The 114,144-nt window shown below is 65.1% G+C and carries 105 protein-coding genes, 2 tRNA genes and 3 pseudogenes (2 of these 110 running past the window's edge); 66 read left to right on the top strand and 44 right to left on the bottom strand.

Annotated elements, in window-relative coordinates; genetic code table 11:
- Together EAO27_RS20380 and gdhA are read right to left on the bottom strand one after the other, a co-directional pair.
- On the bottom strand, positions 1–272 hold the beginning of the coding sequence (locus EAO27_RS20380) for a cytochrome c family protein (RefSeq protein WP_242774774.1). It extends 1,165 nt beyond the left edge of the window; 272 of the gene's 1,437 nt are visible here — the first part of the coding sequence; the start codon lies at positions 270–272; the stop codon falls past the left edge of the window.
- 45 nt (positions 273–317) lie between these two features.
- The gene (gene gdhA / locus EAO27_RS20375) at positions 318–1,673 is read right to left on the bottom strand and encodes an NADP-specific glutamate dehydrogenase (RefSeq protein WP_242774773.1); all 1,356 of its coding nucleotides are present in this window, start codon (positions 1,671–1,673) and stop codon (positions 318–320) included.
- A gap of 160 nt (positions 1,674–1,833) precedes the next feature.
- On the opposite strand from gdhA, the gene EAO27_RS20370 reads away from it, so the two are divergent.
- A complete protein-coding gene (locus EAO27_RS20370) occupies positions 1,834–2,772 on the top strand; it encodes a tetratricopeptide repeat protein (RefSeq protein ID WP_242774771.1) in 939 nt (312 codons plus the stop codon).
- A 211-nt stretch (positions 2,773–2,983) separates the two neighbouring features.
- Here the strand turns inward: EAO27_RS20370 and putA are convergent, their stop codons facing one another.
- Positions 2,984–6,073, bottom strand: a complete 3,090-nt coding sequence (putA, locus tag EAO27_RS20365) for a bifunctional proline dehydrogenase/L-glutamate gamma-semialdehyde dehydrogenase PutA (protein ID WP_242774770.1) — start codon at positions 6,071–6,073, stop codon at positions 2,984–2,986.
- 98 nt (positions 6,074–6,171) lie between these two features.
- Here putA and EAO27_RS20360 point away from each other — a divergent pair, with 98 nt between their 5' ends.
- Positions 6,172–6,642: an Lrp/AsnC family transcriptional regulator gene (locus EAO27_RS20360; protein WP_242774767.1), complete on the top strand. Its 471-nt coding sequence runs from the start codon at positions 6,172–6,174 to the stop codon at positions 6,640–6,642.
- Positions 6,643–6,816: 174 nt separating this feature from the next.
- Here the strand turns inward: EAO27_RS20360 and EAO27_RS20355 are convergent, their stop codons facing one another.
- Positions 6,817–7,758 (bottom strand): acyl-CoA dehydrogenase family protein, encoded by a 942-nt coding sequence (locus EAO27_RS20355; protein WP_242774752.1) that lies wholly within the window; start codon positions 7,756–7,758, stop codon positions 6,817–6,819.
- The gene (locus tag EAO27_RS20350) at positions 7,758–9,020 is read right to left on the bottom strand and encodes an acyl-CoA dehydrogenase family protein (protein WP_242774748.1); all 1,263 of its coding nucleotides are present in this window, start codon (positions 9,018–9,020) and stop codon (positions 7,758–7,760) included. The genes EAO27_RS20355 and EAO27_RS20350 overlap by 1 nt, the downstream gene beginning before the upstream one ends.
- A 110-nt stretch (positions 9,021–9,130) precedes the next feature.
- On the opposite strand from EAO27_RS20350, the gene EAO27_RS20345 reads away from it, so the two are divergent.
- From EAO27_RS20345 to EAO27_RS20300, 10 genes are all read left to right on the top strand, one after another.
- Positions 9,131–11,320 (top strand): polysaccharide lyase 6 family protein, encoded by a 2,190-nt coding sequence (locus tag EAO27_RS20345; RefSeq protein ID WP_242780682.1) that lies wholly within the window; start codon positions 9,131–9,133, stop codon positions 11,318–11,320.
- Positions 11,317–13,494: a heparinase II/III family protein gene (locus EAO27_RS20340; RefSeq protein WP_242774745.1), complete on the top strand. Its 2,178-nt coding sequence runs from the start codon at positions 11,317–11,319 to the stop codon at positions 13,492–13,494. Before EAO27_RS20345 ends, EAO27_RS20340 begins: the two co-directional genes overlap by 4 nt.
- On the top strand, positions 13,491–14,777 hold the full coding sequence (locus tag EAO27_RS20335; protein WP_242774729.1) for an MFS transporter: 1,287 nt from the start codon (positions 13,491–13,493) through the stop codon (positions 14,775–14,777). Before EAO27_RS20340 ends, EAO27_RS20335 begins: the two co-directional genes overlap by 4 nt.
- Before the next feature lie 12 nt (positions 14,778–14,789).
- Positions 14,790–15,542: a glucose 1-dehydrogenase gene (locus tag EAO27_RS20330; RefSeq protein WP_242774726.1), complete on the top strand. Its 753-nt coding sequence runs from the start codon at positions 14,790–14,792 to the stop codon at positions 15,540–15,542.
- A 19-nt stretch (positions 15,543–15,561) separates the two neighbouring features.
- Entirely contained in the window at positions 15,562–16,404 is an 843-nt protein-coding gene (locus EAO27_RS20325; protein ID WP_242774711.1) for a rhamnogalacturonan acetylesterase, read from the top strand.
- Positions 16,405–16,525: 121 nt separating this feature from the next.
- Positions 16,526–19,369, top strand: a complete 2,844-nt coding sequence (locus tag EAO27_RS20320) for a TonB-dependent receptor (protein WP_242774708.1) — start codon at positions 16,526–16,528, stop codon at positions 19,367–19,369.
- A 7-nt stretch (positions 19,370–19,376) separates the two neighbouring features.
- On the top strand, positions 19,377–20,345 hold the full coding sequence (locus EAO27_RS20315; protein WP_242774706.1) for an alpha/beta hydrolase: 969 nt from the start codon (positions 19,377–19,379) through the stop codon (positions 20,343–20,345).
- Positions 20,346–20,428: 83 nt separating this feature from the next.
- Entirely contained in the window at positions 20,429–21,175 is a 747-nt protein-coding gene (locus EAO27_RS20310) for a FadR/GntR family transcriptional regulator (protein WP_242774703.1), read from the top strand.
- A 9-nt stretch (positions 21,176–21,184) separates the two neighbouring features.
- The gene (locus EAO27_RS20305) at positions 21,185–21,985 is read left to right on the top strand and encodes a 2-keto-4-pentenoate hydratase (RefSeq protein WP_242774700.1); all 801 of its coding nucleotides are present in this window, start codon (positions 21,185–21,187) and stop codon (positions 21,983–21,985) included.
- A complete protein-coding gene (locus EAO27_RS20300; RefSeq protein WP_242774697.1) occupies positions 21,982–23,001 on the top strand; it encodes a sugar kinase in 1,020 nt (339 codons plus the stop codon). Before EAO27_RS20305 ends, EAO27_RS20300 begins: the two co-directional genes overlap by 4 nt.
- 277 nt (positions 23,002–23,278) lie before the next feature.
- Here EAO27_RS20300 and EAO27_RS20955 read toward each other — a convergent pair whose 3' ends face one another.
- Both EAO27_RS20955 and EAO27_RS20295 read right to left on the bottom strand, forming a co-directional pair.
- Complete coding sequence (locus EAO27_RS20955; RefSeq protein ID WP_278190111.1) at positions 23,279–23,404, bottom strand: hypothetical protein; 126 nt, start codon at positions 23,402–23,404, stop codon at positions 23,279–23,281.
- Positions 23,405–23,554: 150 nt separating this feature from the next.
- Positions 23,555–23,809 carry a hypothetical protein gene (locus EAO27_RS20295; protein WP_242774695.1) on the bottom strand — a complete coding sequence of 85 codons (255 nt, stop codon included), beginning with the start codon at positions 23,807–23,809 and terminating at the stop codon, positions 23,555–23,557.
- A gap of 125 nt (positions 23,810–23,934) precedes the next feature.
- On the opposite strand from EAO27_RS20295, the gene EAO27_RS20290 reads away from it, so the two are divergent.
- From EAO27_RS20290 to EAO27_RS20275, 4 genes are all read left to right on the top strand, one after another.
- On the top strand, positions 23,935–24,600 hold the full coding sequence (locus tag EAO27_RS20290; RefSeq protein ID WP_242774692.1) for a DUF1501 domain-containing protein: 666 nt from the start codon (positions 23,935–23,937) through the stop codon (positions 24,598–24,600).
- Between the two features lie 367 nt (positions 24,601–24,967).
- Positions 24,968–25,525 carry a GNAT family N-acetyltransferase gene (locus EAO27_RS20285; protein ID WP_242774689.1) on the top strand — a complete coding sequence of 186 codons (558 nt, stop codon included), beginning with the start codon at positions 24,968–24,970 and terminating at the stop codon, positions 25,523–25,525.
- A gap of 59 nt (positions 25,526–25,584) precedes the next feature.
- Positions 25,585–26,556, top strand: a complete 972-nt coding sequence (locus EAO27_RS20280; protein ID WP_242774686.1) for a zinc-dependent alcohol dehydrogenase family protein — start codon at positions 25,585–25,587, stop codon at positions 26,554–26,556.
- A 99-nt stretch (positions 26,557–26,655) separates the two neighbouring features.
- Positions 26,656–26,856, top strand: coding sequence for a hypothetical protein (locus EAO27_RS20275; protein ID WP_242774683.1), 201 nt, complete (start codon positions 26,656–26,658; stop codon positions 26,854–26,856).
- Positions 26,857–26,887: 31 nt separating this feature from the next.
- On the opposite strand, the gene EAO27_RS20270 is transcribed toward EAO27_RS20275, so the two are convergent.
- The 3 genes from EAO27_RS20270 to EAO27_RS20260 all read right to left on the bottom strand — a co-directional run bounded on the left by EAO27_RS20270 (position 26,888) and on the right by EAO27_RS20260 (position 29,308).
- Positions 26,888–27,301: a response regulator gene (locus tag EAO27_RS20270; RefSeq protein WP_242774680.1), complete on the bottom strand. Its 414-nt coding sequence runs from the start codon at positions 27,299–27,301 to the stop codon at positions 26,888–26,890.
- A gap of 136 nt (positions 27,302–27,437) precedes the next feature.
- Positions 27,438–28,232, bottom strand: a complete 795-nt coding sequence (locus EAO27_RS20265) for a universal stress protein (RefSeq protein ID WP_242774677.1) — start codon at positions 28,230–28,232, stop codon at positions 27,438–27,440.
- Between the two features lie 101 nt (positions 28,233–28,333).
- Positions 28,334–29,308, bottom strand: coding sequence for a L,D-transpeptidase (locus EAO27_RS20260; RefSeq protein WP_278190171.1), 975 nt, complete (start codon positions 29,306–29,308; stop codon positions 28,334–28,336).
- 376 nt (positions 29,309–29,684) lie between these two features.
- On the opposite strand from EAO27_RS20260, the gene EAO27_RS20255 reads away from it, so the two are divergent.
- The 4 genes from EAO27_RS20255 to EAO27_RS20240 are packed head-to-tail and all read left to right on the top strand — an operon-like array spanning position 29,685 to position 32,894.
- Entirely contained in the window at positions 29,685–29,933 is a 249-nt protein-coding gene (locus EAO27_RS20255) for a DUF465 domain-containing protein (protein WP_242774671.1), read from the top strand.
- Positions 29,933–30,262 carry a TraR/DksA C4-type zinc finger protein gene (locus EAO27_RS20250; RefSeq protein ID WP_242774668.1) on the top strand — a complete coding sequence of 110 codons (330 nt, stop codon included), beginning with the start codon at positions 29,933–29,935 and terminating at the stop codon, positions 30,260–30,262. The genes EAO27_RS20255 and EAO27_RS20250 overlap by 1 nt, the downstream gene beginning before the upstream one ends.
- A gap of 21 nt (positions 30,263–30,283) precedes the next feature.
- Positions 30,284–31,558 (top strand): DUF4010 domain-containing protein, encoded by a 1,275-nt coding sequence (locus EAO27_RS20245; RefSeq protein ID WP_242774665.1) that lies wholly within the window; start codon positions 30,284–30,286, stop codon positions 31,556–31,558.
- A gap of 34 nt (positions 31,559–31,592) precedes the next feature.
- Entirely contained in the window at positions 31,593–32,894 is a 1,302-nt protein-coding gene (locus tag EAO27_RS20240) for a divalent metal cation transporter (protein WP_242774650.1), read from the top strand.
- Positions 32,895–32,898: 4 nt separating this feature from the next.
- Here the strand turns inward: EAO27_RS20240 and EAO27_RS20235 are convergent, their stop codons facing one another.
- The 3 genes from EAO27_RS20235 to EAO27_RS20225 form a co-directional block, all read right to left on the bottom strand.
- A complete protein-coding gene (locus tag EAO27_RS20235) occupies positions 32,899–33,216 on the bottom strand; it encodes a LuxR C-terminal-related transcriptional regulator (protein WP_242774647.1) in 318 nt (105 codons plus the stop codon).
- 72 nt (positions 33,217–33,288) lie between these two features.
- Entirely contained in the window at positions 33,289–33,903 is a 615-nt protein-coding gene (locus EAO27_RS20230; protein WP_242780680.1) for a response regulator, read from the bottom strand.
- Complete coding sequence (locus tag EAO27_RS20225; RefSeq protein ID WP_242780678.1) at positions 33,893–35,440, bottom strand: PAS domain S-box protein; 1,548 nt, start codon at positions 35,438–35,440, stop codon at positions 33,893–33,895. Before EAO27_RS20225 ends, EAO27_RS20230 begins: the two co-directional genes overlap by 11 nt.
- Positions 35,441–36,084: 644 nt before the next feature.
- Here EAO27_RS20225 and EAO27_RS20220 point away from each other — a divergent pair.
- The 7 genes from EAO27_RS20220 to EAO27_RS20190 all read left to right on the top strand — a co-directional run bounded on the left by EAO27_RS20220 (position 36,085) and on the right by EAO27_RS20190 (position 41,669).
- Positions 36,085–36,669, top strand: coding sequence for an NAD(P)H-dependent oxidoreductase (locus tag EAO27_RS20220; RefSeq protein WP_242774644.1), 585 nt, complete (start codon positions 36,085–36,087; stop codon positions 36,667–36,669).
- A 31-nt stretch (positions 36,670–36,700) separates the two neighbouring features.
- Complete coding sequence (locus tag EAO27_RS20215; protein ID WP_242774639.1) at positions 36,701–38,317, top strand: MBL fold metallo-hydrolase; 1,617 nt, start codon at positions 36,701–36,703, stop codon at positions 38,315–38,317.
- Between the two features lie 165 nt (positions 38,318–38,482).
- Positions 38,483–39,061 carry a DUF308 domain-containing protein gene (locus EAO27_RS20210; RefSeq protein ID WP_242774636.1) on the top strand — a complete coding sequence of 193 codons (579 nt, stop codon included), beginning with the start codon at positions 38,483–38,485 and terminating at the stop codon, positions 39,059–39,061.
- Positions 39,058–40,095: a zinc-dependent alcohol dehydrogenase family protein gene (locus EAO27_RS20205; RefSeq protein WP_242774633.1), complete on the top strand. Its 1,038-nt coding sequence runs from the start codon at positions 39,058–39,060 to the stop codon at positions 40,093–40,095. The genes EAO27_RS20210 and EAO27_RS20205 overlap by 4 nt, the downstream gene beginning before the upstream one ends.
- A gap of 22 nt (positions 40,096–40,117) precedes the next feature.
- The gene (locus EAO27_RS20200) at positions 40,118–40,756 is read left to right on the top strand and encodes a hypothetical protein (RefSeq protein WP_242774630.1); all 639 of its coding nucleotides are present in this window, start codon (positions 40,118–40,120) and stop codon (positions 40,754–40,756) included.
- The gene (locus EAO27_RS20195) at positions 40,753–41,310 is read left to right on the top strand and encodes a hypothetical protein (RefSeq protein WP_242774627.1); all 558 of its coding nucleotides are present in this window, start codon (positions 40,753–40,755) and stop codon (positions 41,308–41,310) included. Before EAO27_RS20200 ends, EAO27_RS20195 begins: the two co-directional genes overlap by 4 nt.
- Positions 41,307–41,669 carry an STAS/SEC14 domain-containing protein gene (locus tag EAO27_RS20190; RefSeq protein WP_242774624.1) on the top strand — a complete coding sequence of 121 codons (363 nt, stop codon included), beginning with the start codon at positions 41,307–41,309 and terminating at the stop codon, positions 41,667–41,669. The genes EAO27_RS20195 and EAO27_RS20190 overlap by 4 nt, the downstream gene beginning before the upstream one ends.
- Positions 41,670–41,682: 13 nt before the next feature.
- On the opposite strand, the gene EAO27_RS20185 is transcribed toward EAO27_RS20190, so the two are convergent.
- Positions 41,683–41,970 carry a BON domain-containing protein gene (locus EAO27_RS20185; protein WP_242774621.1) on the bottom strand — a complete coding sequence of 96 codons (288 nt, stop codon included), beginning with the start codon at positions 41,968–41,970 and terminating at the stop codon, positions 41,683–41,685.
- 114 nt (positions 41,971–42,084) lie between these two features.
- On the opposite strand from EAO27_RS20185, the gene EAO27_RS20180 reads away from it, so the two are divergent.
- The 5 genes from EAO27_RS20180 to EAO27_RS20160 all read left to right on the top strand — a co-directional run bounded on the left by EAO27_RS20180 (position 42,085) and on the right by EAO27_RS20160 (position 50,018).
- Positions 42,085–42,558 (top strand): hypothetical protein, encoded by a 474-nt coding sequence (locus EAO27_RS20180; RefSeq protein ID WP_242774618.1) that lies wholly within the window; start codon positions 42,085–42,087, stop codon positions 42,556–42,558.
- 109 nt (positions 42,559–42,667) lie between these two features.
- The gene (locus tag EAO27_RS20980) at positions 42,668–47,545 is read left to right on the top strand and encodes an autotransporter domain-containing protein (protein WP_347567150.1); all 4,878 of its coding nucleotides are present in this window, start codon (positions 42,668–42,670) and stop codon (positions 47,543–47,545) included.
- Between the two features lie 70 nt (positions 47,546–47,615).
- Positions 47,616–48,641, top strand: a complete 1,026-nt coding sequence (locus EAO27_RS20170; RefSeq protein ID WP_242774615.1) for a cupin-like domain-containing protein — start codon at positions 47,616–47,618, stop codon at positions 48,639–48,641.
- Positions 48,642–48,852: 211 nt separating this feature from the next.
- Positions 48,853–49,617, top strand: coding sequence for a LytTR family DNA-binding domain-containing protein (locus tag EAO27_RS20165; protein ID WP_242774612.1), 765 nt, complete (start codon positions 48,853–48,855; stop codon positions 49,615–49,617).
- Positions 49,618–49,944: 327 nt separating this feature from the next.
- Positions 49,945–50,018, top strand: a tRNA-Gly gene (locus tag EAO27_RS20160).
- Here EAO27_RS20160 and EAO27_RS20155 read toward each other — a convergent pair.
- Entirely contained in the window at positions 49,984–50,781 is a 798-nt protein-coding gene (locus tag EAO27_RS20155; RefSeq protein ID WP_242774609.1) for a transglutaminase family protein, read from the bottom strand. The two genes, EAO27_RS20160 and EAO27_RS20155, sit on opposite strands and share 35 nt — an antisense overlap.
- 96 nt (positions 50,782–50,877) lie before the next feature.
- On the opposite strand from EAO27_RS20155, the gene EAO27_RS20150 reads away from it, so the two are divergent.
- Positions 50,878–52,128, top strand: a complete 1,251-nt coding sequence (locus EAO27_RS20150; RefSeq protein WP_242774606.1) for an MFS transporter — start codon at positions 50,878–50,880, stop codon at positions 52,126–52,128.
- Here the strand turns inward: EAO27_RS20150 and EAO27_RS20145 are convergent.
- Positions 52,101–52,862, bottom strand: a complete 762-nt coding sequence (locus EAO27_RS20145) for a molybdopterin-binding protein (protein ID WP_242774603.1) — start codon at positions 52,860–52,862, stop codon at positions 52,101–52,103. The two genes, EAO27_RS20150 and EAO27_RS20145, sit on opposite strands and share 28 nt — an antisense overlap.
- Before the next feature lie 99 nt (positions 52,863–52,961).
- On the opposite strand from EAO27_RS20145, the gene EAO27_RS20140 reads away from it, so the two are divergent.
- Entirely contained in the window at positions 52,962–53,591 is a 630-nt protein-coding gene (locus EAO27_RS20140) for a glutathione S-transferase N-terminal domain-containing protein (protein WP_242774587.1), read from the top strand.
- A 410-nt stretch (positions 53,592–54,001) separates the two neighbouring features.
- Here the strand turns inward: EAO27_RS20140 and EAO27_RS20135 are convergent, their stop codons facing one another.
- Positions 54,002–54,730, bottom strand: a complete 729-nt coding sequence (locus EAO27_RS20135; protein ID WP_242774584.1) for a Bax inhibitor-1 family protein — start codon at positions 54,728–54,730, stop codon at positions 54,002–54,004.
- A gap of 137 nt (positions 54,731–54,867) precedes the next feature.
- Between EAO27_RS20135 and thpR the strand changes: the two genes are divergently transcribed.
- Positions 54,868–55,485: an RNA 2',3'-cyclic phosphodiesterase gene (thpR, locus tag EAO27_RS20130; RefSeq protein WP_242774581.1), complete on the top strand. Its 618-nt coding sequence runs from the start codon at positions 54,868–54,870 to the stop codon at positions 55,483–55,485.
- Here the strand turns inward: thpR and EAO27_RS20125 are convergent.
- Complete coding sequence (locus EAO27_RS20125) at positions 55,392–55,874, bottom strand: low molecular weight protein-tyrosine-phosphatase (protein WP_242780674.1); 483 nt, start codon at positions 55,872–55,874, stop codon at positions 55,392–55,394. The genes thpR and EAO27_RS20125 overlap by 94 nt on opposite strands.
- Before the next feature lie 111 nt (positions 55,875–55,985).
- On the opposite strand from EAO27_RS20125, the gene EAO27_RS20120 reads away from it, so the two are divergent.
- On the top strand, positions 55,986–57,587 hold the full coding sequence (locus EAO27_RS20120) for an MFS transporter (RefSeq protein WP_242774562.1): 1,602 nt from the start codon (positions 55,986–55,988) through the stop codon (positions 57,585–57,587).
- A gap of 87 nt (positions 57,588–57,674) precedes the next feature.
- On the opposite strand, the gene EAO27_RS20115 is transcribed toward EAO27_RS20120, so the two are convergent.
- From EAO27_RS20115 to EAO27_RS20090, 6 genes are all read right to left on the bottom strand, one after another.
- A complete protein-coding gene (locus EAO27_RS20115; protein WP_242774530.1) occupies positions 57,675–58,244 on the bottom strand; it encodes a superoxide dismutase family protein in 570 nt (189 codons plus the stop codon).
- A gap of 76 nt (positions 58,245–58,320) precedes the next feature.
- Positions 58,321–59,631, bottom strand: coding sequence for a UDP-glucose/GDP-mannose dehydrogenase family protein (locus EAO27_RS20110; RefSeq protein ID WP_242774527.1), 1,311 nt, complete (start codon positions 59,629–59,631; stop codon positions 58,321–58,323).
- A 146-nt stretch (positions 59,632–59,777) separates the two neighbouring features.
- On the bottom strand, positions 59,778–60,203 hold the full coding sequence (locus EAO27_RS20105; protein ID WP_242774524.1) for a biopolymer transporter ExbD: 426 nt from the start codon (positions 60,201–60,203) through the stop codon (positions 59,778–59,780).
- Positions 60,204–60,238: 35 nt separating this feature from the next.
- Positions 60,239–60,757: a biopolymer transporter ExbD gene (locus EAO27_RS20100; protein WP_242774521.1), complete on the bottom strand. Its 519-nt coding sequence runs from the start codon at positions 60,755–60,757 to the stop codon at positions 60,239–60,241.
- 105 nt (positions 60,758–60,862) lie between these two features.
- Entirely contained in the window at positions 60,863–61,675 is an 813-nt protein-coding gene (locus EAO27_RS20095) for a MotA/TolQ/ExbB proton channel family protein (protein WP_242774518.1), read from the bottom strand.
- Between the two features lie 63 nt (positions 61,676–61,738).
- Positions 61,739–62,395, bottom strand: a complete 657-nt coding sequence (locus EAO27_RS20090; RefSeq protein WP_242774502.1) for an energy transducer TonB — start codon at positions 62,393–62,395, stop codon at positions 61,739–61,741.
- Between the two features lie 279 nt (positions 62,396–62,674).
- Here EAO27_RS20090 and EAO27_RS20085 point away from each other — a divergent pair, with 279 nt between their 5' ends.
- The 3 genes from EAO27_RS20085 (at position 62,675) to EAO27_RS20075 (ending at position 65,893) form a co-directional block, all read left to right on the top strand.
- Positions 62,675–63,559 carry a hypothetical protein gene (locus EAO27_RS20085; RefSeq protein ID WP_242774499.1) on the top strand — a complete coding sequence of 295 codons (885 nt, stop codon included), beginning with the start codon at positions 62,675–62,677 and terminating at the stop codon, positions 63,557–63,559.
- Between the two features lie 117 nt (positions 63,560–63,676).
- Positions 63,677–64,996 carry a homoserine dehydrogenase gene (locus EAO27_RS20080; RefSeq protein ID WP_242774496.1) on the top strand — a complete coding sequence of 440 codons (1,320 nt, stop codon included), beginning with the start codon at positions 63,677–63,679 and terminating at the stop codon, positions 64,994–64,996.
- 69 nt (positions 64,997–65,065) lie between these two features.
- Entirely contained in the window at positions 65,066–65,893 is an 828-nt protein-coding gene (locus tag EAO27_RS20075; RefSeq protein ID WP_242774493.1) for a hypothetical protein, read from the top strand.
- Here EAO27_RS20075 and EAO27_RS20070 read toward each other — a convergent pair.
- Entirely contained in the window at positions 65,890–66,327 is a 438-nt protein-coding gene (locus EAO27_RS20070) for a hypothetical protein (RefSeq protein ID WP_242774490.1), read from the bottom strand. The two genes, EAO27_RS20075 and EAO27_RS20070, sit on opposite strands and share 4 nt — an antisense overlap.
- Positions 66,328–66,414: 87 nt before the next feature.
- Between EAO27_RS20070 and glpX the strand changes: the two genes are divergently transcribed.
- The 3 genes from glpX (at position 66,415) to EAO27_RS20055 (ending at position 70,179) form a co-directional block, all read left to right on the top strand.
- Positions 66,415–67,386 (top strand): class II fructose-bisphosphatase, encoded by a 972-nt coding sequence (gene glpX / locus EAO27_RS20065; RefSeq protein ID WP_242774487.1) that lies wholly within the window; start codon positions 66,415–66,417, stop codon positions 67,384–67,386.
- A 110-nt stretch (positions 67,387–67,496) separates the two neighbouring features.
- On the top strand, positions 67,497–69,101 hold the full coding sequence (locus EAO27_RS20060; protein ID WP_242774473.1) for a hypothetical protein: 1,605 nt from the start codon (positions 67,497–67,499) through the stop codon (positions 69,099–69,101).
- A gap of 64 nt (positions 69,102–69,165) precedes the next feature.
- Positions 69,166–70,179 (top strand): TIR domain-containing protein, encoded by a 1,014-nt coding sequence (locus EAO27_RS20055; RefSeq protein WP_242774470.1) that lies wholly within the window; start codon positions 69,166–69,168, stop codon positions 70,177–70,179.
- Between the two features lie 210 nt (positions 70,180–70,389).
- On the opposite strand, the gene EAO27_RS20050 is transcribed toward EAO27_RS20055, so the two are convergent.
- Positions 70,390–70,875: an NAD(P)H-dependent oxidoreductase gene (locus EAO27_RS20050; RefSeq protein ID WP_242774442.1), complete on the bottom strand. Its 486-nt coding sequence runs from the start codon at positions 70,873–70,875 to the stop codon at positions 70,390–70,392.
- Positions 70,876–70,939: 64 nt separating this feature from the next.
- On the opposite strand from EAO27_RS20050, the gene EAO27_RS20045 reads away from it, so the two are divergent.
- The 6 genes from EAO27_RS20045 to EAO27_RS20020 all read left to right on the top strand — a co-directional run bounded on the left by EAO27_RS20045 (position 70,940) and on the right by EAO27_RS20020 (position 78,842).
- The gene (locus EAO27_RS20045; protein ID WP_242774439.1) at positions 70,940–72,901 is read left to right on the top strand and encodes an alkyl sulfatase dimerization domain-containing protein; all 1,962 of its coding nucleotides are present in this window, start codon (positions 70,940–70,942) and stop codon (positions 72,899–72,901) included.
- 25 nt (positions 72,902–72,926) lie between these two features.
- Positions 72,927–73,460 (top strand): PH domain-containing protein, encoded by a 534-nt coding sequence (locus tag EAO27_RS20040; RefSeq protein WP_242774436.1) that lies wholly within the window; start codon positions 72,927–72,929, stop codon positions 73,458–73,460.
- On the top strand, positions 73,457–74,998 hold the full coding sequence (locus tag EAO27_RS20035; RefSeq protein WP_242774420.1) for a PH domain-containing protein: 1,542 nt from the start codon (positions 73,457–73,459) through the stop codon (positions 74,996–74,998). Before EAO27_RS20040 ends, EAO27_RS20035 begins: the two co-directional genes overlap by 4 nt.
- Positions 74,995–76,761 carry a single-stranded-DNA-specific exonuclease RecJ gene (recJ, locus tag EAO27_RS20030; protein WP_242774401.1) on the top strand — a complete coding sequence of 589 codons (1,767 nt, stop codon included), beginning with the start codon at positions 74,995–74,997 and terminating at the stop codon, positions 76,759–76,761. Before EAO27_RS20035 ends, recJ begins: the two co-directional genes overlap by 4 nt.
- 102 nt (positions 76,762–76,863) lie before the next feature.
- A tRNA-Glu gene (locus EAO27_RS20025) sits at positions 76,864–76,939 on the top strand.
- Between the two features lie 88 nt (positions 76,940–77,027).
- Entirely contained in the window at positions 77,028–78,842 is a 1,815-nt protein-coding gene (locus EAO27_RS20020; protein WP_242774398.1) for a site-specific integrase, read from the top strand.
- Here the strand turns inward: EAO27_RS20020 and EAO27_RS20015 are convergent.
- The 6 genes and pseudogenes from EAO27_RS20015 to EAO27_RS19990 all read right to left on the bottom strand — a co-directional run bounded on the left by EAO27_RS20015 (position 78,783) and on the right by EAO27_RS19990 (position 82,388).
- Entirely contained in the window at positions 78,783–79,262 is a 480-nt protein-coding gene (locus EAO27_RS20015) for a phage integrase N-terminal SAM-like domain-containing protein (protein WP_242774396.1), read from the bottom strand. The genes EAO27_RS20020 and EAO27_RS20015 overlap by 60 nt on opposite strands.
- A gap of 167 nt (positions 79,263–79,429) precedes the next feature.
- Positions 79,430–79,987, bottom strand: a complete 558-nt coding sequence (locus EAO27_RS20010) for a hypothetical protein (RefSeq protein ID WP_242774387.1) — start codon at positions 79,985–79,987, stop codon at positions 79,430–79,432.
- Positions 79,988–80,048: 61 nt separating this feature from the next.
- On the bottom strand, positions 80,049–81,200 hold the full coding sequence (locus EAO27_RS20005; RefSeq protein WP_242774385.1) for a major royal jelly family protein: 1,152 nt from the start codon (positions 81,198–81,200) through the stop codon (positions 80,049–80,051).
- A pseudogene (locus EAO27_RS20000) lies at positions 81,197–81,496 on the bottom strand (tRNA-dihydrouridine synthase); the annotation flags it as partial. The pseudogene EAO27_RS20000 and the gene EAO27_RS20005, both read right to left, overlap by 4 nt.
- Positions 81,490–81,579: pseudogene (locus EAO27_RS19995) on the bottom strand (lactoylglutathione lyase); the annotation flags it as partial. The pseudogenes EAO27_RS20000 and EAO27_RS19995, both read right to left, overlap by 7 nt.
- Complete coding sequence (locus EAO27_RS19990) at positions 81,579–82,388, bottom strand: type 1 glutamine amidotransferase domain-containing protein (protein ID WP_242774383.1); 810 nt, start codon at positions 82,386–82,388, stop codon at positions 81,579–81,581. The pseudogene EAO27_RS19995 and the gene EAO27_RS19990, both read right to left, overlap by 1 nt.
- Before the next feature lie 96 nt (positions 82,389–82,484).
- Between EAO27_RS19990 and EAO27_RS19985 the strand changes: the two genes are divergently transcribed.
- A complete protein-coding gene (locus EAO27_RS19985; RefSeq protein ID WP_242774382.1) occupies positions 82,485–83,363 on the top strand; it encodes a LysR family transcriptional regulator in 879 nt (292 codons plus the stop codon).
- Positions 83,364–83,394: 31 nt separating this feature from the next.
- Here EAO27_RS19985 and EAO27_RS19980 read toward each other — a convergent pair whose 3' ends face one another.
- Complete coding sequence (locus EAO27_RS19980; protein ID WP_242774381.1) at positions 83,395–85,641, bottom strand: alpha-galactosidase; 2,247 nt, start codon at positions 85,639–85,641, stop codon at positions 83,395–83,397.
- 1 nt (position 85,642) lies between these two features.
- Between EAO27_RS19980 and EAO27_RS19975 the strand changes: the two genes are divergently transcribed.
- The gene (locus tag EAO27_RS19975; protein ID WP_242774380.1) at positions 85,643–86,677 is read left to right on the top strand and encodes a UDP-glucose--hexose-1-phosphate uridylyltransferase; all 1,035 of its coding nucleotides are present in this window, start codon (positions 85,643–85,645) and stop codon (positions 86,675–86,677) included.
- Positions 86,674–87,867 (top strand): galactokinase, encoded by a 1,194-nt coding sequence (gene galK / locus EAO27_RS19970; protein WP_242774379.1) that lies wholly within the window; start codon positions 86,674–86,676, stop codon positions 87,865–87,867. The genes EAO27_RS19975 and galK overlap by 4 nt, the downstream gene beginning before the upstream one ends.
- On the opposite strand, the gene EAO27_RS19965 is transcribed toward galK, so the two are convergent.
- On the bottom strand, positions 87,854–89,059 hold the full coding sequence (locus EAO27_RS19965) for an aldose epimerase family protein (protein WP_242774375.1): 1,206 nt from the start codon (positions 89,057–89,059) through the stop codon (positions 87,854–87,856). The two genes, galK and EAO27_RS19965, sit on opposite strands and share 14 nt — an antisense overlap.
- 126 nt (positions 89,060–89,185) lie before the next feature.
- Between EAO27_RS19965 and EAO27_RS19960 the strand changes: the two genes are divergently transcribed.
- The 8 genes from EAO27_RS19960 (at position 89,186) to EAO27_RS19925 (ending at position 98,612) form a co-directional block, all read left to right on the top strand.
- Positions 89,186–91,540: a TonB-dependent receptor gene (locus EAO27_RS19960; protein WP_242774367.1), complete on the top strand. Its 2,355-nt coding sequence runs from the start codon at positions 89,186–89,188 to the stop codon at positions 91,538–91,540.
- Between the two features lie 273 nt (positions 91,541–91,813).
- Positions 91,814–92,938: an alpha/beta fold hydrolase gene (locus EAO27_RS19955; RefSeq protein WP_242774365.1), complete on the top strand. Its 1,125-nt coding sequence runs from the start codon at positions 91,814–91,816 to the stop codon at positions 92,936–92,938.
- Positions 92,935–93,711 carry an SDR family oxidoreductase gene (locus EAO27_RS19950; RefSeq protein WP_242774363.1) on the top strand — a complete coding sequence of 259 codons (777 nt, stop codon included), beginning with the start codon at positions 92,935–92,937 and terminating at the stop codon, positions 93,709–93,711. The genes EAO27_RS19955 and EAO27_RS19950 overlap by 4 nt, the downstream gene beginning before the upstream one ends.
- Before the next feature lie 88 nt (positions 93,712–93,799).
- Positions 93,800–95,161 carry an MFS transporter gene (locus tag EAO27_RS19945; RefSeq protein WP_242774361.1) on the top strand — a complete coding sequence of 454 codons (1,362 nt, stop codon included), beginning with the start codon at positions 93,800–93,802 and terminating at the stop codon, positions 95,159–95,161.
- 1 nt (position 95,162) lies between these two features.
- Positions 95,163–96,137 (top strand): VOC family protein, encoded by a 975-nt coding sequence (locus EAO27_RS19940; protein WP_242774358.1) that lies wholly within the window; start codon positions 95,163–95,165, stop codon positions 96,135–96,137.
- Positions 96,134–97,081 (top strand): alpha/beta hydrolase, encoded by a 948-nt coding sequence (locus tag EAO27_RS19935; protein WP_242774347.1) that lies wholly within the window; start codon positions 96,134–96,136, stop codon positions 97,079–97,081. The genes EAO27_RS19940 and EAO27_RS19935 overlap by 4 nt, the downstream gene beginning before the upstream one ends.
- Positions 97,078–97,842, top strand: a complete 765-nt coding sequence (locus EAO27_RS19930) for a glucose 1-dehydrogenase (protein ID WP_242774343.1) — start codon at positions 97,078–97,080, stop codon at positions 97,840–97,842. The genes EAO27_RS19935 and EAO27_RS19930 overlap by 4 nt, the downstream gene beginning before the upstream one ends.
- A 26-nt stretch (positions 97,843–97,868) precedes the next feature.
- Entirely contained in the window at positions 97,869–98,612 is a 744-nt protein-coding gene (locus EAO27_RS19925) for a Coq4 family protein (RefSeq protein ID WP_242774340.1), read from the top strand.
- 5 nt (positions 98,613–98,617) lie between these two features.
- On the opposite strand, the gene EAO27_RS19920 is transcribed toward EAO27_RS19925, so the two are convergent.
- The gene (locus EAO27_RS19920; protein WP_242774337.1) at positions 98,618–99,280 is read right to left on the bottom strand and encodes a TetR/AcrR family transcriptional regulator; all 663 of its coding nucleotides are present in this window, start codon (positions 99,278–99,280) and stop codon (positions 98,618–98,620) included.
- Between the two features lie 108 nt (positions 99,281–99,388).
- On the opposite strand from EAO27_RS19920, the gene EAO27_RS19915 reads away from it, so the two are divergent.
- Positions 99,389–101,401 (top strand): beta-galactosidase, encoded by a 2,013-nt coding sequence (locus EAO27_RS19915; protein WP_242774334.1) that lies wholly within the window; start codon positions 99,389–99,391, stop codon positions 101,399–101,401.
- A gap of 273 nt (positions 101,402–101,674) precedes the next feature.
- On the opposite strand, the pseudogene EAO27_RS19910 reads toward EAO27_RS19915, so the two are convergent.
- Positions 101,675–102,304: pseudogene (locus tag EAO27_RS19910) on the bottom strand (IS110 family transposase); the annotation flags it as partial.
- A 282-nt stretch (positions 102,305–102,586) separates the two neighbouring features.
- Between EAO27_RS19910 and EAO27_RS19905 the strand changes: the two are divergent.
- Positions 102,587–103,537, top strand: coding sequence for an SAM-dependent methyltransferase (locus EAO27_RS19905; protein ID WP_242774327.1), 951 nt, complete (start codon positions 102,587–102,589; stop codon positions 103,535–103,537).
- Positions 103,538–103,704: 167 nt separating this feature from the next.
- Here the strand turns inward: EAO27_RS19905 and EAO27_RS19900 are convergent, their stop codons facing one another.
- The 6 genes from EAO27_RS19900 to EAO27_RS19875 form a co-directional block, all read right to left on the bottom strand.
- A complete protein-coding gene (locus EAO27_RS19900; RefSeq protein ID WP_242774324.1) occupies positions 103,705–103,977 on the bottom strand; it encodes a hypothetical protein in 273 nt (90 codons plus the stop codon).
- A gap of 163 nt (positions 103,978–104,140) precedes the next feature.
- The gene (locus EAO27_RS19895; protein ID WP_242774321.1) at positions 104,141–104,785 is read right to left on the bottom strand and encodes a MobA/MobL family protein; all 645 of its coding nucleotides are present in this window, start codon (positions 104,783–104,785) and stop codon (positions 104,141–104,143) included.
- Between the two features lie 279 nt (positions 104,786–105,064).
- Positions 105,065–105,829, bottom strand: a complete 765-nt coding sequence (locus EAO27_RS19890; protein ID WP_242774318.1) for a hypothetical protein — start codon at positions 105,827–105,829, stop codon at positions 105,065–105,067.
- A gap of 316 nt (positions 105,830–106,145) precedes the next feature.
- Positions 106,146–106,433: a hypothetical protein gene (locus tag EAO27_RS19885; RefSeq protein ID WP_242774314.1), complete on the bottom strand. Its 288-nt coding sequence runs from the start codon at positions 106,431–106,433 to the stop codon at positions 106,146–106,148.
- A 31-nt stretch (positions 106,434–106,464) separates the two neighbouring features.
- Positions 106,465–108,492 carry an LPD7 domain-containing protein gene (locus EAO27_RS19880; RefSeq protein ID WP_242774311.1) on the bottom strand — a complete coding sequence of 676 codons (2,028 nt, stop codon included), beginning with the start codon at positions 108,490–108,492 and terminating at the stop codon, positions 106,465–106,467.
- 371 nt (positions 108,493–108,863) lie between these two features.
- Complete coding sequence (locus EAO27_RS19875; protein WP_278190110.1) at positions 108,864–109,415, bottom strand: helix-turn-helix transcriptional regulator; 552 nt, start codon at positions 109,413–109,415, stop codon at positions 108,864–108,866.
- Positions 109,416–109,611: 196 nt separating this feature from the next.
- On the opposite strand from EAO27_RS19875, the gene EAO27_RS19870 reads away from it, so the two are divergent.
- The 5 genes from EAO27_RS19870 to EAO27_RS19850 all read left to right on the top strand — a co-directional run bounded on the left by EAO27_RS19870 (position 109,612) and on the right by EAO27_RS19850 (position 113,025).
- A complete protein-coding gene (locus EAO27_RS19870; RefSeq protein WP_242774298.1) occupies positions 109,612–110,088 on the top strand; it encodes a hypothetical protein in 477 nt (158 codons plus the stop codon).
- 22 nt (positions 110,089–110,110) lie between these two features.
- Entirely contained in the window at positions 110,111–110,383 is a 273-nt protein-coding gene (locus EAO27_RS19865; RefSeq protein ID WP_242774294.1) for a hypothetical protein, read from the top strand.
- 88 nt (positions 110,384–110,471) lie between these two features.
- Positions 110,472–111,314 (top strand): ParA family protein, encoded by an 843-nt coding sequence (locus EAO27_RS19860; protein ID WP_242774291.1) that lies wholly within the window; start codon positions 110,472–110,474, stop codon positions 111,312–111,314.
- Positions 111,314–111,901 carry a hypothetical protein gene (locus tag EAO27_RS19855; protein ID WP_242774287.1) on the top strand — a complete coding sequence of 196 codons (588 nt, stop codon included), beginning with the start codon at positions 111,314–111,316 and terminating at the stop codon, positions 111,899–111,901. The genes EAO27_RS19860 and EAO27_RS19855 overlap by 1 nt, the downstream gene beginning before the upstream one ends.
- Before the next feature lie 116 nt (positions 111,902–112,017).
- On the top strand, positions 112,018–113,025 hold the full coding sequence (locus tag EAO27_RS19850) for a hypothetical protein (RefSeq protein ID WP_242774284.1): 1,008 nt from the start codon (positions 112,018–112,020) through the stop codon (positions 113,023–113,025).
- A 256-nt stretch (positions 113,026–113,281) separates the two neighbouring features.
- Here EAO27_RS19850 and EAO27_RS19845 read toward each other — a convergent pair whose 3' ends face one another.
- A complete protein-coding gene (locus tag EAO27_RS19845; RefSeq protein WP_242774281.1) occupies positions 113,282–114,055 on the bottom strand; it encodes a hypothetical protein in 774 nt (257 codons plus the stop codon).
- A protein-coding gene (locus EAO27_RS19840) for a hypothetical protein (RefSeq protein WP_242774278.1) crosses the window boundary here: on the bottom strand, positions 114,048–114,144 show its end. The gene runs 770 nt beyond the window's last position; 97 of the gene's 867 nt are visible here — the last part of the coding sequence; the start codon falls outside the window, past its right edge; it ends in the stop codon at positions 114,048–114,050. Before EAO27_RS19840 ends, EAO27_RS19845 begins: the two co-directional genes overlap by 8 nt.

Raw genomic sequence — 114,144 nt, 5'->3', positions numbered from 1 at the left:
GCGCGGCTGTGCGCACCGCCGGGGGTCGACGGTTCCTGCCATTTCATCAGTTCGTCCTGCCGCACGACCGTGCCGTCACCTTCCATCCGGCCGTGGCAGGTCGATCCAGCACAGGAGGCGACGCCGGTGAAGCGCGCCCCCCCCTCGCCCTGCGAGCGCGCGGGCGGGGCGGCAACGAGCGCCGCGGCGGCAAGCGCCGCCAGCATCAGCACGAGCGCGGCAAACGCCGCCCAAGGTCGATCGCCGCGTCCTGAAACCGCGTCGGTCGTCATGCCCAGTCCCCTTTTTCCGGCCTGCGCTTTTGCGCCTTGGGCCGCTTAAACCACCCCGAATGCCAGCATCGCGTCGGCGACTTTTTTGAAGCCCGCGATGTTGGCGCCTTTCACATAGTCGATATAGCCGTCGCCCTGATCGCCATAGGTCAGGCAGCTGGAATGAATGCCGTCCATGATGTCTTTCAGCATCTGTTGCAACTCGCCTTCGCTCCAGCTGCGCCGTCCGCTGTTCTGGCTCATTTCGAGCCCCGACACCGCAACCCCGCCGGCGTTCGCCGCCTTGCCGGGCGCGAACATGATCTTCGCATGTTTGAACGCGTGCACACCGTCGAGGTTGGTGGGCATGTTGGCGCCTTCGCTTACAGCGATGCAGCCATTGGCGATCAGTTCGCGGGCGTCGTCGCCGAGCAGTTCGTTCTGCGTCGCGCAGGGCAGCGCGACGTCGCACTTCACCCCCCATGGCGTCTTGCCCGCGGTAAAGCTCGCGCTTTTGAACTCGGACACATAGTCCTCGATGCGCCCGCGTCGGTGCGTCTTGTGCGCCTTCACCCAGTCGATCTTTTCCTGGGTGATGCCGTCGGGATCGTGGATGAAACCGCCCGAATCGGACAAAGTCAGCACCTTGCCGCCCAATTGGACGATCTTTTCCGCCGCGTGGGTCGCGACATTGCCCGAGCCCGAGATCACCGCGCTCTTGCCGACAAGATCCTGCCCCTTCGCCGCGAGCATGTTGGCGAGGAAATAGACCGCGCCATACCCCGTCGCCTCGGTGCGGATCAGCGAGCCGCCCCATTCGAGCCCCTTGCCGGTGAGCACCCCGGTAAATTCGTTGGTGATGCGCTTGTACTGGCCGAACATATAGCCGATCTCGCGCCCGCCGACGCCGATGTCGCCCGCCGGCACGTCGATGTCGGCGCCGATGTGGCGATAGAGTTCGGTCATGAAGCTCTGGCAGAAGCGCATGATCTCGCGCACGCTCTTGCCCTTGGGGTTGAAGTTCGACCCGCCCTTGCCGCCGCCCATCGGGAGCCCGGTGAGCGCATTCTTGAACGTCTGTTCGAACGCGAGGAACTTGAGCACGCTCTCGGTCACCGAGGGGTGGAAACGGATGCCCCCCTTGTACGGGCCGATCGCATTGTTGTTCTGGACGCGCCACCCGCGCTGGACGCGGATATTGCCGTTGTCGTCCTCCCAGCAGACGCGGAAGGACACGACACGGTCGGGTTCGGCGATGCGCCGCAGGATCTGCTGCGCGTGATATTCTTCCTTGTCGGCGATGAAATCGAAGATGTCTTCGGCGACTTCCTGCACCGCCTGGACGAACTCAGGCTGGCCCGGGTTGCGCTTCGACACACCCTCCATGAACGTCTTGAAATCGACGTGATCCGAAACTGCCATGCACCCCTCCCCTGTTGGCCGGGAAAATTCGGTGCGACCCCTTTCCGCGATTTTGTCATTGACCGACCTCGCCCTTCAAAGGCTACACCATCGTTCGGCAAAGGCAAGAAGCGAGCGCGTGCCCGGCCGATTTTTTCGCGCGCGCACAAGAGGGGCAAAAATGAGCGAGAGCAAGAAGATGGCCGGAGGACTGACGCGGACCAACGGCGCGATATTGATCGCCGCCTTCGTCCTGCTGGCGGGCGCGATCGGCTATACGGTGTGGCGCGATTCCGGCGTCGGCGGCGGCGATCCGGTCGCGGAATCGACGCTGGTCCCGTCGGGCCAGCTCGCCGCGCTCGAGGCGCGGACGAAGGCCGAACCGAACAGCGCCGACGCCTGGATGCAGCTCGGCGCGGCGCGATTCGACCTCGGCGAATTCGCCGGAGCCGTCGCCGCCTATGAAAAGGCGACCGCGCTGTCGTCGGGATCGGCGGGCCTGTGGTCGGCGCTCGGCGAGGCGCGGGTGATGGCGAGCGAACGCGATCCGATGCCCGCCGCGGCGGTTGCGGCGTTCGACAAGGCGATCGCGCTCGACCCCCGCGATCCGCGCGCGCGCTATTTCCTCGCGGTGAAGAAGGATGTTGCGGGCGACCACAAGGGCGCGATCGCCGACTGGTTCGCGCTGCTTGAGGACACGCCGCAGGGCGCGCCATGGGAGGCTGACCTGCGCCGAACGATCGAACAGGTCGGCGCGATCCACAAGATCGAGGTCGCAGGCCGGCTGGCGAAGACGCAGCCGCGCGCGCTGACCGCCGAGGAGATGCCCGTCGCCGCGCGCGGCATCCCGGGCCCGAGCCGCGCCGACATGGAGGCCGCGTCGCAGCTCCCCAAGGGCCAGCAGGACGCGATGATCGAGGGCATGGTGAGCGGGCTCGAAGCCAAGCTCAAGACCAACCCCGCCGACGTCGACCGCTGGATCATGCTGATGCGCAGTCGCATGACGCTGGGCGAGAGCGCGAAGGCCGCGCAGGCGCTGAAGGACGGCATCGCGGCAAATCCGGGCGCCGCACCGCGGCTGCGCGCGCAGGCAAAACTGCTGGGGGTGCCGGGGGCCTAGTTTTTCGGCTCACGCGGGGACGCGGAAGCACGGAGAATCGGCAATCTCCGTTCGCCCTGAGCTTGTCGAAGCCTGTCCTGAGCGCCTGCAAGGCGGTCGAAGGGGGCCGTTCTTTTCTCCGGCGGAGAATGAAGAACGGTGCTTCGACAAGCCCAGCTCAAACGGGATCGGGATAATCTCTTCGCGCCTCAGCGTCTCGGCGCGAACCTCGTCACCCCGCCATCAGCGCCGCATTGCCGCCCGCGGCGGTGATGTCGGTCGAGATCGACTTTTCCTCGGCGAAACGGAACAGATAGTGCGGGCCGCCGGCCTTGGGGCCGGTGCCCGACAGGCCGCGCCCGCCGAAGGGCTGCGAGCCGACGATCGCGCCGATCTGGTTGCGGTTGACATAGACGTTGCCGACCGCCGCGCGCGCCGCGACATGCGCCGCGACCCCGTCGATGCGGGTGTGGACGCCGAGCGTCAGCCCGTAGCCCGAGGCGTTGATCGCGTCGATCAGCGCGTCGAGTTCGCCGCCCTTCCACGTCGCGACATGGAGCACGGGTCCGAAAATCTCGCGCATCAGGTCGGTGACATGATCGAGGCGGACCAGCGCCGGACGCACGAAATGCCCGCCGGCGGGCAGGTCGCCCCCCGCTTCGGCGAGCACGCGCCCCGCGGCGCGCGCTTCGGCGACATAGGTCGCGATATTCGCCTGCGCCTCCTCGTCGATGATCGGCCCGGTGTCGGTGGCGAGCAGCGCCGGATCGCCGACATTCAGTTCGGCCATCGCGCCCGCGACCATCGCGATCATGCCTTCGGCGACATCCTCCTGCACGCAGAGCAGGCGCAGCGCCGAGCAGCGCTGCCCCGCCGACTGGAAGGCCGAGGCGACCGCGTCGCGCGCGACCTGTTCGGGCAACGCGGTCGAATCGACGATCATCGCGTTGGCGCCGCCGGTTTCGGCGATCAATGTCGCGATCGGACCATCGCGCATCGCGAGGCTGCGGTTGATGAGGCGCGCGACCTCGGTCGAGCCGGTGAAGGCGACGCCGATGACGTCCTTGTGGGCGGTCACCGCCGCACCGACCGTCTCGCCGCGGCCGGGAAGATAGTGGAGGACCTCGGCGGGAATGCCCGCCTCATGCAGCAGCTCGACCGCGGCGTGCGCGATCAGCGGGGTCTGCTCGGCGGGCTTGGCGAGCACCGCATTGCCCGCGGCGAGCGCCGCCGACACCTGGCCGAGGAAGATGGCGAGCGGGAAATTCCACGGGCTGATGCAGGCAAAGACGCCCTTGCCCTCGAGCATGAGCTCGTTGCGTTCGCCGGTCGGGCCGGGAAGCGGCAGCGGGTGGGTGAAATGCGCGCGCGCCTGTCCGGCGTAATAGCGCAGGAAATCGACCGCCTCGCGCACCTCGGCAACCGCATCGACGAGCGTCTTGCCCGCCTCGTCGATCGCAAGACCGAGGAACAGCGCATCGCGTTCCTCGAGCAGGTCGGCGGCGCGTTCAAGCCGCTCGGCGCGGAAGGCGCCGCCGGCGAGGCTCCAGTCCTCCTGCACCCTGCGCGCCGCGGCGACCGCGGCATCGACCGCCGCGGCGTCGGCCTCGATCACCGAGCCGACGATCGCGCCGGTCGCGGGGTTCCGCACCGGCTGGGCAAGGCCGTCCAGCGGGCGTCCCGCGACGATCGGCGGCGCCACCGGAGCGGGGCGGCGCGCCTTGGCGATCGCCGCCATCAGCGCTTCGGGGACGCCGGGTTCGCCGAGATCATAGCCGCGCGAATTGCGGCGTTCGGGATCGAGCAGGGTCAGGCCGGTCGCGATCGTCGACGGCCGGCTGGCGATGTCGCGCGGATCGACCGCGAGCTGCTCGGCGGTGACGTCGGGATCTGAAAACTGGTGCACGAAGCTGGAGTTCGCACCATTTTCGAGCAGGCGGCGGACGAGATAGGCGAGCAGGTCGCGGTGGGTGCCGACCGGCGCATAGACGCGCACCGGGCGCGGCGGCGGATAGAGCGCGACGATCGCGTCATGCGCGCCCTCGCCCATGCCGTGCAGCCGCTGCAGCTCGTAATCGGCGCCTGCGAACAGCTCGGCGACGAAGGCGAGCGTCATCGCATTGTGGCTCGCGAAGGCGGGGAAGATCGCATCCTGCGCATCGCGCAAAATCTGCGCGCAGTGCATGTAGTTGAGGTCGGTGTGGTTCTTTGCGGTAAAGACCGGGAAGTCGGCGAGGCCCATGGTCTGCGCGCGCTTGATTTCGGTATCCCAATAGGCGCCCTTGACGAGCCGCATCGACAATTTGACGCCGCGCGCGCGCGCTTTTGCCGCGACCCAGCGGATCACTTCGGGCGCGCGCTTCTGATAGGCCTGGATCACGATGCCGAGCCCGGTCCAGCCGTCGGCGATGCCCGCCTCGATCAGCGCGTCGTAGACGTCCATGTGCGGTTCGAGCCGGTCGCTCTCCTCGGCATCGATCATCAGCGGGATGTTCGCCGCGCGCGCCGCGCGGGCGAGGGTGACGACGTGCGGGATCAGCTCGTCGCGGACCCGCTGCCCCTGCAGATATTCGTAGCGCGGGTGGAGCGCCGAGAGCTTGATCGAGATGCCATGATTGGCGTGCGGATCGCCCGGTTTCGCATGTTTGCCGATACGCGTGATGGCGCCCGCATAGCTTTCGTAATAGCGCCGCGCGTCCTCGGCGGTACGCGCCGCCTCGCCGAGCATGTCGAAGCTTGCGAGTTCGCTCTTGTCCTTGTCGGCGCGCTTGACCGCGGCGTCGATCGTCTGGCCCATCACGAACTGCTGGCCGAGCATCTTCATCGCCGCGAGCGACGCCTGACGAATAACCGGTTCGCCCGAGCGGCGGACCATCGTTTTCAGGAGCGCGAGCGGGTTCGCCTTGCTGCCCATCGCGTCGAGCATCAGCGTCGCCGAACCGAGCGAAAGCCCGCGCGCCGAGAGGGCGACGATCAGCGGGCTGTCCTCGTCCTCGCCCTCGTTCCAGCGGCGTCCGGCGATCTTGTCGCGAATGAGGGCGTTGGCGGTCGCGCTGTCGGGGACGCGGAGCAGCGCCTCGGCGAGGCACATCAGTACGACGCCCTCCTCGGTCGACAGGCGGTAGCGGTTCATCAGCTGGGCGACGAGCGTCTCGCGCTCGCCCGCGGCCTTGGCCTGGCGGATCAGCGCCAGCCCGCGCGCGGTGGTCGCCTCGACGGTGGCGGGCGAACGCGCGAGGTCGGCGCGAAGCGCCGCGACGATTTCGGTTTCGGGGCGGCGGGCGAGGGCGCGGATGGCGGCGCGATCGAGAGGGGCGGTCATGGCGCCGACATAGCATAGCGCGCGAAGTCGATCTGCCCATACTATGCAGGTTCAATATATGTTTTGACCAAATTTTCAGACAATCTTAGTCTGTATACATGAAAAACTCCGCATCAACAGTCGATCTGGATGAGTTCGACCGCAAAATCCTCGCCATATTGGGCCGCGACGGACGGATCACCTACACCGATCTGGCGGCGCAGGTCGGGCTGTCGAAGACCCCGTGCCAGCAGCGCGTGAAGCGGCTGGTCGACAGCGGGCTGATCGTCGGATTCCGCGCGATCGTCGATCCCGCCAAGGTCGGGCTCGACCATGTCGCCTTTGCCGAGGTCAAGCTGTCCGACACGCGCGAAGAGGCGCTGCGCCAGTTCAACGCGGCGGTGCGCCAGATTCCCGAGGTCGAGGAATGCCACATGATCGCGAGCAGCTTCGATTACCTGCTCAAGGTGCGCACCCCCGACATCCGCCGCTACCGCATCGTGCTGGGCGAGAAGATATCGAGCTTGCCGCACGTCGCGAGCACCTCGACCTTCGTCGCGATGGAGACGATATTGGAATCGGCGCGGTAAGAAGTTTCGCACAAAGACGCGAAGACACGAAGAGGATGGTGCGGGCCGATAAGGCCCTATCCGTCACTATCGTCGCGCCCGCCGCACCGTTGAAGAGGAATGCCGCTTCGCGGCAGGGCGCGCCCTCTTTGTGCCTTTGCGTCTTTGCGCGAAACAATCGAGCCGACGCTCGGGCTATAACGCTTCGCGTACGTAATCGACCGATCGCCCGCCGTCACCGAGCCGCGCAGCGCCGAGCAGGCGGTTCCAGTAAGTCTCCGACCCGTCGGCGAGGCGCCATTCGTGGAGGCGGCGCGTGAAGAGCTGAAGGTCGTACTCCTCGCTGATCCCGATCGCGCCGTGCACCGCGTGCGCGGTGGCCGCGACGCGCGCGGCGGCGCGGCTCGCGACCGACTTGGCGGTCGCGGCGGCGGCGAGCAAGGGCGGGAAGGTGCCCGCGCAGCCGAGCTGCGACGCGATGCGCGCGGCGACCATTTCTTCGGCCATCACCGCCATCTGCTGCTGCAGCGCCTGCTGCCTGCCGATCGGCTTGCCGAACTGGATACGTTCGTTGGCGTATGCGGCGGTCATCGCGGTCAGCCGTTCGGCGGCCCCGGCGATCAGCGCCGCGCGCAGGGTCGCGGCGAGCGCGCGCAGGCCGCCCGCGGGCGCGGGAGCGACCGAAGCGGCGAGCGGACCGCAGGCAATGCGCGCGGCAAGGCTGGCGGGCACGCCCGTCGGCTCGCCCTTCGCTTCGGCGAGGTGGAGCGCATCGCCGCGTTCGACCAGCAGATGGTGCACGGTCAGTCCGTGGGGCACGACGACGGGGTCGGCGCCGGCCACCGCGAGCGCGACCGGACCGTCGGGCGCATCGGCGAGCAGCGCGCGCGCGATCATCGTCTCGCCGACCGGCAGCGGCACGGCATGACGGCCGAGCGCCATCCACAGCGGCTGCACCGCGGCGAGCGACAGTCCCGCGCCGCCGCGATCCTCGGGCACCAGCGCGTCGAGGAATCCCGAGTCGGCAAAGGCGCTCCACATCGCGTCGAACGATCCGCCCTGTTCGATCGCGCGCACCGCGGCGGGCGGCGCGACATCCTCGAGCATCCGCTCGAACGGTTCCAGAAATTCGCTCATTATCGCAGCCCCATTCCGCGCGCGATGATCCCGCGCAGCACCTCGCGTGTGCCGCCGCGCAGCGAGAAGCTGGGCGCGACGTGCGTGACGAACATCAGGGTGCGATGGAGTTCGGCATCGACCGCTTCGCCCGGATGCGCCGCGAGGTCGTCGCCGATCGCGACCGGCAATTGCTGTTCGAAGGCGGTGCCGAGGTCCTTGACCAGCGACGCCTCGGTCACCGGGCTCTCGCCGAGCGCGAGCCGCGCGGTGCAGGCGATCGACATCGCGCGCAGCACGCCGAGCCGCGCGGTGAAATCGCCGACGAGTGCCAGCGTCGCCGCGTCATCGCGCTTCACGCGGCGCAGATGCGCGATCCACGCGTCGAGCAGCACGACGCTCGAATAGATGCGCTCGGGCCCGCTGCGCTCGAAGGCGAGTTCGGCGGTGACCTGTTTCCAGCCCTCACCCTCGTTGCCGATCAGCGCATCGTCAGCCAGGTCGACATTGTCGAAGAAAACCTCGGCGAAATGCGCGTCGCCCGCGAGGTCGGTGATCGGGCGGACGGTGACCCCGGGGGCTTTCAGGTCGATGATCAGCTGCGACAGCCCGGCGTGGCGATCCTCGCTGGTGCCCGAGGTGCGGACGAGCGCGATCATATAGTCGCCGTGCATCGCGCCCGTGGTCCATATCTTCTGCCCGTTGACGCGCCAGCCGCTCGCCGTGCGCTCGGCGCGGGTGCGCACGCTCGCAAGGTCCGAGCCCGACCCCGGTTCGCTCATCCCGATGCAGAAGACGAGCTCGCCGCGGCAGATGCGCGGGATGTAGGATTGGCGCTGCGCCTCGCTGCCGTAATTGAGGATCAGCGGTGCGCTCTGGCGGTCAGCGATCCAGTGCGCCGCGACCGGCGCGCCCGCCGACAGCAGTTCCTCGACCACGACGAAGCGCGCGAAGGGGCCGCGTTCCTGCCCGCCATAGGCCTTTGGCAGCGTCAGGCCGAGGAAGCCCGCTTCGCCGAGGCGGCGGCTGAAGGCGGGGTCAAAGCCCGACCAGGAGCGCGCGCGGATGTCGGCGGGCGCGGCGGCGGCGGCTTCGTCGGCGAGCGCGCGAATCGCGGGACGGAGCGCCTCATCTTCCGCGGGCAGACTTGCCAGGGTGAGCGTTTCGAACAGCGGATATCCCCTCGATTGTCTCGATCTTTGCGCACAGCGCCTATGGCGATGCGGCGGCGGCGGCAAGCCGCATTTTGGGCAGGCGTCGCCGCGCCAAAATTGGTTGGACAATTGATCGACCAAATCCGCTTGATATTGTCATACCACTTATGTAGTCCACATGGTCACAACAGAAACCGGGTGAGAGGGACGCGATGCTGCTGCTGAGGACTGGCTTGACCATGGGGGTCGCGCTCGCGGCGATGCAGCCCGCACTCGCACGCGACATCCGCGTCGCCGACCCGGTGCAGTTCAAGGCCGCGGTCAAGGCGGCAAAGCCCGGCGACACGATCATCCTCGCCGACGGCGAGTGGCGCGACGCCCAGCTCGTCTTCACCGGCACCGGCACCGCCGCCAGGCCGATCACGCTGACCGCCGAGACCAAGGGCAAGGTCCTGCTCACCGGCCAGTCGAACCTGCGCCTCGGCGGCCGCCACCTGGTCGTCGCGGGGCTGGTGTTCAAAAACGGATTCAGCCCGACCCGCGAACTGATCAGCTTTCGCCGCGATTCGAAGACGCTCGCGAGCGATTCGCGCGTCACCGAGGTCGTGATCGACGGCTTCAGCAACCCCGACCGCCGCGCCGAGGATATGTGGGTCGCGCTCTACGGCACGGGCAACCGCGTCGACCATTCGCATTTCGAGGGCAAGACCAACGCCGGGGTGACGCTGGCGGTGATCCGCAAGGCGGGCGACCCGCTCGATAACCGCCACCGCATCGACCATAATTATTTCGGGCCGCGCCCGCCGCTCGGATCGAACGGCGGCGAAACGATCCGCATCGGCACCAGCGACGAATCGCTGTCGGCGTCGAACAGCATCGTCGAGCGCAACATCTTCGACCGCACGAGCGGCGAGGTCGAGATCGTCTCGATCAAGTCGGGCGGCAACATCCTGCGCGAAAATCTGGTGGTCGAGGCGCAGGGCGCCTTCGTCCTGCGCCACGGCAACGGCAATCTGGTCGAACGCAACGTCTTTCTGGGCAAGGGGGTCGCCGACACCGGCGGGGTGCGCGTGATCAACCGCGACCAGATCGTGCGCGGCAATTATTTCGAGGGGCTGGCGGGCACCTCGTTCAAGAGCGCGATCAGCGTGATGAACGGCGTCCCGAACTCGGTGATCAACCGCTATCACCAGGTCGCGGGCGCGCGGATCGAGAACAACAGCGTGATCGACAGCGCGCGCATCACGCTCGCGGCCGGCGCCGACGCCGAACGCTCGGCGGCGCCGGTGGACAGCCGGTTCGACCGCAACCTGATCGTCGGCGCGAGGGGCGCCGACCCGTTCCGCGCCGAAGGCGATATCGGCGGCATCGCGCTGGCCGGCAATGTCGAGGCGAAAGTCGCGGCGCCGCTGCTGACGACGGGCGTCGAACAGCGCAAAGTGACGCTCGAGCGCGCCGCCAACGGCCTGCTCTATCCCACCGATCCCGCGCTCGCCGCGGTCGGCGCGCCGCGCGACCTGAGCCCCGTGACGCGCGACGAGGTCGGCGCAAGCTGGTATCGCGGCACGCCCCCCGAAACCGCATTCGGCGGCGGCACTGCGCGCGCGCTGCCCGCGGGCGCCTCGCTCGCGCAGGCGATCGCCGATACGAAGGCAGGCGACACGCTGACGCTCGCCGCCGGCACCTACGACATCGCCGCACCGCTGGTCGTGCGCCACCGCCTGACCCTTGCGGGCGCCGCCGACGCGAAGCCCGTGCTGCGCGTCGCGTCGGGGCTCGCGCGGATCGAGGGCGGCGGCGGGCTGCAGCTCGAAGGACTGACGGTCGATGCCGGCGGCGCGACCGGCGAGGGCGCGCTGGTCGCGGTCGGTACCGGCGTCGCGCCCAATTATCGCATCGCGCTCGACCGCGTGGCGGTGCGCGGCCCGGGCAAGGGACGCCTCGACGGCATCGCGATGGCGCCCGGCACCTTTGCCGACGCGATCGAGATCGCCGACAGCGATTTCGCCGAAATGGGCACCGTCGTCGCGGGCACCGCCGAACAGGAACCCAAGGGCTGGTATCCGATGGAACGGCTGACGATCACCGGCAGCCGCTTCGCGCGCGTTGCGATGGTCGCCGACCTGTTGCGCAAGGGCAGCGACGAAAGCACTTTCGGCCCGTGGTTCACGCTGACCGGGTCGAGCATCGCCGACAGCGGAACCGATGGCGCCTCGCTGCGCCTGTCGGGCGTCCAGCATGCCGAGATCGCGCAGAACAGCTTTGCCGCGTCGGACGGCATCGTGGTGATTCACTCGGTCGGCGCGCCCGAGACGCGGATCGCGTCGAACGCCTTTGCCGCGACCCCCGCGCCGCGGATCGAGGAACTCGCCTGGAAGGGCCCGCCGCGCGGCCTGCTCTCGAACAACATCGTGGAGGCCCGCCCGTGACCCGTCCCCGCATGACCCGCACGCTTGCCCTGCTGCTCGCCGGCGCCACGCTCGCCGCGCCCGCCGTCCCCGCCGCGGCGCAGTCCGCGATCGCGGCCACCGCGCACGCGCCACTGTTCGCCGCCGAGATTGCGCGCGCGCGCGCCGACGTCGAGGCGTCGATCCGCGCCGGGGTCAACGTGCCGGTGCCCAAGGATCCGGGCGGCGGCTTCACCCATGAGCAGCACAAGCGCAATTACCGTATCATCTTCGAGGGCGGCCAGCTCTACCGGCTGACCGGCGACACGCGCTATCGCGACCATGTCCGCGACCTGCTGCTCGCTTATGCCGCGCTCTACCCGAAGCTCGGGCCCCACCCCGCCGCGGCGAACCAGACCGCGGGGCGGCTGTTCTGGCAGAGCCTCAACGACAGCGTGTTCCTCGTCAACGCGGTGCAGGGCTATGCCCAGATCCGCGACGCACTGACGCCGCAGGAGCGGCAGCGCATCGACGACGGCGCGATCCGGCCGATGGCTGTGTTCCTCTCCGACGGTTCGCCGGAGGTCATCGGCCGGATCCACAACCACGCGACGTGGGCCTGCGCGGGCGTCGGCCTCGCCGGCTATCTGCTCGGCGACCGCGACCTTGTCGACAAGGCGCTGCTCGGGCTCGACAAGAGCGGCAAGACCGGGTTCCTGCGCCAGCTCGACCTGCTCTTTTCGCCCGACGGCTATTATGCCGAGGGCCCCTATTACCAGCGCTATGCGCTCCAGCCCTTCGTCGTCTTCGCCGCGGCGATCGCCGCGAACGATCCGAGCCGCGACATCTTCGGCTATCGCGACGGCATCGTGCTGAAGGCGGTGCGCACCGCGATCGACGTCACCCACGACGGCTATTTCCTGCCGATCAACGACGCGATGCGCGACAAGAGCCTGCGTACCGAGGAACTCTATCACGCCGTCGCGATCGCCTATGGCGCGACAAAGGATCCCGCCTTCCTCGGCATCGCCGAGGGACAGGGGCGCACCGTGCTGACCCCCGCGGGCGAAGCGGTCGCGGCGGACCTCGCGGCGGGCAAGGCAAAACCCTGGCGCTTTGCCTCGCGCCTGCTGTCGGACGGCCCCGACGGCAAGGGCGGCGCGCTGGTGCTGCTGCGCAGCAAGCCGACCGCGACCGGCCCGTTGCTCGTTGCCAAGAACAGCGTACAGGGCATGGGGCACGGGCATTTCGACCGCCTGACCTGGCTCTATTATGACGAGACCGGCCCGGTCGTTACCGATTATGGCGCCGCGCGCTTCCTGAATGTCGAGGCGAAGCACGGCGGACGCTACCTGCCCGAGAACGACAGCTGGGCGGCGACCACGGTCGCGCACAACACGCTGGTCGTCGACGAGCAGCAGCAGTTCGGCGGCAAGTGGAAGGTCGGCGAGGAGCAGCCGACGCAGCAGCTGTCGACATCGCTCGACGGACCGACGCGCTGGTCGATCGGCGCGATCGCGACCGCGTACAAGGGCGTCGCCCTGCGCCGCGCGCTGGTGATGGTCGAGGTCGAGGGCCTGTCGAACCCGCTGACGCTCGACCTGCTGCAGGCCTCGAGCGGCGGCCGCCACCGCTACGACCTGCCGCTGCATTTTTCGGGACAGGTGATCGACAGCGACATCGCCTTTGCACGCAACCTCGCCGAACGGCCGGTGCTGGGCAAGGCGAACGGCTACCAGCATCTGTGGGTCGACGGCGAAGGCACCAAGGCCGGCAAGGCACGGCTGACGTGGATGCAGGGCAGCCGTTTCTACAGCTATCATATGGCGCCCCCCGCGGGCGCGCGCTTCATCCTGACCGAAAGCGGCGCGAACGATCCCGAATTCAACCTGCGCCGCGAACCCGCGCTGATCCAGCGCGTCGACGGCGCGGCGGACGCGGCCTTCGTGTCGCTGCTCGAACCGCACGGCCAGTATGACGCATCGGCCGAGACCGTCGTCGCGAGCAGTTCGCGCGTCGCCACGCTCGATCATCGCCGCGACGGGCCGATCGACCTGATCGTCGTGACGCTGGTCGACGGGCGCCGCATCGCGGTCGCGGTCGCCACCGACGTCGCCGCGGGCGCCGCGCACAGCATCACCATCGACGGCCGCGCGATGCGCTGGACCGGCCCCGTCGGCCGCTTCGACCTCGCCAAGACAGGAGCGAAGAAATGACCGCCAAGCCGCAGGGCCGCTTTCGCTGGTGCGTGATCACGCTGATCGCGCTCGCCACAGTCATCAACTATATCGACCGCAACGCGCTCGCGGTGATGTGGCCCGAGGTGTCGAAGGAGATCGGCGCGAGCAAGGAAGACTATGCGCTGCTCGTCACGGTGTTCATGATCTTCTACGCCTTCGGCCAGTCGCTGTTCGGGCGCATCTTCGACGCGATCGGCACGCGGATGGGGTTCACCCTGTCGATCGTCTTCTGGTCGCTGTCGATCGCGGCGCACGCGCTGGTCCGCACGATGCCGCTGCTCGTTTTCCTGCGCGCGACGCTGGGGATCAGCGAGGCGGGCAACTGGCCCGGCGCCGCCAAGGCGAACGCACTGTGGTTCCCGTCGCGCGAGCGCGCGCTGGCGCAGGGCGTCTTCAACGCCGGCGCATCGCTGGGCGGCATCATCTCGGCGCCGCTGATTGCGCTGCTGTTCGTGCAGTTCGGCTGGCACGGCACCTTCCTGCTCATCGGCGTGCTCGGCTTCGTCTGGCTCGTGCCCTGGCTGTGGTTCTACAAGGCCGACCCCGAGACGCACCCCGGGATCAGCGACGAGGAACGCCACTATATCCTGACCGGCCGCACCGAGGCGGGGCAGGACGACGGCCGCCGCATCCCGCTCGGCGAGCTGCTGCGCTATCGCCAGAGCTGGGGCGTGATCCTGTCGCGCTTCTTCCTCGACCCCGTCTGGTGGCTGTTCGTGTCGTGGCTGCCGATCTACCTCGCCGAAACCTTCGGCTTCGACGTCAAGCAGATCGGCCTGTTCGCGTGGGTGCCCTTCGTCGGCGCGATGCTGGGCAGCCTGTTCGGCGGCTGGTTCGCGGGGCGGATCATCGGCAGCGGCGGCGGCGTCCACAAGGCGCGGCTGACGACGATCGGCATCGGCTGCGCGATCATGCTGCCGGCGCTGCTGTTCACGATCCAGGCAAGCGATCCGCTCAGCGCGGTGCTGCTGATCGCGTGCATCCTGTTCGGCTTCCAGATGGCGATCGGCAACATCCAGACGCTGCCGAGCGACTATTTCGGCGGCGGCGCGGTCGGCAGCCTCGCGGGGATCAGCGGCACCGCCGCGGTCGCGGGCACGCTGATCACCACCTGGCTCGTCCCCGTGCTCACCAAGACGAGCTACGCGCCGATCTTTGCGCTTTCCGCGGCGATCGTGCCGCTCTCCTTCCTCGCCTTCTGGCTGATCGGCGGCCGTGTCGCCCCGGTCGCCACCCAACCCTCCACCATCAAAGAATAAGGACAAGCATCGATGACTCTCCAGGGTAAAACCGCACTCGTCACCGGCGGCGGCCGCGACATCGGCCGTTCGGTCTCGATCGCCCTCGCGCGCGCCGGCGCGCGCGTCGCGATCAACTACAACAGCGGCCGCGAAGCCGCCGAGGAAACGCTGAAGCTGGTCAAGGACGCGGGCGGCGACGCCTTTCTGATCCAGGCCGACGTCACCGACAGCGGCGCGGTCAAGGCGATGCTCGAAGAGGTCGGGGTCGCGTTCAGCGGCCGGCTCGACATCCTCGTCAACCTCGCGGGCGGCATGGTCGCGCGCAAGACGCTGAGCGAGATGGACGAGGCGTTTTTCGACCATGTCATGGCGCTGAACATGAAGTCGGCCTTCCTCGTGCTCCAGTCGGCGCTGCCCTTCCTCGGCGAAGGATCGTCGGTGGTGAACGTGTCGAGCCTCGCCGGCCGCGACGGCGGCGGCCCCGGCGCGTCGGTCTATGCGACCGCAAAGGGCGCGCTGATGACCTACACCCGGTCGATGGCAAAGGAACTGGGGCCGCAGGGCATCCGCGTCAACGCCGTGTGCCCGGGGCTGATCGGCACCAGCTTCCACGACATCTTCTCGAAGCCCGAAGGGCGCGCCGCGACCGCGGGCAACACCCCGCTGCGCCGCGAAGGCCACCCCGACGAGGTCGCCGACACGATCGCCTACCTCGCCTCGCCCGCGGCGAGCTTCGTCGCCGGCGTCTGCCTCGACGTCAACGGCGGGCTGTTTTTCTCGTAACCGTACGAACAGGGAGAAGATGATGCGCTGGCTGATCGCTCCTGCCCTGGCCGCCGCCCTCGCGGGCGGCGCTCAGGCGCAGGCGCGCGAGCGGACCGATGCGGAGCCGCTCGCGCCCTACAAGATCATCCTCGTCGGCGATTCGACGATGGCGCCGCACAGCGGCTGGGGTGGCGCCTTTTGCGCCAAACATGTGAAATCGTCGGTCGCCTGCGTGAACGCGGGGCGCGGCGGGCGCTCGACGCGCAGCTATCGCCAGGAAGGCAGCTGGGACATCGCGCTCGCCGAGGCGAAGGTGCCGGGGTATCGCGCGACCTGGGTGCTGATCCAGTTCGCGCACAACGACCAGTCGAGCCGCCCCGAGCGCTGGACCGACGAGACGACCGAATTCCCCGCGAACCTCCGCCGCTTCGTCGACGAGGTGAAGGCGGCAGGGGCGACCCCCGTGCTCGTCACCCCGCTGACGCGGCGCGAGTTCAGGGACGGCAAGCTCAGGAACACGCTCGCCAGCTGGTCCGACCAGGTGCGCGGCGTCGCGAAGGCGATGGACGTGCCGCTGGTCGACCTCAACGCGCTGAGCGCGCGGCAGGCGCAGGAGATGGGCGCCGAGACGGCGACCAAACTCGCGCAGGAAGCGCCGACACCCGAGGAACTCGCGGCGGCCAAAGCCGGAACGACGCTGCCGGCGCGCCCGGCACCGCCCGCCCCCCCGCCGATCGAGGGCAATGGCGCGCGCGGTCAGGTGACGCGCAAGTTCGACTACACCCACCTCGGCGACATCGGCGCCGAAGTGACCGCGCGGCTGGTGACGCAGGCGCTGGCGCAGGCGGTGCCGGGGCTGCGGAGCCAGCTCGTGCGCTGATCCCGATTCTGGACTGACTCATTGGTCAGTCCAGTTCGGTTTACACAATGGTTGACAATTATTCTCATATGTTCGACCATATTGGTCAGAACAGACTCGGCTATTCCAGGGAGAGACACAGGTGACATCTTTCACTAACACCCGCGTGCGCGCGGCGCGCGCCGCCATCATGGCCGGCGCGGGGTCGGCGCTGCTGCTGGCCATGCCCGCGGCGGCGCAGGACGCGGCAGCGCAGGATGAGGAGGACGCGATCGTCGTCACGGGCATCCGCGAGACGATCCAGAATTCGATCAACACCAAGCGCGAGGAAACCGCGATCGTCGACGCGCTGTCGTCGGACGACATCGGCGACATTCCCGCGATCTCGGTCGGCCAAGCGATCCAGACGATCACCGGCGCGACGACCCACCGCGAAAAGGGCGACGCATCCGAAATCGCGCTGCGCGGGCTCGGCCCCTTCCTGTCGAACGCGACCTTCAACGGCCGCGACGCGACCAACGGCAGCGGCGACCGGTCGGTCAATTTCAACCAGTTCCCGTCGGAGCTGGTCAACACCATCAAGATCTACAAGACGCAGCAGGCGAGCCTCGTCGAAGGCGGCGTCGCGGGCACGATCGAGATCGGCACGCTGCGTCCGCTCGATTTCGGCAAGACGCGCATCCAGGGCGAGATCAAGGCGCAGTACAACCCCTATGGCGACCGCATCACCGGCGGCACCGGGGGCATCGGCTGGCGCGGCACGCTGAGCTATGTCGACCAGTTCGCGAACGACACGATCGGTATCGCGATCGGCGTCCAGCGCAACGACACCAACAATCCCGAGGAAACCTACGCCGCGTCGTCGACCTGGACCCCGTGCCGCGCCGACAACAGCGCCGCCGGCAACTGCACCGAACTCAATCGTAAAAACGGGGACTATGGCAAGGTTCCGTTTTTCCTCGTCCCCAACGCCTACACCTTCCGCCAGATCAGCGAGACCGACAAACGCGACGCGGTGTTCGGCGCGATCCAGTTCCGACCGACCGACACGCTCGACATCAATTTCGACGTCCAATATTCGAAGCGCACCTATGTCGAGAGCCGCCGCGACCTCAACCTGTCCGAGGCGCGCTATGGCCTGACCAATGTCGTCTATGACGAGAATGGCATCGTCCAGAGCCTGAACGGCCTGTCGGCGCTCGAATCGAACGGATCCGAACTGTCGCGCGCCGAGGAATATCTGGGCGGCGGCGTCGCGGTCGACTGGCAGGCGACCGACCGGCTGACGATCAAGCTCGACGGCAGCTATTCGCGCACGATCCGCAAGGAAATCGAACGCAACGTCCGCCTGCGCACCGACCCGATGGACGTCAACGGCGTGCGCACCGCGTTCAACAACATGCGCATCCCGTACAAATACGAGATCACGCCGGGCAGCTTCGTTCCGACGATCACGATCGATCCGCGCTTCGACCTCAACAACCACGACCTGTTCTGGGACGATGCACGCCTGCGCCGCGACGAAAGCAAGCGCCACAACGAGATCTACGCCGGACGCCTCGACGCGATCTACGAGCTCGACGGCTTCCTGAAGACAATCTCGGTCGGCGGACGCTGGTCGCAGCTGACCTTCCGCGACTACGACCTGCGCAACGGCGATTTCAACTTCAACCCGGCGATGGCCGAGGACAAGCGGATCAACAATCTGTGCCGCCAGGCCTTTCCGCAGACCAGCTTCCTGTCGGCGGCCAAGGGCAATGCGATCGACAGCTGGGCGACCTTCGACGTCGACTGCCTGTTCCGCGAATATATGGGCACCGAAGACCCCGGCAACCTTGCCGACACGCGCGCGACGGCCAACCGCGACGTCACCGAACGCACGCTCGCGGGCTATGTGATGGCCGATTATGATGCCGACCTGGGCAATATGCCGGTGCGCGGCAATTTCGGCGTCCGCATCGTCAACACGCGCGTCGTCTCCGACGGGCTGCGCAGCGGGCTGAGCATCGTCGACCGCGGCGACGGCACCTTCCAGATCAAGACCAACGGCGATTTCGAAACGATCACGACCAAGAGCAGCAGCACGCGCATCCTGCCGAGCGTCAACGCGATCTTCGAAGTCGCGCCGAAGACCCAGCTGCGCCTCGCCGGCTATCGCGCGATGTCGCGTCCGAACCCGAGCGCGCTCGGCGCCGGCCGCACGATCACGATCGACGGGGAGAATTTCTCTTCGGTCGCCGACGCGATCCGCAACATCCAGTCCAACGGCAGCCCGCGCCTGAAACCGCTGATGTCGTGGAACGCCGACGCCGCGATCGAATGGTATCCGAACAAGGACAGTCTGCTGTCGGCGACCGTCTATTACAAGCAGTTCACCGGCGGCTTCGAACCGGTCGTCTATGACGAGACCTTCACGATCAACGGCGAGGACATCACCGTCCCCGTGACGCAGACGCGCAACAGCGCCGACAAGTCGCGCATCTATGGCCTCGAGCTGACCGCGGCGACGCGCTTCAGCTTCCTGCCCAAGCCGCTCGACGGGCTCGGCGCCAAGGTCAGCTACAATTACGCCGATTCGAATTTCGAAACGCAGGACGCGCGCCTCGGCGACCAATATTATCCCGAAACCGACACCTTCTCGGAGGGCATCATCCCGCCCGCCAATATCTCGGGCTATTCGAAGCATGTGCTGTCGGCGCAGGCCTATTATGACATCGGGCCGGTGTCGCTGCAGGCCTTCTACAATTACCGGTCGAAATATTTCCAGGACTTCGTCGGCGGCTCGGGCCTGCTGCGCTATGTCGGGCCGAGCGAAACCGTCGACTTCCGCGCCTCGCTCAACCTGATGAAGGGCGTGTCGCTCCGCTTCGAGGCGCTCAACATCTTCAACGAGCCCAAGGCGACGTACATGCCGGTCTATGGCAGCAGCCGTCAGTATCATTATTACGGCGCTAAATATTTCATCGGCATCCGGGCGCGGATCTAGGATCCGCGTGCGAACCCAGGTCATGGCATCGGGACCGATCGGAACGGCCGGCGGCAGGGTCGCAGCCGCCGTGCCGGCCGTCATCCGGACCATGACCGGCGCGGCGCTCGCCGCCGCGCTGGCGGCGGCCGCACCCCCCGCGGCCGCCGCCGAAGCCGTCGCGCCTGCGACGGTGCTGAAAGACACCCCCTATCTGACCGTCGGCGATCGCGCACTGCATCTCGACGCCTATATCCATCCCGACGCGCCGCGCGCGCCGGGGCCCGTACTGATCCATTTCCACGGCGGCGGCTGGGCGCGCGGCGCGCGTCCGGCGAGCTGGACCGGCTTTCGCCCCTATGTCGATGCGGGCTTTTCGGTGGTGACGGTCGAATATCGCCTCGCGGGCGAAGCCCCCGCCCCCGCTGCGGTCCAGGATGCGCGCTGCGCGCTGCACTGGGTCGGCGCCAACGCCGCGCGGCTGGGGTTCGACCGCGACCGCATCGTCGTGTCGGGTACCTCGGCGGGCGGACATCTCGCGCTGATGGCGGGGCTGCTGCCCGCCGCGAATGCGATTGACCTCGACACCTGCCGCGATGCCCCGCGCGCCGCGGCGATCCTCGACTTCTATGGCCCGGTCGACCTCACCGCGATGCAGCCCGGATCGGACCGGCTGCACCCGACGGTCGCGAACTGGATCGACGCGGCGCCCGACGCGCGCGCGCTGGCGCGGCGGATGTCACCGGTCGAATGGCTGACCGCCGCCGCCCCGCCGGTCTTCATCGCGCATGGCGACGCCGACCCCGTGGTGCCGGTCGCGCAATCGGCCGATCTCAAACGCCGGCTCGACGCGCTGGGGGTGGCAAACGACTTTTTCACGGTGCGCGGTGGCGGGCACGGCAAGTTCGATCCGGCAAGCCAGGCGGCGCTGACGGCGCGCGCGATCGCCTTTCTCTGCGCACAGCGCCTGCCCGCCGCGGCGGCATGCAAAAACTGATCGGCGACGCGGCGATGGGCTTCAAACTTGTCATACCACATTGTATGAACGCTCCCACAATAGAGTGGGGAGACGATTGAATCATGGCCGAACGCCGCCTTTTCGAAGATATTGCCGATACGATTCGCCGCTCGATCCTCGACGGCACCTGGCCGCCGGGAACGCGGCTGCCCGGCGAGCGCGAACTGTCCGAACGCTTCGACGTCAGCCGCGTCACGATCCGCGAGGCCGAGATCGCGCTGCAGGCGACAGGATGGATCCACATCCGCACCGGCGCGGGCGCCTATGTCGCGACCGAACTGCCCGGCGACAATGCGATCCTGCCGCAGGTCAGCGCCTTTGAACTGACCGAGGCGCGCGCGCTGTTCGAGGGTGAAGCCGCGGCGCTCGCCGCGCCCACCATTTCGGCCGACACGCTCGCGCGGCTCGACGAGCTGCTGGTCGCGATGGCCGACGACGACGCGAGCGAGGACGCAATCAGCGCGATCGACCGCGATTTCCACATGACGATCGCCGCGGCGTCGAACAACAAGGCGATCATCCATGTGATCGAAAGCCTGTGGCGCATGCGCATGGAATTGCCGCAGGTGCGGCAGAGCCACGCGCTGGTGTGCCGCAAGGACGGCAGCGCGCGGCAGGCCGAGCATCGCGACGTCGTCGTCGCGCTGCGCAACCGAGACGCCGCCGGGGCGCGGCAGGCGATGCGGCGCCATTTCAACCGCCTGCTCGAATCGATGCTCGACGAAACCGAGGAACGCGCGCTCGACGAACTGCGCCGCCAGTCGGCCGAGAGCCGCGAACGCTATCTGCTCAGTACCAAGCTCGCCTGAAAGGCCCCGATGTCCGCTTCCCCCGAATCGCCTGCCGCGCAGGCCGCCTGCGCGGCGCTGCTCGGCGCGCGCCGCACCGGCCGCGCCCTGCCCGTCTTTCCGGCGCCCGCCCCCGCGACGCTGGCCGCGGCCTATGCGGCGCAGCAGCGACTGAGCGACGCACTGGGCGGCGCGGTGCTGGGATGGAAGGTCGGGCGGATCCCGCCTGCGATGGTCGATGAACTGGGTACCGATCGTGTCACCGGTCCGGTGTTGCGCATCGCCGAGCTCGACGGCGCGACGCCGGGCGATGCCCGAATCTTCGTCGGCGGGGTCGGCGCGATCGAGACCGAGGTGATGCTGCGCCTGCGCGCGGTGCCCGCCGCGCGGCTGGCGGACAATGACGAAGCCCGCCAATGGGTCGACGCGGTCCGCGCCGGGTTCGAAATCGCGAGTTCGCCCGCACCCGATATCTACAATCACGCCCCCTTCGGCATCATCGCCGACATCGGGATCAACAACGGGCTGCTGCTCGGCCCGCCGCTCGACCTCGCCGATTTCGACCGCATCGCCGTCACCACCGAGCTCGACGGCGTCGCCGTCGGCACGGGGCGCGCCTGCGACATCCTCGACGGCCCGTGGGGGGCGCTGCGCTTCCTCGTCGACCTGCACCACGACGGCACGATCCGGCTCGCCCCCGGCCAGTGGATTTCGGCGGGTGCGATCACCGGAGTCCATCCGGTCGCGGTCGGTCAGCGCGCCACCGCGCGTTTCGGATCGGCGGCGATGATCGCCTGCAACGTGGTCGCCGAACCCGGCTTCGCGGCATGATCGACGCGGGCAAGACGATCGCCGCCTTCGGCGAAGTGGTGCTGCGCCTGAGCGTCGCCGAGGGCGAGCTGGTGCTGCAATCGGCGGGCTTCGAGGCGCATGTCGGTGGCGCCGAGGCCAATGTCGCGGTCGCGCTCGCCGCGCTCGGGCGACCGACGCGGATGATCGGCGCACTGCCCGCGGGCGCGATCGGCGACGGCGTCGCCGGCGAGCTGCGCCGCCACGGCGTCGATACGCGCGCCATCGCGCGGCGGCCGGGGCGGATGGGCAATTATTTCTATATTCCGGGCGGGCCGATGCGCCCCGCCGAGGTCGTCTATGACCGCGCCGATTCGGCTTTTGCAACGATGGCGCCCGGCGACTGGGACTGGGACGCGCTGCTCGCGGGGACCGGCTGGCTGCACCTGTCGGGGGTGACCCCCGCGCTCGGGCCCGCGAGCGCCGAGGCGGCGCTCGCGGCGGTGCGCGCGGCGCGCGCGCGCGGCATCGGCGTGTCGTTCGACGGCAATTGGCGCGGGCGCCTGTGGGAGCGCTGGCACCGTGACCCCGCCGCGATCCTGCGTCCGATCGTCGCCGAGGCGAGCCTGCTCTTCGGCAACCACCGCGACGCGGCGCTGCTGCTCGGGCGCGACTTTTCGGGCGACGGTCCCGACCGGCGGCGCGAGGCGGCGCGTGCGCTGCTCGACGCCTTCCCGAACCTCGAAACGGTCGCGTCGACCGCGCGCGAGATCGTCGATCCCGCGACGCACCGCATCGCGGCGCGTATCGACCGCCGCGACGGCGACGCACAGACGCCGCCGGTGACCATCGCGGGGATCACCGACCGCATCGGTACCGGCGACGCCTTTGCCGCGGGGGTGCTCGACGGGCTGTTCGGCGGCATGGAACCGATGGCGGCGGCAGAGCGCGGGCTGGCGCTCGCCGGGCTCAAGCACGGGCTGCGCGGCGACTTCGCCCCCTTTGCCCGCGCGACGCTCGACAGCGCCACCGCCGCCGCGCACGACGTCGAGCGCTGAGAACCGATAGATTGAAGCTCGGTCCTGCGGGTGTCGGACGCAGAGAGCTGATGCAACGGGCATAGCTATGCTGAGTCAATGCGGGCCAATATGTCCGTGAACGCCAGCTGGCGGCCCCTCCGGCCGGCATGTTCGCCCCACCGCAAACGACACCGGTTTCCAGGTCCGCGCTCGGCGAGCGACAGAATATCACCGCGATGTTTACCCAGCTCGGCCAACCGGTGTGGCGCCCAGGGGCCCCGCGGGCTATGACGACAAGGTCGCGACGTGGGCAGCGTCAGCGGCGCTGATGCAGCGCGTCGAGCTCGCCAGCCGCATTGCCGGGCGGATCCGCGACCACGCCGACGCCCGCGAGCTCGCGAAAGCGGTCCTTGCTGACGCGCTCACCCCCGAAACCGGCCAAGCGATCGCGCGCGCTGACGGCCCGGCCAGGGCATCGCCATGGTCTTCGTCAGCCCGGCCTTTTTGCGGAGATAAGGATGATCGTCTCACGCCGCTCTATCATCCTGTCGGGGATCGCTGTCGCTGCCACAAGCGCGCTGCCGGGCTTCGCCTATGCCCCCGCGGGTACGCTGAAACGCCTCGTGTTCATCATCCAGCGCGGCGCGGCGGACGGCCTCGGGATCGTCGCGCCGATCGGCGACCCGGCCTTCGCCGCCGCGCGCTGGTCGACGAGACCGCCGGCGGAGCAAAGCTCGACAGCATGTTCACGCTGCACCCGGCAATGGCGACGACCGCGGGCCTGTACGCCGGCAAGCAGGCGCATTTCGCTCACGCCGTCGCCACCGGCTATCGTGATCGCTCGCATTTCGACGGGCAGAATATGCTCAAGGGTGGCGGATCGCGTCCCTACGGCCGCGACAGCGGCTCGGTCGGGCGGCTGCTGACCCTACTCCCGCCGCCGAGCGAAATGCGATCGCCATCGCGCCCGCGGTGCCGCTCGCGCTTCGAGGCACGATGCAGGTCGGGACCTATGCGCCTAGCCGCTTGCCGCAGGCTGACAGCGACCTGATCACGCGGCTGACGGCAATGTATGCCAATGACAAGCTGCTCCATCCTTTGTGGGACAGCGCAGTCAAAACGCAAGAACTGGCGAGCGATATCAGCGGCAACAACGGCCGCAACGGCACCGAGCTCGGCGAGCTCGCTGCATCGCTGATGTTTCCCGCCGACGGCGCGCGCGTGATGATGGTCGAAACGGGCGGATGGGACACGCACAGCGGTCAGCGCGGTCGGCTCGCGGCACAACTGCGTGGGCTCGACAAGTTCGCTGGCGCGCTCCGGACGGGCCTTGGCCCGGCGTGGGCGGACACGCTCGTACTTGTCGCCACCGAATTCGGCCGCACGGTCGAAGTCAACGGCACCGGCGGCACCGACCATGGCACCGCTTCGGTCCTAATGCTGCTCGGAGGCGGATTGAAGGAAGGCGGCAAGGTGTCGGCCGACTGGCCTGGGCTGGCGACGCCGGCGCGATACGAAGGTCGCGACCTCAAACCGACCCGCAGCCTCGAAAGCGTGATCGCCGGCGCCGTTGCGCATCATTATGGGCTCGATCCGATGCACGTTGTCGGCACTCTATATCCTGATATCGAGACGTGAATTCGGTGACCACCTGGACGACCGATTTGGCCGCAGGCAGACTGTCAGCTTTTGCGGCCAGACAGAAGAAAGCGGACATTCGGTTCCTTGCGCCGCGTGCGTGCGTGCCGGTCATGCCCCCTGTCGACGATCGAGTCCGTATAATTACGAAATGCGCCTGCCAGCCATGTCGCTAGCCTGTTGCCGCAAAGGAGCAGGCCATGACGAGACATTGCGAACTTCCCGGCATTAAAGCGGCACGGCGATCGCCGCCGGGGCGTCGGGCAAACAGGCCATCGCCATTTCGCGAGCAAAGCCGGACCGCAGGCACGCTGGCAGTGCGCAGAACGCCACGCTCCCGGCCCGACACGCATGAGGGAGACCGGACATGACAAGCGTCACAACACCCCCCGATATGACGCTGAGCGAAGCGAGCGAGGGGCATCTTCTCACCCGAGGCGGCGTTGAACTGCGCGTCCGTCCGGTCGCCGAGAGCGATGTCGATATCGTCGATCGATTCTTCAACGGCCTGACAGCGGACGACATGATGTTCCGCTTTCTCAGCGGACAGCCGCATCTCTCGAGCGCGCAGCTCGCCGCGATGGTCGGGGTCGACCATCGGCACCGCGAGCATCTCCTCGCCTTCGACGTCGAGACAGGCAAGCTGGTCGCGAGTTTGCTGATCGCGGCAGACGAAGCCTTTGTCAGCGCCGAAGTCGCGATCGCGATCGCGCCAGCCTACAAGACACGCGGGGTCGGCTGGACCTTGCTTCATCACGCGATCGAGCTCGCGCGCAGCCGGGGGCTCAAGACGCTGCGCTCGATCGAGAGCCGCGCCAACCGTGGCGCGATGGAGGTCGAGCGGACGCTGGGTTTCCGGGCCAGCAACTACGACGGCGACGCTACGCTCGCGCTTCTCGAGCTTGACCTCACCCAGCCCGGCTGATCCGTTCATACTCCGGCCCCAACGACGAGGAAAAGCGGGTGCCCCGGACATATTATGCGATGCAACTCGACGCGCCCGGAACGCCCCTGCGGCGCGTCGAGCGCAGGTTCACCACGCCCGGGCCGGGCGAGATCGGCATTCTGGTCACCGCCTGCGGTGTGTGCCGGACCGATCTTCATATCGTCGATGGCGACCTCAAAGGTGCGCTCCCCATCGTTCCCGGTCATGAGATCGTCGGCCGTGTCGATGCACTCGGCTCCGGCGTCACCGGCTTCCAGCCGGGCGACCGCGTCGGGGTTCCGTGGCTCGGCAAGAGCTGCGGACAATGCCCTTATTGCACCGCCGGTCGCGAAAATCTCTGTGACGCACCCGAATTCACGGGGTTCTCCCGTGACGGCGGGTTCGCGTCATACTGCATCGCGGACGCCGGTTTCGCCTTTGCCCTTCCCGATGCGTTCGACGATGTGCACGCCGCGCCCTTGTTATGCGCCGGACTCATTGGGTATCGCGCCTATCGCATGGCGGGCGAGGCGCCCCGTATCGGGCTCTACGGGTTCGGCGCAGCGGCCCATCTCCTGGCACAGGTGGCCTTCGCCGAGGGCCGCGAGGTCTATGCTTTCACGCGAGAGGGAGACGTCGCGGGTCAGGCGTTCGCACGGCGGCTCGGCTGCATCTGGGCCGGCGCGTCGAACGAAGCCCCACCCGTCGAACTCGACGCCGCGATCCTGTTCGCCCCTGTCGGCGCGCTCGTTCCCGAAGCCCTGCGCCGGACTCGCAAGGGCGGACGGGTGATTTGCGCCGGGATATATATGAGCGACATCCCCTCCTTCGCTTATGCCGACCTGTGGGAAGAGCGGTCGATCGCCTCGGTCGCCAACCTGACGCGCAGCGACGGCACGGAGTTTCTGGCGCTGGCCGCGCGCACAGGAATCCAGACCTTCACGACCTCGCTGCCGCTCACCAAAGCCAATGAGGCGCTGGATCGGCTTCGGCGCGGCGAGGTGACGGGCGCCCTCGTCCTTGTCCCATAGCAGCGGACCGCACGGGGCAACGCGTCGATACGGACAATCCCCAATGGCCGGCCTCAACGGGGTGCGCGACAATGGGCGAACTTCACAGGAGCTTCGGGCATGAACGACATCGCTGATGACACCCCTCGCGCACCGCGGCCGCCCGAATGCCCCGACTGCGACCCGCCCCCCATGCCGGCGAAGCGCTATCCCGAAACGCCGCCCCCCGCGCCCGACAATCAGCCGCTGCGCACGCCGCAGGAAACGCCGGTCGTCCCCGACAGCCATCCCGAAACGGTCCCGATAGAATATCCCGACTGACAGCCTCGCGCGCCGTACGCGACTCTGGATCTCAGCTTCCCGGCGACGGGGCCCCGTTCCGCGTGAGGCGGGTCACGGCGTCTATCAGCGCATGCTCGCGAAGCGGCTTCTCAAGAATGAGAGCGAAGCCGGCTTCCCTGGCGCGAATGCCCAGCTCCGCAGAGCCATAGGCCGATATCAGAATGGCGGGCCCGCGCCAGCCATCGGCGCGAAGCGAGACGAGCATCGCGATCCCGTCGCAACCGTCGAGCCGGTAATCGACGATGAGGCAGTCGGGTGCTGTGTGCGCGGCGTCGGCAAGCGCCGGGTCGGCCGCCGACCAGGCCTTTGCCGCAAAACCGCGTCCCTGAAGCAGAAGTAGCAGCGAGCGACGCACCGCCGGGTCGTCTTCGACGATAAGGACGGAGGGCGGCGGTTGGCTCCACCCTTCTCTCGCGGTCAGCATGTCTCTGGTCCCTGTCGCCGCTGCAGTGTCGAGGCCGAGCCGTTCGGACGGCTGCATTCAAAGGAATATCCGGGGCTCTTCGGGCTCACCCGGTCGCAGAAGCGAGCCCGAAGCCGGCCGACAGAGGAAAGCCGCATCAATGACTCATCAGCAAGGCATGTTTGTTCTTGGTGAGCAGATTCCTGGTCGTGCCGCCGAACGTCTCGCGCAGCCGCCCGCGACCATATGCGCCCATGACGATATAATCGGCGCCGAACAGCACCGCCTCGTCCGCGATCAGAAAATCGGCATGGAATTTGCCGATGTCGGTCGATCGGACCACCGCCCTGATTCCGTGGCGCGACAGATAGAGCGCCGCTTCCTCCGGCGCGATATGAGTGTCGGGTCCCTGCGCGGTGAAGATCTCGACCTCCTTCGCGAAGGCGAGGAGGGGCACCGCGGCGCGAAGAGCTGCCGCCGAAGAGGGACGGCCATCCCACGCAACCAGCGCGCGTTCGAGTTCGAACCGCTCAAGCCCCCCGGGCACGGCAAGGACCGGCGCACTCGCGCGCGCGACGATGCGGCTCGTGATGTCGCGCATATCGGGCAGCGGGAACCCGTCGAGCGCGCAGTTGAGGACAATCAGGTCGGCGAGGTCCGCCGCGTCGAGCACCGCGCCCGCGATCTCGTCCATCACGTCGATCCAGCTCCAGCTGACATCCTCGCGCGACAGGCGATCGCTGATCGCCGCCTTGTTCTTCGCCTCGCTTTCGCGCTCGTCGAGCACGACCACGGTCTCGGCAAAGCCGAACCCATCGCCGGCGATCACCGGATAGGGCGTGACGTCGATGCAGGTGAGGTGCCCCTCGACCGCCCGCGCGATGTCGAGCGCCGCCTGCAGCCTTGCTTCCTGGCCATGATCGTCATGCACCAGCAAAAGGATATTCTTCATGGCCCATCTCCTTCTTCCGGTTGCAGCCTATGAGCGGCGCTCGCGGGCCGATATGCGCAATGATACGGATATGGAGGCCACTGCCGCCTCCCCTTCGTCGATCATCGCGCCGGCGGCCCACCGTCGCTGTCGAGAAGCTCGATCGGCTCGGTATCGGCCGCGCGAAGCGAATCGGGCGCAATGATCACGCTCGTTCCCGGCACGAGCAACGGCGCCACCAGCGCGCGCACATCGTCCGCGACATGGACGCGGCCGGCAAAGCCGGTCGGCGAAGCGGCGGCGATGGCCCCCGGCATCGGTATTTCGAGCCAGGAGGCTTCACCAGCATCGCCTGCCCGCATCAGGAAAGCCGAAGCTCCGGTCACCGGACCATCGATCCGGACCGGCGCCGATCCGATCACGATTCCGCTCCGCAAGACGAGCATGCGGCGATCGGTGCCGCTGACGATGATCGAGACCGGGCCGCTCGGCGCGCGTTCCGGATTCCACATCGTCGCCCCTTGTGCGGGCGACCTGTCCGACCGGAGCAGCGGGTCGGCAGGCGCCGCGCGCGGAATCGCCGCCGCGTCGGTAACGATCACCGTCATCCCGAGGCGGGTGACGCCATAGAGAAGCCGCGCAAACGCCTGCGGAAGGCGGATGCAGCCGTGCGACGCGGGATAGCCCGGCAGCGTGCCGCCGTGCAGAGCGACCCCGCCCCAGGTCAGCCGCTGCATATAGGGCATGGGGGCATTGTCGTAGAGGCTCGAATAATGCTCGACCTGGCGCTGGAGGATCGTGAACACTCCCGTCGGCGTCTCGTGTCCCGGCTTGCCGGTCGAGACGGTCGTGATCGCGATCGGCACACCATTGCGATAGAGCGTCGCGCGCTGGGTCGTCAGGCTGACGATCATGAGCAGCGGCCCCTGCGGCGCTATCTCGGGCGCCCAGATATAGTCGCCGGGTTTCATCCTTTCTGCCGCCACCATGACGCTCTGCCCTGACTCGGGCGGAGGCGCGGCCGCGGCTGCGACCGCCAAGGGGCCCAGCAGCACTGCACCGAGGAGCAGCATTGCCTTTCGTTTTGCCCTCCGCATCATAACCATCTCAGCCCGCCATGACCGCGACGCGGGGCCGATCGGCAATGCGCCGCCTCCACCTTTTCAGCGTCGAGGTCGTCGCAGATGGCGCGGCAACGGACCGGACAGGACGCGCAATTGCTCATCTCATGCCTCCCATGCCCGCGGACCGCACGGTCGAACGCAAGCACGGCCATGACGGCGGTTCGTGGACGCGAAACCGAGTCGTAGATCCTTCATGCTGCTCGGATAGCGGCGCGTCGCGGGTCCATGATTACGCAACTGTACGTATGCTGGGGAAGCGCGGCGTAAGGGCTTTTGCGTAACGACAGCAGGCGCGCGCGGGCGCAAGGAATCGACCGGATGACCTGTTCGCCGATGAAAGGAATGGACGATGAGTGAAGCCGGACACGACCTGCACGCGCTGTTTCCGGATCACGGCCCGACGCTTCATGCGCTGAAGCTTGGGAACGAGCGTTTCCGAAAGCTCGCCAGCGATCATCACGATCTCGAGGCGCAGATCCGGCGCGCCGAGGCGGGCCTCGACGCAGTTTCCAACGAGAGGCTCGAAGAGCTGAAGAAAGAGAGGCTGCTCCTGCTCGACGAAGTCTCGAGCCTTATTGCGGACGAGGAGACGCTGTGATGCACAATCTGGCGGAAATCCGGGCCGATCTGACCGCGCGTCTCGCGCGGCTGGCGGCGCAGGTCGAGCGGATCGAAGGCGAACAGCGAACGCCGCTCGACGATGATTTCGGCGAACAGGCGACCGAACGCGAGGGCCGCGAGATTCTCGACGCCGAAGAACGTGCCGCCGCCGAGGAGATGCAGGCGATCCGCCATGCGCTCGCGCGCCTCGACGCCGGGCGATACGGCCTTTGCACGTCGTGCGGGATTCCGATCGATGCCGCGCGGCTCGAAGCGATGCCGACGGCGGCGCATTGCATCGAATGCGAGCGCGAGTTCGGCGACTGACGCGTCCGGCCGCCGCCCGCCATGCCCGACATCGCCATTCCCGCAATCCTGGCCCCCGCCGCAGGTCTCGGCCTAGCGCTTCTGCTCGGGCTTCTCGTCGGCGTCCAGCGCGGCTGGACTCTCCGCAACGCACCGGTAGGCAGCCGTTTCGCGGGCATTCGCACCTTCGCCCTGCTGGGGCTTGCGGGTGGCCTCGCGGGAACGATCATGGAGCGAAGCGCTGCCCACGCCGCAATCCTGCTGGCTGCGGCGGCAATTCTCGTGCTGATCGGCTATGCCAAGACGGCCCGCAGCCCCGACCAGCTCAGCGGAACGACGAGCCTCGCCGCGCTGATCACGGTCGGCTGCGGCTATCTGGCGGCGAGCGGCGAGGCGCAAACCGCGACGATCGTGGCGGCCGCAACGACGATGATCCTCGCGCTGCGGTCCGAGTTGCACGGCTGGCTTGCGGGCCTCAGCGACGTCGAGATCGGTGCGATCGCCCGCTTCGCCCTGATCGCGCTCGCCATATTGCCGCTGCTGCCCGACCAGGCCTATGGTCCCTATGACGCCTGGAACCCCCGCCAATTGTGGCTTGTGGTCGTCTTCGTCTCTGGCTTCTCGTTTCTCGGCTATGTTGCCGCCAAACGCTTCGGAACGGCGCGCGGGACGCTCATCATGGCGGCAACCGGCGCCATGGTTTCGTCGACAGCGGTGACCGCCGCGCTCGCGATGCGGGTCCGCGACGGCGAGGAAAGTCAGGCGATGGCGATCGCGGGGATCGGAGCCGCGTCGGCGGTCATGCTTGTGCGAGCGATCATCCTTACACTCGTCCTTGCACCTGCTGCCATGCCCGCTTTCGCCTGGGTCGCCGCGCCGGCCGCGCTGGTCAGTGCGGGGGCGGTGGCCTGGGCCTTTCGCGGGCAGCGATCATCCCGAACCGAGCACCCGGTCGAACTCAAAAACCCGTTCCGCCTCGCGCCAGCCATCGGCCTGATGCTGCTGGTCATGCTCATAACCGTCGGCGCGCGCTGGATGATGGCCCTGGTGGGCGAGAAGGGGCTCGCACTGGTCATTGCGCTCTCCGGTCTGGCCGACGTCGATTCGGCGATCATCACGGTTGGATCGCTTCCCGCGAATATGCTCGAAGGCCAGCTGGCGACGATCGTCATCATCGCTCCAGTGCTCGCCAACACATTGTTCAAGGGCGCAACGGCGGTCGCCGTCGCGGGATGGCACAAGGGCTGGAAACTCGCGGCGCCCCTCGTCCTCGGCGTTGCGGCAAGCCTCGCGCTCGTTCCGGTCCTGCTGGTCTGACGCGATGCACTCCCCGCCCGCCGAAGCCACGCCGATGACGGCGAAAGGTGCCGAAACCGAGCCGGAATCGCCACGAGGTCCGATCGCCCTCGTCCGCACCCTCGGACCGGGCCTGATAGCCGGAGCGGCCGACGACGATCCCAGCGGCATCGGCACGCACAGCCAGATCGGGGCCGCCTTCGGCTACCGGCTGTCATGGACCTTCGTCCTCAGCTTTCCGCTGATGGTCGCGATCCAGGAGGTTGCCGCCGAGATCGGCCGCGTCACCGGAGCCGGGATCGCGCGCAACCTGCGGCGTCACTATCCGCGCCCGCTGCTCTGGTCGATGGTCTCGCTGCTGCTCGTCGCCAACATCATCAACCTCGGTGCCGATCTCGCGGCGATGGGGGCCGCCCTCGCGCTTCTCGCGGGCGGTAGCGCCGGGCTCTACACCTTGCTGTTCGGTATCGTCAGCATCGTGCTCGAAGTCGGGCTCAGCTATCCGCGCTATGCATCTATCCTCAAATGGACGACGCTGACCCTCTTCACCTATGTCGCGGTTCTGTTCGTCGTCCATGTCCCCTGGGGCAAGGCGCTCGGCGCTCTCGTGCTTCCCCACATCGAACTCAATGCCGCCTATGCGACGGCCTTCGTGGCCATTCTCGGCACGACGATCAGCCCCTATCTCTTCTTCTGGCAGGCGGGTCAGGAAATCGAGGAGCAGCACCGCCGCCACGCCAAGCCGCTCTGCCTGACCCCGGCTGCGGCGGGTCCCGAACTGAAGCGCATCCGGCTCGACACGCTCACCGGCATGGCGTTCAGCACGATCATCTCGCTCGCGATCGTCTTCGCCACCGCCGCGACGCTGCACGCCGAGGGCATCAGCGACATCGCGACATCGGCGCAGGCGGCCGAAGCGCTCCGTCCGGTCGCCGGGCAGTTCGCTTTCGCGATGTTCGCGCTCGGAATCATCGGCACCGGCCTTCTCGCCGTGCCGGTGCTCGCCGGATCGGCCGCCTATGCCGTGACCGAGATGGCGGGCATCGCGGGCAGCCTCGATGCCAAGCCGCTTTCCGCGCGACTCTTCTATGGAACGATCGCGGCGACCACGCTTGCCGGAGCCTCGCTGTCGATGCTCGGGATCGATCCTGCGCGCGCGCTCTACTGGGCGGCCGTCGTCAACGGAGTGCTCGCGGCGCCCCTGATGGCGGTCATGATGCTGATCGCCCGCAATCCGCGCGCGATGGGCCGCCTTGTCGTATCGCGCCGACAGACATGGGGCGGCTGGGCGGCGACGGCGGTCATGGCCGCAGCCTCCTGCCTCTTCTTCTTTTTCGTTCTGAGCGGGCGCGGCTGACCGGTCAGCCGCCGCGCAGCCGCGCTTCGATGCGGGCCCGCTGCGGAATGACCAATCCAAGGAGCGCAGCCAGCGTCGAGACGCCGAGTTTGCGCATCAGGCGCGAACGATGAATCTCGACGGTGCGATGGCTGATCCCCAGATCGGCGCCGATCTGCTTGTTCGTGAGCCCGCGGACCAGCCCGGCGATCACCTCGACCTCGCGGCGTGTCAGCAAGTCGATGTCCGGTCGCGCCCCGCGCTTGCGAAACCCGGCCGACCATGCGGATCCGGCCGGGCGACCCCTCGCGGTGGCCATATCGTCTCCAGTGCGGGCCGCCATGCATCGATCCTCCCGATGCGCCAGCTCTAGCGGCGCACGCACGAGGGGTCGCTACGTAATGTCCGCATGGACTCAGGCGCCGAGACCCGCCGCAAAAGCCAGCCTGAGCGCGTCCGAGAGGCTACGGACATCGAGCTTTGCCATGAGGTTGGCACGATGGACCTCGACCGTGCGCGGCGAAATGCCGAGATCATAGGCGATCGTCTTGTTCGGGAGCCCTTGCGCGAGCCCCTCGAGTACCTCGCGCTCGCGCGGCGTCAGCACGGCCAGAATGACATCGGCTTCTGCCGCGCGCGCCGCGGCGCCATCCGCCGAGGCGATGCGCGCGAAGGCAGTTTCGATTGCAGCGATCAGAACGGCCTTCTCGAACGGCTTTTCCAGGAAGTCGACGGCGCCGGCCTTCATCGCGCGCACCGCGATCGACACATCGGCATGGCCGGTCAGGACGATGACGGGCATCATCACCCCGCGATCGAGGAGCGCCTGCTGGACCTCGAGCCCGTCCATCTCGGGCATGCGCACGTCGAGCAGTACACATCCTTCCGGGACATGGCCGATTTCCTTGAGGAAGGCCGCACCGCTCGGCCAGGTCTCGACGACATAGCCCGATGTCTTCAGCATGAAGCTCGCCGACCGCCGGATCGCATCCTCGTCATCGACGATATGCACGAGCTTTCTATCCGACATCATTGTCCTCCGCTTTCGCGCTCACCAGGGTGAAATGAAATTCGGTACCGCCGCCTTCGCGCGCTTCCATCCAGATCCGGCCGCCGTTCGCCTCGACGATCGTCCGGCAGATCGACAGGCCGAGGCCCATGCCTTCGGCTTTGGTGCTGACGAAGGCCGTAAACAGCTGCTCGGCCACCTCGGGCGCAACCCCCGGCCCCGTGTCGGCCACGATAACGCGCACGAAGCCACGCTGGTCGGGGCGACTGGTAACGGTAAGCTGGCGCACCGGACTGGCGGCCATCGCCTCGACCGCATTGCGGACAAGGTTGATCAGCACCTGCTGAATCTGAACCTTGTCGACCAGGACCGGGGAGGCATAGGGATCGAGGTCGAAGCGCGGTTCTACCCCCTTCTCGCGCGCGCCCATCAGGCCCAGGACGGCCGCCTCGTTGATCAGCAGCGGCAGTTTCTCGATCGTCTTCTCGACTTCGCCGCGGGCGACGAAATCGCGCAGGCGCCGTACGATATGGCCGGCGCGCAGCGCTTCCTTCGCCGTGTCGTCGAGCGCATCATGGATCATCGGAATGTCGGCCGGATCAGGATCGACAAGCAGATCGCGCACCGCCTCGACATAGTTGGCGACCGCAGTGAGCGGCTGGTTGAGTTCGTGCGCAAGCGTCGAGGCCATCGTCCCCATCGCACTGACGCGCGAGACGTGGATGAGTTCGGACTGGAGCGATTCGAGCCTCGCTTCGGTCTGCTGCCGTTCGGTCAGATCGCGGATGAAACCGGTGAACAGCGGATGCACATCGCCTGCCGCCTCGCCGATCGACAGCTCCATCGGAAAGGTCGATCCGTCCTTTCGCTCGGCGAACACCACCCGTCCGATGCCGATGATCCGCTTCTCTCCGGTCTGCAGATAGCGCTTGATATAGGCATCGTGCCGCTCGCGGTCCGGCGAGGGCATGAGGCGGCTTACATTGACCCCAAGCAGTTCCGCCTCCCTATAGCCGAACAGGCGCTCCGCGGCCGCACTGAACGACAGGATCAACCCCTCGTCGTCGATCACGACCATCGCGTCGGGCACCGTCGAGAGGATCGAACGGAGGTGACTCTCCTGCGATCGGAGGGCCTCTTCAGCCGCACGACGCCCGGTGATATCCGAGACGATCTTGGCGAAGCCGCGCAAGCCACCATCGCGATTCCTGAGCGCCGTGATCGAGACGTCGGCGAGATACTCCGATCCGTCCTTGCGGACGCGCCAGTCCTCGGTCTCGAACCGCCCGTCGCGCGCGGCGACAGCCAGATCTTCTTCCGGCTTGCCGGCCGCAATCGCATCGGACGGATAGAAGATCGAGGCATCCTTCCCGACCACTTCCTCCTCGCGCCAGCCCTTGAGGCGCTCGGCTCCCTCGTTCCAGATCGTCACCCGCCCTTCGGCATCGAGCAGATAGATGGCATGCCCCTGCGCGCCGTCGATCAAAAGATTGAGCTCTTCGGCGACGAGCGCGGCTTCCGCGTCGCGGCGCCGGGCGCGCCGATCGCTCTCGCGCATCCGGCCCCGCATTCGTTCGAAGCCGGCCGCCAAGGCGATGATCCCGCCGGCCGTCAGCAGAAACACCGCCGCTTCGACGAACGCCTGGATATCTCCACCGCGATAGCCCGCGAAATAGAGTCCAAGCGCGAGCGCAGGCAGCATCGCGATCGAAGCCGCGACAGGCCCGGCGAGAATGGCCGCCGCCAGAATGGCCGGCGCAAACAACAGAAAGGGAAGCGCGTTGCCGAGCCAGGGCTCAAGCCCATGACGCAGGAGCCCGGCCGCCGCGACGAGCACCAGCGCACAGGCAAGCCGGACGGTGAAAGAGCGGTGCACCAGCATCATCGACCGCGCGGCCTCCGCCCGCGCCACAGGGGCCGCGCCATCGCGCAGGCGTCCCTTCCCCCGCCTCGCTCCATAGCGGATTCGGGCCGCGAGCGAAATGGCTGGCGCTTTTGCGATCCGTAACCCTCCTTAAGGGCCATGCCGCCCCCGGCAGGGGCCGCGATGCATCCCGGCCATCAGGGAAACTACGGATGGCAGACGATGGCCGGGCCGCGCAGATACGGCAGGAGAGCCGCCGCCTGCCTTGCACGATCGGCGCAGCGGCCCGCACCCGTTTTCCGGCGCGATATCCGCACGGGCGCAGAAGGAGGTCATCGATGAAGGCCAGGCGCATCACGATCATCGATGGCCATCCGGACCCCGACCCGGCGCGCTTCCTCCACGCTCTCGCCGACACCTATGCCGCAGCGGCGGCGGCCGCCGGGCACGAGATCCGCCGGATCAATATCGCGACCCTCGAATTCGATTTCGTGACGAGCCGCGCAGAATGGGAGAACGGCCCGCTCCCGCGTGCGATTGCCGAGGCGCAGGACGACATCGTCTGGGCCGAGCATCTCGTCATTTTTTACCCGCTCTGGCTTGGCGATCTCCCCGCCTTGCTCAAGGGCTTCTTCGAGCAGGTCATGCGACCCGGTTTCGCCTTTCATCCGCGCCCCAAGGGCTTTCCCGAAAAGGCGCTCAAGGGACGAACCGCCCACGCCGTCCTGACGATGGGCATGCCCGCCCTTTTCTATCGCTTCTACTTTGGCGCTCACAGCCTGCGCAGCCTCGAGCGCAACATTCTCGGTTTCGTCGGTATCGCGCCCGTCGAGCGCAGTATCGTCGGCAATGTCGAGGGCGACCCGAGGCATCGGGCCATGTGGCTCGAGACGATGACCGCGCGCGGCGCCGCCGGGCGATGAGCAGGATGAGCGGCGATGAAGGAAACCGGCCATGGTTGATGTAGCAGATCCGCTGACGCTCAAATTTCACGGTGCAGCGGGTACGGTCACCGGCTCCTGCATGGAAGTCACGCTCGGTGAACGCAAGATCCTCATCGACTGCGGGCTGTTCCAGGGCTCGCGCAGCCTCGAGACGCTCAACCACGGGGCTTTCGGCTTCGACGTCGCGCGGATCGATGCCGTGGTCCTGACCCATTCCCACATCGATCATTGCGGATTGCTGCCCAAACTCGCCGCGGACGGCTATCGCGGCCCGATCTGGTGCACCGAGGCGACCGCCGATCTTCTCGAATATATGCTCGCCGACGCCGGCCGTATCCAGGAAAGCGACACCGAACGCCGCAATCGGCGCTACGACCGCGCAGGCGAGGAACGCTTCCGTCCGCTCTACACCGAGCAGGACGGCCTGCGCGCCTGGCGCCTCGCAAGACCCGTGCCCCTCGCTGAATGGTTCGAACCGGCAGCGGGCATGAAGGCAAGGCTATGGAACGCCGGCCATATCCTCGGCTCGGCGTCGGTCGAGTTCGAGGCGGGCGGCGTTCGCACGCTGTTCTCCGGCGATCTCGGCCCCGACAACAAGGCGTTCCAGGAGGATCCCGAAGCCCCCGCGGACCTGGATTATGTCGTCTGCGAGTCGACCTATGGCGACCGTTCGCGGCCCAAGGTCACGATCGAAGAGCGCCGCGCGCTGCTCGAAACCGAGGTCAAGACCGCCCTGGCGCGCGGCGGCAATCTCGTGGTTCCAACCTTTGCGCTCGAAAGGACGCAGGAACTGCTCCTCGACCTCGCGCGGCTCGCCGATGCGGGCCGTATTCCCAATGTCCCGATCTTCGTCGATTCGCCGCTCGCCAGCCGCGCGACGAAAGTCTTCGCGGCGCATGCGACCGAACTTCAGGATGTCGAGGGCGCAGACATCTTTCGTCATCCGTCGATCCGTTACGTCGAGGATGTTGCCGAGTCGATCCGCCTCAACAGCGTGTCGGGGGCGATTATCCTCGCGGCCTCGGGCATGTGCGAGGGCGGTCGGATCCGCCATCATCTCGAACATAATCTGCATCGGCGCCAGTCGACGATCCTGTTCGTGGGGTTCCAGGCCCGCGGATCGCTCGGACGGGTGATCCTCGACGGCGCCAAGCGGGTGCGCCTTTCGGGAAAGGACATCAACGTCCGCGCCGCGATCCGGCGTATCGATACCTATTCGGCGCACGCCGACCGCGACGAACTCGAAGCCTGGATTCGCGACCGCCTCCCGATCAGGGGCGGGCTGTTCCTCGACCATGGCGAGAGCGAGGCCATCGCTGCACTGCAGGACCTCATCCGGACGGACGCTCCCGGGCTCGCGATCGTGGCACCCGGAATCGGCGAGTGCTTCGCGTTGGCGTCCGGCAGCGTGCCGAAGCGGATCGAAACCGGGCGCGTCGATCTCGCCGCGATCGCGGGCGAGGACTGGCAGAACGAGTATGCCGACTTCGCCGCGAACCTGAAGCATAATCTGGCGCATATCCGCACCGAGGCAGGCCGCCGCAAGGCGCTCGAAGAGATGCGCCGCATCCTGGCGGGATATGAAGCGGCGCGATCGGAACAGAAGCGCCGCCGCCGCGCGGCCTAGCCAAGCCAGGCCTTGCGACGGACCGCATCGGCGATCAGCGCTACCAGATGAAAGCACGCGGTCGGCCACCGCGGAGAGCCGCGGCCGACTCCGTATAATCCCCAACAGCGAAGAGCGACCCGCCGGGTTAGAGAAGGCGCCGACAGTTCGGCAAAGGAGGCTGCCATGCGCGCGGAAGCATCGCCCCTCGGCGGGTTCACGGAGGACAATCGGCTGGCGCGAAAGATGGGGCTATGGTTCGCCCTCGCCGGGATAGCGCTACTGGTTCTCGGCCTGTTCGGCGCCGCCAACCTCATCATCGCAGGCATCGCCGCCACCTACAGCGTCGGCATTGCCATGCTGCTGGGCAGTATCGTCCAGGTCGCTCATGCCGCGGCCGTGCGCGGCTGGGCGCAGTCGGCGATCTGGCTCGGCGCGGGCCTGCTCTATCTGGGCGCGGGCCTCGCCGTCTTCTACGATCCGCTGTTCGCCGCACGGCTGTTCGTGCTGCTCCTTGCTGCCAGCCTTGCCGGGTCGGGCTTGCTGCGCATCGCCGTCGCGGCAGGCAAACGCGTGCGTGGCCGGGGCTGGCTCCTGCTCTCGGGATCGGTCAGCATCGTCGCCGCGCTCGCGATCGGTCTCGGCTGGCCGGGCAATTCGCTGTGGCTGCTCGGCTTCATCCTGGCGTTCGACCTTGGAATGCAGGGCATCGCGCTGCTGCTCGTCGGCCAAACGCTGCGGGCAAAGCGAGGAGACCGGATATGAAGGCGCTCGTCTATCTGGGGCCGGGAAACAAGGTGGTCGAAGAGCGCCCGGCCCCCGCGCTCGAGGCGGCCGGAGACGCGATCGTCCGCGTCACGCGAACGACGATCTGCGGCACCGACCTGCACATATTGAAGGGCGACGTTCCGACCTGCGAGTCCGGGCGCATACTCGGACATGAAGGCGTGGGCGTCGTCGAATCGGTCGGCGCCGCAGTAACGGGTTTCGAGCCCGGCGATCATGTCCTGATAAGCTGCATCACCGCCTGCGGCCGCTGCGACTATTGCCGCCGGGGCATGTATTCGCATTGCGCGGACGGCGGCTGGATTCTCGGCCACCGTATCGACGGCACCCAGGCCGAATATGTCCGTATCCCCCATGCAGACACCAGCCTCTACAAGATACCCGCAGGCCTCGACGAGGAAGCGCTCGTGATGCTCAGCGACATCCTGCCCACCGGCTTCGAGTGCGGCGTTCTCAACGGCAAGGTCGCACCGGGATCGACCGTCGCAATCGTCGGCGCCGGCCCGATCGGCCTCGCCGCCCTGCTGACGGCCCGATTCTACAGCCCGACCGCGATCATCCTCATCGATATCGACGACGCCCGGCTGGCGATGGCCCGGCACTTCGGCGCCACGCATGTCCTCAACAGCCGCGATGGCGAAGCAGCGGCCAGGCTGATGGCGTTGACGGGCGGACGCGGCGCCGACACGGTCATCGAAGCCGTCGGCATCCCGGCGACCTTCGAACTTTGTCAGGACCTCGTCGCTGCGGGCGGCACCATCGCCAATATCGGCGTTCACGGCGCCAAGGCCGATCTGCATCTCGATCGGCTCTGGTCGCACAATATCGCGATCACGACGCGGCTCGTCGATACGGCGGCGACACCGATGCTGCTCAGGATGGTCGAAGCGAAACAGGTCGATCCACGAAAGCTGATCACCCATCGCTTTCCGATGACCGATATCCTCAAGGCTTATGACGTTTTCGAGCATGCGGCCGACACGGGGGCGCTCAAGGTGATCATCGGAATTTGAGCGGGTCGGGGAGCGAGGACAGATGACGCAGCGCATGCACGATATCGCCCGGTCGATGGTCGATCTCCAGGCCGAGCTCGACCGCGAGATCGAAAAGCGGCGGCGCGCGCTGGGCGTGCACGTCCACGACCGGCTCGTCGAGTTCGAACATGGCCTTGTCGCCGAGCAGCGCAAACTGAAGACGAGTGTGCGCAGCTTTCTTGCCCGGTCCTCCTTCGGCGTGATCGCGACGGCCCCGGTCATCTATTCGATGGCGCTGCCGCTCCTCCTCCTCGACCTCTGGCTCACCCTCTATCAGGCGATCTGTTTTCGTATCTATGCGATCCCGCGCGTCGCGCGGCGCGACTATATCGCGTTCGACCGCAACCGCCTCGCCTATCTCAACTGGATCGAGGCGCTCAACTGCGCCTATTGCGCCTACGCCAATGGCGTCATCGCCTATGCGCGCGAGATCGGCAGCCGCACCGAACAATATTGGTGTCCGATCAAGCACGCGCTCAGGATCAGCGGGCCGCACGAGCGCTATTATCAGTTTCTCGAATATGGCGATGCCGAGGGGTATCGCACCCGTCTCGCGGACTTCCGCGCCCGCCTTGCCGAGACAAGCGAGGACGTGCCCGACGCTTATAGGGATCGAAGCCCGACGAGGAGCGGACAATGACCGGCGGAAAGAGCCTGAGCAGGCCGACAAGCAAGGGTTTCTGGAACGACGTCTCGATTCTCGAGATCGGCATCGCGCTCTCGCTGATGCTGCTGTTCCTTCTGTCGCAGAACTTTCTCGAGACGATCGCGGCCATCTATATGCTCGTCGCGGCCATGCTATTCGCTGCCGCCGTCCAGGGGCGTGTGGCCGCAGCCTCCGCCGACGCTCTCGATCGCCGGTTGTGGCTCGCCAGCGCGATCGCTTCTGTCGTCGAGGCGATCATTCTTTTCGTCGATCCGCTGCTCGGTAACCGCGATGCGGTCATGGCGATGGCGGCATTTCTGGCCGTCGGCGCCGGAGCGCGGCTGACCCTCGCACTCGCCCGCAATCATGCGGGGCGCGGCTGGTTGTATCTTTCGGGCGCGGTCGGGATGGCCGTGGCGCTGGCGATCGCCTTCGTCTGGCCCTTTGCCTCGATCCTTCCCGCCGCGCAGAGCCTCACGCTCGATCTGCTCGCGGTTGCCACGATGCTGGTGAGCGTAACCGGAAAGGTCCCCCTGTGTACGAAATGATCGAAACCCCGGACGATGTTCTGGCAGTCCGGATCGCCGGCAAGATCACCGGCGAAGACCTCAGGGACATCATGGACCGGCTCGACGTGATGATGGCGGTGAACAGCAAGGTTCATGTCTATGCCGAGACCAGCGCGATCGACGGGATCGAGATCGCGGGTCTTGCAGCCCATATTGCCCGCGCGACTCCGCTGCTCGGCAAGCTCGGTCATTTCGGGCGTGTCGCGGTCGTCGCCGACCAGGCCTGGATCCGTATCCTCACACGCATCGAAAGCGCGATCCTGCCGCATATCAGCTACCGGGTGTTCGAGCCCGGGCAGCGCGACGCAGCACTGGCATGGGTCAAGGGCGCGGCTTGACCCATGCCGCGGATCAATGCGCGATGGTGATATTGTCCTCGATGCGGGTAGCGTTCGGCGCCGACCAGGCGGCCCGCTCCGCGACACCACGCTCTACCCGGACTTTGACCTTGCCGCCGAGCTTCACCGTTCCGCCCGTGATCGAGACGGTCACGCCGGCGGCGTCGAGGTCGACCTGACGCTCGAAGCCGAGACGATCCGCTCCTTCAATCGGCCGCGATCTTTTCGGCGTAGGTTTCGCGTGCGCCGCGCATCTTGATCCAATGCCGTTGGCGCTTCGTGAACTGCATTCTTCCCGCATTCACGAAAAACCCAAAACCGTTGGCGAAACTCGGGCTTGTCGAGTTGGGGCAGACAGGGGGATGTTTGCCGCGACCGGCGCGATCCGTGCCCGAAACTTGCCAATATGGAGAATATGATGAAGCGCTTGATGACGCTCGCCCTGACCGCTGCCCTTGCCTCCTCTGCCGTGGTTGCCGCCCAGCCCGCACCGTCGATCGCGGTGAATTGCAACACCGAGGCCGCAACGCCGCGCAGCGAGGCCCCCAACCTTCACGGCAACTGGGATTTCGTGATGGATGTCGGAGGAACGCCCAACTTCGGGCTTCTCTCGATCGGTTTCGTCGGCAACGAATATGGCGGATCGCTGGCGCTGTCGCTGACCGCACCCGTTGTCCTGCGCGAAGTCGCGCTGACCGGCAACAGCTTCCGCATGACCGTCGCCTCCAGCGAGGGCAATGTGCAGTTCGAAGGTGTGCTCTCGGCCAGGGGCGACCGCATGTGCGGAACCGTTATCTATCACGACGGGAGCAGCTTCCCGGCGGTGGCCCAGAAGCGGCCTTCGACCTACCGGTCGCAACCGCAAGCCGAGCGGTCGCCAGCGCGCTGAGCGGCTGAACGGGCGGGCGACGGCCCGGGGGGCTCGGACCCCGCCGTTCATCATCTTCACCACCAGGTTCAACGAACCGGCTTTTTGCCGGACAGGGAGTTTTTACCCAATGAAATACAGCCTTTTGTGCGCTTCCGCGCTCTGCGGAAGCCTTGTTCTCGTGCAGCCTGCCCAGGCAGCCTGCACGACATCGACCGACGGCCAAAAGACCGTGGCGTGCAGCGGCAGCACCGCTTCGACCGTGGCCCTTGGGTCCGACGTCGATCGCTTCACCAACGACGGCGATATCGCCGTCTCGCTTGGTCTCGCGGTCACGGCCGGTACGAATACGGGCGACTTCACCAATAGCGGCACCATCACATCGACCTCCAACCAGATATATTCGGTCAAGATCGACGGATTTCGCGAAGGTGCGGTCTTCACCAACAGCGGCAGCATTACCACGGGAAGCAACGGCGCGTCGGCGGTCGCGATCGGCAGCAGTTCCACGGTCCGCAACAGCGGCCTGATCGCCGCACTCCCGGGGTCCGGAAACTCGATCGGTCTTTTGACCGACGGCGGCGGGGATATCATCAACCTCGTCGACGGAGAGATTCGCGGCGGCTTCGCGGGCGTCCGCGCCCTCGGCCAGACGAAGCTCGTCAACGCGGGGACGATCGCGGGCGCGAACGGCGCGCTGCTCGGTGCCGGATCGACGCTCGACAACAGCGGAAGCATGACCGGCAGTTCGAACGCCGTCGCAATCACCTCCGACGGGACGGTCATAAACCGCGAAGGCGGCGAATTGATCGGGACCGGAATAGCGGCCGCGGTGCTGCTTCAGTCCGGCTCGAACGCGGTCATCAACGCGGGCAGGATCGACACGACGGGTACGTCGTTCGGCAGCGCGGCCACCGTCGTCATTCTGCGTTCGAGCGCGGACAAGTCGAGCACGCTCCTCAACACGGCGACCGGCGTCATCGGCCACCAGGGCCAGGATTCCGGCGACGACGCCATCCTCGGATCCGGCGGGGCACTGTCGATCGCCAACGCCGGCCTGATCCATGCGGATATTTCGCTGAACGGAGGCGGCGCAGCGCGAACCGTGCTCAACGGTTATGACCTGGCAGGCAATGCTGTCGCCGGTCCCGGCCGTATCGAGGGCGATCTCTATTTCAACGGAAGCGATGACACCGTCAGCGTCCGCAACCGCGGCACGATCATCGGCGACATCTACCTCGGCGAGGGCGTCAACGAACTCTTCAACAGCGGAACCATCGAGGGAAGGATTTCCGACGTCGGCGATGCCGTCAATCATATCGTTCTCGCCGGGACATTGAACGGCGAGGGCGTTTTCGGCGGCACCACGACGCTTGAGGTGTCCGGGGTGCTCAACGGTTCGATCGTACTCGGCGGCAACGACGACACGGTGATCGTCGACGGCGCGCTCACGATCACGGGCGAGAATAGCATCAATGTCGGCGGCGGCGGCGGCGACATGGTGATCTATCGCGGCGATACCGGTTCCGTCGACGCCTGGCGGGTCAACGCCGAGAAACTGGTCAAGGACGGCGGGGGCACGACGATCCTTGGCTCCGAAGGGGCGACTTTCCTCGGCGGCGTCACCGTCGCCGACGGCACGCTGGTGTTCGGGACGGACCGCGCCGCCGACGAGATCGTCGGCGATGCGACGATCGGCGCCAGGGGTGTCTACCGCCTGGGCGGAACCCATCTCGGCGCCGTCAGCATCGCCGAAGGCGGAATCCTGCTGGGAACCGGACGCATCGGCGACGGCCGTTTCGCCGAACACACGCTGATGAACGCCGGAATCGTCGCGCCGGGCACCGCCGCGGGAGCGCTCGGAACACTCACAGTGCTCAGCGACTACACCCAGACCGCGACCGGCCGCCTCGATATCGAGCTCGGTGCGCCGGGGCTTTCCGATGTGCTCGAGGTTCGGGGGGTGGCCAATCTCGCCGGCACGGTGAACTTCATCCCGCTCGATCTTGCGGACACCAGCGCTTACACTTTCCTGACCTATGGGTCCCACACCGGCCAGTTCGACCGGATCGGCGGAGGCGGCCTGTTCTTCAGCTATTCGGTCGATTATCTCGCCGACCGCGCGGTCGTGAACGTCGTCAAATCGACGCCGACCCCCACGCCGACGCCGACAGGCTGCACGCCGGGCGATCCCGCACCCGGGACGACCGTGGTCTGCAAGCCGCCGATCAGCGGGCAATATGTCTTCACACCGGACGATCTCACCGTCAGCGTCGAAGGCTTGCTCGAAACCGCCGTCGATGGCGCGATGATCGGGACAAGGGGCGGCAATGCGGTCGTCAAGATCCTCGCGGGCGCAGGAATCGTGAATAGCCGCGAGAACAGCGGCGCGCTCGACGTCAGCGGCGCCAATCTCCGCGTCCTCAACGACGGCGTCCTCGACGCGGCGGGCGGCGCGGATGCCGCGCCGGTGGTGGTGCTGGCGCCCGCCGAGGGGACACGCGCCTATCTTCGCAACGCCGACGGCGCGCGGATTGGTCATGATGGCAGATCGACGCCTGCCACGGCGATCTTTGCCGACATGGTCGTCGGAGCAACGCCGGGCGAAATTGCGATCGAGAACGACGGCGCGATCTACGGCGACCTTGATTTATCGCGGGCCGCCCGCGCGCTGGTCGACAACGGTTTCGTCATCGACAGCGCGACGCAGACCGCGGGACGGCGCCTGATCGACGGAAATATCAAGACCGGGGCCGGAAACGATGAACTGCGCAACAACGGAACGATCACCGGCACCATCGACGCCGGCGCTGGCGACGATGTCATCCTCAACTATCCCGACGCCGTGATCGGCGGCACTGTTCGCCTTGGCGACGGCGACGACATCTACTCGCAGGAAGCGGGACGTCTGGGCGGCGCGCTCGACATGGGCGACGGTGACGATCTCGTCGAGTTCGGCGGTTCGATCGGCGGGAGCGTCACACTCGGCGCCGGCGACGACGCCCTTGGCATCTATGGCGCAGCCGATCTGGCGGCAGGCGCGACAATCGACGGCGGCGCGGGTGTCGACACCCTCGTCTTCGCCGGCAATACCGGGACCTGGGACGCCTCGCGCTTCGCCGGTATCGAAACGCTCGGCAAACAGGGCGGCGGCACCTCTGTCATCACCGGCAACTGGGCGCTGGGACCGGATGCCGTGACCAGCGTCGTCGACTCGGGCATTCTCGAGCTTGCCGCCAATGCGGAGCTGTCGACGGCTGTCGAAGTCGCGGCGCGCGGGACATTTCTCGTGAACGGCCTTGTCCGGGACAGCGTCACGATCACCGAGGCTGGCGGCATCGTTGGCGGCAGCGGCGCGATCGGAACCGCGATCGATCTCGCGGGCGGCCGCAAGGCCAATCTCGTGAACGGCGGCATCGTCGCTCCGGGCGGTCTGCGGGTCGGGAGCGAGTTCGGCACCCTGACCGTGTTCGGCGACTATGTGCAAAACGCCGCCGGCGAGCTTCACATCGAACTCGGGGCGCCGGGCGTCAGCGACCTTCTGGACGTCCGCGGCGCGGCTTCGCTCGACGGCGCGGTGCAGTTCATACCGCTCGATGCGGGCGCCCTCGGCCCCTACACTTTCCTCAAGGCCGCGGGGGGAGTGAACGGGCAGTTCGCGCAGGTCAATCCTGACGAGCAACTGGCACAGCAGGGCATCTTCTTCACCTATGCCGTCGACTATAGCGTCGCCAACCAGGTCTCGGTGAACGTCACGCGGACGCAGACGACACCTACGCCTACGCCTACTCCTACTCCGACTCCGACGCCGACGCCGACGCCGACGCCGACGCCTACCCCCACACCAACCCCGACCCCCACTCCAACTCCGACTCCGACGCCTACTCCAACACCGACCCCCACGCCCACGCCGCCGCTGGAGTTGAACCTCAACGCCAACCAGCAGGCCGTGTTCGATGCCTTCGGTTCGAGCGGCGTCTTCACGAGCGACCTCGCCGGGGTTCGGGCCGAGCTCAACTGGATCGACCCTTCGAAGGCGGGCGCCGCGCTCGGCACCTTCTCGGGCGAGATCTACGCCGACACGCCCGCCATTGCCGCAGAAGCCGGAAGCGAGTTCGTGCGTCTTGTCGGCAATCGCATGACCGACGCCCGCTCGGGTCGCTCCGAGCCCGGCGAACGCTGGCACGGCATGAACGTCTGGGCGCAGGCGATCGGCAACATCGGCGATGTCGATGGAACGGTCGCCGCCGCGGGCTACGACCGACAGGTCGGCGGTCTCGCAATCGGCGTCGACGCCGAACTCGGCGCCGAAACCCGGATGGGCCTCGCGGCCGGCTGGTCGACGGGCGATGCGAAGCAGGCGCAAACCGCGTCGCGCGTCGATGTCGACAGCTACCACGTCGGCGCCTATGCGACGGCCGGTTTCGGTCAGGGTTTCCTCGATGCGCAGGCAAGCTATGCGCATCACGATCTCGACGTGAGCCGGACCCTCTCGACGGGGATGTCGAGCCGCACGGCGACGGGGAACGTCTCGGCCAACGAAATCCGCGGCTCGATCAAGCTGGGCGCGAATTTCGGATCCGGGAAGGTCGATTTCCGGCCGTTTGCGAGCCTCGGATACGCCCGCGTGCATCAGGGCGGGCTCACCGAGCGCGGTGCCGGCGACGCCGGTCTTGTGGTCGGAAAGTCCCGGTTCAAAGCCGCGACCGGAAGCCTCGGCTTCGAACTTCAGGGCAACCTCGGCGCCGACGGCCGCATCCATCCCTATGCCGATCTCGCGCTCGCGCATGACTTCGAACGCGACGGCCGGGAGGTGACCAATCGCCTGATCGGCGGCGGAAGCGCGTTCCGGATCACGGGTGTGCGTCCGGGCCGGACCGCCGGCATCGCCAACATCGGCGTTATCGGGACGCTCGGCTCGGCGCAGTTCCGGATCGGCTATGGCCTCGAAGTCCGCGAGCGGATGGAGGCGCATACGCTCTCCGGCGGAATCACGTTCCGCTGGTAAGCCGGAGGCTCCCGGCGGCAACCCCCGGCTCGTCGGGAGCCTCCTTGACAGATTTTGATGGGCGACCTTTATGAACATGCAGACAAACATGCGGACCGGCGCTGCAACCCTGGATGACGGCTGGCGCCGCTGGATCGCAGACAATCTGCTGCGCGGCGCCGATCGGGGAGGGCTGATCGGAGCGATGCTTGGCGCGGGGCTCGACCGCCTCTTGATCGAACAGGAACTGAGGTCGGCAGAGGAGCATCCCTATCTGCTCGCTGCCCGCCGCCTGCAGGCACGATCGGCCAAGCAGCACTGGATGGCTTCGGCGCTCGGACGCCTGGAAGAACTGGATCCCTGCGGCGTGGAACGCCGGGAGACCATCGATCGGCGCACCTTCTTCGAGGAATTCTACGCGCGCAATCGGCCGCTGATCCTGACGCGCGCGATCGAGGATTGGCGGGCTCCTTCCCTTTGGTCGCTGGACTATCTCGAACAGGCGGCAGCCGGCGCAACCGTCGAGATTCAGGCCGGGCGCAGCGTCGATCCTCACTATGAGCAATACTCCGCCAACTATAAGCGGGTCTCGACGTGGCGAGCCTTTCTGACCGCCCTTCGCCGCGGCGGAATCAGCAATGATTTTTATCTCACCGCAAACAACGGAGCCGCGAACCGGCAAGCTCTGGCACCGCTATGGAGGGATTTCGGCCCGATCGACGGGCTCCTGTCCAAAGACTGGCGCGAGCAGGGCTTTCTCTGGCTCGGGCCGCAGGGAACGATCACGCCCTGGCATCATGATCTGACGAACAATCTCCTCGTCCAGATCGTGGGGCGCAAGCGGATCACACTGGCGTCGCCCGCCCAGACCCCGCGCATGCGCAACCATTGCCACTGCTATAGCGAATTCGGCCAGGACGCCGCCTGTTCGGGCGCCGGGGAGGGAAACAGGCCCCACCTGTTGCGCTGCGAGCTCGGCCCCGGCGAACTGGTCTTTCTGCCGATCGGCTGGTGGCATCATGTCGAGGCGCTCGATCTGTCCGCCAGCCTGACGCTGACGAATTTCGAAGGCCCCAACGACTTCCATAAAAATTATACGACCTTTGACGCGCTGTAAGCGCGGGCTGCGACTTTCGTCCCGGGCGGCATCGGCCCGCTTGATGCCGTATTGACGGTAGCCATGCAGCATGGAGCGCCGTTTCCGTTCGGCGATCGGCACTGGAGCACGGGCGTTTCTCCCTGACCCATATTGCCGGAGGTCGCGGGTCGCGATGCCGGTCGACAATCGGGAATGTCGTGAGTAGCGTGCGCGCGTGACCGATAGACCGATGCAATTGGCGATACGTGAATGGCGGGCAATGGGGAAGTGGCGGACGCCCTTGAAGGCCGTCGCTTTCGGTGGGCTGCTGGGGGTGACGGGGCCATTCGGATCGCAGAACGCTTTCGCTCCCGCGGTGCGCTATCCTCTCTGGATGGTCCTTGCGCTCGTCGGCTTTGGCGCCGCGGCCGTTGCGGAGCGTGTCCTTCCGTCGACTTCGCCGGGCAGAAGAAAGGCCACCCGGTTCATCGCCGTCGCAGCCGTATCCGCAGTGCCCGTGACCTTCTTTGTCGCGTGGGCTTTCTCGGTGGTCCAGCCAGGCAGAACATACAGCCCCGTTCAGATGCTCGCCCTGTTCCCGTTCGTAGCGCTGATCCAGTTGCTGATTGTCCTCGTCATTTCTCTGGACGACCGGACCGCGGTCGTCACGACGATGGAGCCGCCGGCCGCAGCTCCCGAATATCCACCCGAACTCTTGTCAAAGCTTCCCGCGCCCCTGCGCAGGGACATCCTCGCCCTTGAAGCGGACGATCATTATGTGCGCGTCCATACGCTTCACGGATCGGCACTGATCCTGATGCGGCTGGCGGACGCGGCGGCGCTCATCGATTCCCGGCTCGGCCTGCGCGTGCACCGAAGCTGGTGGATAGCCCGGGACGGCGTTCGCACGCTGGAAAGGGCACCGGGACGAACAGTTGCCCGAATGATTGACGGCACGGCCGTTCCAATCAGCCGGACCTATTTGCCGGCGGCGCGGACGATCTTGACCGATTAGCCGTATCGCGCCGACCTGATCCGGTGGAGCGAAACGTCAGCTGCGGGTTCCCCGTCATCCTCTTCGTCGACCCGCTGCTCGACGTCATCTTCGGATACATGTCGCGCCCTTTGGCCCAACCGCCGCCAGTGCATGCTTTCGAATCCGTACCGCGATGCAGCCCGCTCACCTGCAAATCCCCTGACCGACATTGTTCAATCTGTCGCGAAGCGACGATACAAAAAGGGCTTGAAGCGCGGGCCGCACCTGTAGATAGGGAGCCCGACGGAGTGTCGGAGTCCGAAAAGAGCCAGGTGCGGACGCACTGGGCAGCAGGACTTTGAAATTGCGGGTGTAGCTCAATGGTAGAGCAGAAGCTTCCCAAGCTTACGACGAGGGTTCGATTCCCTTCACCCGCTCCACCTTCACCGTCTGATCGACAAACCCGATATCGCGATAGGCGGTCAGGAAGCTGACGTCGGCGGCGTCGCGACCGACGCAGATGCGGGCGATTTCGCTGCCCCGGCTCATTCCCGTCGCATCGAGCGGATGCCAGCCGCCGTCGAGAAAGACTTCGGCGACCGCATGGAAATCCTGCGGACTGACGTCTGGGGCATAGGCGCTCGCCATCCGCGCCGGGATATGCGCGGCGCGCGCGAGCGCGATCAGCACATGCGCATAATCGCGGCACACCCCGCGCCGCTCGACAAAGCTGTCGAGCGCGCCGGTTTCGGCGGTGCTGGTCCCCGCGACATAGGTGAAGCGGCTTTCGATCCAGTCGCGCATGCGCGCGATCTTTTCGCCGCCCTCGCCGTCGCCGAAGCGCCGGTCGACGAAGGCGTGGAACTTGTTCGACGGGCAATAGCGCGATTCGTTGAGGTAGGCGACCGCGTCGGCGGGCAGGCGATGAAGCGGCACCGCGGGCAGCGTCCGCACGTCGACCGCGGGCCGGTCAACCTCGACCAGCGCCGAATAGCGCGCGTGGAGCATGCCGCCGGCGCGCAGCCAGACGCGCTCGCCGATGCCGTCCTGCGCCGGCTGGCGCGCGAAATGTTCGGGGCGGCCGACATCGAGCGAGGCGCGGATCACGCGCTGGTCGGGCAACGCCGCGGCCTCGATCTGCAGCATCAGGTCGACCGGGTCGCCGAGGCGGTAATTTAGGGAGGCGGAGATGGCGAGTTTCATCTATCGGCAACGCATGGAAGAGGGATCGGTGCCGCTAGGCGCGGCCGCGCGCGAGCGCAAGCCGTTCCCGCGCTTCCCCCAGCACAGGATGTTTTCGTGACCGCTGCGCGCACCATTCCCTTCATCGTCGCCACCATCTTCATCGACGCGATCGGTTTCGGCATCATCATGCCCGTGCTGCCCGACCTGGTGATGGAGGTCGGCCGCGTCGGCCTCGCCGATGCGATGGGCATCGCCACAGCGATCGGCCTCGTCATGGCGGTCGCGACCTTCCTCGCCTCGCCGGTCCTCGGCAATCTGTCCGACCGTTTCGGGCGGCGGCGCGTGCTGCTCCTGTCGCTCGCCGGACTCGCCGCCGACTATGTGCTGCTGACCATCGTTCATACCCTGCCCTGGCTGTTCGTCGCGCGCGCGCTGTCGGGGATTTTCGGGGGCAGCGTCGCGGCGGCGCAGGCGGCGATCGCCGACGTCACCCGGCCCGAGAATCGCGCGCGCAACTTCGGTTTCGTCGGCGCGGCCTTCGGCGTCGGCTTCGTCGTCGGCCCGGTGATCGGCGGCTTCCTCGGCGAGGTCGGACCGCGCGCGCCCTTCGTCGCCGCCGCGCTGCTCGCCGCCGCGAACATGCTCTACGGGCTCTTCATCTTTCCCGAGACGCTGCCGCCCGAACGCCGCCGCGCCTTCGACTGGCGCCGCGCCAATCCGTTCGGCGCGTGGAGGACGATGCGCAGCCTGCCGGGGATGAACGGGATCGCGGCGGTGCTGACGCTGTGGCAGGTCTCGAGCCTCGTCTATCCGATGACATGGAGCTTCTATTGCATCGCGCAGCTCGGCTGGTCGCCGAAGATGATCGGTGCCAGCCTCGCCGCGGTCGGGGTGGCGATCGCGCTCGGCCAGGCGCTGGTCGTCGGACCCGCGGTGCGGCGTTTCGGCGAACGCGACGCCGCGACGATCGGCATCCTCGTCGCGGTCGCCGTCTATGTCGGCTACGCCTTCGTCGACACGAGCTGGGGCGCGTTCCTGCTGATCGTGCCGATCATGTTCCAGGCCCCGGTGCAACCCTCACTCAACGCGCTGATGTCGCGGCGCGCGAGCGCGGCGATGCAGGGCGAGGTGCAGGGCATTTCGGCGATGGCGATGGGGCTGGGCCAGATCGTCGCCCCGACGCTGCTGATCGGGACCATGGCCTGGTTCACCGGCGACGGCGCACCGGTGCATTTCCCCGGCGCCGCCTTCCTCGTCGCGGCGCTGTTCGGCCTGTTCGCGCTGGCGATGCTCCGCCGCCTGCCGCGCGTCACCGCGGCGAGCGACGCACCCGCCGATCAGATGCCGCCGTCGGTCACCGCATAGCCCGCGGCCTCGAGCCCCGCGGTGACCTGCGCGACGCACGCCGCGACGGTCGCGGCGTCGGTCGAACGGATCACGAAATTGGCACCCACCTTGCCGTCGCGAAAGAAGGGATAGCTGCCGATCGCGACGCCGGCGTGCTCGGCCTCGCCCCGGCGGAGCAGGTCGGCGACCTCGCTTTCGGGCGCCCAGGCGCCGATCGTGTGCGCGACGAGCGGCGCACCACCCTCGAGCTGCCCCGTCAGCGCGTCGAGCATGCCCGCGGTGATGTGCGGCACGCCCGCCATCACGAACAGATTGCCGATGCGGATCCCGGGCGCGCCCGACATGCGGTTGGGGATCAGCTCGGCGCCGTCGGGCGTGCGCGCCATGCGCAGCCGCGCCTCGGTCAGCTCGCCGCCGCGCGCGGTGTAATAGCGTTCGAGGATCGCACGCGCGTCGGGATGGACGATCACCCCGACGCCGAGCGCCCTGGCGACCGCGTCGACGGTGATGTCGTCGTGCGTCGGGCCGATCCCGCCGGTGGTGAAGACATAGTCGTAGCGCGCGCGCACCGCGTTCAGCGCATCGACGATCTCGTCCTCGACGTCGGGGACGATGCGCACTTCACGCAGGCGAATCCCCTGCACATCGAGCCAGGTCGCGATCTGCGCGACATTCTTGTCCTGCGTGCGGCCCGAGAGAATCTCGTCGCCGATCACCAGCACGGCGGCGGTCCAGATGCGTTCGTCGCTCATGCCTTGCCTTAGCCCGCTGGCATGACAAAACAAGTCCGGTGGCGCACCGACAATGTTCCTGATATGTTCCATTCGACTCACAACCCCGGGAGAGACGCGATGGCCGACGATCTGATTTTCCATACCAACCCGATGTCGCGCGGACAGATCGTCCGCTGGATGCTCGAAGAAGTGGGCGCACCCTATGAAACGCGCATCCTCGATTATGGCACGACGATGAAGGATGCCGCCTATCTGGCGATCAACCCGATGGGCAAGGTTCCCGCGGTGGTGCACGGCGGCCGCGTCGTCACCGAATGCGCCGCGATCTGCGCCTATCTCGCCGACGCCTTCCCCGCCGCCGGGCTCGCCCCCGACCCGGCCGACCGCGCCGATTATTACCGCTGGCTCTTCTTCACCGCCGGGCCGGTCGAGCAGGCGATCACCGCGAAGCATTTCGGGATCGAACCCGACGCCGACCAGCAGCGCATGGCGGGCTTCGGCTCGCTCGCCGCGGCGCTCGACGCGCTCGAAGGCGCGGTTGCGGGCAAGGCCTTCGTCGCCGGCGACCGCTTCAGCGCCGCCGACGTCTATGTCGGCAGCCAGATCGACTGGGGTCTCCAGTTCGGGACGATCGCGAGCCGCCCCGCGTTCGAGGCCTATGTCGCGCCGCTGCGCGAACGCGCCGCCTACCAGCGCGCGAAGGCGATCGACAACGGACTGATCGCCGAGATGCAGGGTCAGGGCTGAACCGCGCGATCGGGGTCGCTTCGGGGCGGGAAGGTGGACGTTCCCGCCTCGCCATCCCGGACGTGATCCGGGATGGCGATGAACGACAGGCCCCTAGCCGGTCAAAGCGACCCCGCTCCTCCCTGTCGCGCAGCGATGGGGAGGTGGCAGCCCCCAGGGCTGACGGAGGGGTCGGCGCCGTCAGGCGCCGCGCGGCCCCTTTCGGCCCCTTCACCACTCGCTGCGCGAGCGGTCGCGCTGGCGCTGCGCGCCGTCTTCGACTCCCCCATGGCTTCGTCACAGGGAGGAGGGGTGCGCGCTACCGGTCAAAAGCGGTCGATGCCGCCGCGCCCCTGGCCTCACCCCCAAAGCAAAGAGCCCGGCGAATTGCTTCGCCGGGCTCTCGCGGTTTTGCGTCTCTGCCGGTGCGCTTATTCGCGGCTGCCGAGCAGGTTGAGCAGGAAGGTGAACATGTTGACGAAGTCGAGGTAGAGCGACAGCGCACCCATGATGATCGTCTTGCCCATCATGTCCGTCCCGCGGACGTAGAAATACATGCTCTTGATCTTCTGCGTGTCGTAGGCGGTGAGGCCCGCGAACAGCAGCACGCCGACGATGCTGATGACCAGGCTGAGCGCGCTCGACTGGACGAACATGTTGATCAGCATCGCGACGAGGATGCCGACGACGCCCATGATCAGGAAGGTGCCGAAGCCCGACAGATCCTTCTTGGTCGTGTAGCCATAGAGGCTGAGGCCGAGGAAGGCCGCCGCCGTGGCGAAGAAGGTCGTCGCGATCGAGGTCGCCGTGAAGGCGAGGAAGATCGTCGACATCGACAGGCCCATCACCGCGGCATAAACCCAGAAGATCGCCTGCGCGGCGGTCGTCGACAGCTTGTTGATGCCGAAGCTCAGGACCATCACGAACGCGAGCGGCGCCAGCATCACCACCCACATGAGCGGCGAACCGATCAGCGACTGGATGAAGCCCGTCTGGAAGGCGAGCAGGGCGACGATGCCGGTGAGCAGCACGCCCGACGCCATATAGTTGTAAACCGACAGCATGTACGACCGCAGGCCGGCATCGACGGCCTGGTCCATCGCACTCGCGCTGGCTCCGAAACCGGAAGCCGCCATATTGGGGTCGTTCCAATTAGCCATTTTCATCTCCATAACCGGCCAGCCCATACCGGCCGTGTTGCGAATATCGGCATTTTCGCCCCTGCTTTCAAGCGAAACCGGACAGAAGGCCCATTTGCGTTTTCCGCGGCGGACAAAGTGCCTATGTTCGAACGGCCATGTCGACCCATCGCCTGTTCGTCGGACTCCGCCCGCCCCGCCCCGTTCGCGCCGCGCTCATCGCCGCGATGCACGGCATTGCCGGCGCGCGCTGGCAGGACGACGAGCAGCTGCACCTGACGCTGCGCTTCATCGGCGAGGTCGACCGGCATCGCGCCGAGGATATCGCCGCGGCGCTCGGCGCGCTGCACGCGCCGCCGGTGACCGCGCGCGTCGCCGGGGTCGACCTGTTCGAACGGCAGGGCCGCCCGCATATGGTGTGGGCGAGGGTCGCGCCCGAAGACGCGCTCGCGGCGCTGCACCGCAAGGTCGAGCAATTGCTCGTTCGCGTCGGGGTCGCGCCCGAACCGCGCGCCTTCGTGCCGCATATCACGCTCGCGCGGCTCAATCGCGGATCGGGCCCGGTCGCGCCCTTCCTCGCGCTGCACAGCGACCTCGCCAGCCCCTCCTTCGTCTTCGGCCATGTCACGCTCTACGAAAGCGAACTGGGGCATGGCGGCTCGCGCTATCATCCCGTCGCGCGCTATCCGCTCGACGCGGCGGTTCCGGCGACGAGCGCCGCCGCGACCGCGCTGACGTCGTCCCACGTCGCGCCGAAGCCGTCCTCGTCGCCATAATAGGGGTCGGCGACGCTGTCGCCCGCGCGGCCGGGGACCAGATCGAGCATCAGCATCAGCCGCGCGGTGGCTCCGGCGGGGCGGATCGCGCGCGCATCGCGCAGATTGTCGGCATCGGCGGCAAGGATCAGGTCGAAGCGCATGAAGTCGGCGGCGACAAGCTGCCGCGCGCGCAGGTCGCCGATGTCGGTGCCGTGGCGCCGCGCCTCGGCCTGCGCCCGCGGGTCGGGGGCGCGGCCGATGTGCCAGTCGCTCGTCCCCGCCGAATCGAGCGCCGCGTCGATCCCGGCGTCGGCAAAGGCCGCGCGCGCCGCGCCTTCGGCGAGCGGCGACCGGCAGATGTTGCCGAGGCAGAGAAAGAGAATTGCGGGCCGCTCCGTAACGTTCATCATCCTGTCCTGTCTTTCGCACCAAAGTTGAACCGACTTTCAACTTGCGCGCGCTCGCGGCTCTGCTAGCCAGTGCGGACAACGATAACGACTGAGGGAGAGGGTGGCCAGATGGCGGAAACGACGAACGAGGGACTCGCGGGCGCCGCGGCGGAAACCGCCGAGCCCGAACGCCGCGCGAGCAGCTACAGCTGGTATGTGCTGAGCGTCCTGGTCGTCGTCTACATCCTCAATTTCATCGACCGCCAGATCATCAGCATCCTCGCGGTCGACATCAAGGCCGACCTCGGCCTGCGGGATTCCGACATGGGTTTCCTTGGCGGCGCCGCCTTCGCCGTCTTCTATGCGCTGTTCGGCATCCCGCTCGGCCGCCTCGCCGACAATTGGAGCCGCGTCAAACTGCTGTCGATCGGCCTGACTTTGTGGTCGGCGATGACCGCGCTGTCAGGCTTTGCCTATGACAAGGTCAGCCTGACCTTCGCACGGATGGGGGTCGGCGTCGGCGAAGCGACCGCCAGCCCGACCGCCTACTCGCTGATTTCCGACTATTTCCCGAAACGGCAGAAGGCGACCGCGCTCGCCATCTATTCGTCGGGGCTCTACCTTGGCGGCGGCGTTTCGCTGTTCATCGGCGCGCTGATCGTCGAAGCGTGGAACAAGGCCTATCCGGGCGGCGGACCAATGGGACTCGTCGGCTGGCAGGCGGCGTTCCTTGCGGTCGGCATCCCCGGCCTGCTGCTCGCGCTGTGGGTCGCCACGCTTCGCGAACCGGTGCGCGGCGCCATGGACGGCGTCGCCAGCCCCAGCTCGCCCGCGCCCTTCCGCGAGTTCGGCAGGGATTTGTCGACGATCGTCCCGCCCTTCACGCTGATCGGCGCGGCGCAGCGCGGGACCGCGGCGCTCGCGATCAATATCGGCTTTGCGGTCGGCATCGCGGCCTTTGCCTGGTGGATGATCGAACTGACGGGCAATCTGCCGCAATGGTCGGCGGTCGGGCTCGGCTATTATGCCGTCTTTTCCTGGGCCTGCACGCTGCGCGCCCGCGATCCCGCGACCTTCCGGCTGATCTGGGGCACCCCCGCCTTCATCTGCACCACGCTCGGTTACGGCATGGTCAGCCTTGCCGCCTATGCCCTCGCCTTCTGGTCGGCCCCCTATGCCGAGATCGTGCTGGGCCTGCCCAAGCAGGAACTAGCCTTCATACTCGGCGCCAATGGCGCGGTGAGCGGCTTCGTCGGCGTGATCATCGGCGGGCGCATGGCCGACGCCTTGCGCGCAAAAAACCCCGCGGGGCGCATCCTGATGATCATCTTCGGCGTCGTCGCGCCGATCGTCCCGATCTGGATCGGCTACACGACCGCCGAACCGGCGCTCTTCTATACGATGAACTTCCTCGCCGGGATGTTCGGCGCGGCGGCGCTCGGCGCGGCAGCGGCGACGACGCAGGATCTGGTGCTGCCGCGGATGCGCGGCACCGCGACCGCAGCCTTCTTCCTCGGCACCACGCTCGTCGGCCTGTCGTTCGGCCCCTATATGGTCGGGCAGATTTCGGACCTCGCGGGCACGATGGTCGACGGCAAGCCCGTCGGCGACCTGCGCACCGGCATCCTGTCGCTGATCGGCGTCGCGCCGATCGCGCTGGCGTTGCTGGTCTATGCCTATCGCACCGTGCCGCAGGCCGAGGCGACGATCGAGGAACGCGCGCGGGCTTAGGAGAGCCGCGCGCCGCCGCCGCGGCATCGCCCCCGGCGGACGCCAGAGCCAAGCGAAGCCGGACGAAACCCGCGTCGCGCGCGGGCGTTAGCCCGCCGGCGCCGCGATGACGCCGCACACGATGCGGTCGCCGCTGTTGCCGCTGGGGTCGGTCCTGTAGTCGTCAGGCTTGGCGTGAATGACGAAGGCCGCGCCGTCGGCGTCGAGCAACGCGCCCTCGCCCGACAGCCGCGTGCCGACGAGGCGCAACGTCGCGCGGCCGATCGTGTCGGGTTCGATCACCAGGTTCGGCATGTCGCCATGATGCGCGCCCATCGGGTTTTCGCGGCCGTGCTGCGCGCCCGTCGGGTTCCAGTGCGGGCCCGCGGTGGTGAATTTGGGCGCATCGCACTGGCCGACGGCGTGGACGTGCATGCCATAGGTTCCGGCCGCAAAGCCGCGCGCGACGAGTTCGAGGCGCAAGCCGTCGCTGTCGCGGAAGATGTCGACACGGCCGCGGTCGGCGCCGCGCGCGTCGAACAGCGGCGCGCTGGCGTCGGGGACGGGCAGGTTCGATGCCGGGTCCTTCTTGCCCGGCGAACAGGCGGCGAGCGCAAGGCAGAGCAGCGCGGCGCCCGCGGCGGTCGATGTACGGCCAAAGGTCGGACGGATCGTCATATGTCTGCTCCCCGGATGTTCGCCCGGACCCGCCCATGCGGCCGTGGCGCTTTCGTTCGCTGGCGCGATGATGCCCTTATTCGGCGGCGGTTCCAATAGCGATATGGCGAAAGCCGTGGCGGGCTACCTCGTCGCGGCGATAGATGTTGCGCAGGTCGACGAGCAGCTTGTCGGCCATGCCCGCGCCGAGCCGTGCGAGGTCGAGCGCGCGGAAGGCGTCCCATTCGGTGACGATCGCGACCGCGTCGGCGCCCGCGGCCGCGGCATAGGCGCTGTCCTTCATCTCGACAGCGGGCATCATCGGCGCCGCGATCGCCATGCCCTCGGGATCGTAGGCGGTGACGCGCGCGCCGGCGTCGATCAGCGTCTGGACGATCGCGAGGCTGGGCGAATCGCGCATGTCGTCGGTGTTGGGCTTGAAGGTGAGGCCGAGCAGCGCGACGGTCTTGCCGCGCGCGTTGCCGCCGAGCGCGGTGACGATCTTGCGCCCCATCGCGCGTTTGCGCAGGTCGTTCGCCTGCACCGTCGCCTCGACCAGCCGCAGCGGCACGTCATTGTCCTGCGCGGTCTTGAGCAGCGCGAGCGTGTCCTTGGGGAAGCAGCTGCCGCCGTAGCCGGGGCCGGCGTGGAGGAACTTCGCCCCGATGCGATTGTCGAGCCCGATGCCGCGCGCGACGTCCTGCACCTCGGCGCCGACGGCTTCGCACAGGTCGGCGATCTCGTTGATGAAGGTGATCTTGGTCGCGAGAAACGCGTTGGCGGCATATTTGATCATCTCCGCCGTGCGGCGGCGGGTGACGAGGATCGGCGCTTCGTTGAGGAAGAGCGGGCGGTAGATTTCGCGCAGCACCGCTTCGCCGCGCGCATCCTCGGCGCCGATGACGATACGGTCGGGGCGCTTGAAGTCGCCGATCGCGGCGCCTTCGCGCAGGAATTCGGGGTTGGAGGCGACGCTGTGGCTGCGCCCTGGCGCGCCCTCGCGCAGGATGCGCTCGACTTCGTCGCCGGTGCCGACGGGGACGGTCGACTTGGTGACGATCACGCAGTCGTGGTCGAGGGTGACGGCGAGTTCCTCGGCGGCGCCGAAGACGTAAGAAAGGTCGGCATGGCCATCGCCGCGGCGCGATGGCGTGCCGACCGCGATGAACACCGCGTCGGCGTCCGCGACCGCAGGCGCAAGTTCGGTGGTGAAGGACAGGCGCCCCGCGGTGACATTCGCGGCGACGAGCGCATCGAGCCCGGGCTCGTAGATCGGCATGCGGCCCGCGTGGAGCGCGTCGATCTTCGACGCATCCTTGTCGACGCACACGACGTCATGGCCGAAATCGGAGAAGCAGGCCCCCGACACGAGCCCGACATAGCCCGTTCCGATCATGGCGATTTTCATCTGCGAAGCCCTTCTGCTGATGGGGGAGCGCGGCGACGGCGCGCGGCGGGGAGTGCGGGCGCGTCCTTAAGGCCAAAGCGCGCAAAGGGAAAGGGCCGCGAATCGCTTCGCGGCCCCGACCTGTTTCACGCGAATCCGATCAGCGATCAGAAGACGCGGGCATATTGTTCGTTGCCGACGAAGCCGAGCTTGCCGACGCCGCTGCGCTTGACCACCGCCATCACGCGATCGACGACGATATAGCGTGCATAGGGATCGGGCTGGACCTGCAGCTCGGGCTCGACCGGAAGCGACTTGGTCTGGATCAGAAACTGCTCCAGCTGCGCAAGGTCGACCGGCGTGCCGTTCCAGGTGATCGTCCCGGCGGGATCGATCATGACCTTGTTCTTTTCCGGGTCGACATTGTTCTTCGAATCGCTCGGAACCGGAAGGTCGATCTTCACCGCGTGGGTCTGGACCGGGATGGTGATGATGAACATGATGAGGAGCACGAGCATGACGTCGATCAGCGGCGTCGTGTTCATATCCATCATCGGTTCATTGTCGTCCCGATCTCCAACTGCCATGGACATGGGTTTATTCCTTCATTGCTTGGCGGAGACCGCGCTTACATGCGACCCAGCGTGGCCGAGCCAGGAGCCGGTTCGGAAATGAACCCGATCTTCTGGAAACCGGCGAACTGCATCGTGTAGATCACACCGCCGATGCACTGGTAGGGCGTGTTCACGTCGCCGCGAATATGCACTTCGGGGAAGTTTTCCTCGGTGATATTCTCGGGGCCGCCGATCTCTGCGAGCAGATCTTCGAGCTTTTTCTGACCCTTTTCGAGCAAGACCTTCGAATCGACCGGGGTCTGACCCCAATAGACTTCGCACGCGGTGCTTTCGGGGTTCGGTTGGCCGTCGCCGTCGGTGTCGCCCGAACGGACGGACAGCAACACATTCTCAGGCTTGGTCGTCGTCGGTTCAAAGACCACGTCGGGGAGCTTGAGGTTCACCGTTTCCAGCACCACGGGAACCGTGATGAGGAAGATGATGAGCAACACAAGCATGATGTCCACGAGCGGGGTCGTGTTGATCTCCGACATCGGGGCATCTTCGCCCTTGTCGCCTACACTCATCGCCATAGGATTAGCATCCTGTCACAAAAAATTTATCATGGACCCGGGCGGCGGCCGGTAAAGGCACGCCGCCCCATGTCCCCCGTTCCGCTCCCGAGGGAGCGGACAGGATTACTTCTTCGGCGCAGCCGCCGGAGCAGCAGCCTTGGCGGCGACTGCCGACGCCGGCTTCACCTGGCCACCCGACATGATCGAGCCGAGGACGTCGTTCGAGAAGGTCGACAGACGGCGGGCGATCACCTTGTTGCGGCTCTGGAGCCAGTTGAACGCGAGCACCGCGGGAACCGCGACGATCAGGCCGACGGCGGTCATGATGAGCGCTTCACCGACCGGACCGGCAACGGTGTCGATCGACGCCTGACCCGACGCACCGATCTTCACGAGCGCGCGCAGAATGCCGATAACGGTACCGAACAGACCGATGAACGGTGCGGTCGAACCCACGGTCGCGAGGAAGGCGAGGCCGCCGTTGAGCTTCGAGTTGATGTGGTTCTGCGAACGCTCGAGCGTGCCGTGCATCCAGTCGTGGGCTTCGACGGGGTCGGTCAGCTTGTTATGCTCTTCGTTGGCGCGCAGACCGTCTTCGACGACCTGGCGATAGGCGCTGTTCTTTTCGAGCTTCGCCGCACCTTCGGCGAGCGTTGGCGCGCGCCAGAAATTGGCATCGACCGCCTTGCCCTGGTTCATCACCTTGTTCTGTTCGAACAGCTTGGTGAACAGGATGTAGAGCGTGCCGACGAACATGATCAGCAGGATGAGGAAGGTCAACTGCGACACGATGCCGCCTTCGCACAGCGCCGGGATCATACCATAGGGGCTCGCGCCCTCTTCCTTGACGCACATCGACGCGGGCATCAGCGTCAGACCGACGTCATGGGCTTCCGCGGGGGCTGCGGCAGCAGCGGTTGCGATGAGATTAAACATAGTGGAACTTCCCTCTCAAAATCCGAAAATCGATAAACTGTGATCCGGGGTGGCACGCGCCGATCAGCGCGGAATCTGCCACCGGATGCGATTGCTGTAAGAGCCGCCCGTGGGATTGCCCGCACGGTCCTTGCCCGGGTTGAACCGGCCGCGACGCGTGATGAGCTTGCAGGTTTCCGCATCGAGGTCGGCGTGACCGCTCGACGAGGTAACGTCACACGAGGTGATCCGGCCTTCGGCGTTGTAGGTCACGCGGAAACCCGTCGTGCCCTCGCGCTCTTCGCGCATCGCGCGGGCGGGATAATCGTCGTTGGTCGCCCAGCGACCCGGGTTCCCGCGCGGCGTACCCGCGGCGCTGAGATCGGGAGCCGGCGGCGGCGCCGGCGGCGCAGGCGGAATATAGACCGGCGGCGGCGGGGCCGGGGGGGCCTTCGGCACCGACTGCACGGTATTCGTGGTCACCGGCGGCGGAATCGGCGACGGCGGCGTCACCACCGGCGGCGGCGGCGGCAGGACATTGTCCGGCGGCGGCGGCGGCGGCGGCTCCTCCGGCGGCGGCGGTTCTTCGACGTCCACCACGTCCAATTTTTCGGCGAGTTTCTTGACGATGCTGATGTTCAAGCCGTTCACCAGGCCATAGCCCAGCGTAACGGTGAACAGGCCCACCAAGACGATCGCCACTACCCTGTTTTTAGGGTCGACACTATCACCATAAGCCATTCAGGAACGACGCTCCTTGCTAGATCATCCTGACACCAATCCATACCGTCGGGGGGAGTTGCAAACATGCCCGGATGATTTCCGATGCGTTCCGCAGACCCGGCGGGTTAGCTTTCGGCTGTTCTGTTCTTGCCGACCGCTTCGCCGCACGTCCTATCGCGGTGGCGGCGAGTTCGCAAACCCTTTATCAGCGGTTAATGTGGGCCGCGCCATGAAGGCACACCGCCGGTGTGCCCGGTGTCAGAAAATTTCGAAAACTCGACAGAAAGTGGATCGATCATGCGTTTGCTCCTCCCCGCCGCACTGGCCTCGCTGACCGCCTTAGGCGCTGGAATCACCGGCGTTTCGGCCCAGCCGACCCCCGTAGCGGCGGCGCCCGCGAGCCCGTACAGCTATGCCGATATTGCCGACCTCGCGACCGCGGCACCGATGGCGATCCAGGCGCGGATCGCGTCCGCCTCGGCACTCAAGCCCGATCGCGCGCCGGGCGTCGCGGCGGGTCACAGCCGATTCTATGTCGAGGCCGACGTCGTCAGCCTGATTCGCGGCGCCGGCCCGCTGGCGGCGCGAATCTCCTATCTGGTCGACCTGCCCAACGGCGCGAACGGCAAGCCGGCGAAGCTGAAAAAGAAGCAGCCGGTGCTCCTTTTCGCCGGCCCCGTCGCGGGCGCGGCCGCGGGGACGAACAGCACCGGCAGCGTCCGCCTCGTCGCGCCCGATGCGCAGCTGCCCTGGGACCCGGCGACCGAGGCGCGGCTGCGCGCGATCCTGACCGAACTGGTCAAGCCGGGTGCCCCGCCCGCGATCACCGGCTTCGCCAACGGCTTCCACGTTCCCGGCACACTGCCCGGCGAGGGCGAGACGCAATTGTTCCTCGACACCGCGACGGGCGAACCCATGTCGCTGACGATCCTGACCAGCGCCGACGGATCGCGCCGCTGGGCTGCGGCGTTCGGCGAGATCGTCGACGGGTCGGCGGCGGTGCCGCCGCGCGACACGCTCGCCTGGTACCGCCTCGCCTGCGGCCTCCCGCGCCAGTTGCCGCTCAACAAGCTCGCGGGGACGCCGCCCGAGGATCGCCGCAAGGCCGCGTCGGACTATGCCGTCGTGCTCGGCGCGCTCGGCGACTGCGCGCGCACGCGCACCCCGCCCGCAGGCCGGTAAAGGCCAGCTACACCGGCGCGAAGCCGCGCCGGGCTTGTTTCCTCGCCAAAAGCCGATAGGGCCGCGTTCGATCGTGCGCGACGGTGCGCACCTTATTTTATTGCACGGAGTTTCTGCATGTCGCCTTCGCCCGCCCCCGCCGCGCCCCGCCCGCCGCTTCGCGTCGCGCTTGCCGGCATCGGGGTCGTCGGCGGCGGCGTCGTCCGGCTGCTCGAGGCGAACCGCGACCTGATCGCGCGCCGCGCCGGCCGGCCGATCGAGATCGTCGCGCTGTCGGCGCGCGACCGGCACAAGGATCGCGGTGTCGACCTCTCGCCCTATCGCTGGGAGGATGATCTCGACGCGCTGGTCGCGGCCGACGACGTCGACGTCGTGGTCGAGATGATCGGCGGCGCCGACGGCATGGCACTGACCCTCGCGCGGCACGCGCTCGGCGCGGGCAAGGCGCTGGTCACCGCGAACAAGGCGATGATCGCGCACCACGGACTCGACCTCGCGCGGCTCGCCGAGGCGAAGGACACGCCGCTGAAATATGAAGCCGCAGTCGCGGGCGGCATCCCCGTGATCAAGGCGATTCGCGAGGGCGCGTCGGCGAACGCGATCGCGCGCGTCTACGGCATCCTCAACGGCACCTGCAATTATATCCTGACGCAGATGGAGCGGAATGGCGCGAGCTTTGCCGATGCGCTCGCCGCGGCGCAGGCCGAAGGCTATGCCGAAGCCGACCCGACCTTCGACGTCGACGGCATCGACGCCGCGCACAAATTGTCGATCCTCGCCGCGCTGTGTTTCGGTACCAGGCTCGACATCGGCGCGGTCACGACGAACGGGATCCGGGACCTGATCGCCGCCGACATCCGCGAGGCCGAGGCGCTGGGGCATCGCGTGCGCCTGATCGGCATGGCCGAACGCGACGAAAACGGCCTCTACCAGCATGTCCAGCCGTGCCTCGTCCCCGCCGACCACCCGCTCGCCTATGTGCCCGGCGCGCTCAACGCCGTCGTCGCCGAGGGCAATTTTGTCGGCCGCCTCTTCTTCGAGGGCGCGGGCGCGGGCGCGGGTCCGACGGCGTCGGCGATCGTCGCCGACATCATCGATATCGCGCGCGATGAATATGGCCCCGCCTTTGCGATGCCCGTCGACGCGCTCGACCAGGCGCCGCCCGCCGATGCCGGCGCGCGCGAGGGCAAGCATTATGTGCGGCTGGTCGTCGAGGACCGCATCGGCGTGCTCGCCGAAATCGCGACCGCGATGCGCGACGCCGGGGTGTCGATCGAAAGCTTCATCCAGCGCGGCGACGACGCCGGCGACGGCGTCGTGATCGCGCTCGTCACGCACGAAGGCCCGGCGCGCGCGATCGGCGCGGCGCTGGCGGCCCTCGCCGCGTCGGATCATGTGATCGGCGCGCCGATGCACATGCCGATCCTCGCGCTCTAGGGCCGCAGCCGCCGCTTGAAATCGCCCGCACCGCTGCTACCCATGAGAGCGGGGAGCAGGGGGACAATCATGGACATTCATATCCGGCGCGGACTGGCCGAGGCGTGGGCGCTGGCGGCGACGCATCGCAACATGCTGGCGGCCTATGTCGGAATTGGCGTCGTGGTGCCGTTCCTGTTCCTGTCGAGCGAGCCGATCTTCAGCCTGCGCAACCTGATGGCGCTGGCGTCGAACCCGTGGACCGGAATCTACGGATCGATCGCCGGCCCGCTCTACCTGCTCGGCATCGTCGCGGTGATCGCGGCGGGGGCGATGCTCGCGGCGTGGAACGGTGTCCTTGCCGAGATGCGCGAGGGATTTCTGTCGGAGATCATGTACGGCATGGTCGCGGGTTTCGCCTATCTGCTCGCCAACCTCGTCCTCGCGATCGGCACCGGGCTGGTCGCGACGCTGCCGCTGTTCGTCGTCGGTTTCGACGTGCTGCTGTCCGACGGGGTCACGCGCATCGCACTCGAAGCCTATCGCCTGCTACTGTCGCTGATCGGCGGCTGGATCGGCGCAAGGCTGTGCCTCGCGGGCGCGATCATGGGCGGGCGCGGCAAGCTCGAACCCGTGTCGGCCTTTCTCGAATCGTGGCGGCGCACGCGCACCGCGCAGTGGCGGCTCTACGGCTTCTACCTCCTCTACGGCCTCGTGTTCGGCATCGCCGCGGGCGGGTTGCTGCTGCTCCACGGCGCGGTAATCCTCGCGAACGAGCCCGGCACGGTCACCGAAACGCTGATGAGCTTCGGCTGGATCCTGCTCTTCGCGCTCTATTTCCTCGGCCAGGTGCTGATCCCCGCGGGCTTCGTTCGCGCGGCGGAACCCGCCGCCAACGCCGCCGAGATTTTCGCCTAGGGCTCCTCTTCTCCGGCCGGCGGCGGCGTTCCTGTCTCGGGATCGGTCGCGCGCTTCGCCATTTCGTAGAGCGCATTATATTCGGGGCCCGGCGGATAACGTCCGCCGAGCGACATCCAGTTGTGCGGCAGCCTGTCGAGCGGGGTCGGATTGAGTTTCGGCGCGTCGGGAATGGCGGTCTTCGTCGAGCGCCCGACCCCGGCGATCGCACGCAGTTCGGGCGACAGCCGGTGGCGCTCGGTATCGCTGCCGCAGACGTCGATCGATCCGTCTTCGGCCGACTTGCAGCGCCGGATCGGATCGACCAGTTCCTTCGTCCGCGCCAGCGCGGCCCCGGCATCGGCGGGCGGCGGCGGGGCCGGCGGCCCCTGGACCTGCGCCGCGGCTGTCATCGGGACGACGCACGCGAGCGCGAGAGCAGCGGCGAATCGCATGATGCATTCTCGACAAGCGGCGCGGGCGACCATATGGCGCGCACCATGCCCGTGCGGCGGCACAAGTAAAGACGGAGAGTAGCGGACATGACGAAGACCGGCAGCAACCTCGACCGGGTGCTCGTGCTCGAAATGGTGCGCGTCACCGAAGCCGCGGCGATCGCCGCCGCGAAGCTGATCGGGCGCGGCGACGAAAAGGCGGCCGACGCCGCCGCGGTCGAAGCGATGCGCGACGCGTTCAACACCCTCTACATGGACGGCACGATCGTCATCGGCGAGGGCGAGCGCGACGAGGCGCCGATGCTGTTCATCGGCGAAAAGGTCGGCAACGCGCCCGACAAGGGCCCGAAGATCGACATCGCGGTCGACCCGCTCGAGGGCACGACGATCACCGCCAAGGCCGGCCCCAATGCGCTCGCGGTGCTCGCGATCGCCGAGGAAGGCTGCCTGCTCAACGCCCCCGACGTCTATATGGACAAGCTCGCGGTCGGCCCCGGCTATTCGCCGAACATCGTCAATTTCGACAACAGCGTGCGCGAGAATGTCGAGGCGGTGGCGCGCGAAAAGGGCGTCGCGCCCGCCGACATCATCGTCTGCGTACTCGACCGCCCGCGCCACGAGGCGATCATTTCCGAACTGCGCGCGATCGGCTGCGGCGTCGCGCTGATCCCCGACGGCGACGTCGCCGGGGTGATCGCGACGACCAACCCCGACACCAATGTCGACATCTATATGGGGTCGGGCGGCGCGCCCGAGGGCGTGCTCGCCGCCGCGGCGCTGCGCTGCGTCGGCGGCCAGTTCAAGGGCCGGCTGCTGTTCCGCAACGACGACGAGCGGCTGCGCGCGCGCAAATGGGGGATCGAGGATCTCGACCGCGTCTACGACCTCGAGGACCTCGCCAAGGGCGACGTCATCTTCGCCGCGACGGGGGTCACCGACGGATCGCTGCTGCGCGGCGTCAAGCACCGCCGCGGCGGCATCCTGACCACCGAAACGGTGGTGATGCGCGCCTCGTCGGGCACGGTGCGCTGGGTCAAGGGCGAGCATCGCGGCGCCTGAGGCGCGCGCGAAAACCCCTTGCCATGACCCCGGCATCCCGGCGATAGCAGCGACAGGCCGCGCGCCGGGGCGCCGCGGCCCCCATCATATCTTTCGGGGGGAAGAGGGTCGTGAAATCAGCATTTTCGGTTGCCGCCGCGATGGCGGCCACCCTGTCGTTCGGCGCGGCTCCGGCGGCGTTCGCACAGGACGCCGCCAAGAGCGCCGCCAAGGACGCGGGATCGCTCTATCTCCAGTGCGACGGCTTTCCCAACAACATGACCGCGGGCGAATCGGCGGCGCGGCTGCTCGGCGCGGTCACGCTGCTGGCGCTGTTCGCGCCGCCGCCCGAGGCGGCCGATGCGTCGAAGCGCAAGTTCGGCGCCGAGGGTGTCACCGCCTGCACCGGCATCCTCGAGGGCGAGAAGGCCGAGGGCAATGCGCGCCGCCGCATTCCGCTGATCCTCGCGCGCGCGCTGCACCGGATCGAGGCGAAGGATTATGACGCGGCGATCGCCGACGTCGCGCTCGCGCGCGGCGAGGCCGGCACCGCCGGGCTGACCGCCGATCCCTATTTCAACCGATCGATGGGGCTGTCGTTCGACCAGGTCGAAGCGGCGGCGCTGGTGCGCAAGGGTCAGGTCGCCGACGCGATGCGCGTCTCGCTCGCCGCGGCACCGCAGCACCGCTTTTCGCTGATGCCGCTGGTCGGCATCAAGACCTATGCCGACATGGCGCCGCTCGGCAGCGACGCCGACATCGACCGCGCTCGCGCGCTCGCGCGCATCGCCCCCGGCGCGATCGACCAGGCGGCCGGCCGGTTCGAGGAACTGTCGCGCTTTGCCGAAAGCGCCGCGATGCGCGCCGACCTCGTCGCCTTCCAGAGCGCGAAGAAGGACAAGGACGGCAAGGACCTGCCGCCGAGCAGCCGCGCGGTCGCGCAGGCGGCGCTGGCGCACGCGCTCGCCGGCCAGTGGGACGCCGCCGCGGCGGCGGCCGAGCGCGCGCGCGGCATCGACAAGACGCTGGTGGGCGAAGGCAAGCCCGAAGAAATGGACGTCCGGCTGCAGGCGAGCGAGGTGCTCGACCTCTACGACGTGCTGCTGCTCGCGCAGCAGGGCAATGTCGAGGGGGCGCGGCGCAAGTTCACCGCGCGGACACAGTGGCTCGCGCCGTCGTTCGGCGCGGTGATGGCGGCGAACCGCCTGCTCTACGACGGCGCAGGCGCCGCCGACCGCACCGGCCAGCTCACCAAGCCCGCCGCGGCGATGTGGGACGACCGCGCCACCGCGGCGCGCGCCGAACTGCTCGCCAAGGACGGCGACAACAAGACGCTGTTCCAGCTGATCGAACCCTATGTGTCGAACGCCGCGTTCGAGGCGCAGTCGAAATCGGTGTGGCGCACCGACAAGTCGAAAATCTTCCTGAAGCTCGACCCCGGCAAGGCCGATCCCGGCACCCGGATCGCCTTTCTCTATGGCGCGCCCGCCGACGTCGCGTTCGACGCGATGCTGCTGCACGCCGCGCTCGATGCGAAGGCGCAGGGCAAGAAGGGTTTCACCTTCGCGCCGATCATCGACCGCTACATGGCGGGTATCGTGCGCGCGGGCGATCCCGGCGACGCCGCGATGCCGGCGTCGCTGTTCCTCGAAGCCGATGCGGTGATCGCGGCGCTGTCGCCCGCGATCCCCGATCCGGTGACGCTGAAGGCGCGCCGCGCGACGAAGGGAAAATAGCCGCCGCACACGGGTTGACCCGGGCCGCCGCTATGGCATCGTCGCCGCACAAGGGGATATGACGATGGAAGAAACAAGGCGCCCGCGGCTGTTCGTCAGTCACCATTCGAGCAAATATGACGTCGCGCTCCACGTCGAGCGCGCGCTGGCGCGTCACGACGTCGATTGCTGGATCGCGCCGCGCGACGTCGAGCCGGGCGAAGCGTTCGATTCGGCGATCATGGGGGCGATCCGCGACGGCGCGGGGGTGCTGCTGCTCTTTTGCAGCCAGTCGGACAAGAGCCCCCACGTCAAGCGCGAGCTGATCCTCGCCGACAATGCGCACAAGGCGATCATCCCGCTGCGGCTCGAAGAGATCGTGCCCGACGATCTCGCCTATCATCTGGCGAGCGCGCAATGGATCGACTGGCTGGAAAGACGCGACGATTCGATCGCGCGAATCGCCGCCAAGGCGCACCAGCTCGTCGGTGCGCGCCCGACCGCGCCGGTTGCCGCACCGCCGCGCGCCGCCGATCCGCACGCGGCGGCGGCCGACGATCTCCACGCCTCGATCCTCGCGCAGGCGTCCGCGCCGCCGCCCGCGGCGACCGGCATATCGGTGCGCACGCTGGTGATCGCGGGCCTGCTCGTCGCGGTCGCGGTGATGGGCGCCATGCTGTTCATGCAGGGCGTCGACCCCAAACGGACGGAGGTCGCCGCGGCGCCCGCCACCGCCGCGAATCCGCAGGCCGCAGCGCCCGACGTCCCGGCACCGGCCGCAGCGCCGCCCGAGCCCGCCGCGGCTCCGCTCAGCACCCCGCCGAGCTTCAACTGCAAATTCGCCGCCGCGCGCGCCGAAAAGCTGATCTGCGGCGACGAGGAACTGGCGGCGCTCGACCGCGACCTCAACCGCGCCTATCGCCAGCTCGACCGTGTCGCCGGGCCGCTGCGCCAGCAGATCGCCGCCGAGCAGAACGGCTGGCGCGTCGGCGAACGCGACGCGTGCAGCGACGCCGCCTGCGTCACCGACGCGATGCGCCAGCGCATCACCGTCCTCGATTCGCAGCGCGCCTCGCTGGCTGCCGAACCGGCCGAATAGCCCGCCCGGCGGGCCCCCGGTTCGCCGCAACGACAGCACGCCGACGATTGCGGACGCTCCCCAGCCGTGACGAGAGAGCGGGCGAGCAGCGCTAGCGCAACCGCTAGGACTGCACCGTCGCGCGATTCCGAATGGCCGTCGTCGCTTGACCGCCCGCCAATCATATCTGTATTATTCAAATAATACAGATATGCGCACATGCCATTCGCTTCAGAAGATTCCGGCGGCGAGTCCTTCCGCGAGAGCGGCGCCGAGGTCGCGTGCGTCGGCGAGCGGCGCCGCAGGAATCGTCTTGGGCGCAAGGATCGCCTCGGGGGTTTGCGCGGCGGTATTGACGATCACCGGATCGGCGACACGCCGCAGCCGCCAGCCGGTGGCGATGCGATCGAGCTGGCGCTGGGCGTTTGTCCCGTCCGACCCCGCGCAGATGATCGTCGCATAGGGCCGCCCCTCGAGCCTGCCGAGGCAAGGGTAATAACAGCGGTCGAACATCTCCTTCATCACACCCGACAGCGCGGCGAGGTTTTCGGGACCGACGAAGAGATACCCCGCCGCGGCCAGCAAATCTTCGGGCGCGATATCGCCCGCGGCGACCAGCCTTGCCGTTGCAGCGCCGTCCGCCGCGGCGCGCGCAAGCGCTTCGCTGCCGCCGGTGCGGCTGTGCCAGGCGATCAGCAGATGCGGTGCGGCGGCCATGCGGCGATGCTTGCCAAGCCTCGAAGCGCGGCGCAAGCTGTCCCCAAAACAGGGGGAAGATGATATGCGCCGATTGACCGCTTTGCTGCTCGCGAGCAGTCTGCCGCTGACGGCCGCCGCGCAGGATGCGGCAAGCGAGGCGACGCGCGCCGCGCAGGCCGAACTCGCCAAGCGCCTGCCGCTGGACGACCCGCGCGACATGGCGAACGCGACGCGCGGCAAGCTCGCCGAAATTCCGGGCGGCGTGATCCTCGACAAGGACGGCAAGACGGTGTGGGACCGGCGGCCCTACGCGTTCCTCGATGCAGCAAAAGCGCCCGACACCGTCAATCCTTCGCTGTGGCGGCAGGCGCGGCTCGACGCGGTCCACGGCCTGTTCGAGGTCGTCCCCGGCAAGGTGTGGCAGCTGCGCGGCTACGACATTTCGGTGATGACGATCATCCGCGGCCAGTCGGGGTGGATCGTCGTCGATCCCCTGTTGTCGGAGGAGGTCGCCGCCGCGGGGTGGAAACTCTTCGCCGACACGGTCGAGGCGAAGGAAGGGAAAAAGCCGATCAGGGCGGTGATCTTCAGCCACAGCCACAGCGACCATTTCGGCGGCGTCGGCGGGATCGTCACCCCCGAACAGGTGAAGCGCGAAAAGATCCGCATCATCGCGCCGCACGGCTTTTCGGAAGAAGCGACCGCCGAAAACGTCCTCGCGGGCACCGCGATGGGGCGGCGTGCGCTGTACATGTTCGGATCGATCCTCGCCCCCGGCCCGGCGGGACAGGTCGATACCGGGCTGGGCCCGAAGCTGTCGTCGGGGACGATCGGCTATATGGAGCCCACCGAGACGGTGGGCGAAGGCGGCGGCACGCTGACGATCGACGGGCTCGCGTTCGAATTCCTCGACGCCGGGGGAACCGAGGCGCCGTCCGAATTCACCTTCTACATCCCCGCCTACCAGGCGCTCCACACGACCGAGGTCGTCACCCGCACGCTGCACAATGTGCTGACGCTGCGCGGGGCGCAGGTCCGCGACGCGCTGCGCTGGTCGAAGGTGATCGACGCGATGCTGCTGAAATGGGGCGGCAAGGCCGCGGTCGCGATGGCGTCGCACCACTGGCCCACATGGGGGACGAACGATGTCAGCGACCTGCTCGCCAACCAGCGCGACGCCTATCGCTACGTCCACGACCGCACCCTCTTCCTCGCGAACAAGGGCGCGACCCTGCACGAACTCGCCGACGCGACGGCGGAGGCTCCTGTGCAGGCCCGCGATTTCTCGACGCGCGGCTATTATGGCACGCTCAACCACGACATGAAGGCGACCTACCAGCGCTATTTCGGCTGGTGGGACGGCAATCCGGCGAACTTCAACCCGTTGCCCCCCGAACAGTCGGCGCCCAAATATGTCGCGCTTGCTGGCGGGGCGGACAAATTGCTCGCCGCGGGCAAGGCGGCGGTCGCGGCGGGCGACTATCGCTGGGCGGCCGAATTGCTGAACAAGCTGGTGTTCGCCGAGCCGGCGAACAAGGACGCCCGCGCGGCGCTCGCCTCGGCCTACGATCAGCTCGGCTATCAGGCCGAATCGGGGGCGTGGCGCAACTATTATCTCGCCGCCGCGGCGAGCCTGCGCGGCAATGCCGTCGAAAGCACGTCGGGCAACGGCCAGAGCCGCAGCTTCGTCAGCGCGATCCCGACCGCGGTCTTCTTCGACGCGCTCGCGACGCGCTTCGACGCCGCGAAGGGAAGCGCGCTCAACGGCACCTTCCAGTTCCTACTGCCCGACAGCAGCGAAGCGATCGCGGTGGTGGTCGGCGGCGGGGTCGAATTCCCGCGCTATGGCGTCACCGATCCCGCGCCGACCGCGACGGTCACGATCGACCGCAAGACGCTCGACGACGTGATGCTCGGTCAGGCGCAATTCCCCGCGCTGCTCCAGTCGGGCGCGATCCGGGTCGACGGCGATCGCATAGCCTTTCTGTCGTGGTTCGCGCTGCATCCGCCCGCCGACCCGCGCTTCAATGTGGTTGTCCCCTAGCCCCTCGACCGACTAACGGAGCATCATGACCGAGACCGCCGCCGCCGCGCACCCGACCGACCCCTTCGACCCGCAGGCGATCAACGCCGCCGACGGGCTCGACCCGGTCGATCCGCGCTACGGTCATGTGCTGCGCGTCGTCACCGCGCTCAACATGCTGCCGATCGCGATCGGGGCGAGCGTCTTCGACTGGCTGCTGATCCGGCATCTCGAAGGCCCCTACGGGCTGATCACCGCCGCCGCGTGGCTGATCGCGATCGTGATGATCATCAGCTTCCCGGCGCGGCGCGTCCAGCGCTGGGGGTACAAGATCGGCGAAGGACAGCTGCGCGTCGCGCGCGGCTGGATGTTCCGCACCGACACGATCGTGCCCTTCGTGCGCGTCCAGCATATCGACGTCGGGCAGGGGCCGGTCGAACGCTGGTTCGGCCTGTCGCACCTGATCGTGCACACCTCGGGCACGCACAACAGCACGGTCACCTTGCCGGGCCTGCCCGCCGATCTGGCGGCGGCGATGCGCGAGACGATCCGCCGCCACATCCAGACCGATTTCGCATGAGCGACGCCGCCGCGACCCTGCCCGCCGCCGAAGCACCGCCGGCCGAGCCCGACTGGCAACGCCTGCACCCCGCGACGCTCGCGCTCGCGATCGTCAGGCTGGGGCCAAAATCCTTCAACTTCCTGCCCGCGGTCGCGGCGCTCGGCTTCACCGGCAACTGGGTGTGGATCGTCCCCGCCCTGCTCGCCTTCCTGCTCTTTTCGCTCGGCGCGGCGTGGCTCGGCTGGATGCGCTTCCGCTTCCTTGTCGGCGACGACGAGATCGTCATCGAGAGCGGGGTGCTATCGCGCCAGCACCGTACCATCCCCTTCGACCGCATCCAGGACGTCAGCATCGAACAGGGACTGATCGCGCGCGCACTCGGCATCGCCCGCGTCGGCTTCGAGACCGGCGCCGGCGGCGCGGGCAAGGAGAATGACGCCGCGCTCGACGCGATCGGGCTCGACGCCGCGCAGGCGCTGCGCACGACGATCCGCGCGCATCGCAGCGATGCCGTCGCCGCTCCCGCGACGCCCGCGTCCGACGGTGCCCCGCCGGCCGCCCCCGCCGCCGAGGACCGGCTGCTCTTCGCGATGACGCCGCGCCGCCTGCTCGTCGCGGGATTGTTCAACTTCTCGCTCGCCGCGCTCGCCGTGGTCGGCGCCGCGATGCAGTTTTTCGACGACCTGCTGCCCTTCGACTTCAACGTCTTCAGCATCCGCGACTGGACCGATCTCGCCGAACGATACGGCCTCGACCAGTGGGTGATCGCACATCGCTGGATCGCCGGGGTCGGCGCGCTGGTTTCGCTGCTCGCGATCGGCCTCGTCACCGGGGTCGCGACGATGCTGCTCGCCAACTGGAATTTCCGGCTGACGCGCGAACCGCGCGCGCTGCGCCGGACGCGCGGGCTGACGACGCGCACCGACGTCGCGATCCCGGTGCGCCGCGTCCAGGCCGCGATCCTCGTCACGGGCTGGATTCGCCGACGCTTCGGCTGGCACGAACTCCGCCTGCAAAGCCTCGCGAGCGACGGCGAGAAGGAACGCGATCACCAGATCGTCCCCTTCGCGAGGCTGGCGGAGATCGACCCCGTGCTCGGCGAAGTCGCGATCGCGCGGCCGGGCGACGACCAGCATTGGCAGCACAGCCACCGCATCGTCGCGCTCGGCGGACTGGTCGGCGCGACCTTCTGCGCGCTCGGCGGGCTCGTATCGCTGGGCTTTGGCCAGCCCGTGGGGTGGGCCGCGCTCGCCGCCGCGCCGCTGATCGCCGCGGTCGCGCTCGCCGGCGCGCGCCTGCATCGCTGGGCCGACCTGCCCGCGATGGTCGCGATCCGGCGCGGCTTCTGGAAACCCAAGATGACCCTGCTCCCCCACGCGTCGGTCCAGAGCGTCGACCTCAAGACCGATTTCATCCTGCGCCCCCTCGGCCTCGCCACGCTGGTCTTCGGCGTTCCGGGCGGCAGTGCGCTCGCCAGTCACGAAATTCCGGCGATCCCGCTCGCCAGCGCCGAGGCGCTGCGCAGCGCGATTCTCGCCGCGCGGGGCCGGTCATGAGCGGCGCGGCCCTCGGCATCACGCGCTCGATCGCCGGGCAGCCGTGGCACTGGCGCCGCGCCAGCGCCGACATGGCGTCGGAGAATCTGGCGCCCGACGATCTGGTCACCCAGCTCCTGCTCGCGCGCGGGGTGCCGCGCGACGACCTCGAGCGCCAGCGCACGCCGACGCTGCGCGGCTTCATGCCCGACCCGGCGCTGTTCCGCGACATGGATGCCGCCGCCGAACGCCTTGCCGATGCGGTCGAAGCGAAGGAAGCGATCACCATCTTCGGCGACTATGACGTCGACGGCGCGACCTCGGCGGCGCTGCTCGTGCGGCTGCTGCGCGACCTCGGCGTGCCGGTCGGCGCCTATATCCCCGACCGGCTGATGGAAGGCTATGGCCCCTCGGGCGCGGCGCTGGTCAAGATCGGCGAGGCGGGATCGAGGCTGGTCGTCACCGTCGATTGCGGCGCGCAGGCGTTCGACGCGATCGCCGAGGCCAATGCGGCGGGGGTCGAGACGATCATCGTCGACCATCACCAATGCGCGACCACGCTCCCCGCCGCCTTTGCCGTCGTCAACCCCAACCGGCTCGACGAGGCCCCCGAGGCGGCGGCGCACGGTAATCTCGCCGCGGTCGGGGTCGCCTTCCTGCTCGGCGCGGCGCTGCTCCGCGTGCTGCGCGGGCGCGGTTTCTTTGCGAATCGCGCCGAACCCGCGCTGATCGACCTGCTCGACCTCGTCGCGCTCGGCACCGTCGCCGACGTCGCAAGGCTGACCGGTTTCAACCGCGCGCTGGTGACGCAGGGGCTCAAGATCATGGGCCGGCGCGGCAACATCGGCCTCGCGGCGCTGATGGACGCGGCGCGGCTGACCAAGGCCCCGACCGCGACCGACATGGGCTTCGCGCTCGGCCCGCGCATCAACGCCGGCGGACGCGTCGGCAAATCCGACCTCGGTGTCCGGCTGCTGACGACGGCGGATCCGCAAGAGGCCGCCGAGATTTCGCAGGAATTGAATCGCCTCAACGAGGAGCGCCGCGCGATCGAGGCGGCGGTGCTCGACCAGGCGATGGCGATGAGCGAGCGCGCCGCCAATGCGCCGGTCGCAATCGTCGCCGGCGCCGGATGGCATCCCGGGGTGATCGGCATCGTCGCCGGACGGCTCAAGGAAAAGCTCCGCCGCCCCGCGATCGTCATCGCGCTCGACGACGGGGGGATCGGCAAGGGCTCGGGGCGCTCGATCAGCGGCGTCGACCTGGGGGCCGCGATCCTCGCCGCAAAGGAATCGGGCCTGCTCGTCGCCGGCGGCGGGCATGCGATGGCGGCGGGGCTGACGGTCGAGGCGGACAGGCTCGACGCGCTCGGCGCCTTCCTCAACGAACGGCTCGCCGCCGATGTCGAGCGCGCGAGCGGCGACCGCTCGCTGCTCATCGATGCGGTGCTCGCCCCGCGCGGCATTTCGCCCCTATGGTGCGAGGCGATCGAGAGCGCTGGGCCGTACGGCGCCGGCTGGCCCGCACCGCGCGTCGCGACCGGGCCGGTGCGAATCGTCGAATCGGGGATCGTCGGCACCGATCATGTCCGGCTGATCGTCGCCGGCGACGACGGCGGGCGCTTCAAGGCGATCGCCTTCCGCGCCGCCGAGACCGAGCTCGGCCAGGCGCTGCTCCACGCGCGCGGGCGCAAATTATGGCTCGCGGGGCGCGCAAAACGCGACGATTGGGGCAGCCGCCCCGCCGCCGAACTCCATCTCGAAGACGCCGCCTGGGCCGACTAGGCACCGATGGAACGGGCGCGCCGCAATATTTTTACGCGGGCGGGCATCGCTGCGCTTGACCGGCCGGACCGGCGAGTCTAATGCGCCGCTTCACCGAACGACGGCCCCTTCGTCTAGCGGTCTAGGACGTCGCCCTTTCACGGCGAAAACACGGGTTCGAGTCCCGTAGGGGTCACCAAATCGCCGCAAAGGCGCAGAAGTCTCGGTTTTCTGTTCGTTAGTGACTCGGTGGGTACACCAAATGAGTACACAAAGGACGAACAATCATGAATCCGAAGGGACTCTGGCGCGATCCACGCAGCGGCATTTTTTATCTTCGCCGCCGTATCCCGCTGCCGTTGCAAAGCGCCTTCGCTTGCGGCCAACTTTACAAGGTAAGCCTCGGCACCGCCGATCAGCGCCATGCCGAACGCAAGCTGGCGATTGCCAATGGTGAATATGAGCAGAAGTGCGAACAATTTCGCGACGCGCTCGCAAACGACGCTCCAAGATCCTTCACTTCCGACGAGGCGCGTGTCTTGGTTGACCGCCTCCTCACCGCCAGGTCCGCTACCGGGTTTGCGAGCGGCGGTATGGATGTCGCTTTCTTGCTCAAGGAGCTCGACGACGCCGTCGCGGACCAATCGGGAGACCATCGGGCCACCGCACAAGACATGAGTCCAACCGAATGGATCGCTTATCGCAAGAGGTTGGCGGGAAGCGACGCCGACGATGAGTTTTCTCCCGAAACACTCGCTCGGATCGAGGCTCACCATGCTTCGGTCCATCGCGACCTTGGCGATCTGTGGTTCAGTTTTCAGAAACGGGTACCGCACCGCCGTTGGCGCCCCCTGCTCAGCTTCGCCGTCGCGAAAATAAAGCGTGAACTAAAACTACCCGAGGAGGCGAATCGCGGGATCGACGAACCGCTCGCCGATGCACTGGCCGATGCGCTGGGTTCGCCGCAAGTCCGCGAACAAGTTCCCGTACTCCCCTCGGCCCGGCGCCGCGCAAATTCGAGCCGGCTCCAACCGGACATGAAGCTCGACGCCCTCGAGGCGAAATGGATCGCGGCGCGCAAGCCGACGCCGAAGGCGCAGGCCGCGACGAAAACGGCCGTACGCTATTTCAAAAGCTATATCGGCGATGTCGGCATCGGCGAAATCACGCCCAACGATCTGTTCGAATTTCGTGACGCGATAGCGGTGCTGCCAAAAAGTATGCCGCGAGTGCATCGCATGATGGAGTTTGTCGACATTCATGCGCTCTATGCGGACAGATCGGGCGTAGACCGCATATCCCCGCAATCGATCAAAAAATATCTCGGCGCGGTCCAAGCCCTCCTCGGGTTCGCTTTCCAGGAGCGCTTCATCCCTGCGAACACCGCCGCCGGTATCAAAGTCGAAGGATACACAAAAAAGAGCACGCGGCGCCCATTTACCAAGGACGAACTCGCTCAGCTATTTGCGGCCAAGCTGTTCACCGCGGCTTGGTCTCACCCTCTGAGCAAGTCAAAGGTCTCCGATTCGACGCTGCGCTGGTTGTTCCTGCTCGGGCTTTGCACGGGCGCTCGAATTGAGGAACTTGGTCAGATATTGCTCGCGGACATCAAGTCCGAGCAAGGGATCCCTTATATCGACGTCACGGACTACGTCATGGACGAGATTGACGAGCGCAAACGGGTGAAGACCGACGGTTCTATTCGCGTGATACCGCTCCATCCCAAACTGATAGCGCTCGGGTTTCTCGACTACGTCCAACGGATGCGGTCAAGCGGAGCAGTCCGGCTTTTTCCTGACCTCGAGGCTGATTCGCTGGGCGTAAAGACCAAGGAGGCGAGCCGCCGCGCCAACCGCCTAATCGACAATGCCGTCGGCGACGACCCGCGCCTCGTGTTTTATAGTTTCCGACACAGCTTCAAGGATCTCTGCCGCGACGCCAACATTCCCAAGGACGTGCACGACCAGCTTATGGGGCATTCGCCCGCAGATGTGGGCGGAGGCTACGGTTTGGGACGGGCGATCGGCAATCTTGCAGCCCACCTAAAGCGAGTTCGGTTCTTTTTCATCGATTGGGATTCGATTAATGTTGCTGCCAAATAAGCGAACCGCTGTCCGGCTACTGTTCGGCCTGAGCTGGCCGTAAGCGGTCTGTAGGCTATCGTTGAGAGTTTCAGACGCCGCCGGCGTCGGAAAGTCCTCAATGCCCGAACCGCAAGGGTCATGCGCTGAGCTACGCGCGAGATCGGAGCGGTCGAGGGTGTGCATGAAGAAAAACCTAGGCGCGCCGACGATGCTGTTCATCGTTGGCGCCCACACGCCCGACTGGTGCTGCTCGAACTGAAACTGCCGGATATCCTCGGTGCTCGCGGTGTGGGGCGAGCGACGCAGCCAAGTTGCGAACCGTCCGACGTCGAGAAGATAGTTACGCTGCGTCTCCGGAGAGAACCCGCGCAAGGTCATATTGTCGATCAGGCACTGGCTCAGCGGGCTGATCGCGTCAATCTGGATAAGCTCGTCCATCGTTCGACTCCTCAGTCGATGGAGCCGAAAGGGTCTACCTACGGCACTCGACGTTCAATGAGGTGTGGCGCCCGCTCGACGGCTTTACGTCGAGAACCGAGCCAATCTGCCGAGCGGTTCGTGCATCAGCGATCTCGCCCCGTTTTCCGCCGTATCACCTTCGAAGGTCAGAACTTGCAAACTCGAGAGAGCACCCGCCACAGCCCGGCAAACCGGTTGCCATGGCGCAGATCCTTGGCGAGGCGCATCAGGACCCCCGGGAAGCCCAATACGGGGATTGCCTCCTCTATGGCGACCACCTGTTTGCGGGCAACGCCATGCCGAACCATGCCAATGCTTGCGTCGATCCAGTCGGCCTTGCGCGCGGCGTTCACGATCTCGGCGTCTGGCCCCGCGAACGATAGCAGCTTGTGATGCCAGTGTATGATGTTGGCCACGAGTGTGGGATCGAGATGTGGCGCGTGCTGGGTTCGCACGCGCTCGGCCACTGCTTCCGACGGCTCCAGATAAGCCAGTTCGTGATCGGTCCACATGCCGACGTCGTGGAAAACAAGTGCAAATGCGATATGTTCGCGCCCCCTCGGATCGTCGCCGAGGAAGTGCGCTGCGTAACTCAGAGCCCGGTAAATGTGGTTGCGGTATGCGGCAAAGTCTGTGCCGACCGCGTCGGCAATTTGCGGCAGATAGCGCTCGACCGTAGGGTCAGAGACAATTGGCTCAACCATAGAAGGTCTCCATTGGGAAGGCCGGGCAGGCGCGATGTCGAGCCTGCTCGGTCGGATGGGATCACTTCGAGCGCAACAGGACGGGACCGGCGCCCACCCTGATGCGCAGCAGTTCATAGGGCTTGCGGCGCAGGTCCCGCCCGCCGTGGAAGCCGGGCTGGCGGTGGAGCTGGTTGGCGGTGAAGTAGAGATAGCCGTTGGTACCGATCGACAGCGTGTCGGGCCAGCTGATGCGCGGGTCGCTGACCAGCGTCGACCAACGGCCTTGGTCGAGCACGCGGATCGCGTTGTTCTCGTAGTCGCCGGCGAACACGCGGCCCCGGTCGTCTTCGGCGATCCCGTCCGAAGCACCCTTGCGCCCCATGCTACGAACGGCGCGGCCGAGTTCTTCCTCAGACACCGCGGGATCCCGCAGCATGGCCGTGGGGACCGCGTGCAGCGTGCGGCCAGATAACGGGCCGTAATAGAGTAGGCTGCCGTCGGCGCTAAGCCCGATCGCGTCACTCGCCACTGCGAACGGCGTCGCGGGTCCATCGGCCGGGCGGTTCATCAGCACCGCGCCGTCGGCGGTCGGGGTGAAGCCGGGCTCGGGATTGGTAGTCGCATGGTTCGACAGGCGGCGGATCGCACGCCCGCTGGCGATGTCGACGACGATGATGCCGCCGACGCCCGTGTTGCTGCTGTCGGTGATGTAGGCGACGCCCTCAGCGCCCGTGCGAAGATCGAAGCGCACATCGTTGAGATAGGTCGTGGACAGCACGACGCTGGGCGGCAGGACGATTGTCTTCACCACTCGGTTGGTCGCGAGGTCGATCGCCACCAGTTTTGCACCGCCAACTTGCGGCTGCGAGAAGTTGGGCGCCGCCGTATCGAGCACCCAGAGGCGATTGGCGCCGTCGGCAACCACGCTCTGCACCGAGATAAAATGCCCTGCCGGATCGGCCGCATCGGGACGGTTAGTCGCGGCGTCGGGATAGGGCACCGCCCTGCCATTGACCAGCTCGGCCACCGTGAACGGCGCGTTGTCGCCCCATTGCGGGAAGTTGACGAAGATGCGCCCATTGGGGGCGACGGTCACGCCAGTCGGCATCGCGCCATCGAAGGTCGCGACCTGTTCGATCCGGGGCGCGGATGCACCCTCGCGGGTTGTCGCGCAGGCGGCGAGCGAGAGGACCGCGCCAGCGGCCAGAAGCAGTTTGACGGACGTTTTCATGGTGTCATTTCCTTGAGGATGTGGCCCGCTTCGTGGGGCTCGGACCGGAGATATTGTGGCGCCGCGCTGACCGATGCGCCCAGCGCAGCGGCGGCGTGCCAAGGCCAGCGCGGATCCCATAGGGCAGCGCGAGCTATGGCTATTGCGTCCGCATGCCCGTCTTCAAGGATGCGTTCCGCCTGATGCGGATCGTTAATCATGCCGACGGCGATGACAGGTATGGCGACCGCGTCCTTGACCGTCCGGGCCAGCGGCACCTGATAGCCAGGACCGACCGGGATGTGCTGGCGCGGGTCTCCTTGAGACCCAGCAGCGTGAAAAACCGCACCGCCGCCTCGGGATCGGCGACGCGCAGCATCGTGTGGAGATAACGCACGATCAGGCCACCTTTTCCTTGAGGGCTTCCATCACAAGCTCCGCGGTGCGGGTTGCGCTGGCGGGATTCTGGCCAGTTACCAAATTGCCGTCGCGCAGAGCGAACGGAGCAAAGTCCGGGCCGCCATCATGCTTGCCGCCCAGTTCCTTAAGGCGCGTTTCAAGGAGGAACGGTACCGCCTGATCGAGGCCGACTGCACGCTCCTCGCTGTCAGTGAAGCCTGCAACACGGCGACCAGCCACGAAGGGCGTGCCGTCGGCCTTCTTCGCCGAGACCAGGCCCGCCGGTCCATGGCAGACGGCGGCGACGATCTTGCCCTCGCGGTCGAAGCGTTCGACCATCCGCGCCAGTTCGTCGCTGCCGGGATAATCGAACATGGTGCCGTGGCCGCCGGGCAGGAACAGCGCGTCGTAGCCAGCGGGATCGATGCTGGTGAATACAGGGGTGCTGGCAACCTCAGCCTTCAGCGCTTCGTCCTTAAGATAGCGTTCGACCGAGGCGTCGTTCTCGCCGTCTGCGTTCACGCTGCGCTGATCGACTGGGACGGCGCCGCCCTTGATCGAGGCCAGCGTCACTTCGGCGCCGGCATCGCGGAATGCATAATACGGCGTAGTCAGTTCTTCCAGCCAAACGCCCGTCGGTTCAGTCCCCGGAGTCATTCGGTCGGCGGAGGTGGTCACCATGAGTATGCGATTCATCGTCAGATTTCCTTTTCCTTTGATGTAGCGAGGACGGGCGAGCGCGCTCGGTGTGACCGCGCCCGCCACAATTGCGGCGGTGAGTGTCTTCAGAAGCTGGCGGCGATCGGGCATTCATCCGTTCATTTCGACGGCCAAGATACGCGCTGCCCGGCATCATGAAATCCAATTGAAATTGCGATCAGCCATAAATCTTCTTATGGAACGAGAATGTCCTTGTTGCAGTTGCGCACATTCGTCGAAGTCTATCGCTGTCGCTCGCTCACCGAAGCGGCTCGGGCGATCGGCATTACCCAACCGGCCGCGTCGCAGCATATCGCCTCGCTAGAAGCGCAATTGGGTCACCCCTTGTTCGATCGCCATTCGCGCGGCGTTTGGCCGACAGCGATTGCCGACGATCTCGCGGCTTCGATCGGAAGCAGTCTCGACACGGCGGAAGTGGCGCTGGCCACCGCTCGGGCCCGATCTTCGCGCATTTCGGGCACGGTTCATATTGCCGCTCCTTCGGATCTTCTGGGCGAGATGATCACGCCGCGACTGGCGCCGCTGCTGGACGTAGGCCTTGACCTACGCCTTCATATCGGCGGGCGCGACGCGCTCTATTCCATGTTGATCGAGGATAAGGTGCATCTCGCCGTGACCGCCTCGCAGCCCGATGATCCGCGACTGGCCTTTCAAGTGCTGGGCAAGGAGCGTTTGCGTGCTGTCGCATCGCCTGCGGTAGCCGAACGAATAGCGGACGGACCCTTGGACGACACCCTAAACCGAATGTCGCATCTGGCTTATGATCTCGATCGGCCGCTGCTGCGCACATGGCTAGAAGCAAACCAGATCGAGTTGACGCGTCAACCCGGATTAACTGCGCCCGACCTTCGGGTGCTTCGCTCAGGGTTGTGCGCAGGGCTCGGCTGGTCGGTTCTGCCCGCCTATCTCACTCGTGCCGAACGCGCCGCCTGCACGCTCGTTGAGATAACGGCCCCGATCACCGTGCCACATAACACATTCTATTTGGTATGGGCCCGCTCATCGCTGCGCCATCCACGCGTGGCAATAGCACGCGACGCGTTGATTGCGGCGCTTCGAAATTGAGTTTGGTTGGATAGCGAACCGTAGTTTCCGTTTAAGCGACCCGCTCTAGCGAAATTAACCAAGCAGTCTCGGCTCCCGACATTGGAAGCAGGATACCTCGTTGCAAGAGCTCCTGACCGGATTTCACCGTACCGGAATGCCATAATTCGGGTTGAGCGACCGACGCATCGCTTGGTGGCGACCCGGGAAGCAGAAGGCGAATATGATAGCTCGCCGAGGGATCCAAGCCGCGCAGCCTTGCCGGCGGGGATGAATAATAATCGGTGAACTTCGTTTGCGCCACTAATGCCAAGCCACGTGCCCCCGACAACGCAAGGTACCCAAACGCACCTGGCAGGTTCTCAACTGTCCGGGTAATGGTACCACGATGGATAACGTCCCTCCATTCTTTGTAGAGCGCAATATGCGCCGCGAGCGACGCCCTATCCGATGTCGACATTGAGGCCGGATTAGCCTCTACGCCCATATGACCAAACATTGCGACCTTCGCCCGGAAATCCATTGGCAAGCAGCGTCCGGTTATTGGATTTGGGTTCGGCCCCACATGATTGCCGGTGGCGCCAAGCGGCAGAAAATCGAACCACGCTGAGTTGATGCGAAGCCGTTCAATCGCATCATTGTTGTCGCTGGCCCAATATCGCGCGCAGCGGCGGAGGATTTCGTAATCGACCCGGCCTCCGCCACTGGCACAGGTCTCGATCTCAACATCCGGATGCGCGGCCCTGACCCGATCGAGCAATGCGTAAAGTGCTATAACCTGCGCGTGCCCTTTTCCTGCCAGCGGAAACAATTCGCGATTATGATCCCATTTCAAATAGGATATTTCGTTTTCCGACAGGAGCGTATCGAGGCGCTCATAGACGTAATTGCTGACTTCGCTTTTCGTGAGGTCGAGAACGAGCTGATTGCGCTGGGTGGGGCGTTCTTGCCCGGCAATGTGGATACACCAGTCCGGATAGTGGCGATAAAGATCGCTTGTTGGACTGACCATTTCGGGCTCGACCCACAAACCAAAATCGAGACCGAGGCCACGAACATGATCGGCAAGGGGTTTTAACCCTGCCGGGAATATATCGGGGTCCGCGATCCAATCGCCTAGGCTGGTGCGGTCGTTGCGTCTGCCCTTGAACCAACCGTCATCCACGACAAAACGCTCAACCCCGATCGCTGCTGCTGAGTCGGCCAGCTGGGTCAGCTTCGGCATATCCATCGCAAATCCCAAGGCTTCCCAACTGTTGAGATGGACCTTGCGCGGCGATCGACTGCTGCTGTTCGGCAACACCTCCGAATTGGCATGGCGATGAAAAGCATGACGTGTCGCCATCACGCCCACATTGCTCACGGTGAACAGGGCGCGCGGCGTGTCCCAGTTCTGCCCCGGAGGAACCATGATTTCGCCGGGGTCGAGCCGGACCCCCATCATCAGCATAGCGCGGCCGTCAGCATTGCACTCCACGCTCAGCCGATAATCTCCACTCCACGCAAAATGAGAAGAAATCGCATGCCCATGGTCTTCGCCAAGATCGGCGGATTCAATCCGTATCCAGTTGCCACCACCAAAGCCTGGTCGCCCGCCATAGGATGCGCTTGCAATTCCCCCGTCGGCGAGCCTGACGCGCGTTTGCTGCATCTCCGCAGCCCAGCGGCCGGAATATCGGGTCGCGTGACTGGCCCAGCTTGGCAGGGGAAGCGCAAGCGAAGCAAGGTCGAGGACGTCAACCGGCTCGCGACCGAAATTGGTCAGGCGGGCGCGCGCTTCAATCACCCCCGAACTCAAAATCCGCCAAGACACCTCGATACCGATACCATTCGCCTCATCACGATGGATGAACAGAAGCGACGAGGGAGATTGTAAGACTTCGACCAGACGCAGATGCAAAGGCAGCAAAGTTCCGCAGCGCATCAAGCCCACGGCGGGCGTAGAAGAGTAGCCCCATCCTGTTTGCGGCAAGATGGAAAACGGCGCGGGTTCATCGGGCTGTGAGGGTCGCCGTCCTTGCCGAACGCTGTTGCAAAGGGCCAGTAAATCCTGGTCCACTGGCAGTGGCTCACCGAGCCACACGAGTTCGGCGGCGCCTCGGCGCAAATCGAATATCATCGAGTGGGCAGATCGATCGAGGCGGACAGCTGGCGGCAGGTTGCTCATGACCGTCACATCGCGCTTATTGCATAGATCGTCAATAATGCTAAATGCGCTTTCCACGGTGCGCAGGCGTTCATGGTCAACGTCATGATCAGGTTGCCGATATTTGTGCTCGATCGCTGCAAGGAATAGCAATATGGATCGGTCGATGGCGGTTCACCGCCGATATAACCCGCTAGCAGAGCGCTGGATATTGGTCTCCCCACACCGGGCGCAGCGGCCTTGGCAGGGCGGAACAGAAGATCCCGTGGAGCGCCTGTCGGTGGCACATGACCCGGAATGCTATCTATGCCCGGGAAATACGCGCGCCAACGGAGCGGTAAACCCTGATTATTGCGGCCCGTGGGTATTTTCGAACGATTTCCCCGCGCTTTCGCCTCAAGGCGGCGCCATCAGCATCGATGACCCTCTGCTAAGGGCGGAGCCAGTGAGCGGCGAATGCCGCGTGATGTGCTTCTCGCCCGATCATTCCAAAACGCTTCCACAATTGTCGCAACCCGAAATTCGCAGCGTCATCGATTCCTGGGCCCGAGAGTCGTCCGATCTCGGACAGCGTTACGCATGGGTGCAAATATTCGAGAACAAGGGTGCAGCCATGGGCTGCTCCAATCCGCATCCTCACGGCCAGATCTGGGCGAGCAGCCATATTCCCGACGAACCGGCGGTGGAAGATCGCGCACAGCTCCAATATTATACACGGCACGGACGCGCGATGCTCGTCGATCTTGCCCGACGCGAAGCCGACGGCCCGCGCGTCGTGATCGAGAGTGACGCGTGGCTGGCGATCGTGCCGTGGTGGGCATCCTGGCCGTTTGAGACACTGGTCATCCCGCGGGCCAAAGTGCAGCGGATCGAAGACCTTTCATCGTTGCAGCGCGACGATCTCGGCGCGGTCCTCGGCGAGCTAACCGCGCGGTACGATAACCTCTTTGGCTGTTCCTTCCCCTATTCCATGGGGTGGCATGGCGCGCCTTATTCCAGCGGCTCTCAGGACCACTGGCAACTGCATCTCCACTTTTATCCACCTCTCCTGCGATCTGCGACAGTAAGGAAATTCATGGTGGGGTACGAGATGCTCGCCGAGGCGCAGCGCGATCTGACGCCCGAGCAGGCTGCGGAGCTGCTGCGGGCAGCGAACCCTGTGCTCGCCCAGCAGGAACATTCGAGATGAGCGCAAAGGAAGATCTGGTTGACCGCGTGGCCGCCGGTTTTCGTCGGCTTTATGGTCACGAACCCAGCATTATCGCATTTGCGCCAGGCCGCGTGAATCTGATCGGCGAGCACACCGATTATAACGATGGGTTTGCCCTGCCCTGCGCTATCGAATGCGGAACGGTCGTAGCCTTTTCGCCCCGCGACGACGATTCCATCAAGGCAGCAGCCCTCGACCTTGGCAGTCAGCTTGGATCTTTCACTCTCGGCGCCACTATCGCGAAAGCGGATGATGGCAGCTGGGAGAACCACGTCCGCGGCGTTGCCGCGGCGATGCCGCTATTCGACTTGCCGATTTCCGCCGCTAATGTTGCGATCGGGGGCAACATTCCGCAAGGTGCCGGGCTCTCATCGTCCGCGTCGCTCGGCGTGGCGGCGGCGCTTGGCTTTGCAGCGCTGGCCGGCGATGACGCGCCTGACCGGACACGCATCGCGCGTGCGGCGCAATGGGCGGAGCATCACTATGTCGGCTGCAATTGCGGCCTAATGGACCAGCTGACGGTAGCGTTCGGCGAGGAAGGAAAAGGCCTGCTCATCGATTGTCGCAAAACCGAGACGCACGCCGTGCCATTTCCCCCTGGAACCGCGATCATGATCGTCCACTCGGGCGTAACGCGCGGCTTGGTCGATAGCGCATATAATGATCGTCGCCAGCAATGCGTCGCGGCTAGCCATCATTATGGGGTCGCGGCTTTGCGGGATCTGGACGCTGCCACACTCGAATTTGCGAAGTCGGATCTCGACGAGATTTCCTTCCGGCGAGCGCGCCACGTTGTCGCCGAGAACGAACGCACACTTCGGTTCAAGGACCTCCTGGAAGCAGGCGAACTGGTTGCGCTTGGCCGCGCCATGCGCGCCTCGCATGCCTCGCTGCGTGACGATTTCGAAGTCAGCCTACCCGCGATTGACGCGCTGGTCGATTGCCTTAACGAGGCCATCGGCGCTGCGGGTGGCGCGCGGATGACCGGAGGCGGGTTCGGCGGATGCGTGGTTGCTGTCTTCGCCGCAAGCGAGACAAGCGCTGTTGACGCTGCATTGGCGGCGTTCTGGCGCGATGCGGGTATGGCACCGCAACTTGCGTTTCGCGTTTCGCCTTCGCCGGGCGCTCATCTCATACAGGACGATCGCGCACGGATCAGCGCACGCTAAAGGAATAAACCGTCCGGCTGTGCCATATTGTCTCGGGGCGAAGAGTCGGGTCTGGAAAATTAGGCTGATTTGGTGCGTCGGGAAATTGCTGCGTTTCCAACGCGATCGCGCAGCGGGGCTCACAGGGCAGCCCACCGCGGCGCAGTATCGTCGCATCGAGATGGTCCGCCGTATAAACCTGGATGCCCGGCTGATCCGTGTCGATTGTCAACGTGCGGCCCGACGCCGGGTCATACAGCAGAGCTGCTGGACGCAGCCCGGACCCGCGGACCGCCCAGCAATGATCGATGCCAATATCGCCTCCTGCTTGGCCGTCGAGCCGTTCAAGATGGTTTGATAGTGGCTGAGACACACGAAAATCAAACGGTGTATTTGTAACACTCTCAATGCTTCCGGTCGGAATTCCATCAGCCGTTCGCGGCAGATATTGATCGGCGAAAAGCTGCAGCTGATGCTCACCGATGCCGTTGCCTGCCTCATCGCCGCCAAGGTTCCAATAGCCATGGAGGGTGAGGTTCACTGGGCATGGCCTGGTTGTCGTCGCCGAGAAATCCGTAATCAGGCGATTATCCTCGGTCCAAACGTAGGTGACGGTCACCCGAAGCTCGCCTGGAAAACCCTGATCGCCGTCGGGTGAGAGTATTTCCAGACGCACGCCTTCGCCATCGGGGGTTTCCACTATGTCGCCTCGCCAAAAGCGGCGGTCGAAGCCATCCTCCCCGCCGTGTAGCAAGTTAGGCCCTTCGTTGGGCTGGAGCCTGAAGCTTTGCCCTCCAACGCGGAACGAGGCGCCGGCCAAACGATTGGCGTAGCGCCCAACGATGCCCCCGAAAAATTGTCGGTGCGTCAGATAGTCGTCGAGCCGGGCATGGCAGAGCGTAACGTCGCCCAATTTTTGGCGGCGATCGGGAACGGTCACCGAAAGCAGCGTTGCGCCCAAATCCATCACGGCAACCTTGGCACCGGAGCGATTGATAAGCTCCCACTTCGTCAATGTCCGGCCGTTCGCGAGCTTTTGCTCGGATCGGACAATCATTGCCCGTCGTCCGCGTAGCGCTGCGATTCCGAACCGTCTGACACATGGCCTCCCTTTCACAGCAGGGTTTTTCGACGACTCCCCGCCGGAATGCATCGACCGCGGCAAGTCCGAAGTCGACAAATCGAGGAATAGCTTATTGGTCCATTTGGTCAACAAGCCTGCAATATACCGAGCTGAATGGCGCCATAATGCCGCCTAAAGCGCCGATGCAATCTCTCTATTGACTATATGTCCATTTATATTAGACAAGGCGTCAACAAGAATGGTGGGAGGATAAAAATGTCCAAAAGATTCAACTGCAGTGCGGGCTCCTCGGCAATTGCGCTATTGTGGGCTTTGACCGCCCCAACCGCGCTAGCCCAAACCGACCCAGCGGACGGCGCTGAGGCCGACGATCGCGACACGATCATCGTCACTGCACAAAAGCGGGCCGAAAACGTTCAGGACGTTCCCATCGCGATCACGGCGCTCAATGCTGCCGCCCTCGAGGCCGCAAAAATTGAAGATAGCAAGGATCTGCAGTTCAACGCGCCGAACGTGACGCTTTCCGCCAACCGCAACTTGACGATCCGCGGCGTCGGATCGCAATCCTTTGGCGGCACAGGCGACACCAATATCGGCGTTCTCGTCAATGGCGTGTTCCTCCAGTCGGGAAGCAGCTTTGGCGATTTCTTCGACATGGAGCGCATCGAGGTCTTGCGCGGGCCGCAAGGGACGATTTTTGGCCGCAACACCACCGGCGGCGCGGTAAACTTCGTGACCCGGCGACCGACCGACGCGTTCGAAGGCTATGTCGATCTGCAGGGCGAAAGCCCGCGCGGCGTACGTGCCAGCGCGGCGCTCAACATTCCGCTCGCTCCCGGGCTTTCACAACGCTTCGCCGCGAACTACATCAACCGCGACGGTTATACGAAAAATCTACTCGACGGCGCTAATGTCGATGGGCGAAACCAGTTCACGCTACGCTCGAGCACGCGCTTCGAGCCGACCTCCTCGACGCTGATCGATCTCACCCTGACTTATTTCAAGGAAGATTCGGATCGCCAGAACGCTGCCAAGTCGCTCTGCACGCCCGACCCGGCATTCGGCTGTTCGCCTGCGTCGGCATCGACCGGGTTTCCGACCAGCAACTTCCTCATCGACAGCTTTCTGCTCCCCGGCGTCGTGCGTGGGGGAACATTCGCGCCCAATCCGCGCAACCTTCGCGAAGTGGCCATCGACGTGAGGCCCTTTCAGAAGGCCGAGGACTTTCTTGCCACGCTGGAGATGAGCCACAAATTCGGTGCGTTGACCCTGACCTCGGTCACCGGACTGCGCGACGGGAAAAACACCAGCGAGCGCGATTTTGACCAGGGCTACCGACCCAACGCGTTCAATCCGGGCACCTTTGGTACGCTGGTTGTGCCGAATGACGGCAAGGGCAATGGCCTGCTGACCTATTTGCTCTCTGGCAGGCCCGTCACAACGACCGACTATCGCACGTCGCAGACGGGGGGCGGCACCGCACGCCAATTCAGCCAGGAACTGCGCCTGTCTTCACAGTTTGACGGACCCTTCAATTTCATTTTCGGGGGCTTCTATCTTAACGCGCGGACGTCGGGCTATGTCGACACATGGGCGCCTGCCAATTTGACGCGCGGCGCCGTTTCGAAATTCGACACCCGCTTGGGGCAGGTCAAATCCTACGCGGTGTTTGGCGAAGCATATTTCGATATCACGCCGACTCTCAAGCTGACCGGCGGCCTTCGTTATACCGAAGATAAGAAGCATATCGAGACCGCGTCGGGCACCTTCGTGCTCGGCCCCTATTTCATCGGTGACGAAAAATTCGACAAGGTCACGGGCCGCGCCATCGTCAGCTGGAATCCCGACCTGTCCTTCACAGCCGACACAAATGTTTATCTGTCCTTCTCGCGGGGATTTAAATCGGGCGGTTTCAACCCCGGGAACAACACGATCCCGGTCTTTGGGTCGGAAGCGATCGATTCCTATGAACTTGGGATCAAGAACACGTTCCTCAACGGCAATGGCCGCCTGAACCTTGCGGCGTTCAACTACGACTATTCCGACCTGATCGTCGGCAATCTCGTCGGCACGGCGGTGGCAAACGTAAATATTCCCAAATCACGGGTTCGCGGCTTGGAGGCCGAACTGGTGCTGACGCCAACCGATCCGCTTCGCCTCGAAGCGTCCCTCGGCCTGCTCGACACCTCGATCCGCAGCGATTTTCGTTCCTCCGATCCGACGCGCGGCAGTGCGCTGTTTCAGATCAAGGGCAATCAGCTGCCTAATGCGCCGCGCCGCACCCTCAAGCTGGCCGCGGAGTACACGATCGAAGCCGGAAATGACTGGACCGTACGTCCTAGGGTCGATTTCTACTCGCAGGCGGGTTTCTACTCGCGCGAGTTCAATGTTCCGGCCGACCGCGTCGGCAGCTGGAAACAACTCGATGCCTCGGTCCAGGTTGCCAACGGCGACAAGGACTGGAGCCTGACCGCTTTTGTGAAAAACCTGACGAATGAAGACAGCATCACCTTCCTTGAGGCCAATTCCAACCTCGTCGGGAGCTTTCGCAGCGCGTTTCTGCTCGATCCCCGCACCTTCGGCGTGAGCTTGCATGTCGGGTTCCGTTGAGCACCAACTGGTCCAATCTGGCGACCAGCCTCTCCGCCTGGGCCGGCGAAGGACATATCCTTCGCCGGCCGCTTTCCGGCGGCTCGCGGCGCGGCGCGGCGCGGCGCTGTGACTAGAGTCGCCCGCCGACTTGCCGCCGCTGCGGTTGCAGCCGCGCTGACGCTGACGCAAGGGACGGCTCACGCCGAGCAGCCTGGAGCACGGCAAGCTTCAGCGGAAATGCCCGCATTGTCAGGCTTGGGAGACTATGGCGTCGGAACCGAATATCGGGAAATGACGGTCGGCACGCGTTCGGTTGGGGTTCGGATCTGGTATCCCGCGACGCGCGCAGCCTCTGCGCTGCCGACGACTTATCGTCATAGGCACGCCTTGCCCGGTCAGCGGCCGATTGAACTGACAGAAACCGGGATTGCAGTCGCGGGTCCCCCTCCGGCGACGCCTCTAAAATACCCGCTGGTACTGATTTCGCACGGTTATGGCGGATGGGCTGAGCATTTCAGCGGGCTCGGAGAGGCTCTGGCGTCCCGCGGCTACATCGTCGCTTCGATAGATCATCGCGATCTGCCGTTTAGCGACGCCGCCTCCTTTGCCACGTCGTTCGGAACGGTGCTTTTGACCCGATCCTCGGACCAGCAGCAGGTCTTGCACGCTCTGCTGACGGGAAGGCTGGCGGCGCCCGCGATCGCGGCGCGCATCGACGGTTCCGCCGTCGGACTCATCGGCTATTCGATGGGCGGTTATGGCGCGCTTATTTCCGCGGGCGCGGCAATCGATCCCGTAGCGCCCGCCTTCGCCCAACTACCGCCGGCCGTCCGGAGTACGATGCCCGCGCCAGACCCGTCGCTCGCCTCCCAGATAAAAGCGGTCGTCGCGATTGCGCCGTGGGGCGGTCAACCGGAGGCGGGCGTATGGAGCGATGCCGAACTCAGCAAACTAAAAACACCGCTACTCTACATCAGCGGCGATGGCGACGACGTCGTCGATTTCAAACAAGGGGTTCAAAGGCTTTTTGAGCAGAGCAAGGGCAGTAGTCGCCACCTGCTCGTGTTTCGCGAAGCCGCACACAATATTGCCGGGAACGCACTGCCATTGCCCCCCAACGCCGAGTTTGCAGTCATCGAATCGTTGACCGATCCGGTTTGGCGCAAAGAGCGGATCGCGGCGATCAACCAACATTTCATCGTCGCCTTTCTAGATCGCCAGCTCAAGGGCGATGCGAGCAGATCTGCCTATCTGGATGTGCCCTCGGCCGTCTCCAACGATGGCCAATGGCCAAGCCGTTTTGGACAGCAATGGGGAGGACAGGTCGCTGGCGATGACCAACCCGAATATTGGCGCGGATTTCAGCGCCGCTGGGCAAGAGGATTAGAAATGCATCATAAGAAAGCAGGCGAATGACCGTGAGCGGAAAATTGTTCGATCTCGGCGGCCATGTCGCATTGGTGACGGGCGGCAATGGGGGGCTTGGCCTCGCGATGGCCACTGGACTTGTGCGCGCGGGCGCCAGCGTGGCGATCTGGGGCCGGAGCGAGGAAAAAAATGCCGCCGCGGTCGAGGCCCTGCAACAAATAGGCGGGACCACGCGAAGCTTTGTGGCCGATGTCACCGATCAAGCCTCTTCAGCCGCTGCCTTCGAAGAAACTGTCGCGGCTTTTGGCCACATCGACAGCTGTTTTGCCAATGCAGGCGGCGCGGGCGTCCGGGGTGCCTTTGTCGATCTCGACCGCGACTCCTGGACGGCCACGAATGACCTCAACATATTGAGCGTTATCGACACTTTCCAGCTGGCCACGCGCCATTGGCTGGACCGGAAGGCGAAAGGAAAGCTTGTCGTCACCTCGTCGGTAGCGGCGCTTCTGGGACTACCGAACTCCGCAGGCTATTGCCTGACCAAGGCGGCAGTTACCGGCTTGGTCCGTTCTCTCGCAGTCGAACTGGGACCAAAGTCCATCCAGGTTAACGCCATACTTCCCGGCTTCATCGAGACCGAAATGTCGCTCAATACCCCTAAGGCTTTTCAGGATGCGTGCCGCCGCCGCGCCGCATCGGGTGAAATCGGCAAGTTGGAGGATATGGAGGGGATCGCGGTCTATCTTGCGTCGCAGCAGAGCAATTTCATGACCGGCCAGGCGTTGGTTCTTGACGGCGGTCATTCCATCTTTCCGATGTAAGGCGGTTGGTAAAAGGAGAGAGACCAGTGCCACTGGCTCGAATGATATGCATAATTCACATGCGCCGCGCGTGTAAGGCGCTGCGCGCGTGACCCGATCCGCAGCCATTGATCCCGCCATTGGGTTCTGGAGAATTGTCGCCTTTGGTTCGGTGCAACTACCGCTCGGCACGATCGGTCTGCCGATCGCTATTTATCTGGCCCCGCTTTATTCCGGCCAGCTCAACCTGAGCTTGCAGATGATTGGCGTCGCCCTGATCATTGCAAGACTCTCCGACTTTGTGACCGACCCGATCATCGGCATCTTGTCGGATCGCTGGCGCCCCAGCATCGGCCGTCGGCGGGTGTGGTTGCTCTTTGGCACAGTCACCATGCTGGCCGGGGTCTATATGCTGTTTCGGCCCACCCCGGGGGTCGATATCCTTTATTTCCTGCTGGCGGTATCGCTCGTCTATTTCGGCTTCACCCTGATCCAGCTGCCCTATAATGCCTGGGCGGCGGAGCTCTCGTCGGACTATGACCTCAGAACACGCATCAGCTCGGTTTCGCAATTTTTCAGCATTCTCGGCCTGATCATATCGACGTTGATTCCGGCGTATGTGCTGTTGCAGCCGGGCGCGACAAGTGCGGATGTCATGGCCACTATCAGCACATTCATTTTCATCGCGCTTCCGGTCTGTGCGGCTATCGCATTTTTTCTGGTTCCCGAACCTGCCGCACCGATCCGCAAGGTGCCTTTCGATCTCCGCAGCGCGCTCCGCATGCTGGGGTCGAACCGCGCCTTTCTGCTGGTTACGACCGTGGTGCTGATCGCCACGATTGGCGAGGTATTCCGGCAGACGATCACGATCTTTTTCGCTCGTGATGTCGTTGGCGTCAGCAACATCGGTATCATCTATTTTCTCTATTTCCTGACCGCGCTGGCGCTGGTTCCGTTTTGGGTATGGCTAGCCAAACGCGTCGAAAAGCATCGCGCTTTGACGGTGGCATTCGTGATCGTGGCAATCACGAATGCCCTGATGTTTTTTGTGCCCGTCGGCGGCACGGCGATCTTTACTGCCCTCTTCTTGCTGAAGGGGACCTGTTACGGCGGCGTGCTAATACTGCCCAACGCGATGGTTGCCGACACCGTCGATATCGATACCGCCGAGTCCCTCGACCGTCAGCAAGGACTGTTTTTTGCCGCCATCGCGATGGTGCAAAAGATGGGCTATGCGCTTGGAGCCGGGCTTCCCCTGCTGATCCTCGGCGCCGTGGGCTATACCTCAGCGGGCGAGACGCGCGCACAACCATTGTTCATGCTGACCATCAGCTACAGTTTCATCCCTTGTGTTCTCGTGCTCATCGCGGCAGCCTTGTCTTGGCGATACAGCCTGACGGCGGAACGCCACCGCGCCATTCGCGGCGAGATCGATGCGCGACTTGCCACCGTGGGCAAGGGAGAGTCCTGACATGATCACTGGTATTCACCACACCGGGCTGTCGGTCCGTGATCTCGACGCAGCGATCGCATTTTATACCCGGGAGCGCAGCTTTACGCTCCTTTACCGCTTCGAAATTGCCGACAGCGACGCCAATCGCACAATGTTGCAATTGCCCAATGCCGGTGCCCGCGGGGCATTTTTGCAAGGGGCGCTGGGTTGTCTCGAAATTTTTCAGTTCTCGGCAGAATGGGACGGCGATTTTGGCGAGCGCGAAGTCTATACAGCGGGCATAAGACATATCTGCCTTCAAACCGGCATATCCGACGCCCTCTTCGACGCAATGTGCGCCTCCGGTGCCAGCGCGCACGCACGGCCAGCAGGCTTGGGGACGGGAAACAGCTACGCCTATATCCGCGATCCCGAGGGCAATTTGCTCGAATTGGAGGGAACTCCTTGGGCACCGCCGGCAGCAACGCGGTCCTGGTTCGCTCACACCGCGCTGGTGACGCCCGACATCGAACGCCTCAGCGGATTTTACGCAATGCTGACAGGAATCGATGTCCATCAGCGCGGCAGCTTCGGTCCCGACCGCAAATTCGACATCGTTGCCGGCATCGCGGACGTACAATTCGACGGAGCGTGGCTCCGTCTCGCCAATGCAGAGCTTGAGTTCTGGCAATATCGGCAGCCCGCGACAATCTCCGTAGCACGGCGGAATGCCGCCGAAATAGGCTGGAATCACCTTTGCTTCGAGAGTGATGACATCGACGCCGACTACGCGCGGTTAGCGGCGGCGGGTGTCGAAATGCACGGCGCCCCGATGAAGTTCGGCGTTGCGCGGGTCGCTTTCGGCCGCGACCCCGACGGCAATATTTTTGAGTTGCTTCAACCGGGACCAAGTGCCGGGGTGACCGTTGGCGCCATGTTGGCGAAACCCGATGGTCAGCTCATCGATACGGCCCGGACTGCTTATCGAAGCGTAGCCGCCGGCGCGGCGGCATGACCGGTACGGATATGCCCCGCGGTGTCACGTTGGCAAAGCGAGAAAGCCGAACCATTCCCGTCGGCGGCCTCGACATGCATTATCTAGAGCAGGGCAGCGGGCCACCCATGCTGCTTCTCCACGGTTTTCCCGACCATGCCGCGGCGTGGCGCCCGTTGGCCGATCGCATGGCGCCCACATTTCGTCTGATCGCACCCGATCTGCGAGGCTATGGTAGAACCTCTCGCCCCGGATCCGTCGCCGATTACCGGCTCGATCTTCTGGTCGGCGATGTTGTTGCGCTTCTGGACGCGCTCGACATCCCCCGCGCCTATATATGCGGCCATGATTGGGGCGGCGTTCTGGCTTTCGCGGTTGAGGAGCGCCATCCTGCGCGTGTCGCGGGACTTATTGCACTCAACGCCGCTCCGCCGGCGGTATTCCAGCACCTGATATGGCATGACGCAGACCAGCGTCTGGCGTCCCAATATATTCGCTTCCTACGGTCCACCGAGGCTGACGCCGTATTCAAAGAGGCTAATGTCGAAGCCCTTCTCGATCGTTTTTTGAGCGCGCCGCGGCAAGCCGGTCAGATCGACGAAGCCGATTTGGAGGCCTATCGCGAGGCGTGGACCGGGTCAGGCGTATGGCAGGCGATGCTGGCGTGGTACCGCGCCGCGCCCTTTGACGTGCCTGCCGTCGATGCCTGCGCCCCCTTGCCCGCTTCGGTGCTAGCCCCTCTTATCGAGACCCCCGCTTTGATTCTGTGGGGCGATCAGGACACGGTGTTTGTACCAGCCATGGCCGAGGCCGCCGCCCAAGCGTGTCGTGATGCTCGGTTGGAACGGCTCGCCGATGCCGGCCATGTGCCGCACCGCGATGCACCCGCGCGCTGCGCGCAGCTCATCACCGCATTTGTAGCGCAGCACCCCCTGCTTCCAGACGAAAAGGTTGAACTATCATGATCGAACAATCGCTGGCGGGCCGTGTTGCCATCGTCACCGGTGCGGCGCGCGGCATTGGACTTGCCGCGGTCCAAAGGCTCTGCGCGGGGGGCGCAAGTGTCGTTGCGTTCGACCGTCCGGACGCCGACTATTCCGCTGCCTTATCTGCGGGCCGGGTCGCAGCGTTTTCCGGAGACGTCGTCAAGACCTCCGATTGGCAAGGTGCGATCGATCTTGCCCTTACCTTGGGCGACAAGGTCGATATCCTCTTCAACAACGCGGGCATTTCGGGCGCTATCGCCAACGCCATCGATTATCCCGAAGATGAATTCGACCGGATTATGGCGATCAATGTTCGCGGCGTGTATCTTGGCATCAAATATGTCGGGCGCTGCATGCAGACGCAGCGCAGCGGGGTGATCGTCAATACATCTTCGGTGTCGGGGTTCGGCGGCAGCGGCAACATCTTCGGCTATACCGCCAGCAAGTTCGCGGTGAACGGCATGACGAAGTCAGCCGCGATTGCCCTTGCGCCCGACGGGGTAAGGGTGCTTGCCCTCTGCCCCAGCCCGACCGCGACCGAAATGATGTTCCAGCTTGAACGCCGCTTGTCGCCGAGCGACCCTGAAGCGGCGCGACCGCAACTGGCGCAGGGCACGCCAATGGGTCGCTATGGAACGCCCGAAGAAATTGCCGACGTTCTGGCCTTTCTGGTGAGCGATGCCGCAGCTTTCATGACCGGCGCGCTGGTGCCTGTCGATGGTGGAACGCTCGCCAAATAGCACGCCCCAATTTCAGGAGACCCTTAATGATCACCCCCATCGAGCGCGGTTTTGGTGAGAAATTTCTCAAAAGCATCGACAATTTCTACAGCCATGGCATCGACTGGCTCTACAACGAATGGTGGGAAACCGCACCGGCGGACGCCATCGCCAAATATGAAGCCGCCATTCTGGATCATCCGGAGCACGGACCTTTGGCACGGGAGGCATGGCTGGCGCCCGCCTTCCGCCTCGCGGCGTTGGATGACTGCCAGCCCGGCACGCTCGGTCACGCGTATCGCGCATTCATGGTTGAGAACGATCTGGTCGAACAGTTGGCAGCGGGGTATCGCGCACGGCACGATGAGCTGCGCACCAGCGGAAAGATCGACCGAATGCCTGATGCGCTAGCCTACAAGGTTTTACGCGGGTTTCAGACGCATGATCTTCATCACGTACTGACGGGATACCCAGCGACGCCGCTGGGCGAACTCGCGCTTCAGGCTTTTCAACTCGCGCAAATGGATTTTCCTTATGCGGCGATGTGGATTGCCGTCGTGACCGGCCATATGGCACTGGTTGATCCCCATCTAATCAAGCCGGCCATGGATGCGATTACCGACGGCTGGGGCCACGGCCGGTCTGCGCGAAGCATTCAGTTTATCCGCTTTGAAGATCGGCTAGATCAGCCGCTGGAGGCCATCCAGGCCGAATTTGGTCTGCGTCCCACGCGTGCGAGCGGCGAAACGCCGCAAGTGAACACACCGGAACTGCTTATGGCCGCCGCATGACAGGATCAGAACTGCGGTCGGCGCCGCCGGATCGGCTGCCGCCGGCTCGTGTAATCGCGCTTGAGCTCGTTCAAGGTTCCAAGGATCATCGTCACCGTCAGATCTTCCAGCTCCTTGCGGCTCATTTTCCGCTGCAACAGATACGCCCCCGCTGCCGCTGGCAAACCAAAGCTGATATCGGTCGCCGCCTTAGCGATGTCGGTCGGCAGACCGAAATGGTCGGCGACAATGTCGGCGAGATAATCGACGGCGCTGTCGCGGCCGAATTCGGTCGGATCATGAATAGCGGAGACGGAAGGTTCAGCTTGCAGGCGCTCGATCAAGAGCCCGCGCTCATCGATATATTTGAGGTACACATGCGTCACCGCTCGTACCAACCCCTCAAAGGTTTCCGCCTTTTCGGCAGCCTCGGCTTGCAGCCGACGCAGTCGCCGCCATTCGCGTTGCAGCAACTGCCGCAAAAGATCGGTGACGTTGGGGAAATAATTATAGACCAGCGACTTGCTGATACCCGCCTGCCGGCTGATGCTGTCCATCGACAGCGTCGAAACGCCGTCGCGGGCGACGATCTCTGCGGTGTGATCGAGGATAAGCGACTGCCGTTCTTGCGGCGCCAGACGAACGCGTTTTCGCGATATTTTGGCCGGTCTTTTAAGAGCATCAGTCACGTCGACGTACCTCGATCGAACCGTTCACGGAAATACGCCGGTGCGCGGATTTAATTGGATGTTTCGCCAATAGACTTTTGGCCAGTCGGCATCGGAAGAGCAAGAAAATTGAAAATCAGCAGTCCAACGGCGATTTGTCCGCACCAGCGCATGCGGCTCGGCGTATGCTATTATCCCGAGCACTGGCCGGAAGAACAGTGGGCGAAAGATGCGCGCCGAATGGTCGAAACCGGCCTTTCGCATGTGCGCATCGGCGAATTCGCCTGGTCGCGGATCGAGCCAGAACCGGGACGATTTGACTGGGCTTGGCTCGATCGCGCCATCGAAACGCTTCACGACGCGGGATTGGGTGTCATCCTCGGCACACCGACGGCGACGCCGCCCAAATGGCTGATCGATCGAATGCCCGATATGCTGGCGGTAGACCGCGACGGAAGGCCCCGCAAATTCGGATCGCGGCGCCACTATTGTTTCAGCCATGCAGGCTACCGCGCCGAGGCGGCGCGTATCACGCGCGCGGTTGCGCAGCGATACGGTCGCCATCCCGCCATCGTCGCTTGGCAGACCGACAATGAATATGGCTGTCATGACACGGTGCTGAGCTTTTCCGACGCCGCAAGGGACGGATTCCGGCGCTGGCTGGCAGCCCGTTATAACGAAATAGGCGCGCTCAATTTGGCTTGGGGCAATGTCTTCTGGAGCATGGAGTATCGTGCTTTCGACGAAATAGACCTGCCCAATCTGACGGTCACCGAGGCAAACCCGGCTCATTGGCTGGCATTCCGCCGCTTTGCGTCGGATGAAGTGGCGACGTTCAACCGGGCGCAGGTCGATATCTTGCGCGAATTGTCGCCGGAACGCGACGTCGTCCATAATTTCATGGGCTTCTTCACCGAGTTCGACCATCATGACGTTGCGGCCGATCTCGACGCGGTCGGATGGGACAGCTACCCGCTCGGCTTTCTTGAGTCTTTCCGCTTTTCGGATGCAGATAAGCTTGCTTACGCACGCCAGGGCCACCCCGACATCGCAGCTTTTCATCATGATCTGTATCGCGGATGTGCGGCGAATGGCCGGTGGTGGGTCTTGGAGCAGCAGCCGGGACCAGTAAACTGGGCGCGGCATAATCCAGCGCCCATGGCCGGGATGGTCCGACTTTGGACCTTGGAAGCGATGGCCCATGGCGCTGAATTGGTCAGCTATTTTCGCTGGCGACAAGCGCCGTTCGGGCAAGAACAATTGCACGCCGGCCTGCTTCGACCCGACGATGGACCCGCGCCGGCGCTAGGCGAGGTCGCGCAGGTTGCGAACGAGATTCGTGAACTCGGCCCGTTGGGCTCGGCGCCCCGCCAAGTTGCTCTGATATTTTCATATGATGCCGATTGGGTGACGAGCATCCAGCCGCAAGGCGCAGGCCTATCAGCGCTATGGGCAGCATTCAACTTTTACTCGGGGCTTCGCCGAATGGGGCTGAACGTTGATATCGTCCATCCTTCCGCATCGCTCGACGGCTATGCGCTGTGTGTCGTCCCGTGTTTGCCGATCGTGCCTGAGATACTGCTGCGTAATCTGGAGCAATTCAAGGGTCAGGTCGTGATCGGGCCTCGTTCGGGCAGTCGTGATAATGATTTCGCCATTCCCAATGGACTGCCGCCCGGCCCATTGTTCCCGGGCAAGGTCGCGCGGGTCGAGAGCCTACGCCCCGGATTGGAGCATTGCGGCGACGACTGGCAAATCACGCAATGGTTGGAACATTTGGAAACCGACGCCGAGCCCGAGCTGATCGCTGGGGATGGCACGATTGCCAGCTGGCGCGCGGGCGGTATCCGCTATCTTGGCGCTTGGCCGACTCAGAATCTCGTGCACGAGCTTCTTGTTCGCGCCATCAGCAACACCGACTTAACCACCCACGATTTACCAGAAGGGCTGCGTCTTCGGCAGGCGGGCGACCATATTTTCGCTTTCAATTATGCAAAGGATCCTCGGGCGGTTCCATCAAGCGTCGAAGGCGAGCTTATGCTCGGCGAGCGCCACGTCGAAAGTGCGGGGGTCGCCGTTTTTCATAACATCTTAACAGTGCCACACATTGATCAGAATTTGGCTGGAATTTCCAAGGCATGAGATGGCCGTGTGTGGACGGCCCTCCGTTGGCAAGCGGTTTCTGGATGATGCAGTTGCTGGTTGGTGCAGCCATGTGTCGGCCTATGATGCGGCCTTGTCATGCGCCGCTGGCCATGATGACTTTCGCGCGGATCGGGCCCCGACCAATTGCTCGCACTCGGAGTGCACCGGCCAAAATGGGTTTTCCAGATCCGGCGATTTCAACCGGCTTTGTGCATCAGCTCCTGTCTGCCCTTCCCAACCTCGGCGACGCCTTGCCCGGCGCCTGATCTCCTATGCGTGCGCGACCTGCGGTTCGCGGTAGTGCTCGCCGCTCGTCATCATTGTCCAGACCATGCGCGCGGTCTTGTTCGCGAGCGCGACGGCCGCGACCTTCGTGGCACGCCTCTTCATCAGCTCGATAAGCCAGACCCGCTTGGTACCGCGTCGTTCTGCGTGACGGATTACCGCCATCGCCCCAACAACGACCATCTGGCGCAGATACTGGTTGCCCGCACGCGATATGCCGCCGAGCCGCTCCTTCCCGCCGCTGGAGTTCTGTCGTGGCACGAGGCCGATCCATGCAGCAAGGTCACGGCATGTCTTGAATACCTGCGGATCAGCGACGCTGGCGACGAAGGCGCGCGCAAGCAGCGGGCCTACGCCTGGGATCTCCATCAGCCGCTGCCCGACTTCTGTATCGCGCGCACTCGCTCGGATAAGTCGGTCGTTCTCGAGGATCTGCTCCTTCACGACCGTAAGCTGCGCTCCGAGCATCTCCAGGCAGATGCCATCGCGCGGAATCCTCTCGTCATCTTTTTCGGCGACTATCGCCAGCAGGCGCGCGAGCCCAATGCGCGCCACCGGCGCCACGATCCCGAACTCCGACATATGGGCCCGCGTCGCGTTCGACAGCAGAGTGCGCTGGCGGTTGCGGACATTGCGATCACTTGAAGGGCTGCCCTTTCAACCTGTTCCGACGCTCTTTCGAACGTCCGATATGAGGCGCGTAGCGGAAGCGTCCCAGAAGGAACTTGCTCGACCCGCATCCGCTAGCCCGGCTCCTGAACAGCAAGTGGCTTAACGGGCGATTGTACCGAGATCAGCGGCGCCTTGTTGCTTGTCCCGAAAGGCAAGCGCATCCATTCGCCTACGCACCCCCGCCGCGATGTCCCCCGCGCAAATCCGGCCTTCTGCCGACCTTAAATGCAATATGACGCCCATATATATTATGTCTTCTATAGCCAAAAAATAGAATATCTGAAAAAAAATCACTCATCAGCTTGGGAGAACCTGCCGGCCATCCTAAAACCTAGGGTCGGCAAAATACAAATGCCCGACGAGATTGAATTTTGTCTCGAAGGTGTAAAAATGAAAAATTTTATGGAAGCGAGTGATGTACTGCTTGACCAGTATTACACACGTCAACACGTAGCACAAAAACTCTATCGATCTTTCCGGAAATTATGCGATCCAGAGCGATACCAGCTAGTCGAGCCGAGCGCCGGTACGGGATCGTTTTTCATGCTGATGCCCCAAGGGAGCTTGGCGTTTGATGTTGATCCAAAGTTCCCTGGCATAGTTACAGCTGATTTCCTATCTGTTGAAATCCGCAGCGAACGAGAGGTGGCTGTGGTCGGCAATCCGCCGTTCGGCCGGAGTGCCAGTATGGCAGTACGCTTCTTCAACCATGCTGCATGGCAGGCGAGTGTCATCGCACTGATACTGCCGCGAACCTTTCGGAAGGCTTCCATAGAAAATCGCCTCGATCGTAACTTCCATCTAATCCACGAGGAGACTGTGCAGCGTGACGCGTTCCTATTCAGGTCCAAGCCGTACGACGTACCGGCTATATTCCAGATCTGGGAGCGTCGCGATGAGCTGCGAGAGTTGCAACATGTCGCAATCCATCACCGGGATTTTAGCTTTACGACGCCAGATCGAGCCGACTTCGCGATACAGCGCGTCGGTGCGCGAGCAGGCCGCGTGCACCGAGACTTCACGCGGAGTCCGTCTTCCCACTATTTCATTCGAGGCGAGGTGGAGCCAATAATGAAACGGCTCAACTTTACCAGGGTCGCGCTCAACGTGGCGGGCAATCCGAGCTTGTCAAAGTCGGAGATCGTGTCGCTCTATCGCCAATTGACCGGGAGGTAAGCATTTCCCCGAAAAGCCATCATCTGAGATCTCCGCTTCCTTGGAGACATTGGCTCCTCGAGTCACACGGTTCGAAATTAGAGAATGCCGTGTTTTGCGGGCGAGGCGAACCGCATGCAAATCATTCTGGTAAATTGTCGCAGTCAAAATGGGCCTAACAGCCGATTTCAGCGGTTCAGAGGATAGAGCGAGCGAAACGTCGTCACACGCATCGTAGAGCGCATGGCGGCGTGCAACAACTTGCGATCTTCCGACGCCGCCGTCCAAGTCGCTGGCACTTTGCGGCCGTTAAGCGCTTCCACTATCTGAGTGTGCCTAGCTGCCGACAGCCGGTCGGCGATCCGGACGATGAGCAATGCAAACAGGCGCGGCATTTCGCGCATAAAAATGACGGTGGCACACACGGCAACGACCACGGCAATTGGTCCGACGATAAACATTTCTTTTCTCCTCTGATCTTCAGATCATCCTCTCCGCTCAATTCCTCTCCCCATTCCGGCCTGTAGGCATGGCTGCCCGATCCTTCCAAGGTGCCAGAAACAGCAAATTGATATTCAGAACGTCCGGCACCGGGCGTTACCGGTGCTCGGTGCCGACACGATCTCAGCGGGATTTTTGCGTTGTCGCTGCCATGACATATTCGGGCGGGACGATCCCGGTCCGATCCCACCAACGCTCCGCGAGGCGCTTGCGAGAATTGTCCGTCCGCAGCCAGTTCTGCCGGACCTTGCCGTAATCGCGGTGCTCGGGGTCATATCCTCGCAAGGTGATGAGGAGATGCGCGTGCGGCGCGATTTCGGGTTGATCGTCGCTTTCCGCCTGATGATGAATCGCCCAGTCGACCACCATGCCGCGGGCCACAAGAAAATCCTCGGCAAAGCCTTCGATCAGATTGCGCCAGAAGGCGAGATCCTCATGACGCGGCAGGCTGCCGACGCAATGTGCAATGGTCGGCTCGTCGGGCCTATACCGGGCCGCATTCTCGTCCGCTTGTGCCCACAGCGCGATTCCCCCCAGTTTGGGTCCGGCGGCGCGGGCAGGAGCACATCGGCCCGCCGCCGCAAGGTCAGAGCGCGACGCCCAGTTCGGCGTCGGACCCCATTCATCGACGCTGTTCTGGCGGTTGATGTAAGCGTAGCTCGCCTGCGCCGTGCGGTGGGTGCGCAAGAGTTCGGGCGTATAGCGGCTTGACCGGTCCCGGATCACATAGCGGGTGTTGAACGGGCGGATGTTGTGGATGGTCGTCATTTGGTACTTCTTTCTACGAATAAAAAGGGGCCGCATCGCTGCGGTCCCCTTGCTGAGTTTGTGTGTGATGGAGAAACGGCGAAGCGGCACCGCAGCGGCTGCCGGGCGTTGATTTACCGGATATTTAAGAGTGGTCGTTAGTGGCCCGCCGTCGGCCGTGACAGCGGCCCATCGCATGCGAAGCGTTGTGCATATGCACGCTCGCAGGCCTCGCTGCTCGAGCGACCCGAGCAGCGAGGCCATTTTTTCATCGATAGTGAGTTTACGCGTTAGGCGCGCTCAGGCGTGGAACAGGCCGTCCTCGAAGCTGACCCATCTCGCGGTTTCGTCGCCCGCAGCGAGGCGTTGTCGATAGTCGCGATAATGGTGCGCGAACGAGTCTGCGCGGCGAATTGGGCGTGAGTTCCCGATATCGGCGAGCGCGGCTGTCAGATACTCGCTGGCATCGATCCAGTCGCGAAGCGCCAGCATGGTCTCGAAGAAGGGTTCCGGCCGCGCGCTGCGGAACGCTTCGACATGCGCCCACAGCATCAGGCGTGCCGTCGCTATGCGAAGCGCATGGTCTTCGGCTGCCGCCGGCGCGGAGCGCGACCAGGCCAGCTCGATGTCCGCATCGCCGATCTCGGGCATCGGGATCGAGAAGCGACGGCACGCTGTTCGCTCATCGAACCCATGGTTACCCATTGCGGCGGGATCGATAGCCGTCTCGCCAAAGCAGAGATCGGCAAGCGCCGGCTCAACGAAGAAGCGCCGGCTCATCGCGTCCATCGCCAACGTCATGCGATCGGCCGTGGACACGATCTGGACTGCGGCCGGCAACAGCGTCTTGTCGAGCAAGTGCGGCAATGGGATTTCCGACTTGCGCGCGTCGGAGACGCAGATCGTGTTGATCCAGCGATGACCATCATCTTGATCGACCATCGTCAGGACCGCCGCCGCAACCGGCCTGCGTGCCAGCGCCGGATGCTCGTCTGGTATGTCGTTGACGGGAATGCACGCCAGACCGATCACCTGCAGGCATTTGGGAAGTTGATACTCGTTCACGATATTCTCCTTTCGGAGGATCAGGGATCCGAGACAGAACTCCTGCCTCTTTTCCTTTCACCCTGTTCCTCGCTTCCCGCGTCAGCGTCTCCATTGTTCAGCGGGCGCGAAGGCGCGTCCCGCTTTTCCATTTGGCGAACATGCGAGGTCGGTCTGCGGCTGCGCCGCAGGGGTGGTCGTCATTTATGGGTGGCAAGTATTTCTGGGAGCCGGTGATCGGCGGCGGCGGCTGCCGATTAGTCTCTTCCCCATAGACTGGTACATGAGCAGAAGAACGACGTTGCGCCTGTGGTGTCGACGAAACGTACTCTGCGGATCAATCCGATCCGCGGCTTGCTTCTTCAGCGACTTCGGCCAAGGCTTCGCGCTCGTCACAGGCGATGACCGGATCACGCCCTCGTCCCCACGTATATTCCTTGAGCACTTTGCAGAAGCAGCGGATGTCGGTGTCGAATAGCCACATCGCAGCCCGGCACGAGGTGCAAGCGGGATCGGGCGTCAACGTCACCCCGGATGCCGGATGGCTGAGTACTGGGCTGATATGGTCGTCATCTCGCCGCAGGGTTTGGAACTGGCTCGGCTGGAAAACATCGTTGGTCGGCACTGCAATTCTCCTTGGTGAACAGTAAATTCGGTCATCGCGACCAATCAGCGGGTGGCCGGCTTCGGGCCTGTTGCATCGTGTTTCTCGGCTCATCTGGCCTGATTGGCCCCGACCGGCGATCGGCATCAGTGTATTTATGCGGACCCGCGCGGGCGACGCTTGTGTCACGTTCGCGGTATTCTCCGGGATCCCAGTCCCAGCGGGCCAGCCGCTGTGCGACGACAGCCCGGACCCGGCGACGCAGGCGCATAGGCAGCCGATATCCTTCCGAAGCATTGACCGGGAATGCTGTCACATCACGGTCGATACCGCCCGCCCTGTCGGCCTCGGTGCTTGGGTCCGCAGTATGGGATGCGACATTTTGACTGCGGCCTGCAGCAGCGTCGATAGCCGCGTACCAGCGCTCAGCACGCCGCGAACGCATGCGCACCGTTTCTGGCTGCAAGATCGGACGGGCTTGAACGGCTATCCCGAGTTCTGCGCCGAGCCGTTGAGCTTGGCGAATAAAGTCCTTGCCGCCAAACGCTGCGACATCTCCATGACGATTCATTGCTACCAACAGCGCAGCCCGAAGGGTCGCGTCGGAAGTATTTTGTAGCCAGATGCGGTTGCCGCGTTCGACGAATGCAGGCTGCCGAATGCCTTCTTCGATGGACCAATATTGGGTCGCATCGCCCACTTCGACGGACCGATAGCCGTGCAATTCGCGCGGGCCCGGCTGAATCGGCGACCATGGCAGATCAAACGACGCATCGCTTCCCTCGAGAGATGGGAGATCGACCGCCGCAGGATCCGGGAATTCGTCGATTTGAGCCCGCAATTGGCGGAGCGCAGCGATCCGGGCATCATATTGCACCCGAACGTCGGCGATCCGGGATTTGAACATCGATGAGACCGCTGACTGAAGCGCACCAACCCCGATGACCGCAGGGTCGGGCGCAAGCGCTGCAACCTCGGCGCGGCAGATTCGACGCTCGGCTTCCAGCATCGTCACCGCGGCTAATTTTTCCGCCATTAACCGAGCGATGCGTTCTTGGATAACAGCGCATGCGGCAGTCCGATGCCGGTCGCGTGTCGCCCAGGCTCCCGCCCTTTCCTGGTCGATGATGCGTGGAATGAACTGATGCTCAGGCGGTTCGGGCGTCGTCCAGGGTCCCCATTTCTTGATTAGCCGCGGCATGCTCAGCTTTCGGTCCACGACCGACATCTTGACGCGATGAACGCCGTCTGCGCTTCGTAGCTCGCCGCCTGATCCTGTCTGCACCGCCATCACGCCGTGCTCGGCCAGTGCCGTCTGGGCCTCACTCCAGTTCCGGGCGGAATGCAGAAGTGGTGCGAGTTGCTTTTGGGAAAAACGCGTAAAAGACTCGACGCCGCTTTCTTCCTCCCATTGCAGGGTTTTGAGTGATGGCGAGGGCTGCTTCGCCTTATCGGGCTTGGTCACAACCGGCTCAACGCGGCGAACCATTTGGGCATCGGCTACGTAGCGAGCCCCTGGTTCCGGTCTCAGTCCAAGCTCATATTCCAGACGGGCACACGCTCGCTGCATTGCTTCATGCGACAAACCCGAAGGACCAAAGGGGGTGGCGCCGCCTTTCTCGTCAAGGGTCACGATCAAAAAATGCGGATGCAGATTGTCGGTGTCGCCGTGCAGTGTCCACAAGATCAGCGCATCTGTGCAACCAAGTTCTTCGGCCAACACCATCGCTATCCGGCTGCAGGAATTGCCATCAATTTTCTCATCGCCGTGCACCGACGCGATCACATGTCGCGCCGGCTTCTTCGACCGCGAAGAGCGCAGCGCGAGGCGACGTTCCATTTCATCGCGAGCGGAGGCCCAATCCATGTTTTGCCCTTGGCTCAGGCCTCCAAGGTCGATGACGCGTTCTTCCTGCGGTGCGTCGGGCGACTTGTCAGCCAACAAATAATGGGCAAGATCCAGACCAAATTCGTGAGCCTGACCATTACGCTTGGCAGTTTCCATATAGCGGGCGAGCGACCGCGCATGGTGGGATCCCGCGCCGCCCTTTTCTTTCGCCGGTTTTTCGACAATGACCATCACTGGGAAATGGTGGCGCTGCGCGGCGCCGCCAATCTAATCTTCCGTAACAATCACCTACAGCGTGGGACTACTACTAACGTGGCCGAATTCGCCATGGCTGCAAGAAGCGAAGCGCCGAGCAGCCGTGGCGTCGGCTTCACCTCTCAGGTGAAGCCCCATCCTGTGTCAAAAAAATGGACCGGTATTTCATTGCGCCTCATAGCGCAGCCGCACCTAATAGGCTGGAACACAACGTGATCTTGGGCGTCATGTCCGAACATGACATAACATAACAAGGCAGTGCAATGGCCCGGCAGGAGGCTCCGGATCGTCAGCGATGGCCTAAGATTGCTGGCGCTAGGTTTGATCAACCCATCGACGTCGCCACGTCAGTAGTCAGGCGCCGGCATGCGAGCGGCTTTAAGGCGATCTTCAGTGCCGCGTTTTCGGGCGATGCGCCTTAGCCAAGGGGTGATATCTTTCGCGTCCAAATAGGCTTCGGCATCTTCGACGCCATCGAAACCGAGCGCCTTGGCATAGGACTCGCTAACGTCCCAATAGTTGGCAGAGTGCCGGGTTCCCACGATGCCCCGGGGCGTCGCCTCGGCGCGTTCGAACTTCCTCACCGAGCTGATGCTGATCCCGACCGCCTGTGCAACATCGGCCATTGAACGTTTTCCGATCCAGCGCGCAAGATAGCAGCGATAATTGCGCCATCCCGCCGGCGCGTCGCCTAGACCGGCTTCTTGAGGCAAATGTTTGCCCAACACCTCCTCACGCAAAAGAATATCGCGAAATGCGCGTGACATTTTGCGTTGGCCACTTTCGATCCTCGAGATTGTCTCCCGGCTGTAGCCAGTCCGTCGTGCGAGCTTAGCCTGTGTCAAATTGCACGCTTTCCGGGCCTTTCGTAATTCAGCCTCGGGTTCGAACAGTCGCATTGAGTATAACTTTCTCTAAAATTCCGCATGCCGATGAGACCGCAGATTAATCCTGAATAAAAATATGTGACATTTTGCATTTTAGTCAATGCCTCCAGACTAAAATGCTGGGATGAACACATCATCGCCCCCACCAAAGCTCGCAAGCGCAGCGCTATCCGAAGGACGAACGAGGTTACCTCAAGGCAAGCGTCCATTGTTTGATGCCGCGGCCATCGAGACTGTGGTCAATGCTCAGCGCGAGGCAGACGTCCAAGATCCTCCTCAGCGGCGCGTCCCCCTTATGGGCGTCATTCGAACGGCAGCGCCGTTAATCCTTACTCGCCGTGCCAATGGCTGGACCGACGCGCAAATCGTCGAATTCCTGCATGAGCTTGGCGTTGCAATCTCGGCAGAGACTTTGCGGGTGTACCTCAGCCGCCTGCGCCGCGAAAATCCGGAAGAACCATCCATGGAGATGGACCAGATCGCGGAGTCGAGTGACGAAATGGATCCGCATGCCGCGGCAGCCCCGTCCGATCCCGCGCCGCCAGATAAACCGCCCGAGATCGTCGAACCACCGTCTGCCCAGGATGAAGCCATCCTGACGCGGTCCCAAACTTCATCAGCGCGCGAGACCAAGACGATTGAGACCCCGTTCAAGCCGGGCATCGATCTCGATGAAGAAATCTGATCCCAAACGAAGGAAAAATTAAATGGCGACCAAAGAAATAGCACGCAGCCCCGCGATCTTCTGCTGCAAGCACAAGGGCGGATACAACCCAACGACTCCTATCGAGAGAATTTGGCACGCGAATGCCGGAAAGCTTTTCGCAGACGTGGACCAGATAGCGGCGTCGAGTGCCGAATCTGGTGCTCATGCGACTGCAGCGCAGTCCGGCGCCGAGCAATCAAGCAAGCCGCCCGAGACCGCCGTGCCAACGGCCGCCGAGACCGTGGCCGCTCCTTTACCGCCCCAGGCTTCATGAAGACCCTAGACCAAGGAAGATGGCCTCCGTTTGCCTCGCGCATCGGGCTTCGAGAAGAAATCTGATCCGAAACGAAGGAGAAATGCGAATGACGACCAGAGACATAAGACGCCGCATTGCAGTCATCGGCGCCAAAGATAAGGGGGGCGCAGGCCTCAGCACGACGGAGACCGCGCTCGCGACCGTTTTGCGGGCCACTGGCGAAGGTCATTTCCGTGTCCAGATCGTCGACGCCGACAAGGCCAATGGCTCTCTGACTCAGCGTTTGGGCGAGCGCGATGATTCTGGCAAACTGCTCGCTGAGCAGGATCCCTATAAGGGGATTATCAAGGCTGATCTGTTCGATCGCGACGGCGCCCGCCCAATCTTTCACGCGATAGAATCAGATGCTGAATTTGTAATCATCGATACGCCGTCAGGGTCGCTCGATCGCTTCGGATCCCTGTCTGAATCGCTGACGGCCCGCGATCTTGTCGATCATATTCGCGACAATGATCGCGAGCCGATCGTTCTTGTCCCCTTTGGACCAACCGTTGCTGCTATCCGCGGCGTGGGCAAGGCCATCGATACCTTCGGCGAGGTGTCTTATGTCGGGGCTCGCTATATGGCGGGAGTGCGGGATGACGACTATCGGCTCTGGTCGTCCGAACCTCTCACTAATTTTTATGGCCGCACGGTCGGCGGTAACGTCCGTCGCAAGTTCGAAGAAGCGGGCGGTCAGGTCATCGACATGCCACCCGCCCCCATGCGGCCGTTCGCGCTGGCGGAGGCGCTGAGCCTCACATTTGCCCAGTCCGCGACTCATGTCGGTGGCGATTATGAACAATATGACCGGCTCAACATGGCCTCATGGCTTAACAAATGGGTTCGCGAGTTCCAGAAGATCGAAGACCTGCTGGGTCTCGAAGGCATCGAATGGAGGCCTTTCTGATGAAAAAGCCCCATATCGATCTGCAAACTCTGTCTTCTACCTCGGCGCGAGAGCTGCTCGAGAAATATTTGTACGGCAGCGGCGACGTCGAACTGATCCTGCGCTTCGCCGAAGAACACAACCTTGAAAAGGACAATCTCGTCTGGCTGTTGACAGGCATATTGAAGGTCGGGAGCAACCTCGTGAACGATTTGCTGAGGGCTACCCAATACACGGGAGAGGTAATTGCAGTCGCGGAAACGCAGCGGCGGACGAGTATGCAGGACGCTGAAGAATTGGCGGGTCGACTGGTAGCTCAAATTTCTACCGCCGCCAGTCAGAGCGCCGGACAACTCGACATGCGGATTGCAAAAATTGAGCGGCTGGGGCGCGACGTCAGCCAACTTGCCGCCCACTTTGCGTCGGCGCACGGGGAATTCAAGTACACGCGTGATTCATTCCAAAAATTCATCGAAACGGAAATGCGCGTCTGGACCACAGAGTTTCTCGCACGAGCCCGCGAGCAGCTCAATCCGCAGCCCTGGAGGCTTTATGCCATTAGCGCATTCCAGACTGCGCTGATCATCGGCCTGTTCATTTGGCAATGATACTAATTGCCCACCTTGTCGCCGTGAAAAACCGTGCGCTCCAAGCCTCGGCGCATGTCGATCTGCCACCCTCAAAAAATTAACGGCGCGGTCATGTGCCATTGGAGCCTAACGCAATGAAAATGTGGTATAGACATGAGGGCAGGAGCAAAGCGTCCAAGCTCGCACTTGAAATACTTGAATATGTGGATGAGCATTTGAGGGGTTTCGATTGGCGTCCCCGAATTACATCGATCGGTATAAGGGCAGACTGCGGTGACACTTATGATTTCGAGGTCGAACTTGAATTCTCCTCGGGCGCATTTGTCGTTGTTCGATATGGCGATTGCGACGACACAGAACGAGGAGGGATATGCACCGACAGCTATGCGATCGGTCAGGCTATACGCGCCGTGTTTGAGGACTTTCGCAAAACAGGGATAAATGTTCTCTCCGCAATGCTTTATGACGCCCGCCATGAGGCACTAAAGACGCTATCGACATGGTCAGGAGGCGCAACGCATGCCGAACTGGTAAAACCGCGGCTGTTGAGAGACGAGTGGTGCGGAAGAGAAGAATATCTATCAGATTTAGAATTTCGAGTGCTTGATAATAAACTCAGACCTTCTGAACTCAATATTTTTGCAGACCATCCAAGTTTGCTGAACGCGGAGCTCAAAACGCACAGAGAACTTATGGACTTAAGATTCGCTAGGAAAACCGAACTGGCGCGCCAAGGAGCGGACGGGTCGATTGACCAAATCGCAATCAATGCTATCGCGCAGCGATGTGATATCGCTGACGGAATAAGGTGGGTCGCCAATCGGACTGTTGAAGCACGTCATCCTGATTTGTACTTGTATGTCCGAGACGGACACATTGGCTGCGAAGGTTACGACGCGCAAAATTCCAATTTTCACTGGAATGGTAGCTCGCTCACGTTGTGGAATTGCACCCTTCCCGAGATCGCGATCAGCCAATTGGCGGGTCAGCCGATAACTCGCTTGATCGAGCATCCCATATTGTCCAGCGACATGATCATCACTGAAGCCAGTTCGATAGAAATTGGCGATCAACAGGCCATCCAGGTAAATTTCGACCAGCCGAAGCGACTATTTTGCAAAGTGTCCGGTCGTTCATGGTGAAACATTTATATGGAAGGTTCCTACATCCAGTTTAGCATTATCCCAACAAGATCGCTGCCTTGCCGGGTGATATAGATTTCGCTTTCGACTTGTTCTGAACAGCTTCCTTGCCGAGACATCCCTCCGGAGAAAGCTGTCATGTCCTACGCGAATACAGAAGCTCCGTCATCGCGCGGACACGCTCAATTGGCCGTCGGCTCGACGACATGATAGACCACGCTCAACGGCCAGCTTGCATCTTCCCCGCGACGAGCGATCACCGAGCCAGGCCGCCCGCTCCGACTATGACCGACAACAAATGGCTTGTCAGCGCAGACGCGCCCTTTCGGTAGGCGATTTCACCCCAATCATCCCAACAGTGCACCCGCTCGGCGAGCCAGGCGAAGAGATCATCGCGCGAATTTGCATCGGCGAAGGACTGCGACCACGCGATATTGCGCGTCGGCATTCGCGCGCCAACCTTAAGTCCGGTCAACGTCACCAGGTATCGCCTTCCCAGATTTTCGCGCGCGAACACATGGCGGCGGAAACCCACCTCCCGCTCGAAGTCGATCAGCGCCTGCTCCCGCGCCTCGGCGTCGAGCCCCTTGTTCACGCTGACCGCTGCCACGACCGCCGCCATTGGCAAGCGCTCGAATTCCGGCTCGCGCGTGGCCTGCAGCATCATGAGGACGGACCTGCCCAATGAGCTCAGCCCCCCACCGAAGAGGTCCCTCCCCGCCGATGTCTCGACCATACCGATGCTGGCGAGCCAGCACAGATAGAATCGCCAGAACATCATGTCCCCGCCGAAAACATCGTGGTTGCTCTCCGTGCCAAACCAGCGCGCATCGATCGCGGTCATGACCCTCAGCATCAGTTCATGCTGTTCGGGTGCGAAGTGGACCGGCGGGAATCCAAGTTCTCCCTCCCAGAAGGCGTCCCTGACGCTCGCCCAATTTCGCCCAGAGGCATCCTCGTAGCCGCGCGGATTGGCTCGAAGCCACCAGCCCCACGGGAGTTCGCCGACGTGACGCTCAAAGTCAGCCACGGCCACCCCCGCGACGAGGGTCGAGGCCGAGCGGCGGCGGCGCGCCATCGCGCGCGGGCGCCGCGTCTCCTTCAGCGATTGCTCGCAGC

The organism is Sphingopyxis sp. YF1 (assembly GCF_022701295.1).
In the GTDB taxonomy this organism is placed as follows: domain Bacteria; phylum Pseudomonadota; class Alphaproteobacteria; order Sphingomonadales; family Sphingomonadaceae; genus Sphingopyxis.
Note: the sequence above shows the minus strand (reverse complement) of the source record. Positions and strands in the feature narration are given on the sequence as shown.

Excerpts from the sequence above, each read along its gene's own strand:
- gdhA (WP_242774773.1), bottom strand. The coding sequence starts at position 1,673 with ATGGCAGTTTCGGATCACGTCGATTTCAAGACGTTCATGGAGGGTGTG.
- EAO27_RS20370 (WP_242774771.1), top strand. The coding sequence starts at position 1,834 with ATGAGCGAGAGCAAGAAGATGGCCGGAGGACTGACGCGGACCAACGGC.
- putA (WP_242774770.1), bottom strand. The coding sequence starts at position 6,073 with ATGACCGCCCCTCTCGATCGCGCCGCCATCCGCGCCCTCGCCCGCCGC.
- EAO27_RS20360 (WP_242774767.1), top strand. The coding sequence starts at position 6,172 with ATGAAAAACTCCGCATCAACAGTCGATCTGGATGAGTTCGACCGCAAA.
- EAO27_RS20355 (WP_242774752.1), bottom strand. The coding sequence starts at position 7,758 with ATGAGCGAATTTCTGGAACCGTTCGAGCGGATGCTCGAGGATGTCGCG.
- EAO27_RS20345 (WP_242780682.1), top strand. The coding sequence starts at position 9,131 with ATGGGGGTCGCGCTCGCGGCGATGCAGCCCGCACTCGCACGCGACATC.
- EAO27_RS20335 (WP_242774729.1), top strand. The coding sequence starts at position 13,491 with ATGACCGCCAAGCCGCAGGGCCGCTTTCGCTGGTGCGTGATCACGCTG.
- EAO27_RS20330 (WP_242774726.1), top strand. The coding sequence starts at position 14,790 with ATGACTCTCCAGGGTAAAACCGCACTCGTCACCGGCGGCGGCCGCGAC.
- EAO27_RS20325 (WP_242774711.1), top strand. The coding sequence starts at position 15,562 with ATGATGCGCTGGCTGATCGCTCCTGCCCTGGCCGCCGCCCTCGCGGGC.
- EAO27_RS20310 (WP_242774703.1), top strand. The coding sequence starts at position 20,429 with ATGGCCGAACGCCGCCTTTTCGAAGATATTGCCGATACGATTCGCCGC.
- EAO27_RS20305 (WP_242774700.1), top strand. The coding sequence starts at position 21,185 with ATGTCCGCTTCCCCCGAATCGCCTGCCGCGCAGGCCGCCTGCGCGGCG.
- EAO27_RS20300 (WP_242774697.1), top strand. The coding sequence starts at position 21,982 with ATGATCGACGCGGGCAAGACGATCGCCGCCTTCGGCGAAGTGGTGCTG.
- EAO27_RS20295 (WP_242774695.1), bottom strand. The coding sequence starts at position 23,809 with ATGCGAGCGATCACGATAGCCGGTGGCGACGGCGTGAGCGAAATGCGC.
- EAO27_RS20285 (WP_242774689.1), top strand. The coding sequence starts at position 24,968 with ATGACAAGCGTCACAACACCCCCCGATATGACGCTGAGCGAAGCGAGC.
- EAO27_RS20280 (WP_242774686.1), top strand. The coding sequence starts at position 25,585 with ATGCAACTCGACGCGCCCGGAACGCCCCTGCGGCGCGTCGAGCGCAGG.
- EAO27_RS20275 (WP_242774683.1), top strand. The coding sequence starts at position 26,656 with ATGAACGACATCGCTGATGACACCCCTCGCGCACCGCGGCCGCCCGAA.
- EAO27_RS20270 (WP_242774680.1), bottom strand. The coding sequence starts at position 27,301 with ATGCTGACCGCGAGAGAAGGGTGGAGCCAACCGCCGCCCTCCGTCCTT.
- EAO27_RS20265 (WP_242774677.1), bottom strand. The coding sequence starts at position 28,232 with ATGAAGAATATCCTTTTGCTGGTGCATGACGATCATGGCCAGGAAGCA.
- EAO27_RS20260 (WP_278190171.1), bottom strand. The coding sequence starts at position 29,308 with ATGCGGAGGGCAAAACGAAAGGCAATGCTGCTCCTCGGTGCAGTGCTG.
- EAO27_RS20255 (WP_242774671.1), top strand. The coding sequence starts at position 29,685 with ATGAGTGAAGCCGGACACGACCTGCACGCGCTGTTTCCGGATCACGGC.
- EAO27_RS20250 (WP_242774668.1), top strand. The coding sequence starts at position 29,933 with ATGCACAATCTGGCGGAAATCCGGGCCGATCTGACCGCGCGTCTCGCG.
- EAO27_RS20245 (WP_242774665.1), top strand. The coding sequence starts at position 30,284 with ATGCCCGACATCGCCATTCCCGCAATCCTGGCCCCCGCCGCAGGTCTC.
- EAO27_RS20240 (WP_242774650.1), top strand. The coding sequence starts at position 31,593 with ATGACGGCGAAAGGTGCCGAAACCGAGCCGGAATCGCCACGAGGTCCG.
- EAO27_RS20235 (WP_242774647.1), bottom strand. The coding sequence starts at position 33,216 with ATGGCGGCCCGCACTGGAGACGATATGGCCACCGCGAGGGGTCGCCCG.
- EAO27_RS20230 (WP_242780680.1), bottom strand. The coding sequence starts at position 33,903 with ATGTCGGATAGAAAGCTCGTGCATATCGTCGATGACGAGGATGCGATC.
- EAO27_RS20225 (WP_242780678.1), bottom strand. The coding sequence starts at position 35,440 with ATGCGCGAGAGCGATCGGCGCGCCCGGCGCCGCGACGCGGAAGCCGCG.
- EAO27_RS20220 (WP_242774644.1), top strand. The coding sequence starts at position 36,085 with ATGAAGGCCAGGCGCATCACGATCATCGATGGCCATCCGGACCCCGAC.
- EAO27_RS20215 (WP_242774639.1), top strand. The coding sequence starts at position 36,701 with ATGGTTGATGTAGCAGATCCGCTGACGCTCAAATTTCACGGTGCAGCG.
- EAO27_RS20210 (WP_242774636.1), top strand. The coding sequence starts at position 38,483 with ATGCGCGCGGAAGCATCGCCCCTCGGCGGGTTCACGGAGGACAATCGG.
- EAO27_RS20205 (WP_242774633.1), top strand. The coding sequence starts at position 39,058 with ATGAAGGCGCTCGTCTATCTGGGGCCGGGAAACAAGGTGGTCGAAGAG.
- EAO27_RS20200 (WP_242774630.1), top strand. The coding sequence starts at position 40,118 with ATGACGCAGCGCATGCACGATATCGCCCGGTCGATGGTCGATCTCCAG.
- EAO27_RS20195 (WP_242774627.1), top strand. The coding sequence starts at position 40,753 with ATGACCGGCGGAAAGAGCCTGAGCAGGCCGACAAGCAAGGGTTTCTGG.
- EAO27_RS20190 (WP_242774624.1), top strand. The coding sequence starts at position 41,307 with ATGATCGAAACCCCGGACGATGTTCTGGCAGTCCGGATCGCCGGCAAG.
- EAO27_RS20185 (WP_242774621.1), bottom strand. The coding sequence starts at position 41,970 with ATGCGGGAAGAATGCAGTTCACGAAGCGCCAACGGCATTGGATCAAGA.
- EAO27_RS20180 (WP_242774618.1), top strand. The coding sequence starts at position 42,085 with ATGATGAAGCGCTTGATGACGCTCGCCCTGACCGCTGCCCTTGCCTCC.
- EAO27_RS20980 (WP_347567150.1), top strand. The coding sequence starts at position 42,668 with ATGAAATACAGCCTTTTGTGCGCTTCCGCGCTCTGCGGAAGCCTTGTT.
- EAO27_RS20170 (WP_242774615.1), top strand. The coding sequence starts at position 47,616 with ATGAACATGCAGACAAACATGCGGACCGGCGCTGCAACCCTGGATGAC.
- EAO27_RS20165 (WP_242774612.1), top strand. The coding sequence starts at position 48,853 with ATGCAATTGGCGATACGTGAATGGCGGGCAATGGGGAAGTGGCGGACG.
- EAO27_RS20155 (WP_242774609.1), bottom strand. The coding sequence starts at position 50,781 with ATGAAACTCGCCATCTCCGCCTCCCTAAATTACCGCCTCGGCGACCCG.
- EAO27_RS20145 (WP_242774603.1), bottom strand. The coding sequence starts at position 52,862 with ATGAGCGACGAACGCATCTGGACCGCCGCCGTGCTGGTGATCGGCGAC.
- EAO27_RS20140 (WP_242774587.1), top strand. The coding sequence starts at position 52,962 with ATGGCCGACGATCTGATTTTCCATACCAACCCGATGTCGCGCGGACAG.
- EAO27_RS20135 (WP_242774584.1), bottom strand. The coding sequence starts at position 54,730 with ATGGCTAATTGGAACGACCCCAATATGGCGGCTTCCGGTTTCGGAGCC.
- thpR (WP_242774581.1), top strand. The coding sequence starts at position 54,868 with ATGTCGACCCATCGCCTGTTCGTCGGACTCCGCCCGCCCCGCCCCGTT.
- EAO27_RS20125 (WP_242780674.1), bottom strand. The coding sequence starts at position 55,874 with ATGAACGTTACGGAGCGGCCCGCAATTCTCTTTCTCTGCCTCGGCAAC.
- EAO27_RS20120 (WP_242774562.1), top strand. The coding sequence starts at position 55,986 with ATGGCGGAAACGACGAACGAGGGACTCGCGGGCGCCGCGGCGGAAACC.
- EAO27_RS20115 (WP_242774530.1), bottom strand. The coding sequence starts at position 58,244 with ATGACGATCCGTCCGACCTTTGGCCGTACATCGACCGCCGCGGGCGCC.
- EAO27_RS20110 (WP_242774527.1), bottom strand. The coding sequence starts at position 59,631 with ATGAAAATCGCCATGATCGGAACGGGCTATGTCGGGCTCGTGTCGGGG.
- EAO27_RS20105 (WP_242774524.1), bottom strand. The coding sequence starts at position 60,203 with ATGTCCATGGCAGTTGGAGATCGGGACGACAATGAACCGATGATGGAT.
- EAO27_RS20100 (WP_242774521.1), bottom strand. The coding sequence starts at position 60,757 with ATGGCGATGAGTGTAGGCGACAAGGGCGAAGATGCCCCGATGTCGGAG.
- EAO27_RS20095 (WP_242774518.1), bottom strand. The coding sequence starts at position 61,675 with ATGTTTAATCTCATCGCAACCGCTGCTGCCGCAGCCCCCGCGGAAGCC.
- EAO27_RS20090 (WP_242774502.1), bottom strand. The coding sequence starts at position 62,395 with ATGGCTTATGGTGATAGTGTCGACCCTAAAAACAGGGTAGTGGCGATC.
- EAO27_RS20085 (WP_242774499.1), top strand. The coding sequence starts at position 62,675 with ATGCGTTTGCTCCTCCCCGCCGCACTGGCCTCGCTGACCGCCTTAGGC.
- EAO27_RS20080 (WP_242774496.1), top strand. The coding sequence starts at position 63,677 with ATGTCGCCTTCGCCCGCCCCCGCCGCGCCCCGCCCGCCGCTTCGCGTC.
- EAO27_RS20075 (WP_242774493.1), top strand. The coding sequence starts at position 65,066 with ATGGACATTCATATCCGGCGCGGACTGGCCGAGGCGTGGGCGCTGGCG.
- EAO27_RS20070 (WP_242774490.1), bottom strand. The coding sequence starts at position 66,327 with ATGCGATTCGCCGCTGCTCTCGCGCTCGCGTGCGTCGTCCCGATGACA.
- glpX (WP_242774487.1), top strand. The coding sequence starts at position 66,415 with ATGACGAAGACCGGCAGCAACCTCGACCGGGTGCTCGTGCTCGAAATG.
- EAO27_RS20055 (WP_242774470.1), top strand. The coding sequence starts at position 69,166 with ATGGAAGAAACAAGGCGCCCGCGGCTGTTCGTCAGTCACCATTCGAGC.
- EAO27_RS20050 (WP_242774442.1), bottom strand. The coding sequence starts at position 70,875 with ATGGCCGCCGCACCGCATCTGCTGATCGCCTGGCACAGCCGCACCGGC.
- EAO27_RS20045 (WP_242774439.1), top strand. The coding sequence starts at position 70,940 with ATGCGCCGATTGACCGCTTTGCTGCTCGCGAGCAGTCTGCCGCTGACG.
- EAO27_RS20040 (WP_242774436.1), top strand. The coding sequence starts at position 72,927 with ATGACCGAGACCGCCGCCGCCGCGCACCCGACCGACCCCTTCGACCCG.
- EAO27_RS20035 (WP_242774420.1), top strand. The coding sequence starts at position 73,457 with ATGAGCGACGCCGCCGCGACCCTGCCCGCCGCCGAAGCACCGCCGGCC.
- recJ (WP_242774401.1), top strand. The coding sequence starts at position 74,995 with ATGAGCGGCGCGGCCCTCGGCATCACGCGCTCGATCGCCGGGCAGCCG.
- EAO27_RS20020 (WP_242774398.1), top strand. The coding sequence starts at position 77,028 with ATGAATCCGAAGGGACTCTGGCGCGATCCACGCAGCGGCATTTTTTAT.
- EAO27_RS20015 (WP_242774396.1), bottom strand. The coding sequence starts at position 79,262 with ATGGACGAGCTTATCCAGATTGACGCGATCAGCCCGCTGAGCCAGTGC.
- EAO27_RS20010 (WP_242774387.1), bottom strand. The coding sequence starts at position 79,987 with ATGGTTGAGCCAATTGTCTCTGACCCTACGGTCGAGCGCTATCTGCCG.
- EAO27_RS20005 (WP_242774385.1), bottom strand. The coding sequence starts at position 81,200 with ATGAAAACGTCCGTCAAACTGCTTCTGGCCGCTGGCGCGGTCCTCTCG.
- EAO27_RS19990 (WP_242774383.1), bottom strand. The coding sequence starts at position 82,388 with ATGCCCGATCGCCGCCAGCTTCTGAAGACACTCACCGCCGCAATTGTG.
- EAO27_RS19985 (WP_242774382.1), top strand. The coding sequence starts at position 82,485 with ATGTCCTTGTTGCAGTTGCGCACATTCGTCGAAGTCTATCGCTGTCGC.
- EAO27_RS19975 (WP_242774380.1), top strand. The coding sequence starts at position 85,643 with ATGGATCGGTCGATGGCGGTTCACCGCCGATATAACCCGCTAGCAGAG.
- galK (WP_242774379.1), top strand. The coding sequence starts at position 86,674 with ATGAGCGCAAAGGAAGATCTGGTTGACCGCGTGGCCGCCGGTTTTCGT.
- EAO27_RS19960 (WP_242774367.1), top strand. The coding sequence starts at position 89,186 with ATGTCCAAAAGATTCAACTGCAGTGCGGGCTCCTCGGCAATTGCGCTA.
- EAO27_RS19955 (WP_242774365.1), top strand. The coding sequence starts at position 91,814 with ATGACGGTCGGCACGCGTTCGGTTGGGGTTCGGATCTGGTATCCCGCG.
- EAO27_RS19950 (WP_242774363.1), top strand. The coding sequence starts at position 92,935 with ATGACCGTGAGCGGAAAATTGTTCGATCTCGGCGGCCATGTCGCATTG.
- EAO27_RS19940 (WP_242774358.1), top strand. The coding sequence starts at position 95,163 with ATGATCACTGGTATTCACCACACCGGGCTGTCGGTCCGTGATCTCGAC.
- EAO27_RS19935 (WP_242774347.1), top strand. The coding sequence starts at position 96,134 with ATGACCGGTACGGATATGCCCCGCGGTGTCACGTTGGCAAAGCGAGAA.
- EAO27_RS19930 (WP_242774343.1), top strand. The coding sequence starts at position 97,078 with ATGATCGAACAATCGCTGGCGGGCCGTGTTGCCATCGTCACCGGTGCG.
- EAO27_RS19925 (WP_242774340.1), top strand. The coding sequence starts at position 97,869 with ATGATCACCCCCATCGAGCGCGGTTTTGGTGAGAAATTTCTCAAAAGC.
- EAO27_RS19905 (WP_242774327.1), top strand. The coding sequence starts at position 102,587 with ATGCAATATGACGCCCATATATATTATGTCTTCTATAGCCAAAAAATA.
- EAO27_RS19900 (WP_242774324.1), bottom strand. The coding sequence starts at position 103,977 with ATGTTTATCGTCGGACCAATTGCCGTGGTCGTTGCCGTGTGTGCCACC.
- EAO27_RS19895 (WP_242774321.1), bottom strand. The coding sequence starts at position 104,785 with ATGACGACCATCCACAACATCCGCCCGTTCAACACCCGCTATGTGATC.
- EAO27_RS19880 (WP_242774311.1), bottom strand. The coding sequence starts at position 108,492 with ATGGTCATTGTCGAAAAACCGGCGAAAGAAAAGGGCGGCGCGGGATCC.
- EAO27_RS19875 (WP_278190110.1), bottom strand. The coding sequence starts at position 109,415 with ATGCGACTGTTCGAACCCGAGGCTGAATTACGAAAGGCCCGGAAAGCG.
- EAO27_RS19865 (WP_242774294.1), top strand. The coding sequence starts at position 110,111 with ATGGCGACCAAAGAAATAGCACGCAGCCCCGCGATCTTCTGCTGCAAG.
- EAO27_RS19860 (WP_242774291.1), top strand. The coding sequence starts at position 110,472 with ATGACGACCAGAGACATAAGACGCCGCATTGCAGTCATCGGCGCCAAA.
- EAO27_RS19855 (WP_242774287.1), top strand. The coding sequence starts at position 111,314 with ATGAAAAAGCCCCATATCGATCTGCAAACTCTGTCTTCTACCTCGGCG.
- EAO27_RS19850 (WP_242774284.1), top strand. The coding sequence starts at position 112,018 with ATGAAAATGTGGTATAGACATGAGGGCAGGAGCAAAGCGTCCAAGCTC.